Below are 115343 nucleotides of genomic sequence, written 5' to 3'. Positions count from 1 at the left end.
TCGTCCGTCGGCCCCTCGACGCCCATATTGTCGGAGGCATTGTCGCCATGACCATCGCGGTTGCCCTCGCCATTGGCCTCATTGTGTTTCTGGGTGTAGCTCACAACATCCGTGAGCGTGAACCCGTCATGGGCGGTGACAAAATTGACGGAGGTTGTGGCAGGCCGCCCGGAATGGTCAAATTGCAGGGCCGAGCCGGTGATGCGGTCGGCCAGCACCGCGACATGCCCCGCGTCGCCGCGCCAGAACCGCCGGATGCCGTCACGAAACTTGTCGTTCCACTCCAGAAACGGCGGCGGAAAACCCCCAACGCGGTAGCCACCGGGGCCAATATCCCAAGGTTCGGCAATCAGTTTGACACGGGTCAGCACGGGGTCCTGACGGATCGCATCGAAGAAAGACGCACCGCGATCAAAGCCCGTCGGCGTGCGGCCAAGCGTGGTGCAGAGATCAAAGCGGAAGCCGTCGACATGCATCTCCTCGACCCAATACCGCAAGCTGTCCAACACCATGCGCAGCACCATCGGGTGGTCGATGTTGAGCGTATTCCCGGTGCCGGTATCGTTGATGTAATAGCGCGGATTGTCACTGAGGCGGTAATAGCTTCGGTTATCAAGGCCCCGGAACGACACGGTAGGTCCCAACTCATTGCCCTCGCCGGTGTGGTTGTAGACCACATCCATGATCACCTCGATGCCCGCGGAATGCAGCCTTGCGACCATGTGTTGGAACTCGGCAATCTGGTCATGAGCGAGGTAACGCGGATCGGGCGCAAAAAAGCCGAGCGTTTGATAGCCCCAATAGTTCACCAGCCCCTTTTCGACCAGAAACCGGTCGTTGAGAAAGGCCTGCGCAGGCAAAAGCTCGATCGCCGTAACACCGAGTTTCACCAGATGCTCGAGAATGGCATCAGAGGCGAGGCCTAGGAATTTGCCCTTGTGTTGAACATCCGGGTGGAGCTGCGTGAGGCCTTTGACATGAGCCTCATAGATCACAGAGCGCGAAATGCGCGTACGTGGGGCCTTGTCCCGGCCCCATGCGAACAGCACATCTTCAACAACGCAGCGCGGCATGTAGCGCGCAGAGTCGCGTTTATCGAAAGACAGATCGGCCTCTTTGTCTCCAACCTTGTAGCCCATCACCGCGTCATGCCAGTCAAGATGTCGCGTCAGCCGTTTGGCGTAGGGATCAAGCAGAAGCTTGTTGTAGTTGAACCGGTGCCCCTCATAGGGCGCATAGGGCCCATCGGCGCGCAGCCCATACATCTGACCGGGCCGTAGACCCGGCACATAGCCGTGCCACACGTCGCCGTCGCGTTCCGGCAGATCTAGTCTGTGCGTCTCCGTCCGACCGTCCTGCGAAAACAGACAGACAGTGATGCGATGCGCATGTTCAGAAAACACTGCGAAATTGACGCCCTCGCCATCGAACGTCGCACCCAAAGGTGCGGCATGACCGCTGAGGATCGTCAAAGAACTCATGCGCGAGCGCCCTCGCTCTCTGGTTCGAGCATCTGTTTGAACAAGGCGGCATAGGCCTTGGCCGAGGTGTCCCAGCCGACGGGCTGCGCCATGGCGTTTTTCATCATCTGCGGCCAGACATCCGCGTCACGGTAGAGTTCGCAGAGCCTCACCAGCCCCATCGACAGCGCTTCTTTGGTCAGCGGATAGACTTGCAAACCGGTCGCTACGCCCGCAGAGAGTGCCGCCGGGTTGGCGTTGATCACCGTGTCGGCCAGACCGCCGGTGAGCGTCACCACCGGGATCGTGCCAAACCGCAGACCGTAAAGCTGGGTCAGCCCACAGGGCTCAAAGCGCGATGGCACGAGGATCGCGTCCCCGCCCTCAATGAGGCGCCGCGCGAAAGCTTCGTCATAGCCGATACGCACGGCCACACCCGGATATTTCAGCGCCGCATCGCGAAACGCCGCCTCGAAATGCGGCTCGCCCGAGCCCAAGAGCGCCAGTTGACCGCCCTGCTCCAACAGGCTCGGCAGCGCGTCAAGTAAGAGATCAAAGCCCTTTTGTCCGGTCAAACGCGAGATCACGACGCACAAAGGCCCGTCACTTTCAGGCAGATGCAACTCCTCGCGCAGTGCCGCCTTGTGCTTGTCCTTGCCCTTGGGCGTCTTGTAGGACGGCTTCCAAAGATCGAGATCGATGCCGTTGAGAATGCCGGAGAAATCGGCGCCGCGAGAGGCCAGAACCCCCTCCATGCCCAGACCGAAAGCCCCGTCCATCAGTTCGCGCGCATAGGTCGGCGAGACGGTTGTGACCTTGGTCGATGTCATGATCCCGGCCTTGAGCGTTGAGATCTGGCCCCAATATTCATAGCCGCTCTCGGTGAATCCCTGCTGCGGCAGACCCAGAGTGCCGATCATATCAGCGCCGAAACAGCCCTGAAACGCGACGTTATGGATGGTCATCAGCGTCTTGACCCGCTCCGCTGCGCCCAGCTCGCGCAGGTAGATCGGCGTCAGACCGGCCTGCCAGTCATGCATATGCACCGCCTGCGGGAACCAGTCTTCGATCCCATGCGCGGCGATCATCGCGGCTGCCAATGACAGCGCCGCAAAGCGTTGCGCATTGTCGCCCCAATCATGCCCGTCGGGGCCGATGTATAGCGAGCCGTCGCGATCAAAGAGATGCGGCGCGTCCAAGATGTAGAGTACCTGATCGCCAAGCGACCCGCGCCGAACGCGAGCGAAACCGCCGAAGAGGTCCCAGACCTCGAACACCGTCTCCGCCTCGGGTTGCGCCGCCAAGACCGCACGATAGCCCGGCAAAAGCGTGCGCATGTCGACGCCCAAAGGTGCCAAAGCGCCGGGCAAAGCGCCCGCGACGTCGGCCAAGCCGCCGGTTTTCACCAGCGGCACACATTCCGACGTCACAGAAAGAACGCGGATCATCGCCTCAGCTGCCATTACCCTCTGGCCCTCGCGTCGATCATCTCCTGAGTGATCAGGGTCACGCCACCGGGCGAAACGCGGAACCACTTGGCATCTACCTCCGGGTCCTCACCCACGACGAGGCCCTCTGGCACCTGCACACCTCGATCAACCACCACGTTTTTCAACCGGCAATGACGGGCAATATTGGCTTTGGGCAGCACAACGGCGCGTTCGAGAGAGGAATAGGAATTGGTCATCACATGGGTGAACAGAAGGCTCTCGCGGATTTCCGTCCCCGAAATAATGCAGCCGCCCGAGACCATGGAACTCACCGCAGAGCCCCTCCGGTCCGGTCGGTCGTGGATGAATTTTGCCGGTGGGGTCAGTTCCGAATAGGTCCAGATCGGCCAGTCGCGGTCCCACAGGTCCAGTTCCGGGGTGAAATCCGTCAGGTCGATATTGGCCTTCCAATAGGCGTCGATCGTGCCGACATCACGCCAATAGGCCGGCGCCTCCGCGTGACGCACGCAGCTGTCGGTAAAGCGATGCGCTTGCGCCTTGCCTTTCGACACCAGCTCCGGGATCAGATCGTTGCCAAAATCATGGCTCGAATGCGGGTCTTCCATATCGGCCAAAAGGCGTTCGCGCAGGAATTTCCAGTTGAAGACATAGATGCCCATTGAGGCGAGCGACTTGGTCTCATCTCCCGGAATAGAGGGCGGGTCAGAGGGCTTTTCCAAGAACGTGGTGATGCGGTCTTTCTCATCGACCCCCATGACACCAAAGGCCGAAGCCTCTTTGCGGTCCACGGTCAGACAGCCGACCGTGACATCGGCGCCAGTGTCCACATGCTGGCGGATCATGATTTCATAATCCATCTTGTAGATGTGGTCGCCCGCGAGGATCAGGATGTAATCCACGTCGTAACTGTCGATGATGTCGATGTTTTGCGCCACCGCATCCGCCGTGCCGCGATACCATGTGCTTTCCTCGTAGCGTTGCGAGGCTGGTAGGATGTCGAGAAATTCGTTGCGCTCGGCGCGGAAAAACGTCCAGCCGCGCTGGATGTGGCGAATGAGCGAATGCGCCTTGTATTGCGTGGCAATCGCCATCTTTCGGATGCCGGAGTTGAGCGCGTTGGAGAGGGCGAAGTCGATGATCCGGGTTTTACCGCCGAAATATACCGCCGGTTTCACCCGTGCGTTGGTCAGCTCCTTGAGCCGCGAGCCGCGTCCGCCCGCGAGCACGAAGGCGACGGTGCGACCAGAGAGCCTGTTGCGCGTATGTGGCATCTGTTTCTCCTCTCACGTGGCCCTCTCGGGTCACGTCCCTTCCTGAATGAAAATCAATGTCGACAGCGGCGGCACGCAAATTGTGGCCGCGGCAGGTTGCCCCTGCCAATCCTGATCGTCGAGACGGGTTGCGGTGATGCCGCCCATATTCCCACGACCGCCACCGCCATAAGTCTCTGAATCCGAGTTCACAGCCTCGCGCCAGCGCCCCTCTGTGGGGAAGCCGAGTTTGTAGGCCATCCGCTCAACCGGCGTGAAATTACAGACCACGACCACTTCCGGGTCGCCGGGTTTACCACGGCGGACCCAAGCATAGATCGAGGCTTCGGCATCGTTGGCCTCGATCCACTGGAACCCGTCGCCCTCGCAATCCTTGGCGTAAAGTGCGGGCGTGCCCTGATAAAGATGGTTCAGATCGCGCACGAGGTTTTGGACACCTCTGTGCATATGATAGCCGAGACAGCCCCATTCGATCTCACGCTCATGGTTCCACTCCTGCCATTGAGCGAATTCCTGCCCCATGAACAATAGCTTCTTGCCCGGATGCGCCCACATAAAGCCGTAGTAGGCGCGCAGGTTGGCGAATTTTTCCCACTCATCCCCCGGCATTTTCGAGAGCATGGATTTCTTGCCGTGCACCACTTCGTCGTGGCTGATCGGCAGGATGAAATTCTCGGAAAACGCGTAATGCAAGCCGAAGGTCATCTGATGGTGATGGTATTTGCGATGCACCGGTTCACGGGACATGTAGTCCAGCGTGTCGTTCATCCAGCCCATGTTCCACTTATAGCCAAAACCGAGCCCGCCTGTCTCCACCGGCGCCGAGACGCCCGCATAGGCCGTGCTTTCTTCAGCCACGGTCATGATCCCCGGCACTTCGCCATAGGTGAGCGTGTTCATGGTCTGAAGCATCGAGATGGCTTCAAAATTCTCTCGTCCGCCCTGCGCGTTCGGAATCCACTGGCCCTCTTGGCGCGAGTAATCGCGGTAGATCATCGAGGCGACCGCATCCACACGCAGCCCATCGATATGATATTCCTCGAACCAATAGAGCGCATTCGACGTCAGGAAATTCGCGACCTCGGTGCGGCCGTAATTGTAGATCAGCGTGTTCCAGTCCTGATGGAAGCCCTCGCGCGGATCGGCATGCTCATAAAGCGCGGTGCCATCAAACTGGCCCAAGCCATGACTGTCCGTCGGGAAATGCCCGGGCACCCAGTCGATCAGGATACCCAGCCCCGCCTCATGCGCCGCGTTCACAAGATCACGGAACTCATGCGGTGGACCGAAACGCACGGTCGGCGCGAAAAGGCCCACCGGCTGATAGCCCCATGAGCCATCAAAGGGATACTCCGAGATCGGCATCAGCTCGATATGGGTGAACCCCATCTCTTTCGCATAATCCACCAACTCGACCGCCGCCTCTTTGTAAGAGATCGGGCGCGCACCGTCGTCTTTGTGCTTCCAAGAACCAAGTTGAACTTCGTAGATCGAGATCGGCTTGTCGCGGGTCTGAACCGACTGGCGGGTCTCAAGCCATGCCTCATCGGACCAGCCATAACCCGAAATGTCGCGCACCACAGAAGCCGTCTCCGGCGGGTGCTGGCTGCCGAACCCCACGGGGTCGGCCTTAAGATGCACATCGCCATAGGCGCCGATCACCTCGTATTTGTAAGACGTGCCCTCGCCCACGCCGGGCATGAAAATTTCCCACACCCCCGTGGCCCCGCGCCGCCGCATGACGTGGCGGCGCCCGTCCCAGGCGTTGAAATCGCCGACAAGAGAGACACGGCGGGCATTGGGCGCCCAAACCGCGAAATGCGTGCCCTCTGTACCTTCATGTTCCATCACATGAGCACCAAGCGCTTTCCAGATGTGGTGATGCGTCCCCTCGCCCAAAAGGTATTCGTCGATCTCGCCCAAAACCGGACCAAAACGATAGGCATCCTCGACAGTCCAGACCACATCCTCGTGACGACCTTCGAGCGTGTAAGGCTTTGTTCCGGAAACCTTTCCATGGAACAGCCCCGCATAGCCCGTCACGGGCGCGAGCGGGTAACGCTTGCCGCCAGAAAGTGCCGTCATCTCTTCTGCGCCGGGATCAAAGGCGGTCACAAAACGCACGCGGCCTTTCTTATGCGGCCCCAAAATGGCGAAGGGATCGTCGAAACGTCCTTCGCAGATTTGGGACAAAATCTTCGCCTCTGCGACGTCGTGGTCTGGTGCCAGGGCCATGCGAAATTCCTTTGTTCATGGCAAGCTTAAAGGATTCTGACCCCCGCACAATCCTTTGATTTTACGCGAGAAGACTTTCAGCTCCCCAAATATCGCACATGTAGCCGCGAATTGTGCGATCAGAGGAGAACCAACCTGAGCGCGCCGTGTTCAGCGCCGCCATTTTGGCCCAAGCCTTGGGGTCCAGATAGGCCTTGTCCACCTCCCGTTGGGCGCGCCAATAGTCGGTGAAATCGGAGCAAACGAGAAAGTAATCCGACCAGGTCAGGTTGTCTGCGATATGCGTATAACGGCCCGGATCTTCGGGGCTGAAGGTGCCATCACGCAGCGCCTGTAGTGCGCGCCCCAGACGCGGGTCGGCATTGATCGCCTGTTGCGCATGGTCGTGGATCATCCGGCGCTGCATTACCTCTTCGGCAAGCATGCCAAACAAAAAGAAATTTTCCTTTCCGACGTGTTCGCGGATTTCCACGTTGGCGCCGTCGAGCGTGCCGATGGTGGGCGCGCCATTCAGCGCAAATTTCATATTGCCGGTGCCCGAGGCCTCCTTGCCCGCCGTCGAGATTTGCTCTGACAGATCGGCCGCCGGCACCAACCGTTCGGCAAGGGAGACATTGTAGTTCGGCAGGAACACGACCTGCAACACATCGCGCGTCGCAGCATCGGCGTTGACCAGTTTGGCGACGTCGTTGATCAGCCGGATGATGTCTTTCGCGAAATAATAGCCCTGCGCCGCCTTGCCCGCAAAAATCTTGACCCGCGGCGCCCAATCGGCGTTGGGGTTTTCCTTAATCTCCTGCCAATGGGCGATGGTCTCAAGGATATTGAGGTGCTGGCGTTTGTATTCGTGCATCCGCTTGATCTGGATGTCGAACATGGCGTCGGAGTTGAGTTTAAGCCCATGTGCCTCCGCCACATAATCGCAAAGCGCAGCCTTATTGGCGGCTTTCACCCCCATGAAACGGTCGAGCCAGCCCTGATCCTCGATGGAAGGTTCGAGTTTTTTCAGTAGCTCAAGGTCCGCGATCCACTCACTGCCGATGGTCTCGGTGATCAGCCCAGAAAGACCCGGGTTACAGGAATGCAGCCAGCGGCGCGGGGTCACACCGTTGGTCTGATTGACGATGCGCTCGGGGTGCAGCGCATTGAGCTCTTTGAACACGGTCTTTTTCATCAGATCGGAGTGAAGTGCTGAGACGCCGTTCACCTTGTTCGCCATGATAAAGGACAGCTCGCCCATCTTGACCTGACCATCCGAGCGCGACGACAGGGTGCGATGAGGATTGGCGCGGTAATGGGCGTCGTCGATGCGGTTGATGATGTCGATGTGACGCGGCAGAAGACGCCCGAACAGGCGTTCGTCCCAACGCTCCAAAGCCTCCGGGAGAAGCGTGTGGTTGGTGTAGTTGATACAACCGTGGACGATCTCAAGCGCGTCCTCAAAAGACAGGCCGCGTTCGTCATGCAGAATGCGCAACAGCTCAGGCCCGGCAATCGCCGGGTGCGTATCGTTGAGCTGGATCGCGATCTTTTTCGGCAGCAGTTTCAGATCGTTATGATGGCTGTCAAAGCGGCGCAGAATGTCGCGGATCGAGGCGGCGGAGAAGAAATACTCCTGTTTGAGGCGCAGTTCCTTGCCCGCTTCGTTGCTGTCTTCGGGGTAAAGCACGCGCGAAATGGTCCGCGCCAGCGCTTCGTGTTCGGAGGCGGCGGCAAAATCGCCGGAGTTGAACAGATCGAGGTCAAAGGGATCGACCGCGCGGCCCGACCAGAGCCTGAGCGTATTGGCCCAGCGCCCCTGCCAGCCGACGATGGGGGTGTCAAAGGCTTCGGCCTGAATCATCTCGGCGGGGCGCCAGATCGTCTTGCCGTTCTCATAGGCTACATCGCCACCGAACCCGATGTTGATGCGCACTTCCGGGCGCTCGAATTCCCACGGATGTGGTTCCTGCAACCAGGTCTCCGGGCTTTCGACCTGACGACCTTCGACAAAGCTCTGTTTGAACAGCCCGTTCTCGTAGCGGATGCCGTAGCCATAGGCCGGACAGCCCAGCGTCGAGAGGCTGTCGAGGAAACAGGCGGCAAGACGGCCCAAACCGCCGTTGCCCAGCGCCGCATCAGGTTCGTCGTCCAGAATGGTGCGCATGTCCATGCCGAAACTTTCAAGCGCCTCTTTTACTTCTTCGACCATTTCAAGGTTGAAAATGCCGTCTTCCAACAAGCGCCCGATCAGGAATTCCATCGAGAGGTAATAGACCCGCTTACCGTCTTGCTCATAGGTTTTGCGCGTCGAGGCCACCCAAGTGTCCACAATCCGGTCCCGGATCGCGTGGCTCAAAGCCATCCGCCAATCGAAGAACTGCGCATGCTCCGGGTCCTTGCCCATCGTGTAGGTGAGATGCTGAAGAAGAGCGTCGCGGAATTTCGGGGGCTGGACAGTTCGCGCCATGGATCACCTTATGACTACTGGAAAGAGAGGGGAGGAAACTCGTAAGACACTGTTTCCCCTACAGCTAAGACCCAAAGCCTATGCCATGGCAAGGCGTGCTCTCCGGATTTCTGGCGACGTGTCGACATTTGCATCCTAATCGAACATTTCGGGCCATATCCGCCGCCACATTCGCCCGTTCCCGCAGCAACAGCACGGCGAGCATGCCAAAACATTGCGCGGCATCGTCCCTCTGGGCCCCTTCCTAGGATCAGTTTGTGAATGTTTTATGCAGAGGATCTCGTTTTCGCCTCTCCGCGGCACCCAAAGGTGAGTACAGCACATGCTCTTGAACCCATCGCAATCGGTCGCTCATGATGGAACCAGCTTGCACCTTATGCCACGAGAAACGTTTCGCTTTTCATCGGAGTGATATAGAGAAAAATCAACTTAGGGTCGCATGGACCGCGCAAGAGCAGGAGAGCCCCATGAAAATCGAAGAGACAGGCTTGCAGGATGTGTTGCGTCTCATTCCGGCGCGGTTCGGGGATCATCGGGGTTTTTTCTCGGAAAGCTGGAACAAGGCGCGGCTTGAGGCCGAGGGTCTCACCCTACCCGAGTTCGTGCAGGACAATCATTCGCTCTCGCGCGAGGTCGGCACCGTGCGGGGCCTGCATTTCCAAAGCCCGCCGCATGCGCAGGGTAAACTTGTGCGCTGTGGCAGAGGCCGGATTTTTGACGTGGCGGTGGACGCCCGCAAAGGCTCTGAGACCTACGGCCAATGGTATGGCGAAGAGCTGACGTTTGAGAACGGGGTGCAGCTTTGGATTCCGGCCGGTTTCCTGCACGGTTTCATGACCTTGGAGCCTGACAGCGAGATCATCTACAAATGCACCGACCACTATGCGCCCGAGTGCGACGGCGCGGTGAAATGGGACAGCTGCGACATCGACTGGCCGCTGGACGGGATCACGCCGGTGATCTCGGAGAAAGACGAGAAAGCGCAAGAGTTCGCGGCCTTTGAGACGCCGTTTACGAAGGACAACACATGAAACTATTGGTGACGGGTGGCGCAGGGTTCATTGGCTCTGCGGTGGTACGATTGGCAATCTCACGCGGACATGACGTGATCAACGTCGATGCGTTGACCTATGCGGCCTGTCTCGACAATGTGGCCTCTGTCGCGGACAGCCCGCTTTACGCCTTTGAACAGGTCGATATTCGCGACCGTGCGGGTCTGGACCAGGTGTTCTCTCACCATAAACCCGATGCGGTGATGCACCTGGCCGCCGAAAGCCATGTCGACCGCTCCATCGATGGGCCGGGAGATTTCATCGAGACCAACATCACCGGCACCTTCAACATGCTGGAAGCGGCGCGCAAATATTGGATTGAGGCGGGCAAGCCGAAGGATTTCCGCTTTCACCACATCTCCACCGACGAGGTCTTTGGCTCTCTGCCCGCAGACAAATCCGTGCAATTCACCGAAGACACGCCCTATGACCCGCGCTCGCCCTATTCGGCCTCTAAAGCCAGCTCGGACCATCTGGTGCGCGCCTGGCATGAGACCTATGGCTTGCCTGTCGTGCTGACCAATTGCTCGAACAATTACGGCCCCTATCATTTCCCCGAGAAACTGATCCCGGTGATCATACTCAATGCTTTGGCCGGCAAGCCTCTACCGATCTATGGCGACGGGTCCAATATTCGCGACTGGCTTTATGTCGAGGATCACGCCGACGCGCTGTTGCTCGTGGTGGAAAAAGGCAAGATCGGACGCAGCTACAACATTGGCGGCGAGAATGAGCGGAGCAATCTGGAGCTGGTGCAGACGCTTTGCGCCATCCTCGATGAGACGCGCCCGAAGGACACCGGCTCCTACGCCGATCAGATCACTTTCGTGACGGATCGCCCGGGCCATGATGCGCGCTATGCGATCGATCCTACCCGCATCCGCGAGGAGTTGGGATGGCGCCCTTCCGTGACCGTCGAGCAGGGCTTGCGGCAGACGGTCGAGTGGTATCTCGGCAATGAAGACTGGTGGCGCGCCTTGCAGGACCGCCACGGCGTAGGTGAACGTCTGGGAGTAAAGGTATGATTGTTTTCGGAAAATCCGGGCAGGTGGCGACAGAGCTTGCGCGCCTGTTGCCAAATGCCACCTTCTTCGACCGCAACGAGGCCGATCTAAACGATACCGCTTCCTGTGTGCAAAAAATCAGGGATCTCAAACCCGATGCCGTGATCAATGCCGCGGCCTACACCGCCGTCGACAAGGCCGAAGAGGAAGAGGACCTCGCCCACCTGATCAACGCCGCCGCCCCCACCGCCATGGCCGAGGCCTGTGCCGAATTGGGCACTCCTTTCGTTCACATCTCGACGGATTACGTGTTCGACGGATCTGGCGAGACCGCCTTTGCGCCGGATCGCGCTACCGGGCCTTTGGGCGCCTATGGCCGCACCAAACTTGCAGGGGAAAACGGCGTGCGCGCGGCAGGCGGCGCATTCGCGATCCTGCGCACCTCTTGGGTGTTCTCGGCGCACGGCAATAATTTCGTCAAGACCATGCTGCGCCTCGCCGAGACCCGCGACACGCTGACGGTGGTCTCAGATCAGATCGGCGGCCCGACCTCTGCGCGCGCCATCGCACATGCCTGTGTCACCATCGCCGAACGATTAAAACGAGACGAGGGCATCGCTGGAACCTATCATTTCAGCGGCACCCCGGACGTGAGTTGGGCCGACTTCGCCCGCGAGATTTTCGCCCAAAGCGGCAAGCACGTCGTAGTGCAGGACATCCCAAGCGCAGACTATCCGACGCCCGCTGCACGCCCTGCCAACAGCCGCCTCGACTGCCGCACAACCGAGGCCATTTTCGGCATCCCACGTCCCGACTGGCGCGAAGAGCTTGGCCTCGTGCTGAGCGAGTTGGAGGTCCAAAAATGACGACACGCAAAGGTATAATCCTCGCCGGTGGCTCCGGCACGCGGCTTTATCCGCTGACCATGGCCGTCTCGAAACAGCTCATGCCGGTCTATGACAAACCGATGATCTACTACCCGCTCTCGGTCCTTATGCTCGCAGGCATTCGCGAGATCGCGGTGATCACCACACCTGAGGATCAGAGCCAGTTCAAACGCCTCTTGGGCGACGGCAGCCAATGGGGCCTGTCACTCACCTATATCCCTCAGCCCTCCCCCGACGGTCTGGCGCAAGCCTATCTTTTGGCCGAGGATTTTCTCGATGGTGCGCCGTCTGCAATGGTTCTGGGCGACAATATCTTTTTCGGTCATGGGCTGCCGGAAATGTTGGCCGCCGCCGATGTGCGTGACTCAGGCGGCACGGTCTTTGGCTATCACGTCGCCGATCCCGAACGCTATGGCGTGGTAAAATTCGACCGCGATGGCACGGTTGAGGAGATCATTGAGAAACCCGAGGTGCCACCGTCGAATTACGCCGTCACCGGGCTCTATTTCCTCGACGGCGATGCCCCGCGCCGAGCGCATGAGGTGAAACCCTCCGCCCGAGGCGAATTGGAAATCGTCACACTTTTGGAAAGCTATCTCAAGGACGGCACGCTGTCGGTCGAGCGCATGGGGCGTGGCTACGCTTGGCTCGACACCGGAACCCATGGATCGCTTCTTGACGCAGGGAATTTCGTGCGCACGCTCGCTCTGCGGCAAGGGATGCAATCGGGTTGCCCCGAGGAAATTGCCTACACCCAAGGCTGGATTGACGACGCGCAGATGGCCGAACATGCCGAGCGCTTTCAGAAAACCGCCTATGGCACATATCTTAAGACGCTGATGAGCCAGAAGCAGATCTGACCCCCGTTTAGTGTGCTGTCACACCTCCGGCAGTGGCGGGTTGGTTTGCTCCACCACCGCTTCCATCGCAACGAAGGTCGAGGTGGATTGCACATGCGGCAGGCTGGAAATCTTGCGGCCCATGACCTCGCGATAGGATTCCATCGAGCCGGTGCGCACCTTTAGAAGATAATCGAAATTGCCCGCGATCATGTGGCATTCGGCAATCTCCGGAACGTTTTTCACCGCCGCGTTGAATTTGCTGAGCGCCGCATCGCGGGTGTCATCCAATTTGACCTCGACAAAGGACACATGGCTCAGCCCCAGCCGCTGCGTCGACAGGATCGCGCGATAGCCGACGATGATCCCGGCCTGCTCCAGCGCCTTCACGCGCAGCGCCACCGGGTTCTTCGACAGACCAACCCTTTGGCTCAACTCGGTTAACGACATCCGGGCATCGGTTGCGAGACAGTCGAGAATCTTCCGATCGTAGCGATCCAACTCTTTTTCCATTGCACCACAAAATCCATGTTCTTTGGTCACTTTGTCATGCTAATGATGCGATATTGGGAAAAATAGCAAGTTAAAATCCTGTATATTGAGTGAAACGCACCCTCTCTTTATAGGATTACGCAGATGGGCCACCCGCTTTCTCTGACGGACTTGATGTCCTCTCTGTCCACCACCAAATTCGCGCCCGAAGCCGATGTGCTGGACGCTCTGATCCGTGAGGCCGCCCTGCCCGAGGCGCAGCGCGCCCAAATAACAGCCCGCGCCACCGAGCTTGTCCGCCGCATCCGCAAAGAATCCTCGCCCACGCTGATGGAACATTTCCTCGCCGAATACGGCCTCTCGACCCGCGAAGGCGTAGCGCTCATGTGTCTGGCCGAGGCGATGCTGCGCGTGCCGGACCGCGAGACCATTGACGATCTCATCGAGGACAAGGTGGCACCGTCCGATTGGGGAGAGCACCTCGGGCATTCGTCCTCTGCTATGGTCAACGCCTCAACTTGGGCGCTGATGCTGACGGGCCGTGTGCTCGATGACGAAAAGCCGGGCCAGAAATCAAGCGTGGCCGGGACACTCCGCGGCCTCGTCAAACGCATGGGGGAGCCGGTGATCCGCACCGCCGTCTCCCGCGCGATGAAGGAAATGGGTCAGCAATTCGTGCTGGGCCAGACCATCGACGCCGCCATGACCCGCGCCAAGGGGCAAGAGGCCAAAGGCTTCACCTACAGCTACGACATGCTAGGTGAAGCGGCGATGACCCAAGCGGACGCCGACGCCTATGCCAAGGCCTATTCCGACGCGATGACGGCGATTGCCAAGGGCTGCACCAAAGGCTCCGTCGCCGACAACCCGGGCATTTCCGTGAAGCTCTCCGCGCTGCACCCGCGCTATGACGTCGCGCAAGAGGCCCGCGTCATGGCCGAGCTTGTGCCTGTGCTGCGCGACCTCGCCCGTCAGGCCCGCGCCGCTGGCATGGGGTTCAACATCGACGCCGAGGAACAGGCGCGACTCACGCTGTCGCTCCGCGTCATCCGTGCCGTGCTGGAAGATGAGAACCTGGCCGGATGGGACGGCTTTGGCGTCGTCGTGCAAGCCTACGGCAAACGCGCAGGTCTTGCCCTCGACTGGCTCTATCAGACTGCAGAAGAGCTGGACCGCAAGCTCATGGTCCGCCTCGTCAAAGGTGCCTATTGGGACACAGAAATGAAACTCGCGCAGGTCGAGGGCCATCCCGGTTTCCCGCTTTTCACCACCAAGGACGCGACCGACGTCAGCTACATCGCCAACGCCAAGAAACTCTTGGGCTACAGCGACCGGATCTATCCGCAATTCGCCGGGCACAACGCGCATACGGTGGCCGCGATCCTCGAACTCGCCCGCGAAGCCGGAAACCCCGCATTTGAATTCCAACGTCTCCACGGCATGGGCGAGCGCCTGCATGACATCGTGCTGAAAGACGAAGGCACGCGGTGCCGCATCTATGCCCCCGTCGGCAAGCATCAGGACCTTTTGGCTTATCTCGTGCGGCGTCTGTTGGAGAATGGCGCGAACTCATCTTTTGTGAACCAGATCGTCGATGAAAGCGTGACGCCCGAGGAGATCGCCATCGACCCGTTCGTCTCCGTCCTCGACGCGCAGGCGCCTGCTGGCCTCGTGCAGCCCTCCGAGATTTTCGGCCGGCGTGAAAACTCCGAAGGTTTCGACCTCAAAGACGAGGACACGCTGGCCCGCATTGAGGCTGCGCGTGGGGCCGCCTTCGACTTGAACGCCGCGCCGATGATCGCGGGCGAAGCCACTGGCACGTCCACCCCGGTCGTTAACCCGGCCAACGGCGAGACCGTTGGCGAGGTTGTGCAGGCCGATGCAGAGACGGTGTCTCTCGCTTTGGACGCCGCAGCCCTTTGGGACGCCCCCGTGGCTGAGCGCGCCGCCGTGCTGCGCCGCGCCGCCGATCTGTATGAATCCAACTTTGGCAAAATCTTCGCCGTTCTCGCGCGCGAAGCCGGTAAGAACCTGCCCGATGCCGTGGGTGAGCTGCGCGAAGCGGTAGATTTCCTGCGCTACTATGCCGACGAGGCCGAGCGCCGCCCGAACTCTAAACCTCTCGGACGTGTCACCGCAATTTCCCCGTGGAACTTCCCGCTGGCGATCTTCACTGGGCAAATCTCCGCCGCGCTCGCCATGGGCAACGCGGTTCTGGCGAAACCGGCCGAGCAAACCCCGCTGATTGCCGCACTGGCCGTAGGTCTCTTGCATAAAGCGGGCGTGCCGGTGACGGCGCTGCAACTTCTGCCCGGCGATGGCCCGACCGTGGGCGCAGGACTCACCTCGGACGCGCGCATCGACGGCGTCGTCTTCACCGGCTCGACCGAGACGGCGCAAATCATTCGCCGCGCCATGGCCGCCAACCTAGCCCCTGGCGCGCCACTCATCGCGGAAACCGGCGGGCTTAACGCCATGATAGTCGACAGCACCGCCCTGCCCGAGCAAGCCGTGCGCGACATCGTGGCCTCTGCGTTTCAATCGGCGGGACAACGCTGTTCGGCGCTCAGATGCCTCTATGTGCAAGAGGACATTGCGCCCGCCCTCATAGAGATGATCAAAGGCGCGATGGACGAGCTGTCCGTTGGCAACCCTTGGCTGCTTTCGACCGATGTCGGCCCGGTCATCGACCGTGAGGCGCGCGATCAGATCACCGCCTATGTCGATGCTGCCGGCAACCGCGTATTGCACCGACTGAAGGCCCCTACCGAGGGCACCTTCGTCGCCCCGGCGCTCGTTCAGGTCGAAGGCATCGAGAGCCTCGAGCGCGAGGTCTTTGGCCCGGTGCTTCATATCGCGACTTATAAGGCGCGCGACTTGGGCAAGGTGATCGAGACGATCAACGCCACCGGCTATGGTCTGACCTTCGGGCTGCACACGCGGATCGATGATCGGGTGCAACAGGTCTGCGATGCGCTCAATGTCGGCAACCTCTACGTGAACCGGAACCAGATCGGCGCCATCGTCGGCTCGCAACCTTTCGGCGGCGAAGGGCTGTCGGGCACGGGGCCGAAGGCCGGTGGTCCGCTTTACCTCAACCGCTTCTGCGCCGCGCCTGCCGGGGCCTCCACTGAAACATGGGACAAAGCCACCGATGCTGCGGCCCTTCAGCGCGCCATCACCGCGACGCCGCTGTCCGATGAGCCTCTGTCCAAAGAGCAATTGCCGGGACCGACGGGCGAAGCCAACACGCTTTCGACCCATTCCCGCCCGCCGTTCCTCTGTCTGGGACCGGGGCGCACCACAGCAGAAGCGCAGGCCAAGGCGATCACCGATCTGGGCGGCCTCGCCGTCGTGGCCGAGGGCCTCGCCCCCTCTCACGCTCTCAAAACCATCGACGGCTTCGGCGGCGTAATCTGGTGGGGCGATGCGGACAAAGCCCGAGCCTACGGCCAAGCCCTGTCGCAGCGTCTGGGTGCGATCCTGCCGCTCGTGACGACGACACCGGATGCTGCTCATGTGCTGCATGAACGTCACCTCTGCGTCGACACAACGGCGGCGGGCGGCAACGCCGCGCTTTTGTCAGGCGAGGCGTGATCGCCGGACAACCTAAGTCCAAACAGGCCTGAAGATCTTGTTCCCCCTTGTGCAGCCGATCCGCTGCGCAAGGGGACTTTTTTCTGTTTACGCCATAGGACGGCTCAGATCCGCTCAATCCGCGCGGGCAAGCCGTGGCGCACCGCCGTGCCCGACACCGGATCGACCCAGACGCCAGCCTTTGCACGTGTCGGGTCCAACATGCCCAAATCGTTCAAAAGCACGCCTGCCGCCAGTCGCGGATCGCCCGGCATGGTCTCGCCGTCAATTGTGATGTCCTCAGCCCCAAAGCCCCGATGTCCAAAGCCATGTTCAATCGCCACCGTGTCGGGCGCGACGCCCGCCCGTACCACAGCGACACTTTCCAAGGTGCCGCCCGGCGTGGTGAGCCGGATCATGTCGCCGGTCTGAATACCATGCGCCGCCGCCAGATCGCGCCCGATGTTCACCGGATTTGACGCCACGATGCGCAGCAGGGATTTCGCGCCGACGGAATAGGAATTCTGCAGCGGAGATTTGAAGCTGATCACCTGAATGGGCCAGTCTTCGCGCGGGTAGTGATCGCTGACGTTTGAGCCGTCAGAGAACTCCGGCGCGCGCCAGGCGGGCGTGCCCGGAAGCCGTGTGCCGGTGGTGGCGCGGCGAAAACTGCCTAAGCCCTCATTCCAGACCAGCATCGGCGGGTTGAAGGCATAGGTCGCCTTATCGCCCTGATAGCTGCGGGTGATGTTCTCATAGCGCCCGCCCTTGGCGAAAATCGTCGCGGCCTTGCGCCATTCCTCGGGCTTCAGCGTGGCTTTCAGATCATCGGCGATGCGCGCGACGTTGGAGAGTTCGATGTCCTCGTCGGTGGCATCCGACACCGGCGCGCCAATCATCGCCACATTCACAGCCCCGCGCAGATACCAATCCTCGGCGCGGTTCAGCGGGTGCAGAGTGCCCTCTGCGTCGGGAATGGCATTGTCACCAAAGCCCGGCAGGCCCATGCGTTTCGCGACCGCAATGAGGAAGGTCTCCATCCCCACCCGCTCGCCTTCGGCATTGGGGTCCATCTTCGGCTCAATGACCGGCCAACGGGCACAGGTCGCCTTTGTCGCCACTCCGCCCCAGGGCTTGGTAAAGCCCCAGGTTTCATACATCACCGAATCCGGCACGATATAGTCGGAGATCGCGGTGCTCTCATTGATGAACGGGTCGATGGAGATGATCAGAGGGACCACGGCGGGGTCTTTCATCTCTTCGACCAGATGCGCCACGCCGGGGACGCCGTAAATCGGGTTGGTGTTGCGGAAAATGAGCGCTTCGGCCTTGTACGGATAGCCGGTGACGAGGGACGACATCCACTCGGTCGCAAGCCCCGGCGCGTTGGGATACCAGGGCGCGTCCGCCGGATAGGCGGCCCCTGCGGCTTTTTTCGCTTTGAATTCAGAGGTTTTCTCGTAAGGCACGTTGCGCCCGAAGGGCAGGCCCTTGGCCTTCACGGCGCCGGGGAAACTTGCGAGATCGTAAGCGGGGCCCTTGTTTTCGGGGAAACCGCCGCCCGCAATCATAGTCCCGCCTTTCCAGTTCAGATTGCCGATCAGCGTGTTGAGCATCATCAAAGCATAGGCGTTGTAGAACCCCGAGCCGTTCATCATGCCGCCATGGGAACTCACGGCGGCTTTGCGCCCGTGACTGGTGAATTCGCGGGCCAGATTGGTGAGTTTATCGACCGGAATGCCGCAGTCTTTGGAGTAGGATTCCATGTCCTGCGACATTGCCTCTTCGCGCAGCAGCGTCAGCGCGGTTTTCACCGCGACAGGCCCGTTTTGGGTCTCGGCCAGCCCCTCGTGGAACAGAGGGGCGGCCGAGGTGCCGGCAGGGACAGGGCCGGTAACTGGGCCGGTATCGGAAGAGATCATGAAGGGATCGGTCTCGGAATAGGCCTCGCCTTCGATCGCGAGCCCCATATCGGACCCGCGCAAGCAGTGGCCAAAGCGCGGATGATCGGCGTCCACAATCACAAGATGGGTGGCATTGGACCAGCTCATCTCACCCGCCGCCTCCGCCGCCGCTTTCGAAGGCTGCGCCAGATATTTGGCGTCATAACGGTCGTTTTCGAACATCCAGCGGATCATCGCCATGGCCATCGCGCCGTCCGTGCCGGGTTTGATCGCGAGCCAGCGCGCGCGCTCGCCCGAGGGGCCGTTTTGAGCGTTGTTGAGGATCGGATCGACCACGACATAGCTCAGATTGCCATCGGCACGGGCCTTGGCCACCAAAGTGCCGATGCGTTTGAACGGGTTTCCGGCATTGCCGGGTGCGGTGCCCGCAAAGATCACGAATTCGACGTTGGAGAAATCGGGTTTGGCGTGCGGCATGGCTTTGAAATCGCCGAACATCGCGCCCGACCCGGAGCGGTAGGCCCCGCCGCAATAGCTTCCGTGGCGGGTGAAATTGTTCGAGCCATAGCTCTGTTTCAGCCAGCGCAGCACGAAATTGTCCCGCCCGTCATCGACGCAATTCATCCAGACGAGGTGGTTGGCACGCGAGCCGAACTCGGGCGCGCCCTCCAAGGCAGGTGCCTCAAGATCGCGGATCTCGCGCAGACCGGCGACCCGGCCTTCACCAAAGAGATCGCCGCCTTCGGTGACCTCTTCGACCAGTTGCTCGAAGCTGATCGTCTGCCATTGCCCGGAGCCACGCGGCCCGACACGTTTCAAAGGTTTCAACACCCGGCGGGGATTGTCGACCTGTTCCAGTACCGCATTGCCGCGCCCGCAGGCCGTCGAGCGACGTGTCAGCCCCTGCCCCGGCCCGGCCTGCGCCATGGCGGCAAAGCTTTCGGCCACGGAGGACTCGTAGGGGATAAAGGGATCGGTGCTCATCGGCGAATAGGGATTGCCCGCGACGCGCAGCACTTTGTTTTTGGCCTTGTCGACCCGCACCCGCACGCCACACATGGTCGTGCAGCCGATGCACATGGTATAGCTCATCGCCTGATTGGGGTTGAGCGTCACATCGCCTGTTTCGGGATCGACGGAGAATTCCGGCGGGATCGAATTGCCCACGACATGTGCGTCGCGGGGCTTTTCGCCGGACCATTTGCCTCGGGCGAGTTTCTGGACGGTCTCGGCATAGCCTGCCCCGAATGTGCCAAGCGCACCTGCGGCTGCGACACCTTTGAGAATATTGCGACGGTTGGTCATGTCAGATCTCCTGAGGGCTGGCAGATTTACGGGGGGCTTGGTCGGATGTCCGCGCGGGCGGTGAGGCGTCCGCCCAGGGCAAGAAGGTGGTGTAGACAATCATCAGAAAGACCCAGAGGCCGAAGGTGCCGAGGACGCCCATGAGGCCTGCGACCCCTGTGGGCATGAGCGCGTCATAGAGGCCGGAGCCGACTTTCGGCACGGCTTGGCCGCCCATGAACACGGTCCAGCGGAACATCCACGCGGCGTGGATCGCAATCAGCCCGGTGATCAGCCCGGTGTTGCGTGGGAGCACGAGGGCCAAGACAAAGGGGATCGCCACGGAGGCTGCGCCCCAGAGCGCGATCTGTTGCCAAACCGGAAAACCCGCGACAGAGGCCAAAGCTTCGGAATGTACGGGCGAGACACCGGAGATCGCCACGGCGAACCATCCCATCCCGAGCGCGGCCACAAGCGCCAGCGCCAAGGCAAGACGGCGGTTGAGCGTGGCTTCCAAGGCGCTTTCACGGCAGAGCATCCGTTCGAGGATCAACATCACCCCTAGCGCGCCTACGCCACCTGTGGCGGCAAATTGCAGCGGCAGGAAGGGCGTATTCCAAAGCGGACGGGCACGCACGACCATCACTTCGGAGCCGGTGTAGACAAGGATGCCGAGGGCTGCGAGACCAGCCAGCATCCCGAGCGGACGGGCAAAACCATTCGACGCCCCGCCCAAGGAGAACAGCCGGAACAACCAGGCGAACCGCCAGTCGTCCTGCCCCATGCGGTGGAATTCGGGCCGGTGGATCGCCCAGGCGAACAGCAGCATCAGCGCCACGTAAGACGGCACGATCCACGCGCCCCAAGCCATCCATGAGCTTTTATGCGTGTAGACAAAGAACTCCCAGAAGCGGAAGGGCTGGTGCAAATCCGCCAAAAGCGCGATGGGCGCGGTGATGCCGGTGGTGACGGCGACCATGAGCGCCAGACGCGCGGTGCGCAGGTCGGTGGACTTGCCAAAGACAAAGGCCGGAAGCGCCATCAAAAGCGCCGTCACGGAGATGGCGATGAGAAAGAAATACTGCACCGCCCAGGGCTGCCATGCGGCGTCATGCACGGCGCCGACGAGTTCATGAACTTGGGTTTCCATCACAGGCCCTCCGTATGGGAAACGGTATCGGCCATTTCCGGATGATAGGCGGCTTCGCCCGCCACACGCCCGTCGAGCACGTCGTCCAGACCGATGTAATAGACGTTCGGATTGGTGTGCATCTCGGGGCGCAAAACCGAGACCTCATTGTCGCGCAGCATCTTCGAGACTTCGCTATTCGGGTCATTCAGATCGCCAAAGTTGCGCGCCCCGCCGACACAGGTTTCGACACAGGCGGGCAAAAGCCCCGCTTGCGTGCGGTGAAAACAAAAGGTGCATTTGTCCGCCACCTGCGTCTCGTGGTTGATGAACCGCGCGTCGTAGGGACAGGCCTGCACGCAGTAGGCGCAGCCAACGCATTTCGACGCGTCCACCAGAACCTCGCCGTTCTCGGCCTTGAACGTCGCCTCGACCGGACAGACCGGCAGGCAGGGCGGATCGTCGCAATGGTTGCAGAGCCGGGGGAGCATCACCATCGCGGGGTCTTGGCCATCCTTGACCAATTCATAGACCGAAACATGGGTGCGAAAGGCATCCTCGGGCACCGCGTTTTCCATGATGCAGGCGACGGTGCAGGCTTGGCAGCCGATGCACTTGCGCAGATCGACCACCATACCCCAATGCGGGACATCGTTGCCTTCGGCGCTGGCGGATTGGCCGGCGCCCGCGACAGAGGCCGCGGCACCGATGGTCACCTGTCCGATCGCTCCTAAAAACCCGCGACGTGTCGTGTCCATTTGGCTGATCCTTTCTCTTGGCTCAGCCAGACCCTACGTCCGGGGCAATTTGCGCGGTATCGGCGGAAACCCGTGGGGCTTAGGGGTTTTCCCCTAGGTTTCGCCCCATCCCGCCGCGACAAGCCGCCGCACCATGTCCGCCGTGCTCGTGGCGGCAAGTTTGCTCATGGCGTTATGGCGGTGGATTTCCACGGTTTTCGGGCTGATGCCCAGCTCCGCCGCGATCTGTTTGTTCTGAAGCCCCCGCACGACGGCGCGGGCCACTTCGGCCTCGCGTGCGGTCAGGCTGTCGATCTTGGTGGTGATCTCGGCGCGGTCTCCGGCCGCCTCTGCACGGGTTCGGCTCAGCTCAAGCGCCTCCTTGATGCGGTCGATCAGCGCCATACCCTGCACCGGCTTTTCAAAGAAATCCAAGGCCCCCGCCCGCATCGCCTTCACGGCCATCGGGACATCGCCGTGGCCGGTGATCATGATGACAGGCAAAGGGCAGTCGCGCTTTTGCAGCTCGTCCAACAGCTCAAGCCCCGACATCCCCGGCATCCGCACATCAGCGAGGATGCAGCCCACAGGACCCATAGCGGCAGCCGCATCAAGCGCATCGAGCAAGGCCAGTGCGGAGGCGTGGGTGACGATCTCAAGGCCCAGAGACCCCAAGAGAAACCCAAGCCCTTCGCGCACCGCGCGGTCGTCATCGACGATATGGATCAGGCCGGTTTCGCTCATGTCTCTTCCTCAATCGGCAACCAGATCAACACCTTAAGACCAGGGCCGTTTGCCGGCGCTTCGGCGCGCATCCAGCCGCCATGGGCCTCGACGATGGAGCGCGACAGCGCGAGCCCCAACCCGATCCCCTCAGGTTTCGTGGTATAAAAGGCCTCCGCGAAATGGTCCATTGCTTCGGGCGTCATCCCATGGCCGTGATCGCGGACCGAGAGGCACAAGCCCGCACCACGCGTCAGATCGTCATAGCGCGCGGCGCGAATGTCCAGGCTGCGGGCCTCCGGGTCGGTGTCGCCCATGGCGTCGATGGCGTTTTGCACGAGGTTCAACAGCACCTGTTGTAATTGCACCTGATCGGCCATGACCGTGGGCAGGGCAAACGCCACATGCACCCCGACGGTGACGCCCGCGCGATTGGCAGGGGCGGCATAGAGTGCTGCGCTTTCTTCGATCAGCGCCTGAATGTCAGTGGGCGCCATCTGGCTTTCGCGTTTGCGCACAAAGGCGCGGATACGTTTCACCACGGTGGCAGCGCGATCCGCCTGCCCCGCCATTTCCTGTGAGGCGGTCACCATATCCTCTTCGGAAAACCGCCCAGCCTCTATGCGCAGCAAGCAGCCCTGGGCATAGTTCGAGATCGCGCTCAGCGGCTGGTTCAGCTCATGCGCAATGGAGGAGGCCATTTCGCCCAGAATGGACAGGCGCGCCACATGTTCCAACTCGCGTCGATGTTGCCGGTCGGCGGCCTCGGCGCGTTGGCGGTCGATCATTTCCTGTTTGAGTTGGACATTCGCCGTGTCGAGCGCCCGGGTGCGGCGGCGCACCAGCGTTTCGATCCGCACTGAATAAAGCGCCCAGAACGCGAGCGCGGCGGCCAGCACGATCAGCCATTCGCGGTAGTCGGCGATGAAGTCGCGCAGGGATACAGGCCCCGTGCGCGCGTAGGGCCCGATCTGGAGCTTGCGCAGCAGGTCGTGCACCGGCTGATAGTCCAAAGGCACGGTCCATAGATTGCCCTCATTCATCTGCATCAGGGCGATGGCGACCGCTTTGGCCAGTTCGGGCGAGGTGTGCTCGGCCTTGGCGAAGGGCCAGCCGGGAAAGACCGCGCTGGAGGTGGCGCAGCCGGTGGCTTCGGTGGCCTCCTCGTTGAGGGCAAAGGGCTGGAGCGTAGCAAACCGTGCGGGGTTTTCGGCCTTGAGCTCTTCGAGCAGACAGGCGCGCAGCACCGCCGCCTCGGCGCGCCCGTCCAGCACCGCTTCGGCCACCTGTTGCATCGGATAGCCCGTGACCAAAAGCTCGACCTGCCCCGGAAGGCGGGCATCGACGTCCTGCATCAAGGCGCGGACCAGTTGAGAGCCGCCGAAAGCATCGGGCGAGACGACCGCAAGGCGTTGGCTCGCGAGCTGTGTCAGAGTGTCCACACCGCCGGTCGAGACCAGCGTCGAGGCCACCGGCCAATCGCCCTCTGCCGTGGCGATCCGGCTGATATGGTGGTCATATTCGAGCGTCGCGTAATGGCCTGGGTTCGTGATGACGAAATCCACCGCCTCCGCCGCTAGAGCTGCATCAAGGGCGGTGAGGTCCAGCGGTTCAAGTTGGAAGGCATGGTTCGGCAAAGCAGTGTTCAGCGCGCGTTCGGTCGCTTTCCAATGGTCCAGTGAGTGCTCGGCAGCGCGGTAGCTCAAGACGCCAATGCGCAGAGGCTCCTGCGCGAAAAGAGGCGAAGCCAGAGAGAGGCCGTACATTATGGCTACACTGCAAGCCCATAGAAATCTCATATGATTTTCGCGCCTCTCTCGCCCACATCGAACTCTGGCGGCTCTCCAAGTCGCAGCCAACACCATCCGAGCGCGCGGGTCCAGTCGGCGGGACGATATGTCGCCAAGTCAGCGGATGTGGCGGAATTTCAAAAAGCACATCCGGCCATGGGGGCGCCCCATGACCGGATGTTCTAAAGCTTAAATCAGTTCCGCCTCGGGCTGGTCAGCAGCCCGTTCGGGAGACAACAGATTTTGCCGTGCGGAACAGGATTTCCATGTCCAGCAAGAACGACATTTTTTTATGGTAACGCACGTCCAACTCGACGCGTTCTTTGTAAGACACGTCGTTGCGGCCGGAGACCTGCCATAGACCGGTCACACCGGGACGCAGCGCGGCGTAGATGGCAGCGTCTTTGCCATACATCACCAACTCGGGCTCGGTCACCGGGCGCGGTCCGATCAGGCTCATCTCGCCCTTGAGCACGTTCCAAAGCTGTGGCAGCTCATCGAGGCTTGATTTGCGCAGGAAGTCACCCAACGGCGTGACACGCGGGTCGTTGCGCAACTTGCGATCCTTTTCCCATTCGGCACGGGCCGCGGGATCGGATTTCAACAGCGCTTCGAGGCGCTCCTGGGCATCCGGCACCATGGTGCGGATCTTCCAGCATTTAAAAATTTTACCACCTTTGCCGACGCGAGCGTGACCGAAAAGGCCGGACCCGCCATCCCGGCAAACCATAACGCAAAGCACGAGCACAAGCGGCGCAATCATCGGCAGCAGCATCAAGGCCAGAAGGATGTCGAACACCCGTTTCATGGCCCCTGCATAGATGGGAACGACATTGTGGTAGTACTGGTTACGCGAAAGAGTGGTGGAATCCTGATGTTCCATCTGAGACATTTTAACAATCCACTTCATAAGCTCATAAGGGCACGCGCGCTCTCGCGCACAAATGCGTTATTTTTCAGGAAGGGCCCCCCCTTCACCGCAGTCTCGAAAACCTCATGGGGCTTCTTCGTGCTATCCGCGCTTCACGCGCCTGCCCGACGCAACATGCACCACTTTTATGACTTTGATGCTATGTTCTTTGGATTTGAACGCCTAGAAAACAATTTTCCCTTTGAATTGAACACCCCTCCAACTTCACCAAAATTTAACCTTTAATTAACAAGATATTAACAAGGCCCCACACCTTCGCACCCGCAGAAAAAACCTATGCCCGATCTGGAGCGATCGGCAAAAACTTGCAAAAAAGCACCTCTCCTGACAAAAAAATAGACCGTTTGTGAAAGCTCTACGGAAATCCACTCAACCTAGGGGTAAGTGAACCCTGACCTTTTCGCATCCCTTATCTGCACCGCAGCGAATCAAACCCACACAAACATTCGAGGGGACCGCCCTTACGTTGGGTCAAGAAGGGTGGATCGGCAGGAAATGCCTCACACGCTCCGGCGAAACCGGCGGGCTTTCGCCGTGCCACTCTCAAGAAAACCGGATTGGGAAACGCCTATGTTCGCAAAATAAAAAGACGAATGGCAAAAATCGGCACACAATACAACTTTATCGCGAATGACCTAGGCCTAGCCATGGAACTATGACATAAATGGCATTGTGAATGTTACCGAGTGCTATGGTTGATGTGTTACGCTAACATGAGCAACGTTTGAGGCAGTGTGAACCACCTGTATGTCAGTCAGGCCCCAGCCCGTCTGACGTGTCCCGAGTTTGAGTGCGGCAGCAAGGAACATTTCGTGAAGTCCAAAACGGCCAAAGTTGATTTTTCGACAGAAAAGACCGAACGCGCAGCTCCGAAGAAATTGCAGGGCGGCAAAACGACGACATCCGCCAAGGGCGCGGCCCTTTTGGCGCTGCCTTTCTCGCTGATCTTCACAGTGCTAATGTTCTTGTCTTTCGACATCTCGCTCATTTGGGCCGTGCCGATCTATGGCATGATCGGCGCGGTGTTGATTGTGCTCTTCCTGTTGGGCAGCCACCTCGCCAACCGCGACTGATCCGCGTTGCGCTCAATTCTTCCTCAGTCTCAAATCGAATAAGCTGTTTTTCCAGACGCCGTAAGAATGTCATGCTTCGCAGTCATATGGACTGTTGAGGCCATTTTTCATTGTTGGTCTCGTGCAAATATAGAACACTCTATAGGTGTCCCGCGCTCTCCGGCCCTCGAAGTCGCGCGGTGTTATGTGGAAGAGACGTCAAGTGAACGGTTCAGTGGAAACACCGGGGCTCAAGAGCTTCATCATCAGCGTTGGATCCCTGATCTCGGCGCGCAGCTTTGTCGCGATTTCACAAATTCTCGTCCTTCCCATCCTCGCACGTCAGTTGACCGTCGAGGATTTCGGCCTGATGGGCCTCGCCATGACGCTCGTGATCTTTGCCAATACGCTCAGCGATGGCGGCATGGGGCGTTCCCTGATCCGGCGCGAAGATGCCGATGAGGTGGAATGGTCTTCAGTTAACTGGCTGATGATTGGCGCCGGTGTGGCCTGTATGGTGTTGGTCGCCGGTCTCTCGCCCCTGGCGGCGCATTATTTCGACAGCGACCGTCTTGTGCCTTTGTTGCTTGTGATGTCGATCATCCCCCTGCTTTACGCGCTCACCGCCGCCCCCAATGCCGAGATTGAGCGGCGCGAAAATTACAGCGGCATCGCGAAGGTGCAGGTGATTGCCACCGTGGCGGGCATCGTCTTTGCGGTCGCGGGCGCCCTTGCTGGCATCGGGGTCTGGGCCTTGGTCGGACAACAGGTTCTGCTGGCCGCCGTGCGCATGATCGGGATTTTCATGCTCTCCCACTTCCGCCCGAGCTTTGCCTTCTCGACCCATGGGTTACGTCCGCATTTGATCTACGCGCGCGACACGCTGGCCTCCGCCTTTCTCACCGTTATCCGACAACAGCTGCCAGTGATGATGATCTCCCGCGTTTTGGGCCAGGTGCCTCTGGGCTATTTCGCCATGGCGCAGCGGTTCAACCGCCTGCCGCAATTCGGTCTCGCGGGGCCGATGTCCTCGGTCATCTATGTCCGGATGTCGAAGGCGCAAAAGTCGCCCGAAAAGCTGCGCGACATCTATTATGCCGGGATGCGGCTTTTGTCGGTCCTCTTGATCCCGTCAATGACCATGGTCGCGGTGGCGGGCCGTCCGGTGTTCTCCGTGCTCTTGTCGCCGGAATGGACGCCGGTGGCGATGCTCTTCGCACTCACCATCGGCGGGCTGGTCTTGGAGGCCATCGCAATCTTTTTCATGCAGGCTTTGTTTCGCGCCGTCTCGCGCACCGATCTTTTGCTGCGCACCTCCATCGAAGGCGTGATCCTGCGCATCGTCATGGTGCTCATCGCGCTGCAATACAGCCTCGAGGCGGTGGCCCTGAGCTTTACACTCTGGTCCCTCGTCATGGTGCCGCGCCACTGGCAGCTGGGCGCCCGTCTGGTGCCGATCACGTTCAAAGGCTGTCTGGCCCAACTTATCCCCTCAAGCCTCGTCGCCGCAGCCATCGCCGTGGCCTACCTCTGGATCGAATACCTCACCGACCTGCCGAACGTGGCGTATTTTTTGATCGCTGCAGCCTTCGGCGTGCTTGGCATCGCCCTGACCGCCGTGATCGACCGCCAGAAATCCAAATCCGCCCTCGCGGTCTTTCGCAACACCCCGCAAGTGCTGCCCCCCGTAACCCCCGCCGTTGGACCGTAAGCCCCTCGGCCATTTCAAGAGAGTGACGAGTAGATGACAAGCCCCCAGATGAAGCGACCGCCACAGCCTGATTTCATCATCGGGGGCGCGCCGAAATGCGGCACCACCTCTTTGCACTTCATCCTCGATCAACACCCGGAGATCGCCTTTCCCACGGATGAGGTGAACTATTTCGACGCCGACGACCCGTTCAACTGGCCCGACCTGTTTTTCGAACGCGGCGGGCGGCTCGATTACCGCGACCCCTCGCCCGACAACTCTGAGACGCGCGACTGGTACCGTGCGAAATATGAGGCTCTGGGCGATATGGCTCTCTTGGGAGAGGACAGCACGCGCTATCTGTTTTCACCAATGGTGGCGCATCGGGTGAAACAGCGCTTGCCCGACGCGAAGGTGATCTTCATGCTCCGCGATCCGATCAAACGGGCCTATTCCGAGTATTGGCACGCAATGAAGATGATGCGGGTCACCACGTCATTCGAGGGGGCTTTGACCGCCCTGCCCCAGATCGTGGCCGGATCAACCTATGCGCCGCATTTGCAGCAGTGGATCGACGTGTTGGGCCGCGACCGGGTGCATATCGTGCTTTTGGAGGACTTCAAAAACGACCGACAGGCGGTGATGGATGGCATCGCGCGGTTCATCGGCGTGGAGCCCTTTTCGCTTGAGGGCTACGAGTTGTGGTTCAACAAGACGAGCTACCCCGGCAAGCCGAAGCTCATGCAATGGGTCAACGCCTTGGTTGGGCGGCGCGTGTCGCGGTTGCGCTACATGGGGCACATGCGGCGTGACACGGGGCTGCGTGAGAAACTCGCCAACCGAGTGTATCAATTCTATTTCCACAAGGTGAATCCGCTTTTGCTCACAGCCGACCGCCCGCCCGAAATGAAACCCGAGACCGCGCGCTATCTGTCGCGCCTGCTCTCGGATCGCAATGCGGGCCTTGATGCACTTTTGGATCGGGATTTGTCTGAGGTCTGGTCGTCCTGGTCGCCCGCGACGACAACGGATGACAAAGACAACAGCATGGCCGCACAGTGAGGATCAGCCCGTGAGGGTCAGCCCAGCGTCTGGAACAGCTCCAGATAGCGCTTGGCACCCGCCGCCAATGACAGATTTTCACAGACATAATCGCGCGGCGCATAGCCCGCGTGATTTTCCCAAAACAGATCAAAGGCCTCGACCAGCTCCGGCTGTTTGAACCGTATCCCGCAACGTTCATCGAAATAGGGCACCGAAGAGACCTCGAGGCCCGGCGGCGCAATCGACAGATCGTGCGGGCCGACGAGATGCCCCTCATCCCAGGCGAAAATCGGCACGCCGGAACACATGGCCTCCTGATAGGCCAGCCCTTGGGTTTCATGTTCGCAGAGAAATGCCATCGAGCGCGCCCGCGCCAGCGCGCCACGGAACTGCCCCAGATGGTGAAACCCGTATCGTAGAATGTGATAGCTCAAGCCACGGGCTTCTAGATGCGCGATCAGAGGGTCCAAGAGATCGTCTTTTCGGTCATCGTAGTGCCAGCGGATCTTGTCGTAGATCAGAACGTCGATGTCTTTGTCTTGCCCCGACAGGTCGGGCCAGTTTTCGGTGTCGAGCCCGACGAACATCGGCTTGACCCGATTGCCAAGAACAGGCCGCCAGATTTGACAATACCATTCAGAGGGTTGGGTCACGATCTTGAGGTTGCAATTTTTGACCACACGGAGTGCATCGTCAGGGTCAGGCACTTCGCCGGGCCCGAACATCGCCGGATTTGGCAGGCGCACCTTGTCATAGACCGTGCGAAAGCCGGTCAGCCCCACGGGCATGGTCGGATTTGCGCGGGCATAGGAAAAGTCATTGAGCCTGATGGTGACACCGCTGGCCTCAAGGCTGCGCTTGAGGTTGAGAAAGGCGGTGTAGAACCCGGTGTAGGGTTGCAGGTTCTTGGCGCGGCGATAGGCCTGACGCAGCGTGCTTCGAATGTGCGAGCGGGTGCGGCCAAAGGGGGCGTCATTGGCCTGCGTCTCGTAGCCATCATAGAACAGGGCAATCGTTTTCGGGGTTTTGGGCGCTTTTCCGGGCGTGCTCATGCCTCATCCCCCCCATAATTGTGCGCTCTTGGCGGCACCAACGCGCCTCGCGCGACACCGGCATGGAACATGCCGCGCATCATCCAGAACCGATAGGTGCTTTCGCGATACATCGTCAGCCCGGCCCGCAGAGCGCAATAGGCACTCTTGAACCCGGACCGCAGCACAAGCCCCGCGCGCTCAGCCAATGGCGCGTTGCGCCCCGCAGATGTCACGCAATGGCCATAGGCCTGCCCTGTGCTGAACCGGCGCTTCATCACCCAGTCTTTCGACATGCGTTTCTCGGCGACGGGTTCGCGCACTTTCGCATCGAGTGTGATGTTCATATCCACGCCCTGACGATGCAGGCGGAAGAAGAAATCCGTGTCCTCGCCGCCGGTGCGCCCAAAGGCCTCGTCGAACCGTGCCTCGCGCACTCGGGCGTTGCGCAGATCCAAGAGCACGTTGCAACTATAGCCCGTTTCCACCACCCCGTCGCGGTCCAACGGAATGTTCGAGTGCACGTCGTTCTCGACCATCCATTCCGGCGTCTCCTCGGGGTAGATCGCGTAGGACGGGCCAAAAATCACACTGGCGCCTGAACGGCGCCAAGAGCGGATCATATTTTCCAACCAGCCGGGATCGGCGGTTTCGTCATCGTCGATGAAAATCAGCGCCTCGCCCTGGGCCGCCTCCAGACAGGCATTGCGGGCAATCGCGATGTTGCGCGCGGGCGCGTGGCGATAGCGGATGTTGAGACCTGTATCCTGCGCCGCGATTGCAATTTGGGGGCCCAACTTGGACACGTCATCATTGTCGGCGACGATCACTTCGATCGTGTAGCCATCGGGCACGATCTGACTGCCGATTGAGGCCAGGGTTTCGAACAGTTCCGGTCGCCGAAAAGTGCAGATGCCGATCGAGATCAGGCAACTGTCCGCCGCCAGGCTTCCGCGTGCATATTTGAAGGTCTCTTTATTCATCGCCCAAAACCCGCATTTCGTCGTGCCACTGGCGTGCCACAGGTTATTTCCGAAACGCTTATCCCCCTTGCCGAAAACACCACATATTTGCTGCGACCGGCTCGGCACGCCCAATCGCAACGCTCAAACACCATCCGACCCTGTATTGCAGTCGAACAAAGTCAGCCTAACAGGCTACAATCTCAAAGATACGACAGTTTTGGGCCTCCCCCTAACGGAGATCGAAACGGGGTCTCTGCGGAGCTCTTAAAGCACATAAATTGGGCGCAAATCCGCAAGGCGCGACCAATCCGCAACCAGCCAAACGTCGCGAAACGCAAAAATGCCATGCAAAACGACCACACATCTGTGTGGCAGAGGGAAATTCAGGCACTTATCCGGGGCCTGTCACGCCTCAAACAAGCATCTTATTCGGAAGGCACCGCCGACAGCGCAGGCGTCTTTGCACCATTGAGTCCGTGAATGGTCTCTGGCGTCTTCCCACCAGAAATCCGATCCAACAACTGCGCCACCGCGAGGCTGTCCGACAGGCGCATCAGCTGGCACTCTGCCTCGCCGCGACCGAGCATGCGGGAGAATTCGTCGATCTGAAATTGCAGGCCAGAACCCTCATAAACGGAGCCAATCTGCGCGCCTTCGAGACGCACCCGATCCAAAAAGAACCTGCGTAGCACGCGTCCGAAAGAAGATTGCTTTAGCTTATCCTTCAAACCGCGTTTGCGGGGCGGCGCGGGCTTTGGCGTGGCGTTCGCAGGCTGCACCTCACCAGCGGGCTGCGCGCTTTCCTTTACTTCCGGGAAATGCATCATCCGACCGCCCAGACCACACAAAAACGGCGCATCAAGGGTCAGACGTCCCTTGGTGCCGGTGATCTCGAGCCGATTGGGCAACTGCCCACTGTGCGAAGCCGAGAGTGTCACAAGACAAGAACCATCCACCCCACCACGCAGCACCGCCGACATATCGCGATCCGTGCCGCGCGCGGAATAGCGAACCTCAGAGGCGCTGTAGCTCAAATCGCCCAAGAAAAACTGAGCCAGAGAAATAGGATAGACCCCCAGATCGCGGACCACACCGCCGCCAAGAGACGGCTCGGCCACGCTTTTGTTGGGGCTATCATCGACCGGAAAACCAAGCGTGGCATTAAGGTGCAAAGGCTTGCCGATCTCGCCCGCGTCAAGACGCCGGCGCAGTTCGAGAACATTCGGGAGGGTGCGGGTCCAGACCGCCTCCATCACCGGCACACCTGCCTCTTTCGCGGCTTTGGCGATGGCGTCGACCTCATGTGCGTTCATCGCCAGCGGCTTTTCACAAAGCACCGGCTTGCCATGGGCAATCGCGGCCAAAGTGGCCTCGGCATGCAGAGCGGTGGGCAGAGCGATATAGACCGCATCAATCTCAGGCGAGGCCAACATCTCTTCATAGCCCTGAAAACAGAGACAATTTTCGGGGGCGACACCGGCAAAGTCCCTGAGCGCCTCGGCGCGATCAAGGGCACGAGAGGCGATACCTGCCAACCGGCTGTCGCTGCACAAGGCAATGTCCGTCACGAAACGCCGCGCGATCATGCCCGCGCCCACGATACCCCATCGAATTTCAGCGCTCACAACGCACAACCTCCATCACTTTCGCACCACCACATCTCTATTTAGGTATTCCGACCAAGTAATCTACTGGTGCGCAAGACAAATTGTTCGCCAAGACAGCTGATCAAATGAAATGAAACGCTGGGAGGCGCGTTGAAACAGGCCATGATCTCGGCGATGTCCTTGGCCTTGACCGCATCGATCAACCTTACCCAGCTATAGCGCTTCATGGTATCGATCCAGAGCGCCTGAAGCGGCTCTCGGGCCGGACCGGTCATCGCGTCGCGCAGAACCGCGATCCGATGCGCCAAAGCGCCCAGATCCTTGGCCCCATGCGAGCCACTCAAAGACTCCGGACGCACCACCGCAAAATAGCCGGCGGGTGGCACGATATGAAACTTGGCCCCGAGGGCAAGCGCTTCGGCATAGAGCGCGAAATCCTCGCCCAGCCGCATGTTCTCGTGATAGCGCAGACCATGCGCCTCAAGAAAATCACGCGCAATCAGAGGTTTAAGAAACCCCATTTCGCCGCGCGCGCCATTATAGGTCGTCATGTTGCCACGCACGAATTCCGCCAGATCAATCGCAAAACTATCCGAGCCAAGTTTAGGCAATTCCAGCAACCGCGTGCGCGGGCCATACTCATCACCCTCGATCACCTTGTAGAGATCGTCGGCCAGAATGGTGGCTTGCAAGGCGCGGGCCTTCTCCAAAAGACGCGCCAGACGCCCCGCTTCCATGAAATCGTCGCTGTCCAATACGGTGACATAAGTGCCCTGTGCCATCTCCAGCGCCATGTTACGCGCGCCCGACGGACCTTTGTTCACGCCAGTCGTCAGGGCAATCACATTGTCGTGCTCATCGGCTAATTTTCGTGCAGCGTCCAAAGTGTCGTCCGGCGAGGCATCATCAACGATGATCACCTCAACCACAACGCCGGGCTGGTCGAGGGCGGAGAGCACCGCGCGATCCAGTGTCGCGACACATTTATATGCGGCCACAATGACGGAGACGTCGATTTGTGTGGTCTCGGCCAAGGGTCAACCCTCCTCACGCCCCTCGGGGACCTGATCCACCGCCCACGTGGTCCACGGCCCGAAGTCCTGACATTGCAATCCGCCACGTCCCAAAGGCACGTAAGACATGCAGCCATATCGCGCTTCGACGTTTGTTTCAGGATCGACCTCACCGGCCCAAGGCTCCTGCAACTCTGCCACGGCCCAGATGTTGGCGAAAAGCTTGCCGCGGAAGACCGGCATCGCTGTCTCATCGGCGGCGGCGTAGAAAATCTCCTTGCCATCCGCGAACCAGCGCACCCCCTCGGGGCGCCATTCGAAGCGGTAGATATGCATCCCCTCGGAAGCGTCAAAGCCCAGCGGGATGTGTCGCCCGGGCATTTGTTTGCCGTCGACGAAGAGATTGGCATAGAGACCTGTCGTATCCTTGCCCAGAAATTCGATGTCGATCTCGTGATGCGGATCGCCGAAGGTCCCGCCCGTGTAGGTAAAGAAAGACGAGACCACCCCATCGGCTTTCGCGGGCTGCATCACCACCTCGTAATCGCCATAGCCATGCCCGCCGCCACGCTGAAGTTCCGCTCCCCAAAAGGCTTTCTCCTCGCCTTCGGGCGCGGGTGAGAGGCTCAGGACCACTTCCTTGGTCGCCGCGTCATAGGCGATACGGTCGCGGCGATAGCCCGTGACCATCGTTTCGCCACCGAAATCGAAATCCGACTGATAGAATCCCCCGAGGTCGGCCTCGGTCTCGAACAGCTGAAAGAATCCGTCGATCGGCGAGAGCGCTCCCTGCAATTCGGGCACCTCCTGCGCCGAAGCCCGTTGCGAGACCAGCGCGGAACTCACAAAAAGCGACATTATAAGGCAGGAGCGCAAGATTTTACGGTCAGAGTGAAAGTACAGATTGTCTGACATACGGGGGAACCCTAACAATGAACACACGAGTAAGAGGTTAACACAGCTGTACAGGCAGGGAAGCGTTCATGAACCTGCAGACCACAATTATGATCGCGGCATATAACGCAGCGCGTTTTTTGCCCAAGTCTATAGCATCGGCGCGCGCGCAGACCGGTTTGACGCCGGAAATCATTGTCGCCGATGACGCGTCCAAGGACGAAACCCCTCAAATCATGCGGGAATTCCCGGATGTTCGATATATCCAGATGTCGCAAAACGGCGGACCGTCTGTCGCGCGCAACGCCGCGATTGAGGCGGCTACAGGCGATTGGATCGCCGTTCTGGATGCCGATGACGACATGGTGCCGGGGCGTCTCTCGACCATGTTGGGACATGCCCTCGCGGCCGATGCGGATATTGTGTTGGGCAATTTCACCCGCGTCGACATCCATGGCGTGCCGGTGAATGGCGGGGTGTTTTTGCCGCCCTCCGAGATCGACCCGCTGCATCATCTGACGCTCGAAGATTACCTCGCCGGCAACCAAATGACGGCGGGCGAAAAATGTCTGGGTTATCTCAAACCTATCTTCCGACGCGAATATCTGATGGAGACGGGTCTGCGCTATGATCCGGCCCTGCGCAACAGCGAGGACTACCACATCATCGCCGCAGCGATTGCCGAGGGCGCAAAGGTGATCATCTCGCCCGAACCGGATTACCTTTATCAGCAGGCCGAAGGGTCTCTCTCCGCCACCGTGCCGCCGAAGTATATCGAGGCGCTCTTGGCGGCAGACGCGGAGTTTGCAGCCAAAGTTCTGGCGCCCGGTGCCGACACACGCACGGAGCGTCTGGCCCAGCTGATCGAGATTCGCCGTATCCATCTTGAAACGCTGATGGCGGCGGAGGTGGTGATGACACAGCTGAAAAACCGCAAGATCATGGCCGCCGGGAAACTCTGCGCATCAAACGCCAGAGCACGAAAACTGGTGATGACGAAACTCTCGGAAGCCGTCCGCAAACGGCTCCCGGGTGGGTGAGGGTTATTCCTGACGCAAGAGTGGCCTGATGCCCGCGCCCGGACCTTTTGGCTCTGCCAGGTCGCTCTCCGAGGTCACGACCTGTGTCTCGATCTGAGCCTCTGCCTGAACCGCTGCCTGCATCTCAGGCTTGATCGCTGGCGTTGCCCCGGACAGCACCTCCGGCAGATCATCGCCCTCAAGGACCACGCGCTCAACGCGAAGCACATCGCCGCGACCGATCCGCGTATCCGGCATCACCCGACGCTCTCCGGCAGCATCGCCGTTGCGGGTCAGGAAATAATAGGTCGCGACCTGATCCATCAACGTAGAGGATTCGCCCCCCGCCGCCTCGACAAGTGCGCCGTAGGTTTCCCGGCGCAGGCGCAACTCTTCGATCTCGCCCTGCAAGGACTGCAGCTCTCGGGCGGCCTCCACCTTGTCCCGCGAGCGCAGCGCCAGAATATCGCGTTCGGCTTCCTGATGGCGCTGGCGGGCGCGGAAAATCGCGGTTTCGATGTCGATCTGCTGGCTTTCCACATCAAAGAGCGATTCCTGCGCATCGCGGATTTGCACCGAGCGCGCCAGCCCGCTTTCCTTGAGGGACAGCATATTGTCGAGGTTCTCCTGCGCCATATCGATCTGTGTCGAAAGGCCTTCGAGCTTCTCCTCGAGATTGGCGATTTCAGTGTTCAACAGCTCTTTCAACCCCTCAAGGTTCTCGACCTCCAGTGCTTTCGCCTCGCGTCGCGCATTGAGTTGTTGTTGCTCGCCCTCGATCACCCGTTGAAGGGCGGCGGCGCCGTCGGGATGGGTGATATCTTCAGGCAAAACAATCGTCTCGGCATCGTCGCGCATGGCGCGGTAGCGAGCAGCGGAGACCTCTGCGCGCAGTATCTCGCGGCGCAGTTGCGAGAGGGTTCCGCTGTCGATCATCAGGCTGCGCACATTGCTGTCGAGCCCCCCCGCCAGACGCGGCGCACCACCGGCCATAGCGAAGGCCTGATAGACGGTGCGGTCAGGCCGGGCCTCGAATTCGCCGGGCCGCGCTACATCGCCCAAGACAAAAAACGGCGCATAGGCGGCAATGTTCAAGGTGACGACAGGCGGCTCAACCATCTGAGCGCGATTCTGCAAAATCTCCGCGATCTCATAGCTCAAATCCTCACGAGAGACGTTCACCGCCGGGATCGAGCCCACAAGCGGCAAGGTCAAAGTGCCCTCTGCCGACACCGTGTAAGTGCCCGAGACCGGTTCCCAAAAACGATATTCCAACTCCGCATCTTCCCAGATGACGATGCTGAGCGCGACCTCATCGCCGATGCCCAAGAATCCCTCCTGAGCCTCTCCAGGGGCCGAAACAGCCGCAAGCCCTGCAGGATTCGGATCGCCCTCGAAGGCCATGTCACCCGTCACGTCCTCCTGTGCCGCAGTCCAGACGCCCACCGACTGAGCCGAAAGCGGCTTTATTGCGGGCAAACACATCAAAAATGCACAGAAAATGCCCAACGGCACCGTTGGAGCAGCCCCCCTGTGCGTCTGACGATCTATCGATTGAGCAAGCAGATGCATCTTTGTCACCTTTTAAGCATAGTACCTAAAGCCAGACACCATCTGGCCATGTTGTACGGGGGAACACTGTTATGGTTGCGCAAATTACCGCGCTTGTACCAACTTTTAACCGCGGGGCCCTTCTCGCAGAGGCGATCGAGGCGATTTTGCTGCAAAAACGGGCAGTCTCGCAGATCATCGTCTGGGATGACGGCTCAACAGACAACACCTCCGACATCATTGCCCCCTTTCTGCGCACTGAAGGGGCGAAGATCGACTATCGGCGCGCAGAGAATGCCGGAAAGTCCGCCGCATTGAATCAGGCCATGGAACTGGCTCAGGGCGATTATATCTGGATTTGTGACGATGATGATATCGCACTGCCCGATGCAACGCAAAAACTGGCCTTTATTCTGGATGAAAAGCCCGAGGTGGGATTGGCCGCGGGCGCGCACAACCGGTTTTCCACCGCGCCCGAAACAGGCGAAAAAGAACTGAGCGACGCGGGGTATTGGCCGAACCTCACCTCAGGAAGCCCCTTGCGCCATGTGCTCGAAGATATTTTCTTTTTTCAGAACGCCACACTGGTGCGCCGCGCCTGTTACGACAAGGTCGGGCCGTTCTCCGTCGATCTGGCGCGTTCGATTGATTACGACATGACGGTGCGGCTGATGGCGCGCTATCCGGCGGAGGTGATCGAGGACACAGTGTTCTTGCAACGCAAACACGACGGCGAGCGCGGCCCCGCCTGGCAACGCCATGCGGCGAAATCCTCGGACGATGTCTGGCGCAACGCCGACAAGATCGTGTTCGAGCGCCTGCGCGACCGCATTCCGTTGTCGCTTTATGAGGCAATGTTCGACGGCGACTCCCCTGAACTTTGCGCCCGAGCGGCGCTGTTGCAGCGCGGCGCAGTTTTCGCCCGGCGGCGCGATTGGGACACTGCTCTCGAAGATTTCGAGGCGGCAATCCTGATCCGTCCCGAACTGGCCTTGAGCCCCGAAGAATGCCGGATCGCGATCCGGGCTGTGGCGGGCAAACATGGCGCGCAAGAGCTGTTCGAGACCACCACGCGCAAGCGCCTTCTCGATATCTCGAAACATGCGACCTCCGGAAAATCTCTGGTCCGCTCCCTCTCGCGCGGTGCGGTCTGGCGTCTGCGCGAGGCGCTTCAGCGCAAAAATCCCGCTGAGGTTCTGGCGATCTCTTCATTTCTGGCCGCGCAGCCCCCTTGGTCGATCCCGACCGCCACCGGGCGGACCTTGACCGAGCGCGATGCGCTGCCGCTGGAGGCCTATGCATGGTAAAGACCCCGCCCGAACGCGTTATCGTGCTGATCCCGACCCTGAACGAGGCCCAGCATATCGAAAGCGTGCTGACGCAGCTTTTGGCGCAGGACCAAGTGGCGCAACAGGCCCGCGTGATCGTGGCCGATGGCGGTTCGACCGATGGGACGCAGGGGATCGTCGAAGGCCTCGCCTCCCGATTTCCCAATGTCGAATTGCGGCACAACCCAAAACGCACGCAGGCCCATGCGATGAACATGCTCTTGGCGCCTGAGTTTGAGGCCTATGACATCGCGATCCGCTGCGACGCCCATGCCGCCTACCCGTCTGATTTCATCTCGCGCCTGAGCGCTGAATTGGACCGTCAGCCCGATATTGCCTCTATCGTCATCCCGATGGATGCGGTGGCGGAAGGCAATTGTTTCCGCCGCGGTCTGGCTTTTGTCGCGGACAGCAAATTGGGCGCGGGCGGCTCGCCTCATCGCGGCGGCGTCAAGTCGGGCTATGTCGATCACGGCCACCACGCCGCCTTTCGCCTCGACGCCTTTCGCGCGATGGAGGGCTATGACACCAGCTTCATCGCCAATGAGGACGCCGAATTTGATCGTCGGCTCACCGCATCCCGGCGCAAAATCTGGCTCGATGCCAGCATTCGCATCGGCTATTTCCCACGGGACAGCCTGCGCGGGCTATGGCGTCAATATTACAAATACGGTGTCGGGCGGGCGCGCAACTGTCTGAAACACGGCGACATTCCCGCGCCGCGCCAGATGATCCCGGTGGTTCATGTGCTCTTGCTGGTGCTGTCGCTTTTGATCCTGCCCTTTAGTCTTTTGGGTCTGATTTGGCCGGTTTTCTATGTGTTGCTCCTGAGCGGGGTCGCGATCTTGATGGCGAAAAAACACAAAGCGCTTTGCGGTCTTGTCGCGCTTCCCGCGCTGGCGGCGATGCATACGTCTTGGGGGATCGGCTTTTTGGTCGGCCTTGTTCAAGCACTTAAGGCGGGTCGCTGAGATGTCCGACGAGATCAAACATATCGCCTTTTTCGGCCATAACGCCAAGGATTCCGCAGTGCGCCGCCGTGCCATCGCGATGCAGCGCGCGGGCTTTGACGTCACCGGCTTCATGCCCCGACGCGGTGAGGCGACGCCCGTGCCCTTCGATTGGGTCGATCTCGGCGAGACTCATGACAATGACTATGTGCATAGGGTCAAATCCATCTTTACCGGCGCAAAGACCGCGCTCGCCCAGCGCGCCACCTTGGAGCGGGCGGATTTGTTCTACGCGCGCAATCTTGACATGTTGGCGACCGCGCTCAGGGTGCGCCGCTTGATGAAATCCTCCGTGCCGGTGGTCTACGAATGCCTTGATATTCACCACCGTCTGGCAGGCGATGCGATCTCCGCAAAAGCATTTCGGCAATTCGAGAAACGGCTGGTGGAGGCCAGCGATCTGATCGTCGTGTCCTCCCCGCGCTTCGAAGAGGAACATTTCCGGCGCTACTATCCGGGGCGGTATCACCACATGCTGATCGAGAACCGGCTGATCGAGGGCGACGCTTTCGGGCCCCGCCCCGAACATGCCCTGCCGCATATTCCCGGGCGGCTCAGAATTGGCTGGTTCGGCAATCTGCGCTGTCGGCGCTCACTGGAATTGCTCAAGGACCTCGCCCGGCATTTCCCGCACGCGGTCGAGATCGTGCTGCGCGGCTATCCGGCGCTGTCGGTCATTCCCGATCTTGAAGGCGAAATCAAAGACATCCCCAACATCACCTACCACGGCCGCTACAAGGCGCCCGAAGATCTGAACCAAATTTACGGCGAGGTCGATCTGGTCTGGGCCGGGGATTGGTATGAGGCAGGGTTCAATTCGCTGTGGCTTTTGCCCAACCGGGTCTATGAGGGCGGTTATTTCGGCGTGCCGGCCTTCGCCCCCGAGGGCACACAGACCGCCAAATGGTTACATGATCACGGCATCGGGTTGATCGTGGGCGATCCGGTGGAAAAGCATTTCATCCCGCTGGTCCAGCACCTGTTGAATGATCCCTCACCCATGCTGGAACTGCGCCGATCCTTGGCCGCCCTGCCCCGCGACACCTTCGTGGAACCGCCCGCCGTCATGCATGAGATGGCCCAGCGCGCGCTGGCCGCTCATCGTGGCACCCCTCACCCCGACGTTCAGGAGTTAACCCCCTAGGAGATGCAACCTATGGACAAGAAATGCGACCTCCCCCGCAACCTTCCACATGCCATCGTGATCGGCACCCCAAAATCCGGCACCACCACGCTCTGCGGTGCGTTGATGAGACACCCCGACATCTACATGTATCCCAAGAAGGAAACGCATTTCTTCAACGACCTCTTCACCAAGCGGGACATGGAGTGGTACAAAAGCCTCTTTGCCCCCGCGCCAGAAGGTGCGCTTTTGATGGAGGGCACGCCGGATTACGCGATGTCCCATTGCGTCGAGCGCACGGCGGAACGGATCGCCGACACTATCCCCGATGCCAAGCTCATCATGATGGTGCGCAACCCGATTGAGCGGATCGAAAGCCATTACGTCCAGATGCTGTCCAACGCCCGCGAGGTGGTTCCCATCGACGAGGCTTTGAACAAATGGCCGGAGATTGTCGGCACAAGCGATTACGGCGCCACAGTCGAAACCCTGCGCCAGCATTTCCCTGACGATCAGATTTTGGTGCTGTTTCTGGACGACTACAAGGCCGACAAAAATGCGGTCCACGCGCAGGTGCTAGAATTTCTGGATGTCGATGCCTCCGAGACGGCCTTGGCGGCGCTCTCGGAACAACAGGCCCTGCACAAACGTGAGAACCAAGGCATGGACGGCGCGCTTTTGGCGCGGCTCCGACAGTGGAAATATTACGACCGGCTGAACATGTTGATGCCCAAGGGCGTGATCGCCATGGGTAAGAAACTGCTGCGCAAGCCGCTCAAAGTGCCCTCTGAACTGCCGCCCAAAACGCGGGCGCGTTTGGAGGCGGATTTCGCGCCGAAATGGGCGGAATTTCAGAGCGAGTTCCGGTAGGCGTGCGCCAGTTCACAAGAGATCATGTCACACCGGCTCAATCGGGGCCGGTCGACTTTGCGGCACATAGGGGGTGCCGTAGATCTCCGGATATTGAATCGCCAGCGTCACCTCGGTGATATGCAACGAGAAGTCCGAACCAAGCCGCGCCGGGCGCCCCTCACGCACAGCCGCTGCCATATCCGCCACGCCGCGCACAAAATCCATCGGGTGACCGCCCTCGGCAAATTTTGTCTCTGGGTTCTTCGCAACCGCCAATTTGCGTTTGTTCCGCATGTGGAGGTATTTCTCCATCCCGCGCTGAATCTTATTTTGAGGCAAAGGATAGGCATCGACATTGGTGTGGAAATTCCAGACCTCATGGGCGCAAAGCTCACCCCCGTCGCAGAAAATCCGCAAGCGATGATCATGCGGCGCGATGATGGAATTGGTCAGACGCGCGGTCATGCCGCTTTCGAACCGCAGCAGAGCACAGGAGAAATCCGCCGTGGTGTAATTCTCGGGCGTGTCACCGCCCTTGTCCGGGATGCAAAGGCTCGCCATGCTGACAACCTCCGTCACCGGACCGAACATAGCCACCAGCCAGGTCAGCATATACCCCGCATGTTCCAGCGTGCAGCCGGTATAGAATTCATCTTTCGCGGGCCAAGGCGTACCCGAAGAACTGAGCCAGCCCGCATAACCCATCTTGTGGATCATCCCGTCGTCGATCTCGGCATAGACCAATCGCGGCGCGCCCAATTCACGCTCGCGCACTGCTTGCCAGAGCCGCTGCGCCGCAGGCCCCAAAACGGATGAAGGCGCGGACACGATCTGAAGTCCTTTTTCCTCGGCCAGCGCCACCAATTCGCGGGCCTGATCGATTTCCATCGCCAGAGGCTTTTCGGAATAGACATGTTTCCCAGCCTCCAGAATGCGCTTGTTTGTCGCGTAATGCGCATGTGGGTTGGTGAGGTTCACGATGATCTCGACCTGAGGATCGGCCAGCATCTCTTCGAAGCTGGCGTAGCGGTCAAGCTTGTAGAAATCGGCAAATTTCTCGACCCGTGCCGTGTCCTGATCCCAGATGCCATGCAACGTCAGGCTGTCTGTGTGATTGGCATAAGTCTGTTGATAGAAATCCGCGACATAGCCGCAGCCGAGAAAGGCGATGCCCGTCTTGGCCACCGCGGCTTTCGACACATCCGTAGCCGTCACGGCCCCGGAGACAGACTCCGACATATTGTCCATATTCATATTAATCCCCCCACTGACACTCGCTGTTGAGACACTCGCAAACATCCCGATGCCGGCCCACCCCGACCCATCGGCAAACGACAGGCCCAGCATGGCACACCAATCGTAACGATCTTGCGTCTGCCCCTGTCGTAAGAGAAAGCCTACGCAGGCTGGCCCAATCCGTCCAGTTTCACGCGCCCTCGCGCCCCTTAGTCGGGCCTGTTGGCGCAAGCACCTTTCTCCAAGCGATCTCTTTTTGACCACTTACTCAAAGAGCGCCCAAAATTGTCACAGGATCGCGGCTCTTACGCAGACGACTCAGGTTGGAACCCCGACGGCATTTCACGAGCGTTCACCTCGTTACCAATCCGTCGTACAGTCACGCTACCTGTGGTGTGGTAAATTGATGAGTATGTTGGCGGGGAAATGAACATGTCACGAAAGCGTATCTTGGCGCTGGCCTTGGTGGCCATCGTCTGTCTGGCCGGAATTTTCGGCGGCGGGATTTGGGCGGGCTACGCGCTCAACACGGAAATGCAGAACCGGTTCAGCTTTCCGGCGCAGATCCATTACAAGTTGAACGGGATGTATAATTCCTACTTCAACGCCGGCGCCGAGCCCGAACCCGAGCGTCTGGTCACCAACCGCGCCATCCTGACCCAAGAGACGATCTTCCTCCCCGCTTCAGCCAAGGATTTCGCGGGCGGTATCGGCACTATCGGAGAGGACACCGTTCTGGTCACCGACCGGCTGGGCAAGATGTATTCCGTCACCGACAATGTTGTCCAAGAGCTCGACGTCGCGCCGCCCGATGACAACCGAGACGCGCTTCAGTCTCAATTGGACGCGGGTGAATTGGGCCAGATCGAAATCAACTTCAACTGGATGCGCTTCAACGACATTTTCTACTATCCGCGCGCACAAGAGGGCGCGGGTTATCTCTTGCTGTCCTACACGGAATGGCTGCCGGAACAGAAGTGTTTCGGAAGCGCCATGGCGCGGCTTTCGGTTCAAGGGGACGATCCTTTGAACTGGAGTGCTGCGTCCGACGACTGGATCGTCATTGCCCGCACCGAGCCCTGCCTTGAACTGTTCACCACCGGCAAAGGCATGTTCGGCCTTGAGGCTGGCGGGCGCATGGACCGGATGCCCGACGGGCGCATCGCCTGGTCTTCGGGCGCCTACGAACGTGCCGACCGCTTTGCAGAACGCGATTTCTCCGATGCCATCGGCCTTTCGGATGACATGGATTACGGCAAGATGCTGTTGGTGAACATCGAGAGTGGCGAAAAGACCGCCATCGCCAAAGGCCTGCGCAACCCGCAAGGGGTCAGCGTCGATGGCGAGGGCCGCATTTGGGTCTCTGACCACGGCATGCAGGGCGGCGATGAGTTGAACCTCGTCTTCGACGGCGCGAATTTCGGCTTTCCGGCGGTGAGCTATGGCACGAAATACAATCGCAAACCGGCGGGCAACGGCGACCGCCACGCCAATCACGATGGCTACGACAAGCCGGTGATCGCCTTTGTCCCCTCGATTGCGCCCTCCTCCGCTCTGGCGGTTGAGAATTTCCACTATGCTTGGGACGGTGACGTGCTTGTCGGCGCATTGAGCGGCGCGGTGCATCGGGTGCATATCGAGGATGGCCGGGGCATCTATGTCGAGCCGATCGACGTCGAGATGCGCATCCGCGACATGGACGCGATCCACGGTGGCAAGACCATCGTGCTTTACACCGACGACCGCCGCCTGTCGTTCCTGACTGCCGACACCGGCCCCGATCCGATGGCGCGGTTTGACGAGCTGTTGACCAGCTATGCCGCGGACGCCGATGTGCTGGCTGCCGCGGATGGGACCATGGCGGCCTGTCTGCAATGCCATAGCCTGCTCGAAGGCGTCGACAATGGCGCGGGCCCGTCGCTTCACAACATCTGTAGCCGCGAGCCGGGCAGCAGCCCCTTCGAAGGCTATTCCGGCGCCTTGGACAAACTGGGCGGTGTGTGGACCGAACAAACCCTTCAGGCCTATATCTCCGATCCTTTCGGCATGTTGCCGGACACCAGCATGGGCTGGGAAGGCATCGAGAATGAGAATGTCTCTCTGGCGATTGCGAAGGCGTTGTGTGAGCTGTGAAGCCGCTAAGACCTTGATGCGTCAGATGCGTGAAAAGGCCTCCGCGAAGGATCGTGGTGGCCTTTTTTCTTGAGGCGACCAAGGTATTTTTGCCTTAGCGCCGATCAAAACGCGAGATGAAACCCAGCTTCAACTGCCCGTCGACACAGCTCGAATTTCGCCCTGCAACCAGAGCAGATAGCCCTTTATCGCGCCCTCATTGCGTTTGCAATACGACCACTTCAAATGCTTTTGCACCGAGATGAAGCCCGCCTGTTTCAGAATATCCAGATGCCTGCTGGCTGTGGGCTGAGCGACCGACAGGGCCTCAGCAATCAACGTCATGCAGACGCCGAACTCCACCGGATCGGCGGACCACTGATGACCGAAGTGCTCGCCCGGCTCCGCCAAGAGCTGAAGGATGCGCAGCCGCTGCTCACTGGCCACGGCTTTGATTTGTATTGATCTGTCCATGAGCTTTATCATATCGTTAATTAGCTAATTAACAATATGAGTCGCAAAGATGCTTGATCTGCCGAACATCACGATCATCGAGGGCAATGCGGTCCGTTGGGGGCGGATCGGGAACGGGCCACCACTCGTCGCAATCCACGGCACACCGTTTTCCTCGCAAGTCTGGCGCAGGATCGTGCCGGAATTCGCGGACCGCAGGACGGTCTATTATTTTGATCTGGTGGGCTACGGTCAGTCAGAGATGCGTGACGGCCAAGACGTGTCTCTGGCCGTGCAAAACAGGGTCCTCGCCGCTCTGTTTGAAGGGTGGGGTCTCGAACGCCCTGATGTTCTGGCCCATGATTTTGGCGGCGCCACGGCCCTGCGTGCGTGGTATCTCAACGGGCTTCGCTATGCCTCTTTGACGATTTTCGATGCGGTGGCTCTGGCGCCTTGGGGATCGCCCTTTGTGCAACATGTGCGCCAACACGAAGCCGCGTTTTCGGGCATGCCGGACTATATGCACCGAGCCTTACTTCGCGCCTATTTGCAGACGGCAGCGCATCGGCCTCTGTCCGAAGAGGCCTTTGACATCTACAGCGCCCCATGGCTTGGCCCCATCGGCCAAGCCGCATTCTATCGGCAGATCGCGCAGATGGATCAGAGATTCACCGATGAGGTCGAAACGCTATACGACCGCCTGGACTGTCCCGTCTCCGTTCTCTGGGGAAAGGAAGACGGGTGGATTCCCTATAAAAAAGGTGCAGCCCTTGCAGCCCTGATCTCGGATCATCCCGTCATCCCGATCCCGAACGCCGGGCATCTCGTGCAGGAAGATCGGCCCGAAGTGTTGGTCGCCGCGGTTCTCAAGACCATCGGGCCTCTCTGAGCCTCCACCTCACTCCGACGTCATGATCAACCCGAAGTTCTGCGCCTTGGCGGATTGCGCGATGGCCAGCGGTTCGCTCAGATCCGCCGCCGTCAGAGTGCCTGCGCGGACGACAAAGAGGTTGGCATCCACCGCATCCGTCGCCGTGTAGGCTTCGGTAAAGCTCGTGGCGGGCGGCGGGGCGATGATCACTGTGTCGGCCTCGGCCAGAAGGGCCTGCATCACCTCGTGATATTTTTCCGTGTCGAACACGACGGCGGGGTTGGCGCCGGTCATAGTTTCGGTCGGCATGAAGAAGGCCCCCACCCGCGGCATCCGGGTCAGCGCATCCTCGACATCGCCATTGCCGTAGAGCACATCGGCAAGGTTCGATTTCGGTTTGAGGTACTCGAGCTTCGACGACAGCTGCGCGCCGCGGATGTCGGCGTCGAGGAAGACGCAATTGCGGCCCTTGCGCGCCTGCGCCCAGGCCAGCATGACCACCGTGTGCAGCCGATCGATCCGGTCGGTGTCCGTGTTCACAAGAATCGTGCGCGCCGCGCCCCCTGCGCGCATATCGACGTTATTGGCCAGACGCATCGCCTGTTTCGCCAAATCGCTGTCGGGTTTGCTGTTCAGCTTGCTGCACAGATCATAGAGCAACAGATCGTCGCCGATGCCCCTCACCGTACCATAGACGCCAACGCCTGTGCCTTGGGCCAGCTGCTGTTCCGTGCCGAGTTTCTGCGGCAACATGTTGCGCACCAAAAGGTAAGCCACGCCCAGAAACACGCCGCCAATCGCCGCAAGGATCAGCGACAGTTTCCGGCGCGGATAGACCGGCGCGCTCGGCGGGTTGGCGTAGGAAATCACCTCTGCATCCGGGCTTTGAAGACTCTGCAATTCGCTCAGTTCTTTGAAGCGACCGAGGAATTGTTGATAGACCTGACGGTTCGCATCCGCCACGCGGCGCAGCTGGCTCAGTTGGATTTCTTCGCCCGACTGATTGAGCATCAACCGCGACAGTTCCGAAAGCGAATTGTCCATCGAGCCGACGACAACGGTCAGAACCTCGCGCTGGTTTTCCAGCCGGTCCAATTCGCGGCGCACCTCGGTTTCTATAGCATCTTCGAGCTGTTCAATGGTGCGGCGGATCGAGGCGACCTGCGCGGAATCCTCGCCAAACCGGCCGACCGCATTGGCTTCGCGCTGACGCAGGCTCGACATCTGGCTGCGATATTCCACCATCTCCTCAGAAGAGGACAAAAGCTGGGCGGCCAGCGGGCCGTCATTTTCCAGCATCTCGTTCATCTTGTCGCGCAGAGCATTGATCTGGGCCAGTTCCGCGCGCTGTTGCACGAGACGCGTGGTCAGTTCAGTCATCTGCTGATCGAGACGCGAGCGGTTGTCGGCATCGGCCTCCATCCGGGCGCGATAGTCAACCACAGCGCGCTCGGACTCTTCGAGTGTCACGGCCAGATCGTTCACCCGAACTTCCAGCCAATGGGTGAATTCCTGCGCCGCATCAAAGCGTTTGTCGGTCAGGAATTTCACATATTCGTCCATCAACGTGTTTGACAGAGCGGCGGCCAAATCGGGATCCTCGGATTCCGCGGTCACCTGCACCACATAGGATGTGCCCTGCTGGCGCACCGAGAAAGAGCGGCGCAGCTTGCCCACGATATCACGATATTCGCCCAATTGCGTGGCGCTCGCAGAGGCCGCAACTGCGATCTGGCTCTCGACCTCTTCGATCTCCGCGCCGCGATCCGCGTCGAAGTCCGGGACCAGAGATTTGAGCCAAGATTTAAGCCCGCCAATGAAAGATGGCCCCTCGTCCGGATTCAAGGCCGCAGGGTTGAATTCCGGCACGGTCTCGAGTTCAAGCCGCTCCGCCACACGGTGCAGCAAAACGTTGGAGCGTAGTACGGCCAATTCCCCCTCGATCACCGAGCTGGTGAGGTTCTGTTCCTCGACCAGATCAAAACTGTTCTGCGCGCTCAACCCCTGTTCGCCCAGAAGCATCTGTGAATAGGCCACATAGCGGGGCGTCGCATTCAACAGCAGAATGCCGGTCAGCACCACCGCCGTGCCCGCAAAAATCCCGATGGTCTTGCGACCGTCCTTGATCAAAGCAATCAGATCGCTCAGGCGCATTTTCGGCGCTGCGGTCTCTGGTGGAGAGGACAGGTGATCTTGTGGCCCAAAGTCGTTCTTCGACCGCGCAGGAACGCCGCTATACTGGTTCATACTCACACCCTTTCAAGCCCATCGCCATATTTCCGGCACAGCTGCCGGTCATGTCGCAATGTCACAGCCCCCTCCTCGGCCGGGAACGCGACATGCCCCTCCGGCCTCATTTTCAGCTTTCGCAACCGCTGTTGCGCAATCAAGGAATTTCCCGCGCGAACACTGACAATTCCTGTGACGCTCATTTTTTGAGCGGTCATTTCCATGCGCGCACCATACAAACCAGTATGTAACAGGGATTTGTTTACCATATCAAAACACTCGAAAAACACGCACGAACCTGATCAAGACGCACCATAGACCCGCTCCCGAACGCCGATCAGCGCCCCCATGTAGAGCACCATCGTCATCAGCGCGAAGGGCGTCATCAGCCCCGGCTCCGTCATGTTGCGGGCAAAAATCATCAGGGCGATGGCGACAAAAAACGCCTGCGGCATCTCGCATTTGCGGATCATCGCGGCAAAGACCTGCCAGATCGAAAAGAAAAAGGCCGTGATCGCGATCCCAAGCCCAATCAGACCTTGGTGTACGGCGGTCTGCAGATAGGCGTTGTGGAAGGTGAAGGAGGCGTTGAAATCCTTGTGGAAGTCGACAAAGATTTTACGCGACACATGGGTCCAGTCGCGCGGATTCCAGAACCCTCCGTGACCGACGCCCAAAAGCGGATGCTCCTTGATCTGCTCAAACGCATAGCCCCACAATACGGTGCGCCCGGTCAGCGTCGCGTCCTTGCCAAACTCTTCAAGAACAAGACCGATCACATCGATATTGGCGACCGAAAACACCAAAGAGGCCCCGATCAGCAAGAAACTGAGCCCCAAGGTCAGGATCACCAGGATCGAAGGATGCAAAAACCCCCGGCCTTCAAGGATTTTGGACAGAAGGATCACCAGCAACAGCGCGAAAGCCAAAAGCACGGCCGTGGCTGAGTTGGAAATGAACACCAGTGCCAGAGCACAGGCCGCCAGAATGCCAGCAGCAAGGCGAATGAGGCGGTGCTGGCCATAATCAAACGTCACACAAAGCGCCGCCGTCCAGAGGATCACCATGTTCAGCCCCATGGAGTTTTTCGAGGCAAACACCCCGCGCGAGGCTTTACCGCCTGTTGACGGCAGGACCAGTGAGGCGATGGCAAATATCCCCGCTGCAAAAACCAGTGAGACAAGCACATCACGGCGTTCAAGCCTGAGCGCCACGCAGTAACAGATCATCACGGTCAAAAATCCCTGCGCGGCGGATTTGATAATGGTGCTCGGGTTGACGCCCCAAAGCACCGACAGCGTGCACCAGATCGGAAACAGAAACAGGACCCAGGATTTCGCGACAATCGGAAAGAGCTCGTCGATGTCGCGCAGAAATGCATAGCCGAAATAGAGCGAAAGCGGATAGAGGATCAGCTCGTCCATCGGGAACTGTTTGAAGGTCACGACCAGCCAGAGTGTCAGCAAAAGGTGATCGCGCAGCTTGACGCTCATCCCGAACCAACCTTGATCGTAGCGCGCCCGCCCCTGACCTGCCCGCACAAGCGGACGGGGGGCGGTGGGATAGATTGTCCCCTCTGGCGTCATCATACAATCGTCACTCTTCTTACACGCGCCGCAAACGCGGGTCAGCCACCCGGTTACAAAAGCATGCTTCTATAACATTACATGCAGGTTTCCGGTCCGACCCAATCTTTTCTTGAGGCGTTTGTGCTCAAAAACGCGCCAAAGCGCCGTATTTTGCGCGCATCAAAGGGGCTGTTGCTCGGTTTTCCATCGCAACGCGAACGTTTTGGGCGCGATTGATCCGCTCGACGTCCTGGTGAGTCTCATGCTTTGAACACCTGCTTCTTGCCCGCACTTGACCGACGTGAGACACTGCGCCCATGGCACGCCCCTCCTCTGATCAGCTTCCCGTCCACCTCCTGACCGGCTTTCTCGGCGCAGGGAAAACCACGCTCTTGAACCGGATTTTGCAGGACCCGAGGTTTCAGGACAGCGCGCTGATCATCAATGAATTCGGCCTCGTGCCGATCGATCAGGATCTGATCGAACAGGATTTGGTAGGCGAAGGTTCCGAACGGGTGATGGTGACAACCTCGGGCTGTATCTGTTGCACGGCGGGCAGCGATTTGCGCTCTTCACTGGAACGGCTGTTGGTCGGGCGACAAAACGGTAGCCTGCCACCGTTTTCGCGCGTCATTGTCGAGACCACAGGGCTGGCCGATCCCGCGCCGATCCTCAACAGCCTGATCCCCGGCGGGCTACCCGCCATGGCTCTGCGCGACCACATGGTCGCCCGCATGTTTCGGCTGTCGTCGGTCACCACTGTGGTCGATGTCGCCGGGCTTGAGGCCGCACTTGCGCAGCATCCCGAAAGCCTGCGCCAGATCGCCTTTTCCGATCATCTGGTGCTGACCCATCTCGATGAGGTCGGACCAGAACAGGTGGCAAGAGTGACAGACCGGCTTCACGCCCTGAACGCCACTGCGCGGTTGCACCGGGCCGCGGATGCCGGGTTTGACCCCGGTGCGCTGTTAGCGGCCGGAAGCTATTCCGCCTTTGGCAAGGGCGAGGATGTCGCGAAATGGCTTGCCTCCGATCATGATCACGCTTGTGGGGCCTTTCACGATCTCAACCGGCACGGCGATGTCACGGCGCTGACCCTGACTGCAGAAGCGCCCCTGCCGGAAGCCGCGCTTCTGGCCTTTCTGGGAGCCCTGTGCCGCAAACCCGAAAACGGCCTCCTGCGGATCAAGGGCCTCGTGGCATTGAGCGACGATCCCAGCACACCGGCGCTGGTCCATGCCGTCGGTCACCGGCTTTATCCGCTACAGCGCCTCGATGCATGGCCCGGCGGTCAAGCCAGCACCCGGCTGGTGCTGATCGGGACACATCTCGACGCCCCCGCCCTTCAGGCGCAGTTTGAGCGGATCGGCACTGCAGGCCTTCCTCTCATGCCGTCCAGATGAATCTCGCTCATCATTATCTTAAGAATTATTCGCTACCGCTCATGTTCAACTGAGACTATATCGCCTCAACGCCCTGCGCCTTCGGTGTATATTGGCGAAACGCACACATCCAACGCACCCAGTCCCCGAGGAGCGCCATGATCAATTTCTCTCTCCCAGATGCCCCCTGCCTCGCCCCTCTGCGCAAACTTGCCGCAGAGCGGATCATCATTCTCGACGGCGCCATGGGCACGCAGGTGCAGACCTTTGGCCTCACAGAGGACGATTTTCAGGGCGACGGGTCCTATGATCTGAAATCCAATCACCCGCAGCAGGGCAACAACGATCTGTTGTCCCTGACCCAGCCGGGGGTGATCGAGGAAATCCATTACCGTTTCGCCAAAGCCGGCGCGGACATCATGGAGACCAACACGTTTTCCTCGACCACCATCGCACAGGCCGATTACGGCCTTGAGCATGCGGTCTATGACCTGAACGTCGCGGGTGCTCAGGTCGCACGCCGCGCCGCTGAGCGTGCCGAGGCCGAGGACGGGCGCAAACGCTATGTCGCGGGCGCCGTGGGGCCGACCAACCGCACGGCCTCGATCAGCCCCGATGTGAACGATCCGGGCTACCGCGCGGTGAGTTTCAACGACCTGCGCGTGGCTTACGGCGAACAGATCAAAGGCCTCATTGACGGCGGCTCTGACCTGATCCTGATCGAGACGATCTTTGACACGCTCAATGCAAAAGCCGCCATTTTCGCCAGTTTCGAGGCCTTCGCCGAGGCGGGCGTGCGCCTGCCGGTCATGATCTCCGGCACGATCACCGATGCTTCGGGCCGGACGCTGTCGGGTCAGACCCCCACTGCATTCTGGCATTCCGTGATGCATGCACGGCCCTTCTCCGTCGGCCTCAACTGCGCCTTGGGCGCGGCGGCCATGCGGCCCCACATCGCCGAGTTGGCCGGTGTCAGCAGCTCGCTGATTTGCGCCTATCCGAACGCGGGGCTTCCGAATGCCTTCGGCCAATATGACGAAACGCCCGAGCAAACCGCCGCACAGGTCGGCGAGTTTGCCCGCGAGGGGCTCGTCAATGTGGTCGGCGGCTGCTGTGGCACCACGCCCGAACACATCGCCGCCATCGCCGATGCCGTCGCCTCTTTTGCCCCTCGGGAGATTTCCGCATGAGCCATTACCTGCGTCTTTCCGGTCTCGAACCCTTTGTTTTGACACCCGATATTCCGTTTGTGAACGTCGGCGAGCGCACCAATGTGACGGGCTCTGCAAAGTTCAAAAAGCTGATCGTCAACCGCGATTTCGCCACCGCCCTCGATGTGGCCCGCGATCAGGTCGAGAACGGCGCCCAGATCATCGACATCAACATGGATGAGGGTCTGATCGATTCAAAACAGGCGATGATTGAGTTTCTGAACCTCATCGCCTCCGAGCCCGACATCGCCCGCGTGCCGATCATGATCGACAGTTCGAAATGGGAGGTCATCGAGGCCGGTCTGCAATGCGTTCAGGGCAAATCCGTCGTCAACTCGATCTCTCTGAAAGAGGGCGAAGAGTTGTTCCGCCATCACGCGGGGCTGTGTCTCGCCTATGGCGCGGCGGTCGTGGTCATGGCCTTTGACGAACAAGGTCAGGCGGACACCTTTGAGCGCAAGACCGAGATTTGCGCCCGCGCCTACCGTATTCTCGTGGACGAAATGGGTTTCCCGCCCGAGGACATCATTTTCGACCCGAACGTCTTTGCCGTCGCCACCGGGATCGAAGAGCATGACAATTACGGCGTCGATTTCATTGAAGCCACGCGTTGGATCCGGGAAAACCTGCCCTATTGTCACATCTCTGGCGGCGTTTCGAACCTGTCGTTCAGCTTCCGTGGCAACGAGCCGGTGCGCGAGGCGATGCATGCCGTCTTCCTCTATCACGCCATCAAGGCGGGAATGGACATGGGCATTGTCAACGCCGGTCAGCTGGCCGTTTACGACCAGATCGACCCGGAGCTGCGCGAGGCCTGCGAAGACGTGGTGCTAAACCGCACGCCGAAAGCCGGCGGCACGGCGACTGAGCGACTTCTGGACATCGCCGACCGCTTCCGCGGCGACAAGCGCGAAGAGAAAGTGCGCGATCTGGCCTGGCGCGACTGGCCCGTCGAGAAGCGTCTCGAACATGCGCTGGTCAACGGCATCACCGAATTCATCGAAGCGGACACCGAAGAGGCCCGTCAGGCCGCCGAACGCCCGCTCCATGTGATCGAAGGCCCGCTGATGGACGGCATGAACGTCGTCGGCGATCTCTTTGGCTCCGGCAAAATGTTCCTGCCGCAGGTGGTGAAATCCGCCCGCGTGATGAAACAGGCGGTCGCGGTGCTTCTGCCCTATATGGAAGAGGAAAAGCGCCTCACCGGTGGCGATGGCCGCCAGTCGGCGGGCAAGGTTTTGATGGCGACGGTCAAAGGCGATGTGCATGACATCGGCAAGAACATCGTGGGCGTCGTTCTGGCCTGCAACAACTATGAGATCGTCGATCTCGGCGTCATGGTCCCGCCGCAGAAAATCCTGCAAGTGGCGCGCGAAGAGAATGTCGATGTGATCGGCCTGTCGGGCCTCATCACGCCGAGCCTCGACGAGATGGTGCATCTGGCCGCCGAGATGGAGCGCGAGGATTTCCACATTCCTCTGCTGATCGGTGGCGCGACGACGTCGAAGGTCCACACAGCGGTGAAAATCGCCCCGCGTTACTCGGGTCCGGCGGTCTACGTGCTGGACGCCAGCCGCGCGGTGGGGGTCGTTGGCAACCTCTTGTCGGCTGCAAACAAATCCTCCTATGTCACGGATATTCGGGAAGAATATGCCAAGGTCGCCGAGCGCCACGAGCGCTCCGAACGCGAAAAACAGCGCGTGCCTCTGGCCACCGCCCGCGGCAATGCATTCTCCATCGACTGGAGCGACTATAAGGTTGAAGCGCCGAAATTCTTTGGCGCAAAGGTGATCGAGGATTGGGATCTCGCGGAGATTGCCGAGTACATCGACTGGACGCCATTCTTCCGCACCTGGGAATTGAAAGGCGTCTACCCAAAAATCCTCGACGATCCGAAACAGGGCGAAGCGGCGCGAGCGTTGTTCGCCGATGCGCAAGCCATGCTCAAACGGATCATCGAGGAAAAATGGTTCGGGCCGCGCGCCGTCGTGGGATTCTGGCCCGCCAATGCTACGGGCGACGACATCCGGCTCTACACCGGCGAGGACCGCAAGGAAGAGCTTGCCATGCTCCACACCCTGCGCCAGCAACATGCGAAGCGCGCGGGCAAACCGAATGTCGCGCTGTCGGACTTCGTGGCGCCCGAAGGGGGACCGGCGGATTATGTCGGCGGCTTTGTCGTCACGGCAGGCCCCGAAGAGGTGGAGATCGCCAACCGTTTCGACCGCGAGCACGACAACTATTCGTCGATCCTCGTCAAAGCGCTGGCGGACCGCTACGCCGAAGCCATGGCGGAGATGCTGCACGAACGTGTGCGGCGCAACTATTGGGGCTACGCGGCGGAAGAGACCTTCAGCCCCGAAGAGTTGATCGGCGAGCCGTATCGTGGGATCCGCCCGGCGCCGGGCTATCCTGCGCAGCCGGATCACACCGAAAAAGTCACGCTGTTCAACCTGTTGGACGCCGAAGCGGCCACGGGGGTCGAGCTGACCGAAAGCATGGCGATGTGGCCGGGGTCTTCGGTCTCGGGCCTCTATCTTGGCCATCCGGACTCCTATTATTTCGGCGTCGCCAAGGTGGAACGCGATCAGGTCGCGGATTACGCCGCCCGCAAAGGTATGGAGATCGAGGAGGCCGAACGCTGGCTTGCGCCGATCCTCAACTACACGCCTGCGGGCGTCACAACTCCGAAGGGTGAGGTCGCCTGAAAAGGCGGCCAATCACACTGAACGCGGATAAAGAACGGCCACCTCTGAGCTCTCCCCAAACGGCGTGAGCCAAGACGCATTCGCGCGGCATTTATCGCGCGCCCTTGGGCTCTGCGCCGCAAAGGCATAGCGCAGCGGCGGGCCCGGCGGCTCTCCCCCATCCGGAACCCAAACATGGTCACAGGCGTTACTCCCAGAACGAGGAGAACAGCATGACACACACCGCACGGGGGCGCAGCACAACGGATTGGGCCTTGATCATCTTGGCATTCATCGCCGTCGTGGCCGCGCTCGATTTGGCCCAAGCCCTGCTCGCACCTTTCGTGTTGGCCTTTGTCTGTGCGGTGGTGCTTTCGCCCCTGTCGAATTTCTGGAAACGCTTTGGCCTGCCGCCCGCGGTCGGGGCGCTTTTGAGCCTCGGCACGGTGCTCAGCCTTTTGGCCGCTCTGGTGTTCGTCGCGGAACCCGTTGTCGAACGCGCCTATGTGCAAATCCCTGAAATCAAATATGAGTTGCGTGAAGCCATCGGCCAGATGCGCGATATGTTTCGCGGCATCAGCGACGTGACAAAAGAGGTGCAGGATACGATTTCCCCTGACGGAAATGGCGATGAAGGCGACTCCGTCGATCTACCGTCTTTGGGAGACGCCCTTTTTGCAGCACCGTCGATGATCGCGCAGATCCTGCTTTTTGCAGGGGCGCTGTTCTTTATCCTCTTGTCGCGGGATGACGTCTATGAAGGTCTGACCAAGGTTCATCCCGACAGCCCATCGGGCGCTTGCCTGCGTGGCGCAGACGCCCGTGTGTCGCGTTATTTCCTGACCATTACCCTGATCAACACCTGCTTTGGCATCATCGTGGCCACGGCCCTCTGGGCGCTTGGCCTGCCCGGCCCGATGGTTTGGGGCTTGATCGCGGCTTTAATGAATTTCCTGCTCTACATCGGCCCGGCCATGGTCGCCGTGTCTTTGGTCGTGGCAGGCACCATCGCATTTGACGGCGCAATGTCTCTGGCGCCTGCGGCCACGTTCATTACGCTCAACATGATGGAGGGCCAATTCATCACCCCCACCCTCGTCGGGCGTCACATGCAGGTCAGCCCGCTTCTGGTCTTCCTGTCCTTGTGTTTCTGGCTCTGGCTTTGGGGACCTGTGGGCGGCTTTATAGCCATTCCGCTTTTGGTCTGGGGGCTCGCCGTTTTTGACGGTTGGGGCCCGGCCAAACAACGTCAGCCGGACCCTGTGAAGGCCTAAGGCGGGAAGCGAGGCGTCAGGCCTCGTCCACCTCGGCAAATCCGTCTTCCGATGCCTCATCAAAGGACGCAATCGGGAAATCCACCACGACGCTGTAGCGCCCCTCTTCGTCTTCGACCTTGAGCTGACCACCGAGTTGCTGCGCAAACGCTTGGATCAGACTGGTGCCAAGCCCCGTGCCGCTGACCTGTTCCGGCGGCAAAAGTGGCGTGCCTTTGCTGTTGGACACCGACAAGCGCGCGATCTCGGGCTCCAATCGCGTGAGGCTGACATCCACGCAGGGCAGCGCATCTGCGGGTCGGCCCACATATTTCAGGGCGTTGGTCGTGGCCTCTGTGGCCAGAAGCGACAGCGGCACGGCCTGATCCGGATAGAGTGTGATCGGCTCGTAGGTCTGGGTGTTCTCCAGTTTGACCTCGTTGCCAACCCCCGCATCGACCAGCTTGCCGACCGTGCTGCGCAACAATTGGTCGGCGCGCACCCGGCCCTCAGTGGTGGTCTCATAGAGACTTCGATGCACGGTGGCGATGCTCATGACACGGCCCTGCACCTCTTTGAGCGCGAACCGCGCTTCGGGCGTTTTCGCCTTACGCACCTTCATGTTCACGATGGATGCGATCAGTTGCAGGTTGTTTTTGACACGGTGGTGCACCTCTTTCAAAAGTACCGATTTGTCGTGGATCGTATCCTCAAGTTCCGCCTCGTCCCGGATCACGGTTTCCGCCAAATCGTGCCAGGCGCGTTCGATCTCGCGCAATTCTCGCGGCAGGCCGGGATCTTTGCGGCGTTCATCATGGCGCCGGGTGGCGGCAAATTTGCGCATATCGCGGCTGAGGCGGCGAATGTGTTTAATCGCCAGACGGTGGACCGCGAAATAGGCCACGCCGAGGCTGGTGAGCCACATCGCGATAGGGAAAATCATCGGCGTCGCGATCGCCAAGCCCGGCGCCACGGACAGGCGCTCTCGCGGCCAACTGCCGATCGCATAGACCTGATTGCGCAGGATCGGCACCACGGCAAAGACACGCGCTTCGCCATCGTTGGTCTCGCCGGTGAAAGAGCTGCGATATTGTCCGGTGAGATTGACCAGGGGTCGCCCATTCGGCAGGCGCGCATAGACATTTTCGAGCCCACCCGAGGCGCTCAAAACCTCACCTTCATTATTGAAGGTGATCAGTTCGACAGGTCGGTCGACCGGGGCGTTTTCAAGGTTGATGCGGGTGTCTTCGTGCGGCAGAGAGACACTGATATAGCCGTCGAACGCGCCGTCATCGAACACCGGCGCCGAGAGCACGATGACGCGTTGATCGCTGATCGGGGCATCCAGAATGAGATCACTCCGAAGCTCAGGTTTCTCCACCATATGTTTATAAAGACTGCGGTTTCTAAAATCGTATCCAGAGCGGTCCGAGCCACAGACCATAAACCCGTCCGCGCCGATGTAACCCGCAAAGGAGAAGGACGGATTGCTTGTAATGAAATCCGAAAACACCCGGTTGCAGGCGTCATAGTCGGACGCCACGAAGGGCATGACGGCGGCCAAGGCCTCGGTCGTGCCAAAGCCCGTGCGGATCAACGCCTCCTCCCCCGCCGCCGCCTGCGCGGTAAGCGCGAGCAGATTGCTCTGCGCGCGCTCATCCGCCGCTTTGGCGAATTGATGGGTCAAGGAAACAGCAATCAGACCGATGGGAAACAGCGCAATCGACAGAAGAGCCGCAATGCGCACGCCAAGCCCGTCCACGCGAGCACGCACAACGCGCCAGATCACGCAGCGTCCCCCCGTCCCGGCATATTGGTGCTCATCACCGCCAATGTCTGTTGATCGGTCAGCTCCAGAGGCTCCCCCTCTTCGAGGTTCATCAGCTCGCTCAGGGCCTGACGCGCGCGGTTCACACGGCTTTTGATCGTGCCCACTGCCACATCACAGGTCTCGGCGGCCTCCTCATAGGAGAACCCCATAGCGCCCACCAGCATCAGAGCCTCGCGTTGTTCGGCTTTGAGCTGAACAAAGGCTTCTTCAAAATCCGCCATGGCGAGGCGTCCGTCGTGATGCGGTTTCTCGGCCAAGGTCGCGGCAAAGGCGCCATCGGTGTCCTGCACCTCGCGTTTGCTTTTGCGGCGGTCGGAATAAAACGTGTTGCGGAGAATGGTGAACAACCAGGCCCGCATATTCGTGCCCACTTGGAAAGAAGAGAGGTTCTTCCACGCTTTGATCACCGCATCTTGCACCAGATCGTCGGCCTGCGACGGGTTGCGCGTCAGACTGAGGGCAAAGGCCCGCATCGCCGGCAAATGCGTCACGATCTCTTCGCGCGGATCGAGCGGCGGGGCGTCTTGCGCCAGACTTGCTTTATTGGTCATTGCGCGCATCCTGTTCTTTCAACTGCTCCAGCAGTTCCAGGAAGCGATCAGGCACCTCTTCGTCGAGGGTCTTCTGGTAAACTTTCTTCAAGTTCATCTCGATCTGCTCATCGAGATTATGTTTTGGTTTGTGTTGCGCCATTATCTTTCCCATCTCAGGCCCATCTGCGGGGGCTTACTGAAAAATTTATACCGTTTTCGGGAACCAAACGCATTCTGCCTGCGTTTGGTTCCGAGAATTCGATAAAAAAGGACGAAAATTTATGTCGACAGCTCCGACAGAGAAGAAACTGTCCCTCATTGTGGCCAGCCTTCTGCCTTATCTGCGTCGTTATGCGCGGGCGTTGACCGGGGATCAGCAGACCGGGGACAAATATGCGGCCACCACTCTTGAGGCTCTTTTGAGTGACCGCTCCGTCTTTGATGAGATCGAAAGCCCGAAAGTGGCTTTGTTCCATGCCTTCCACCTGATCTGGGCCAGCGCAGGCGCCCCCACGGGCGAGGATGAGACCGGGCTTGCCAAACGCGCTCAGGCGCATTTGCGTCGCCTGACACCGAACACCCGAGAGGCCTTGTTGCTGCACACCATCGAGGAATTCACTCTCGATGAGGTGGCCGAGATCATGGGCACGGATGTCGATGAGGTGGAGCACCTTTTGAACGTCGCCCAAAATGAAATGACCGAAAGCATCAATGGCCGCGTCATGGTGATCGAAGACGAAGCCATCATCGCGCTCGATCTTCAGGGCATCGTTGCCGACATGGGTCACCAGATTACAGGTGTGGCCAGCATCGCCAGCGAAGCGGTGAAGCTCGCGAAAGAGACCCAGCCGGATTTGATCCTGTCGGACATCCAACTGGCGGATGGCTCCTCCGGTATCGACGCGGTGAATGACATCCTGCGTGCCTCTGCCGATGTGCCGGTGATCTTTATCACCGCCTTCCCCGAGCGCCTTTTGACCGGCGACCGCCCTGAGCCTGCCTTTGTCATCACGAAGCCTTACAGCGAAGATCAGGTGCGCTCTGCCGTGTCGCAGGCGATGTTCTTTGCCAGCACGGAGACGCTTGTCTCCTAAACGAACCTATCCCGCATCGAAAACGCCCCGCCGATCTCTCGGCGGGGCGTTTTTGTTTCGATCTTCAAAAATGATACGTCTCGATCATCACATTAGCGCCCGATCATTCGTCACGCTCTGGTGCGGGTTTGGAGAGGTGCGCCGATGTTAAACCGGCGGTTTACCCCGAACGGCACGCGCGACCATCGCCAGCAAAAACAGGACGATGAAAATGAAGAACAGGATTTGTGCGATCCCGGCGGATGCGCTTGCGATACCACCGAAACCGAAAACCCCGGCGATAATCGCGACGATAAGAAAAGTAAGTGCCCAGCCTAGCATGGGAGCCTCCTTATTAGCGATTTCATACATGCGCTTGTCTAGCGCGGTCTGTGGAGATAACGGCCCGCCCCCTTCTCAGGTTCCCATGATTTTTTGGGAACTTTTGACGGTACGCAGGCGTTAAGTGAGCAACTGAAATACGAAAGGAGAAAGATCATGGCTCGTGCTCAAACCAATGGCGCCGTCAAAGAGACTTCTGCCGATCTGTCGGCTCAAATCGAAACGCTGAAAGCGGATGTGGCCGAATTGACCAACACGCTGGCCGACTACGGTCGTGCTCAGAAAGCTCAGCTTGGCGCCTCCGCCGAAGACAGCTTTGAAGCTGCCAAACAGAAAGGCATCGAGACCGCAGAACATGCTCGCAAACAAGCACGCGACGCCTATGCCGGTGCTGAGAAAACCGTGCGTGCAAACCCCGCCGCCTCCGTCGGCATCGCCGCAGGTGTGGGCTTTCTGGTCGGCCTTCTGGCCAGCCGCCGCTCGTAAGGGGCGCAGGTCTATGCTGACGGCATTGCAACATAATTTGGCTCGGGGCGCACGACGTGCGGCCTGGGTCTCTGCGGGCGGTATCCTGATGGCAGTGGGGATCGGGTTTCTGACCGTCGCGGCCTGGATTACGCTGAGCACGCTGCGCGATGCTCAATTTGCCGCGCTGGTGATTGGTTTGGTCTACGTGGGCGTTGGCCTCGTGATCGTCGCCTTGAACACTCGGGATTCTCACGCCAAAACTCTGGAAGAACAGCGCGCCCAAGAGGCCTACAGACGCGCCGCTTGCCCGCCCGAAGACGATCTCTTCGCCCGCATTGCCATCGCGTTCTCCGAAGGTCTTCAGGCCGGTAAAGCCTTGCGAAAGTAAGGCTTTACCCTCATCTCCTCAACCTGGACGCGAAGTTTCACAGCCGTTCGCGCAAGGCGTTCAAAACCGCCTGAAACGCCGGACGCGTCTGACGCCGGTTCGGGTAGTAGAGGTAGAAACTGTCCCAATAGGGGCAAAACTCTTCCAAAACCGATACCAGACGCCCGGCAGCAATGTCATCCTGCGCGATCTGTTCCGGCACGTAGCTGAGGCCAAATCCCGCCAGCGCCGCCTTGTAGCAATCATAGATATTGTTGAAAGCCACCTGCCCTTCGACGCGCACCCGAAAAGCGTGATCGCCCTCCTTGAACTCCCAGGCAAAGAATGTCCCAGAGGAGCGCAGTCGGAAATTCACACATCGAAAATCGGACAGCTCCCGCGGATGCGCGGGCGGCGGTGTCGTCGCGAACAGATCAGGTGTGCCGACCACGACATATCTCACCTCTGGGCTAATCCTCGCGGAAATCATGTCTTTCTCGAGATGTTCACCCCGCCGCACCCCGGCATCAAAACCCTCCGCCACAATGTCTGTCAGGCCGTTGTCGAGGGTGATTTCCAGCTGAATATCCGGGTTCGCCTTGAGAAACGGTGCCAGTTTCGGCCAGAGCACATGGCTAATCGCATATTCTGAGGCGACGATACCAACCCTTCCCGCCGGCGTGTCACGCAATGCGCTCAAGGCATCGACCTGCGCGTCGATTTCGTCGAAGGGATCGAGAATGCCCGCCAGCAAACGCTCCCCGGCTTCCGTCAACCCGACCGAGCGCGTGGTGCGAGTCAAAAGCCGTAGGCCCAGCCGTTCTTCAAGCTGGCGGATCGTATGGCTGAGCGCGGATTGCGACACGCCGATCCGCGCCGCCGCGCGTGTGAAACTGCGTTCCTGCGCCACAAGGATAAAGGCGCGCAGATCATTGGTGTTTTCCCCGCGCATATGGCGCCCAATTCATGAAAAATATTTCTTACTTCATTCAAAGTATGCCCTCTAATTCATAAACACTCCAGCGCTAAATCTGGGTTCAACCGTCGGAAAGCCACGCGCGCATCACTCCGGCGGGCTCATGTTCACCAAGGAGATCCCTCATGACCAAACAGTTTCTCTCGGCCGCCGCGCTCAGCGCACTGATCGCCGCCTCCGGCACGACAGCTGCCTTTGCCCAAGACAGCAATGCCGAAAACCTCGTCGGCGCATGGCGCATGGTATCGCTGGCCTTTGGCGAGCCGGGCGGTGAGCTGACCGAAGTGCCCTACTCCGGTCAGATCATCTTTACCGAGGCCGGCACCGTCTCGACCCAAGCCATGAATCCCGATGAAAGCGCGCCGGACAATGCCTATACGGTCAACGGCTATGAGGCCTTTTACGGCACCTATGACCTTGGCGAAGGCAATGACACCTTCACGATCAATGTCTCATCTTCGCTGATCCGCAGCATGATCGGCGGCGCTTTCGAGCGCAGCTTTGAGGCCACCGAAGACCAGCTTGTCCTGATGCCGACCAGCCCGGATGAGAACTGGCGCGTGGTCTACGAGCGCTACTGAACGACCTCTGGGGCGGCCAGACGGCCGCCTCTTTTCCATCGAGAAACAATCGCCCCATCCCACAGAACGTCACCGGCGCGTTGAACGGCATCTGCGAAGACGGAGACTCTGTGTCCCAAAAACAGCACTGGCGAGAATTTATCATTCAAAACAAGAAGTAGCCTTCCAAGGCGTCCCGAAATTCGCAACAAGGAACGCGCTTGAGAACCTCCGGTGCAACTGGCCTCACCGGTAAGATGTCGGCTTTCGGGATGATCCGAAGACGCGGTTTTGCGTCTTTCCGTCGCAAGCAACTGGCCCAATGTATGCGACGCGATCGAAGGATTGCGTCACCATTGGGGTATGTTGTTTGTTCTTCATGCCCCAGTTTTATGGGGTAAGAAAATGACCGCACGAAGTTTTCTAAAACACATTTCACGGGCGTTAATCGCGCTCTGTTTCGTCACAGCACTCAGCGAGCCAGCCAAGGCGCAGGCGACAGACACCACGCCGCCACGCATCCAGTCGATCACCCGCTATGATCCTTCGGACGAATATACCAACGACACGGAACTTACATGGGAGATCACCTTCACCGAAGACATCTCTGACATAAACCTTGCTGATTTTAACGTCTTCACCAGTCTTAGCGGTCTCGCTATTACATTCTATACTGCATCTCGCGTTTCACCCAACGCTTATCGGTATATGGTAAGGTTTAGTTATCCGGAGACCAACGGCACACGCAGTGTGTGGCTTGCTCCACGCAGCACTGCCACCATCACCGACACGGCGGGCAACGCCATGACCGATTTCACAGTGATTGGTGCCACTGAGCGCTACTACATTGATAATGTGGCCCCGACTCTGTCGATCACCTCTTCATCCTCTTTCCCGACCAACAATTCCGTGATCCCGCTCACCTTCACCTTTTCCGAAATCGTGACCGGTTTCGACGTGAGCGATTTGACCCTCAGCTCGGGCACCGGCTCTTTCTCGAACTTCAGCGGCAGCGGCGATACCTATACTGCCGATCTGACCCTCAGCTCGGCAGGTGCGTTTCAGGTCGCTGTCGCGGATGCCGCCGCCGTTGACCGCGCCAGTAATCCGGGCACAGGCGCAACACTTGATGGCACGCGGGATGTGACGGCGCCGAGCGCCGTGCTCTCCGCGATCCCCCCTGAGGTGAACGGCCCCTTCAATGTGACCGTCACCTTCGATGAGGACATTTCCGGAATTGCGTTTGCTGATCTCGTCGTAACGAATGGTCGCGTCTCTTACGGCACGCGCCTCTCCGACCGGGAATTCAGACTCACAATTATTCCCGATGCCGACGGCACAGTCACCGTGTCGGTCCCTGCAGGCGCAACCACGGATGCGGCGGGCAATGGCAACACTGCCTCCAACACGGTGAGCACCATGGCGGATGTGACCCGTCCCACAGTGACGCTCGATATGCCGAGCGGTCTGGTGAATGCGCCCTTCACGCTGACGATGACCTTCTCCGAGGAGGTGACGGGTGTGTCTTTGGGCAATATTGCGGTCAGCAATGGCACGGCCTCGAATTTGCAGCAAACCAGCGCAACCGTTTACACGGCGACCATCACGCCTGACACAGATGGCACCGTGACGGTCAATTTCCCCGAGAATGGCGTGACGGACACGGCAGGGCTTGGCAACGAGGCGGCGACGGCTGCGACCAACACCGCCGATCTGACCGACCCGGCACCGACATTGACGGCAACGCCGGATTTCCCGGGCACGCCCTACACGGTGACGATCTCGTTCAATGAGGATGTTACCGGTCTGGAGCTTAGCGACTTCTCAACCACGAATGTCGATCTCTCTTCCCTGTCCGGCAGCGGCGACAGCTACACGCTTCAGGCTACGGGGACGGATTTTGCGCAGTCGATTCAGCTGCGGGCAGGCACGGTGCTCGACGATGCCGGCAATGGCAACGTAGCTTCGAACATCATCTCTGTGGTGCCCGACGGCGTTGCGCCGAGCCTGACAATCTCGGGCGTTCCGGGAACGATCACACGCGGCGAGACCTTTGTCGCGACCTTTACCTTTACCGAGACGGTCACTGGTTTCGAGGCCTCCGATATTGCCCTCACCAACGCCACGATGGGCGCGCTCACAGGGAGCGGGTCGGTCTATTCGGCCACCATCACGCCGGACGATCGCGGCGATGTCACCGTCTCAGTCGCGGACGGCGCCGCGCGTGACATGACAGGCGAGCCCTCCGTGGCGGCCTCCGCCGTGGCGCAGCTCGACACATCGGCGGATCAAAGCGAAGCGATTGCAAATTTCTTGCAAGCGCGTGCGCGCAGCCTGATCCAGAACCAGCCGGACGTGTCCCGTTTCGTCACCGGGCAGAACGGGGGCAATGCCTCCGTCAGCGTCTCGCGCGGTGGCGGTGAGTTCGCGCTCAGTTCCCGCGGAAACGGTCCGTTGTGGATGGCGGTGTCCGGGTCCTGGTCGGACAGCGACACCGAGGAGATGAGCTATGGCCTCGCGTCTCTCGGCTACCACATGGAGCTGTCTTCGGGCACGATCATCGGCGCGATGGTGCAATATGACATGGCCGAACAAGAGGACACGCAAGGGACCAAGGTTGAAGGCACCGGCTGGCTCGTCGGCCCGTATTTTGCCTCGCAGATCGGCGATCATCCGTTTTTTGTCGATGGGCGGCTGTTGTTCGGCGAGACCGACAACGACATCACCCTGTCCTCCGGTCAAACCGGCAGCTTCACGGGCGACCGTATGCTGGCCTCATTGGGGGCGCAGGGGCGCGTCGAGATGGACAAGGGCTGGACCCTCATCCCCAACCTGACACTGAGCCACGTCAGCGACTCCCAGAACGCCTATGTGAGTGACGGCACGGCCATTCCGGAGCAAAAAGTGACCCTCACCGAGCTGGCCGCAGGCTTGGATTTCGAGGTGCCGATCCTTGTGCCCCAAGGTGATCTGATGCTCGATTTCGGGATTTCCGGGATCTACAGCCACACCAAGGGCAGCGGCGCCGCCAGCGCCTATATTTTGGAAGAGGAAGGGCATCGCGGCCGCGTGGACGTCGGCCTGAGCTACGACAAAGGAAACGGCCTGAGAACGTCCGGCGCGGCTTTTGTCGACGGTCTCGGCGGCGACACGGATGTGTCCAGCTACGGCCTGTCCTTCGAGGTCGCCTTTACGTTCTGATCGAAACCGTTTCGAAAGCAAAAAACAACGCCCGCTGACCTCTGGTTGGCGGGCGTTCTTGTGCGCGGTGCGAGATACTGCCCGCTCTGGCATGCATGAAATTTATACCATGCGCGAACCCGGATCTCTAAAAGTCGCAGGTCTGTCTCACATGTCGGCTTCTGACATAGGCTCACAAAGGGCTCATCGTCGAAAACTCGGCGCCCGTTCCCCAAAAAGAGGTAAATGTCCGCTCTGGAACGCAGGCTTCGCGTGACGTATCGCCCGATTGTTACAGCTCACCTGTTCATTGGCAAAACACCGAAGAGACCTTTTTGCCGGAACTTCCCTGAAACAGGGACAACCAATCAAATCAATAGGTAATGGCGGAGACTCAGACCGCCAAGTTCATTTCCGGCGCCTTCCATATCATTCTAAATATTCCTTTAATTTCTGGAAAATGATGCCTTTCATTGTGCGTAGCATTCCCTCACATTCCTACTTAATCCACACATTATTGGGGGATTAAGTGGGGGATTATATGCCTCACCAAAATATCAGGAGACCGGAGCGGGCCTTGTCTGCGCGTTTCGGATAAACTGACACCGAACCCGGAAAATACTTCGATGGCCAGGGGCTATTCCTGCGCGTGACCCAAAGCGGTTCAAAGCAGTGGGTGCAGCGCATTACCATTCGCGGGAAGCGGTGCGAGCTTGGGTTGGGGAGCCCTCCTGCGGTCACTCTAGCGACTGCGCGACGGGTGGCGCTCGAAAACCGCGGCAAGGCCATGCTCGGAGGAGATCCTCTTGCCGAAAAGCGTGAGGCGCGCGCAGGACTGACTTTCAGCGACGCGGTCGAGAAATACCTTGCCGGAAAACTGTCCGAATTTCGGAACGAAAAACATCGTAAGCAATGGCGTTCGACGCTCGACACCTATGCAGTGCCCGTTCTCGGGAGGAGAGATGTGTCCGACATCACTGTGCAGGATGTGCTGCGTGTCCTTGAACCCATTTGGAAAGAGAAGACGGAAACCGCAGCCCGTGTTCGAGGGCGGATAGAAAACGTCTTATCATGGGCGACAGTCGCCGGATACGGAAGCGGCGGCGATGGGAAAAGTGGAAGGAAAAAAATTAGGCGCGGAATAGCTCGTTTTTTGAGGCCCGCCTTAGTCGGAGGCGCGCGTTTAGTGGGCAAGCGGCGGATTTCCGAGTTTCGCTGTGGAGACGAGAACCCCGCAATTTTCAGAGCTTGCCATGGGACGAGGCGTTCTTTGGCGTCAACGACCTTTGTCATCGCAAAGCAGGCATCATGCAGCTCAATTGGATGAGCTTCCTTTCCATAGTGTGAAAATCAGTTAGAGCGCGTCATCACATAAATGTACCAAAGTCTGCTGATCGACCTAGAAAGCATCGCACCACAATTTGTATGCTGGCACTATTACAATCAATAATTGTGTCTTTAAGCTGCTCCGCCAGCTAAAAACTAAGTCAGAAGGCAGGGTGTTCCTCTATGAATAAGTCCACGCAAGAAATCGTTGAACATAGTGCAGACGGCCTTGCGAACACACGCAATACGTTGCCAATGGTCCTACTGCGCGCCCGCGAGGCGTTGATGGAACGCTTGCGGCCTGTGCTGCATGCACATGAGATCACCGAGCAACAATGGCGGGTCATTCGTATCTTGCGTGAAGAAGGCTGCACGGATGCCACCACCTTGGCAGAAATGGGCTGCATTCTGCCGCCCTCGTTGACCCGGATGCTAAAAAATTTGGAAAGCCGCAATCTCGTCATGATGGAAAAAGACGCAAGTGACGGTCGGCGACGCCTTGTGTCTTTGACGCCTGAGGGTTTTGATTTAATTGAAAAAATCAGCCCTCAGATCAATGTTATAAATCTGGAAATCGAAGAGATGCTCGGGCGCAGCATGATGACCGGTCTGCTCACGGATCTGAATGTACTTCTAAAGAAACTCGACTGACGTCGTAGCGGCCGACCGGGGCAAACCGGTCGGCCCTGTCGCCTCAACCCACCCAGCGGGTCAGACGCTGTTCAATCCGGCTGACGCTCTGATTGATGATGACGGCGATCACCATGATGAACACGGAGATGGCCCAGACAGAGGTAAAGTCGAACTGTTTGCCAAATTTGGCGGCCTGACCACCGATCCCGATGAGGGCGATGAACATCTCGCCGTTGACCATCCCTTTGACGGCACGACCGACGCCCATGCGGATCCCGGCAATGATCAGAGGGAAAGCATCCGGCATAACGATGCGCACCAGAGCGGTCCAGCGGCTGGCGCCATAAGAGGCGGCCATTTCCAACAGTGGGCGATCCACATGCCGGACGGCGGCGGCGGTGTTGATAATGATGATGAACATCGCATAGATCACCACCACGCTTACACGGGTCGCATCCGAAAGGCCGAAGATCGCAAAGAGGATCGGCGCAAAGATCAGGCCGGGTGTGAACAGAAAGCTGTTCACATAGATGTCCAGCGCGGCATTGACCCATGAGGACAGCCCCATCAGCGTGCCGATGATCAACCCAAAGACCAAGGCAATCGCAAAGCCCGTGACCAGAACGGTGAGGCTGGACAGGATATGCGGCGCAAGCGTGCCGTCGGTGAGCAAATCCCACAACCGGGCCACGACCTTTGAGAAGGGCGGCAGCCAAAGCTGATTGAGCAGCCGACCGGCGATTTCCCAGAACAGGGCGATCAAAGCGATGCCGCCCCAGTTCGACGAAAGCTCCCGCAGCCAACGCTCAATCGCTGTTGGCTCAGGTCCTGTGATCGGACGTTTTTGAACAGCGGAGGTCATGCGGCGCTCATCTCATGCATCTGGCGCAGACGGTTCCAGAGGTATTCTTTGAGCTCGATGAATTCCGGCATTCGCTCCACCTCTTCCGGGTTGCGCGGGCGTTCGAAATTGATGTCCAGCACCTCTTCGATGCGCCCCGGGCGGTTCGACATGAGCACGACGCGGTCGGCGAGCAGGATGGCCTCTTCCATGTCGTGCGTCACAAAGACGACGCTGCGCTGATCCTGTTGCCAGATGTTGAGCAGCTCTTCCTGCATATAGCGGCGGGTTTGCTGATCTAATGCACCGAAGGGTTCATCCATCAACATGATCGGCGTCGAAACCACCAAAGCGCGCGCCAAGCCAACACGTTGCTGCATACCGCCGGAAAGCTGTTTAGGATATTTGTCCTCAAAACCTCTCAAACCGACCAGAGCGATCGCCTCGCGGGCCTTTTCCATGCGCTCAGCCTTGCCGACGCCGCGCATTTCGAGACCGAAAGCGACATTCTGCAACACGCTGGCCCATGGCATCAGCGCAAAGTTCTGGAACACGATGGCGCAATCGAGGTTGGGACCGCGCACCTGTTTTCCGTTGACCAGAACGCTGCCGGAGGTTGGCGTCACAAGGCCGCCGATGGCCCGCATCAAAGTGGTTTTGCCGCAGCCGGACGGCCCCAGCAAAGTGACGAATTCATTCTTGCGGATTTCGAGATTCACGTCGGATAGGGCTAAAGTTCCCCCTGCGCCGCCGTATGCGTGGGACATGCCCTTAATATCAATGATCGAAGACATCTGATTATTTCCATCTAATAAGGTGGCGTTCGAACGCCTGCATCGCAATGGCCAGCAGCACGGCCTCCATCACGACGACGATTGTGGTTGCGTAGAGAAGATCGGCTTTGAAATCTCCACGATAATCCATGAGCTGTGCGCCGATGCCGACCGGAAGCATGATCAATTCAACGATCACCATGCCTGCAAATGCGCGCCCCAGACCGATGCGAAGTCCAGCAAACACCGCCGGGATCGCGCCCGGAATCAAGATACGAAACCAGACCTCGCGCTCGGATGCGCCAAAACTGCGCGCCATTTCCACCAGATGACGATCCACTTGGCGGGTGCCTGCGCGCACGTTGGTGGTGATGAAGACCCAAGAGAACAGGATGATGATGACAACTTTTGGTGTCATTCCCATCCCCAGTGCCACCAGAACCACCGGCACCAGAGGCGCGATCGGCAGGGCCAGCATCAAGGCCGTGATCGGGTTCAGCATACGGTCGGCCACCGTCCAACGCGCCATGGCAAGGCCAAGTGGCACGGAGACGGCGACGGAGATTCCGTATCCGATCAACATCGGAATGTTGCTGATCCAAAGCGCGGGCCAGACATCGCCTGTCACGAACATGGTTTCAAACAGCGCCTTTGCCGTTTCCGTGAAAGTCGGGATGAGGATCGAGTTTGCCGATGTCGCGCCCCACTCCCAGAGGCCGGCAAAGATTATGAAAGCCACAAGACGCGCCACCGAGGCCTGCCATGCAGACATTGGGCGACGCAGTTCGAGAACATGCCGCACTGAAGTGGCATGCCCCTTTTGTAAGACGTTGGCCGTCATAACTTATTCACCGCCACCGAAGGTGAAGTTGGCGACCTGATCCACACTCAGCGCGCCCTGTTCAATCCGGCCTGCATCCGTGTAGAACTGAAGTGTGGCTTCGATGCTCTCAGGCGACAGCGCTTCGGAGAGCGGGAACATCTTGGTCTCGGCGAAATGGCTGTAGACCGCTTCAACATCGGCCAGTTCCATCTCCGGGAGATAGTCCACGGCAAGGGAAGAATAGGCGATCGGATCCGCATAGATGTTCTGGAATTGGTTGCCCAGTTCGTCGAGGAAATCCTCGATCAACGCTCGCGAGCCTTCGATCTGACCTGCACTACCGACCACGGCGCCGGTGATCAGATCGCTTTGGCTCTCGACCAGCATGGTCAGAACCTTAGCCCGGTCGTCTTCGCCACGCGTGATCGCCATCCAGTCTTCGAGACGGACGAGCGTGCCGTCGATCTGACCGTTCAGAAGAGCGGCAACACGGTTGGCGGAACCCGACAAAACCATGTAATTCGGCTCAGCTTCTGGGCAAGTCTCCCGAAGCCAAGTCAGAAGGTGAGCGGTCGTCGTTGAACCGGTGCTGTGATAGGCGACGGTCTTGCCATCCAAATCAGCACAGCTCTCAACCTCGGGAGAGGCGATGATCAAGTAATCGTTTTGGTTATTCTTGGCGAGCATCTGAAGGTCGGCACCGGCCAAATCCGCCGCGAACAGTGTTGCCGGTCCCATGACGGCGATCTGCACCTGCCCGTTAAGCAGCGCTTGAGTCAGAATATCCGGAGAATCGAACTCGATGACCTCCGTGGACAAGCCTTGTTCCTGCAGACTTTCCAAAGCCAGAATCGCCGGAACGCCCGTTGGGCCAGCACCGCCGGCAAAGCCAAGGACCATATCCTGTGCCATTGCTGCAGGCGCCGCGAAAAGCGACAAGGCCAAGGGAATAGACAGACTCGTAGTGTGGTATTTCGTGCGCATACTTTCCTCCCAGATTTACTACGCGATTGGCGACACATGTGTCTGGATGCCCTCCAGCATCGAGACCTATGCTCCTCCCGCCAATACTTAACATGGTAAGCTTATGCTGATCGCGCTGTCAATCGAGACAGACAGAAATATCGAGAATTTAAAGTTTCCTGCGGCGTCAAAGCTTTAGACCGCACCCTGATTAAAGCGAGAGCCGGCTTGCTCATCTGAGGACGAGTCAGCGAGCACTTGAGCGCATCGGTGCTCCGGGCGGGCCAACCGGATATATCGAAGACTGAAGTGGTCCCATTAAATTGGACAGTGAGCTAAGGAGTATCCCGAACGTTTGAAAGGATACGAGAACGGCAAAGAAACGGTCTATGATCCAGCGCGATCATCCCAAGCTGATCATCAGCCGGCAATGTAAGTTAGGACAACTCAACCGCTCCGCGTTCTATTACGCGCCGGTCCGGGTCCGCTCAGACTTGCTGGCGGTTATGAAAGAGATCAACCGGGTGTTCACGACATACCCATTCTTCGGCAGCCGCCGGATCGCAGCCTTTCTGCGCCGTTAAGGCTTCTTATATCTTGTCGCGATCATGGACTGGCACAGCTGCAAGGTGCTGAGCTGGCGCCTGTCGAATACGATGCATGCTGACTTTTGCGTCGAGGCTCTGAGCAAAGCTATCGCCAAACATGGTCCGCCCGAGATCATGAACACGGATCAGGGCTCGCTATTTACTGGATCGGCATGGATTACCACCCTGACCGACGCCGATGTGCGTATCTCGATGGATGGGCGCGGTCGCTATCTCGACAACATCTTTATTGAGCGGCTTTGGCGCTCCTTGAAGCAGGAAGCCATCTATCTCGAAGAATTCACCGACGGTTTCCACGGCCAGCGTGCCAGCGTGCCGACACCTTCAAGTTCGAGCGCACGCTCCAGAGCCCCGGGAAAGGACGGCACGCTCTGAACGAAAATCCGCTCAGCCTTGCCGTTCTTACACTCGGCCCGAACGCGGACAAGCCCGCCTTGGGCTTCCAGCACCATCTCGGCCACGGGTTCCACCATCGGCACCAGCCCCACATCCAGCAGCACTGTCGACACGCAGATTGAATTGGAGGCGGACATGGGCAGGGTGTCCTCGGGCTCCATGATGATGAACACGGCCTGCGCCTAGAGATGTCTCGGCGGCACCAGAGGGTTCACATGGCGAAAGACGCCGCCCCGCGGTTCGTTCAGCACGAAGTGGCGCAGGGTCTGATCCTGAGCGATCTAGCGGCTTTGATCCCAGAAGGTTTCACCCGGAGGCGGCAGCACGCCACCGACGATGACATCCCCTACTTCGCCTTCGGCAGGAGCCGAAATCACAAGAATGGCTCTCAAAGACCGCATGTCAGAGATCCTTTACCAGTCGCAACGCGTCGTAGATCGCGGCATGGATGTTGCGGGCGCTGACCGCATCACCGATCCGGAACAACTGAAAGCTGCCGCCGGGATTACTGCGGATATTTTGCGCACGGCCTTCGATCAGGGCGTCGTGATCAACCTCACCGCGGTTGGAGGAACGGTCCTTAAGATCGAAATAGATATCGGCCAGTGGCATCGTGCCATAATTCACCACGATCTGATCAAAAGACTTCTCCGTCACGAGGCTGCTATAGTCGGTGCCGATCAGGGCTTTCAGTCGGTTGCCGTCCTTTTCCACGCCCTTGAGACGTCGCGTGACGGTGAAAGTCACATCCTTGTCCTGAAGCGTGCGCATATAGGGCACAAGGTTCATCGCCATGATGTCAGGCGCGAATGTGCGGTCCGGAGTCATGATCTCGACATGGGCGCCAGCCTTAGCTGCGATTTCGGCCGCCATCAGCGCGGGGTGATCGCCGCTTTCGTCGTAGATCAACACCTCTTTCGCCGGTTTCACATCCCCAGCGATCACATCCCAAGCGCTAACTACGTGCCCCGGCTCATCGCCCTCAAACAGCTCAATGTTTGGCATCCCTCCAGTCGCGACGATAACCACGTCGGGGTTCAGCGCCAGCACGTCCTCGGCCTCAGCCCAGGTGTTGAAGCGGAACTCCACGTCGCGGGCGGCGCATTGGGCCATGCGCCAGTCGATAATCGAAATCATCTCGCGCCTGCGGTCATTCAGGGCTGTCAGGCGGATTTGACCACCGGGATCGGGCTGGGCCTCGAAGACGGTAACGTGATGCCCCCGTTCGGCCGCCACGCGCGCGGCTTCGAGCCCGGCGGGGCCGGCCCCGACGATGACAACCTTTCGCCGATCCAAGGCGGGGGGTGTTACATGCGGCATGGTCAATTCGCGGCCAGTAGCGGCGTTGTGGATGCACAACGCTTCTCCGGCGGCATAGATCCTGTCCAAGCAATAGGTGGCGCCGACGCAGGGTCGGATATCGCCTTCCCGCCCCTCCATGATTTTCTTCACTACATGCGGATCGGCCATATGCGCACGGGTCATCCCGACCATGTCCAGAAGTCCGGCGCTCACGGCATGCCGGGCAGTGGCCACATCCGGAATCTTGGCGGCATGGAAAGTGGGCATCCCCGTTGCCGCCTTCACTGCGCCGGCAAAATCGAGGTGCGGGGCGTTCCTCATACCCTGCACTGGGATCATGTCGGTCATCGCGGGGTCCGTGTGGATGCGGCCCTTGACCACGTTAAGGAAGTCAACCATGCCAGAGGCTGCAAGGCGCTTCGAAATCTCGATGCCCTCTTCGGCAGTAATCCCGCCGGCTTCAATCTCATCGGCCGTATAGCGCACACCGACGATGAACTCATCGCCGACCCGTTGGCGAATACCCGTCAGCACGTCGTTCAAAAGCTGCATCCGCGTCTCAAGAGTCTGTCCGCCATAGGGACCGTCCAGATCATTCGACAAGGGCGACCAGAACTGATCCAGCAAGTGGCCGTAGACCTGCAATTCGATTCCGTCCATGCCGCCCTCTTTCATCCGCTCGGTCGCGTCGGCGAAGTCGCGGATGATCCGGGTGATGTCCCAATCCTCGGCCAGCTTTGGAAAGGCCTTGTGGGCCGGTTCACGGTGCTTTGAGGAGGAAACGGAAGGCAGCCAGTGCCCCTTGTTCCAGGTCGTGCGCCGACCAAGGTGCGTCAGCTGGATCATGACCGCGCAGCCGTGATCGTGGCACGCGTCGGTCAGGTTGCGGATGTGTGGCACCACATCATCGCGCCAGGCCAGGATGTTATTGAATACTGGCGGGCTGTCCTTCGACACCGCGGCCGATCCTGCCGTCATCGCCAGCGCAACGCCCGCCTTCGCCCGTTCCGCATGATAGGCGACATACCGTGCCTTGGGCATCCCATCCTCTGGATAAGCCGGTTCATGACTGGTGGTCATGATGCGATTTTTCAGCGTCAGGTGCTTCAGCTGAAAAGGCTGCAAGAGCGGGTCTTTTGACGGTTTGAACATAAGATGAGTCTCCGAGTGTTGCCGTAGGGAAATCCAAAATGTTCACTTATGTCAAGTATGGGTTCTTCTATGAACATTTTTCTTGCCGGATGCTTTGAGGGGCTCTATCAACGTGACATGACCACGAAAAAAATCCCTTCTATCAATACTGGGACCGACACCTCTGATAAGAGCACGGGCTGGCGCGGATCACGCGAGGTTTGGCTGGACGCTGCACGGCAGGTGTTGATCGAAAGCGGGGTAGACGCGGTTAAAATCCAGCCTTTGGCTGCGCGCCTAGCTATCTCCCGGACAAGTTTCTATTGGTTCTTCAAGGACCGGACCGCGCTGCTTGAGGCGCTATTGGATGATTGGGAAGCCCGAAACACCGGCGCTTTCATCACCGCCTGCTCTGCCTATGCTGAAACCATCGCAGAAGGTCTTCTGAACCTGATATCAGTTTATCATCACCGCAATAAATTCGACCCCGAGATGGATTTCGCAGTGCGCGCATGGGCTCAGGGCGTTCCGGAAGTGAAGGCGCGTCTACAGCGGGCTGACGTAGGGCGGCTGGACGCAATCCGCGGTCTATTCACGCGTTTTGGCTTTGATGCCGAAGAGGCCGACGTGCGGGCGAACACCGTCTATCTGACCCAAATCGGCTACATCGCGCTACAGGTGTCCGAGGACCAGGTAACGCGTGTGGGTCGCGTGCCCGCCTATGTGCAGACTTTCTGCGGAACGCCGCCTACCTCGCGGGAGATGGCACGTTTCAAGGCAGGGCTACCGACTGATGAAGAACGGGCCAGGAAGGACAAGCAATGACGCGTCACCGCAGCTACGACGATATGATCGATCACCAGATCTTGGGCTGATGCCGTCGAGGCGCTACGCCATGGTCATATGTTGCAACGTGCACAGATCGCTGGCATTTTTCTGGGTCCGGCGGACGGAACTTTGCTCAGTCTCGGGACCTATATCGACGGCTTGGCGTATGGCGTGAAATCCGGAACTGTCTTCGGCGAAAATCCGGACGCGGGCCTGCCGACGGCGCAGGGCGCGATGCTGATATTCGAGCCTCAGAATGGTCGGTTGGAGGCCATCCTCGACAGTCGGCTTATATGTATGTACCGTTAGTTGTGTTCGTCAATTTGGGCGGCAAACCGGACATTCGCTGCTCAGAGCGCAAACGACTGCATTGCGCAGAGCCAGCACACGGTTCGCGGCTCATGAGGGCGCAAAAATCGCCTAAGCGTCGGACAGAGTCGGTGTCTTGTCGAGCGAGAGGAACCGGACGCTCGGGCCCATGCGATAGTCAAAGGTGGAAGATACGGCTATTTGCCGCGTGTATGTTAGGCTCGGTTTCCCGGCCACGCCCTGAGCGCCGCCTGCCCCAGCAGGAAACGTCCTGATCTTCGTTCCGTTGCCCACCTATATCCGCGCTATGCCTGTGCGTGCATCTCATCTGGACAGGTGATCTGATACCCCAGTCTCAGCAAAGTTTGGGCGCGTCACGGCGCAGTGTGTCAGAGGGGCGTTCGCCAAACATGGCACGATAGGTCTGGGAGAACCTTCCCCAATGATAATAGCCGAACTCCATACTCACATCCGACACTTTTGTATCGCGCGGGTCTGACAAGCGGAGGCGACGATGCACTTCGCTCAGACGGCGACCTTTGAGCAAGTCGTCAAGCGTCATCCCCGTCCGTTCCAAACAGCAGGCGCGAAGGAGCATCCTGTCCCGGTCCAACAGTTTTGACAAATGGCTGACGCTGAGCTTTTCGAACGGAAGCGAGTCGCAAGCCGCCAGAATATCCGACATCAACCCGCGTGGGGATTTGCGCAGGCGGTGTCGCGTGGCGTCACGCGCCCATAGCGAAATGCGGTCGATCAAGAGATCCGGCGCCAGATCCAGAACGGGTTGTTGTGCGAGACCATGGCGCGCACTCTCGATCAGCGTCAACATCCAGTCCGCGATGCCATGGTTTGCCTGCGGAGGAATAGGGTTTGATCCTCGTGCGATCTCTTCCGACAGGGCGTATTCGGGCAGGGTGAGCATAATGTAATCCGCATGGCTGTCGGTAAAGATGTGATACTCTTCTTCTGCGACATGGATCATGCCGGTCCCCGCACCAATCGCATTGGCCTGTCCAGCCATGGAAAGCCGCCTTCCAAGCGAAAACCCGACGCAGATGGAGCCTTCGGGGACGCGATAGAAATTCTCCATCTTTTGGTTCACTGTCTCGCGGTAGAGCGAGATTTCATCCCATTCCAATGCCGCGATGTGCCCCTCGAATGCCCCTGGAGACAATTGCCGATAGAGCTGTTTCCAACCGTCGAGACCACGCTCTTGATCGACGAAGTTGTCATACTGCACCTCTTTCACGAGTGTCTTGGCCTTGAGGCATGTGTGCATAGTAAGCGTCCGATATTGAATGTTTTTCTTCCTTCAAGACGCATTTGAATGGGGCGCGTCAAGTTTGTCGGGCCCTAAAAGAGCGAGATTCACGTGCCGCATATTTTATGAGCGAAATAGCCGGAGCAAAGCGGATAGCGCGGACTGACCGCCAGCGCCTAAGCTGATCGCGAGACCATCACCAGGAGACAGATGATGAAATCTACAACCGCCGCTTTTGTGGCGCTTGCTGCGCTGACCGGACCGGCTTTCGCACAAGACGCTATTGAACCCGAAACCCTCACCGTCAAGGAAACGATCGACGAAGGCCCGAACCTGTTCGTGCTTTCTCAGGAGTGGAAAGGCCCGTCCTCGATCAACGTGTTGGGCGCCGAAGACTTTGCGATGAAGGGCAACATGGGCCCGGGCACCACCGCATAGATGGTGCTCTCTGCCGATGGCAAGACGATGTACACCACTTCGGTCTATTTCGAACGCTACACCTATGGCCCGATCACCAACGTCTTCCACACTTGGGACGTTGACACGCTCAAGATCAAAAGCGAATTCGAGTTCGGCGATAAAATGGCCCATGTGGAAAGCCAGCCGGCGCTGCTCGCGCTATCCTCTGATGAGGCCTATGCGCTTGCTCAGAACGCGACGCCGGCGACCTCCGTGTCGGTGATTGACATCGCCGCCGGAAGCGCCTTGGCCGAAATTCCAACGCCGGGCTGCTGGGGCATCTTTCCCTCGACCTCTGGCATGAAATTCACCACGATCTGTGGCGACGGCACCTTCCAGACCTATTCTTATGCCGCCGATGGCACCTTTGGCGATCCGGGCAAGTCGGAGAAGATCTTTGACGTCGATGACGACGCGCTCTTCACCAATGGCGTGCGCGTGGGCGACACCCTCGTTTACGTGTCCTATAACGGCAATCTCTATGTCGTTGATGACAGTGGTGAGGTGCCGGTCCTGTCCGAGACCATCGCCCTGACCGAAGGCGTTCTGGGCAAATGGGCGCCGTCCGGCTCTGAGTTGATCGCCTATAACGCGCCGACCAACACCGCTTTCGTGCTGATGCACTCCGGGTCCTATGACGGGTCGCACAAAAACGGGGCCGAGCAAATCTGGGCCGTGGATATGGACAGCAAAACCGTTGTCGGACGCGCCGCCGCGCATCACGAAAACGGGCTGATGGTGACCCAGACCGAAGAGCCGATGCTTTACGGCGCCAATGAGGAAGGCGAAGTCTATCTCTACTCCGTCGAGATGAGCGACGAGGTTTTCCTTGAGGTGGCCGAAGAGTTCAACATCGCCGGTTGGCCGACCGTCATGGAGCTGGATCGCTGATGGGAGACCTGTCGCACCTCACCTCTGCAACCCTGACGAGCTTTCTCGTGCTCGTCTTGGCGCGCGCGGCCTGGCACAAGTGGCAGGCCTATTATGAAACGGTGGGATTTGCGCAGGGCTATGGGCTTGTGCCGCGTCATATGGTGCCCTTGATCGTGCGCGGACTGATGGGGGCCGAGGCCCTCACCGTTCTCGCACTCCTGCTCCCCTTCACCCGCCCCTTCGGCGGGCTGATGGCAGCGGGTTTGTTCCTGGGCTACGGCGCTTTGATGGCGGCGGCTTTGCTTCGGGGGCAGACGGAGATCGACTGTGGCTGCGGTGGCACGCCGCAGATCGTCTCCGGCCTCACCCTCGGGCGCAATGCCGTTTTGACCGTCATGGCGTTGACCGTCGCGATGATCACCACCGGGCCGGTCGGTGCGATGGGGGCGATCATGGCGATCACCGCCGGGATCACACTTTTCGCCATCTACGGCGTGGCGGAAAAACTCGCCTCCCATCTCCCCCACATCCGGCAGGCCGGATGAGAGAGGACAGAACACTATGAATATACTTATCTTTTCCAACATCGCCCTGTGGGTTGTCGTGCTGGTGCAGATCGCGATCATCTTCGCGCTCGCCCGCCAGATCGGCATCCTGTTCGAACGGGTCTCTCCGGTCGGCGCGATGATTTCGGACAGTGGACCGGACATTGGCGAAACCGTGCCGCAGATGACCCTGCCCAATCTCAACGGGTCGGAATTTGCACTGGGCGGACCGGAAGGACGGGCGCAGCTTGTGTTCTTCCTCTCCACCACCTGTCCGATCTGCAAGGCGCTCTTGCCCGCGATCAAATCGATACGGGACGATGAACATGGCTGGCTCGATGTCGCGCTGGCCTCCGACGGGCGCGAAGCGGCGCATCGTCGGCTCATCGAGGCGGAGCATCTGCAAAGCTTCCCCTATGCGCTGTCCTCCGACCTCGGCATGACCTTCAAGGTCGCAAAACTGCCCTTTGCCGTGCTCATCGGGCCAGACGGCAAGGTGCGCGCCAAGGGGCTCGTAAACTCCCGTGAACAGCTCGAAAGCCTGTTCACCGCCTCCGAGACCGGCATCCCCTCTTACCAGGCTGCGGTCGCCCACCAGATGGGCGCCACTCAATTTTCCTCCGAAAGGATCTGATTATGACCAGACTGATCGACAAACTTCTCAAGACCCTCGACAAAAGCGTTGAAACCGGTGCCCGCACCGCCGCACGCAACCTTGGCCGCCGCAGCTTTATGGCAAAGGCCGGGGCTTCGGTTCTGGGCGCCGCCGTGGCAACCCCGATCCTGCCCTTCGACCGTCGTGCAAATGCCTCTGAGCTGCCGGAAGACGAATGCTCCTACTGGCGTCATTGTGCCCTCGATGGCAACCTTTGCTCCACTTCCGGCGGCTCTCTGACGCAATGTCCTCCGGGCTCGTCTGCCTCCTCCGTGTCTTGGGTCGGCACCTGTTCGAACCCCGATGACGGCAAGGACTACCTCGTCGCCTACAATGACTGTTGCGGCAAACCGTCGGTGGATTCTGCAACCTTCTGTTACACCTCCGAAGGCGAGCGTCCGGGCTATCGCATGGGGCTCTACAACGACATCAACTGGTGCATGGCGAACACTGATAAAGGCTACCACTGCACGGTTTCCGTAGTTGTGGGCCTGGCGGAGTAATCTGACGTGCGCCTTTTGATGACACTCACGGGGGCTGTGGCGATTGCCACGGCCCTCCTCGCCCTCCCGGTCTCCGCCGAGACGCCGGAGGAGTTGTTCGATATTCACTGCGCCGCCTGCCACAACACGGGCGGCATCGGCAATCCGGGCCTCGCCCCGCCGCTGAACCGCACTGCCTTTTGGCAGGCTCTGGGCGACACCGCGCCCGACTATCTCGCCGGTGTGATGGTGTCAGGGATGGCTGGCAAACTGGATGTGCAGGGCCAGATGTACATCGGCCTGATCATGCCGCCAGTGGCCAGCACCACTGACGAGGAACTGGTGGAGATTGGCACTTGGGTGCTTCAAACGCTCGGCGAGACCGATGGCGTCATGACGCAGGCCCTTCTCGATGCCACGCGAGAGGCGCGTCCCTCTCATGCCGATCTGCGGGCCATGCGCCCCGCTGTCGATTAAGCCCTTGGACGGAAAGGAATGAGCATGCCTCTTTTGAGATCTCTGAGCGTTTTGATCGCACTGCTGCCAGCCACGCTGGCGGCAGCCGATCAACCCACGCGTAGCCCGCACACAAACTACATCCTGCGCTGTGCGGGCTGTCACGGGTTTGAGGGCTTGGGCACGACAGAGGGGGACATCCCGGCCTTTCCGGACAGTGTCGGCTACATTGCGGGCACCGACTTGGGCCGCACCTATATGATGCATGTGCCCGGTGTGGTCGGATCGTCGCTCAATGATCGCGAGATCGCCGAAGTGATGAACTATGTGCTCGATGTCTGGGGCGAAACCGAGAGCGGCGCTCCGGCGGTCCCGTTCACCGAAGACGAAGTCACCCGCCGCCGCGCCGAGCCGGTGCCCGACGTGGTGGCCTACCGTCGCCTCGTGGTGGATGAACTCGCCGAAATGGGTGTGAAAGTCGCAGATTATCCATGGCCATAAGCTGCGTGACTGACCATCATGCAGCCTCCAGCGCGGGTAGGACATGGCTGCCCATCTCGTCGATCACCGATTGCGCGGCACGTTGCGAGGGTTTCAGGTTCAGCGCGATGTGACGCACGCCCAGATCGCGGTGGTGCAACAGCCGCTCAGTCAATGCCTTTCGACCGATCCGCACCACATTGTAGAACCGCTGGTAGGGCGCGTCCGGGTTCGGATCGAGATCGAAGAACGTCGAATAGCCATAGGCCGGGGGCGTCCCCTCTCCTGCCGCATCCCTGAGCGCGGTCAAAATGTCACGGATCGCAGTGTCGTCATCCACCGCCCAGATCCAGGCATCGACGTTTTTCGCCAGCCATTCGATCGGTTGACGGGATCGCCCCACGGCCATGATCGGCAGGCGGCCATGCACCGGCTTCGGATGCATATCGAGATTGCCGGAGAAGGTGCCGAAACGCAGCGTCTCCGCCTTGGGGAAACGGGTTTCCGACAGGGTGCGGATAACCTCCACCGCCTCGCGGTACCGTTCTCCCCTGTCCTCGAAATCGATGTTGAAGGCCGGATATTCCACCGGGCGATCACCGGTCGATAACCCGAGGATGAACCGCCCCTCGGTCAGCCGGTCCACGGACAAGGCCTGTTTCGCGACCGACACAGGCTCGCGCAGCGGCAAGACGATGCCGGTGGTGCCAATGGTGATCCGCTCGGTCACCGCAGCGAGGTAACCCGCGTAGACGAAAGGATCGAGCATCTGCGCGGCATCGCCGAAGTTCGGATCATAAAATGGCACATCACGGACCCAGATGCTGCCAAAGCCGGCGTCTTCGGCCTGTTTGGCAACCTGTTGATGATCCTTCAGCGTCGGAAACGGGCTTTCGGGATAGGCTTCCAGAGGGGTGATCAGGCCAACAGAAAGTCGACCCTCACAGAACACCCGCGAGAAGCTTTGGGGCAAAGCAGTTGTGTCCAGCATGAAATTAGTCTTCCTCTGCGCCGTCATGCGGCCAAAGCACATCAAGTTCTGACCGGGAGATGCGCCATTCTCCGTTCACGCGGACATAGTCGTCCACATAGCGACCGAGCAGCAGGAATGGATGCTGTGGACCGGGGCGATCCGTGACGAAGTCTAACAAATAGCAGCTTCCCGTCGCAGTATCCGGGCCGGTCAGGGTGATCTCATGGTTGGCGATGGCGTGGACAAAGGGGAAGTGCCCCGCCTTGCGGCTGTCGAACATCTGATAGGCGCCTCTGAGGCTCGTCTTGATCTCCTCCAGCCCCTTCATCGACCCGACGGTTACGACCACTTCGGCGTCATCGGTGAAGACCTCGCCCAAGCGGTCGGCTTCGTTGCCGTCCAAAAGGGCGCTGTAATGTTGGCGCAGGGTGCGGATGTCGTCACGATCGAGCATCGCGGTGATGCGGTCCTCGCGGGTGGTGTCCATCACGGACAGGGGGGTCATGTCATTCATTGGTTTCGTCTCTCTCTTGGTCCCATGTCGGGAAATCTGTGTAACCGGCGGCACCTGTGCCGCCGTAAAAGGCCGCGCGCGGGGCGGTGTTGATCGGCCCGCCATTCTGCATCCGCTCAACCAGATCGGGGTTGGCGATAAAGGGCTTGCCGAAAGCGATCAGGTCCAGCGCACCGTCTTTGAGCGCCTGTTCACCTGTGGCTTGCGTAAAGCCGCCCGCCGCGATCAGCGTGCCGGTGAAGGTCTTGCAGAACTGCGACGGAAAGCCTGTCGGCAGAGCATCGCCTCCGATGGTCAGTTGATCGCTGAGGTGGACATAGGCCGGTTGGCGATCTTCCAGCGCCTCGGCCACGGCGAGCCACGTCTCTGCCTCAGCCTCAAAGGCCGACATCCCGGACAATCTCCCGAACGGTGAAATGCGGACGCCAGTGCGGTCCATACCGATCTCGGCGGCCACGGCGTCGAGGGTCTCTAGCAGAAATCGCATCCGGTTCTTGATGCTGCCGCCGTAACGGTCCTCGCGCTGGTTGGAACCGGCATTCAGGAACTGTTCGAACAGGTAGCTGTTGGCGCCGTGAATTTCGACGCCGTCAAAGCCCGCGCGGATTGCGCGTTTGGCGGCGGCAACGAAATCGGCTGTGACACGCGCGACCTCGTCGGTCTCCAGCGCGCGGGGTGTGGAGGCGGGTTGCTGCCCCGGCGCGCCGTCTGGGCCGATGGCAAAGGATAACGCCCCTTCGCCACGCAGTGCACTGGCCGATACCGGCGCGGCCTCGTCCGGTTGCAGGGAAACATGCGACACGCGCCCCACGTGCCAAAGCTGCACAAAGATGCGCCCGCCACGATCATGCACCGCCTTGGTGACTTTGGCCCAACCGGCCTCTTGCTCATCCGTGTAGATGCCGGGGGTATAGAGATAGCCGTTGCCTTCTTGGCTGACGGGCGCGCCTTCGGTGATCAACAGCCCGGCACTGGCGCGTTGCGCATAATAGAGCGCTGTTTGCTCATCCGGCACGCCGGTCAGCGCGCGGGAGCGGGTCATCGGCGCCATCACGACGCGGTTCGGCAGGGTTAGCCCCGCGAGATCGTAAGGGGTAAAAAGTTGGGACATCTCAGGTCCTTTCCGTCAGGGAGGGGAAGCGTGGCAGCACATCGCGTTCGAGGTCGGCCAGCACATCGGTCATAGGGCGGGTGGTGAAGCGCGGGTTGAGCGCGATGTGGTTCACACCGGCGTCGCGGGCGCGCTCCATGAAATCAGCGAGCCCCTTGCTGCCGGTCATGAACCCGGCACGGACCCGTTCGAAGGGACGGTCCCGATCAGAGGACAGGTGCAGGAACCCCGCGATGCCATAGGGTTTGAACGCATCACCGCTGGCCGCGCGCCAATCGGCGACCGCCTGCGGCAAATCCGGCTCAGAGGGGCTTGGCACGATGAGACCTTCCATCTGGGCGCCGATCCAATCGACGCCCTGCCCGGCGCGGCCAATGGCGAGGGCTGGCGTCCGCCCCAGCGGCGGTTTCGGCAACACGTCGAACCCACCGGGAGAGGCGCCAAAACGCTCTGTCTCATAAGCAGGCGCAAGGGTTTCGGTGAACTGGCGGTACAGATCATAGGCCTCGCGGAACCGCTCTGCCCGGCTGTCAAAGTCGATGTCGAAGAGCGGGTATTCCTTTGGCCGGTCACCGGAGGACAGCCCGGCCAGCATCCGCCCGCCCGACAGCTGATCGAGGCTCGCGACCTGACGCGCCAGCAGGTTCGGGTCCCGAAACGGCAGGACGATCCCGGCGGTGCCAAGCGCGATCTTTCTGGTCACGCTGAGCAGCACGGCGATATAGGTCAAGGGCTCGAACACCTGCCCCGCATCGCCATATTGTGGGTCAAAGAAGGGAATGTCGCGCATCCAAAGTGCGGAAATCCCGATGTCTTCCGCATGGCGGGCGAGATCGAGATGCGCCGCCATTGTCGGAACGCCGACGGTCGGATAGGTCTCAAGCGGCATGATCAGGCCGAGCGTCATCTCACCCGGCGCAAACAAGCGCTGAAACCCGGCGTGGCGGGCCGTTGCGGTGGCTGTGTCTGCGGTGTGCAGGCTGTGGTGTGTCATCGGGCCTTCCTTTCAGACCCGCAATCTATTGATCTCTTCTCAAATGATAATATGCTTTTAATTTCATTCATTCCGTCCTGAGATTCCATAATGCGTGATGCTGACGATCCTTTTTCCGGGGTGCGCGAGTTTGTCGAAGCCGTGCGGACCGGCTCTTTTACCGCCGCAGGTCTCGTACTCGGCCTCACCGGATCGGCCGTGGGCAAAAGCGTCTCCCGACTGGAGGCGCGGCTCGGCACTCAACTGTTACACCGCACCACGAGACGACTGTCCCTGACCGCGGAGGGACAGCGCTATTTCGATGGCTGGGTGGCGATCCTATCCGATGTCGAGGGGCTCGAGAACTCGGTCACAGAGGGCAGCGGCAAAATCTCGGGGCGGCTGAACATCCACTTGCCTGCGGCCTTCGGACGGCGGCATGTGATGCCTGTCCTGATGCAACTGGCGCAGGCGCATCCCGCGCTCGACCTCGCGGTCAGCTTTACCGAGCGGCGGATCAACCTGATCGACGCAGGCGTGGACCTTGTGGTGCGGATCGGGGCGCTAAGCGATGACGCCGACCTCGTGGCGCGAAGACTGGGGCGGCAACGGCTGGTGATCTGTGCCAGTCCTGCCTACCTCGCCCGGCACGGAGCGCCGCAAACCGCCGCCGAACTGACGGAGCGGGATTGCATCATCGGCACCCGGCGCGAAGCCGTGCCCGTGTCATGGCTGCTGCGTCAGCCCGACGGCACATTGACCGCCCAGCTGATCCGGGCACGTCATGAATTCAGCGATGGTGACGCGATGCTGGAGGCAACGCTGGCAGGTGCAGGCCTGTCGCAACTTCCAACCTGGCTGGTCAGCAGCGCACTCAGCACCGGCGCTCTGGTTCCGGTGCTGGAAACATTTTCAGGGGCGGAAATGCCGATCCACGCCGTCTGGCCACGCTCGCGCTACCTCAAACCCGCTCAGCGAGCCCTGATTGATGCGTTGGTTGCAGATTCATCGCGCGCGGAGGCAGGGTATTGGTTGTAGTAATAATCACGCTCGTTGTACGCAGGCGAGATGGAAAGCCCGGGCTAGAGTGAGGCTTCGCCTCTTTCGGGTCGAAGGTAAGCTTTGGGGGCCGGGACTATTCACCTGCTGCGTATGGCGTGAATGGCCGATTAGGGTCGTTAGTTATGCTCGTCAAATTTGGCGGAAAGCGGGCTTTCGCCGCACTCCGAACGAACGGCTGAAATACGCAGGGAGCGGCCCGTCGAGCAATGGACCAGGGCGGCCGGTGAGCGTCGACAGCAGACGCAACATGTTTACGGTCTCCGCTTGTGTTCCCTAGTCCTTCCTGCCCATATTGGGCCTTAGTATCTCTGCGTCCGATCTCCCTGAACCAGTCATTCGACTAGGGTCAGGCTTTATAACTAATAGATGACGGTAGCCGAGAGTAAGACCTTTGGGCATCGGCCATAGCGGATCGCGACGCGCCTCCAGTCCTTAAGCCTTCCGAACATGATCTCGATCCGGTTGCTATGCTTGTAACGTCGCCTGTCGTATTTGACGGGCGTCTTCCGTTGTTTTCGGCCGGGGATGCAGGCGCGTATGCCCTTGTCTTGCAACGCCTCTCGGAACCAGTCAGCATCGTTGCCGCGATCACCGAGCAGCACGCTCGGGCGGGGCAGATTATCCACCATCATCAGGTCGAATCCGAAATAGTCCGACGTCTGTCCCAGCGTGATCTCTGTCCTTATGGGAAGCCCGTTTGCGTTGACGAGAAGGTAGATCTTGGTCGTAAAACCACCTCGAGAACGGCCGAATCTTGGTCGTGGAGTCCCCCTTTAGCGCCCGAGGCCTGATGGTGGGCGAGGATCACCGTGCTGTCGATCATCTTCAGGGCGCCTGGCACGGCCCCGCTTTGGTTCAGGGCATCCCCATGATGTCCTCCCAAAGCCCGGCTAACGTACGGCGCCGGAATTGCCGATAGACGCTCGACCATTTGCCAAACGCCCCGGGCAGATCGCGCCATGGAGCCCCGGTGCGTGCGATCCAGAATATGCCGTCAAGAACGACGCGGTGGTTGGTGCGATTGCGCCCGTTCGGGGCGCGAACGGCGAGGATGAAGCGCTCAAAGAACGCCCATTCCTCTTCCGCCATAAGGTCTCGCGCCGAACTGGCCTCCATCGCAGATGCCAGCTTGAAGCATGATGAGAATCCCTTTTGTCAACACGACCTAGCCCCTCCAGCTGAGCAGGCCAAGCAACGAAAACAAGCTTTCCTTGCAAGCGGTTCGCTAAAATTTCTTTGTGCTGGTTGATGGATAGACGGAACAGAGGGGGACTGATAGACGATGACGCGTAATGTGACTGCCGATTTTCAAGGAGCCATATATGCGGTGTTACCTCGTGACACACGAAGCGTCAGTTTCCTTCATTCGCCGGACGATCGATTTCCTGACCGGACAATTGTCTCGCCACCACGGAGCCGAAAATTGTCTCGCCATCACGGTGCCGAAATCCGTTGACGAGGCCGGCATCGAAGGGCCCGCTATCGTCTATATCATCGGAGAACGTCTGCCCCCGTTCACGCGGCGGCCCGATTGCTTTTACGTCTATCTGAATTTCTCGGTCGTGGCGATGATCGGCAATCCTCTGCGGATGTCGCGGGGCGGGGCGAAGATGATCCGCGAGAAGCGTTGGCTGTTGCGTCACAAGCTGGAGCAGGTCGATCTGATCCTCGATTATTATCCGGCACAGACCCGCGCGCTGCAAGGCAAGCTGAGCAAGCCCGTGCTGGGTTTCCTGCCCTGTTCCGAACGCGCCCGGGCCCCGGATCTCCCTCTGGCCGAGCGCGAATTCGATTTGTGTTTCGTGGGGGGGTCTCGCCGCGGCGCAAGAAGGTCCTGGATGCCGCGGCTGCGGCCGGGCTGAGCCTGAGCCCCTCGCGCGGGGCCGATCTTGAGGATCTGACCGCACGATCACGGTTGACGCTGAACGTGCATATGCAGGCCTCGAACCATCTGGAAATTCCGCGCATCGTCGGGTCGCTGTCCACTGCGACGCCGATCGTGACCGAACATAGCCACGGGCTGCGCGAGATCGTCGTTAGCGACAGCGTGTGCGAAGGCCGGGCCAAGGATCTGATTCCCATGGCGCAGCATCTTCTGGCCGATCCGCAGCGGCTGATCGCGCTGCAAAACAGCGCCCGGCAGGCGTTCGAGTGGTATTACCAAAACGCCTGCACCTTACTGCAAGACGCCTGCCACGAGATCAAACGCCGGGCGACAGATCTGCACGGCTAGGCGCGAAATGGGCGCGGGTTCACGCGACGAAGGGCGGAATACGGACGTTCGCTGCGAAAAGGACGAATGGCCGGTTCGGGCCAAAAAGCATCATTCCCCAAATGAACTAAGACGCCCTGTAAATGCCTGTGATCCAAGCCTGCAGCCAGATGAAGATGAAAATCTAGAAGGAACTAAGCCGAGACAAAGCTCCGCGATATCGCTCCATACGTGCTAAGTCGGCTTCTGTGGGGGCCGAAATACGCGACAAATCCATATTGTCCCGCACATCAGAGATTTTCACTTCGCGACCGATTGGGTTTGCGGCCGCACGCTCGATGAAGTCCGGATAGCTCTCGCCCTCACGTTTCGTCACGGCATCCAAAGCGTACAGGATTTCTTCACTTGCGCCTTCGTTATTCAACGCATCCGGCGTCCAGTCGGTGTCTTCGACCACATCGTGCAGAACGGCGACAATGCGTGCCACCTCGCTGTTGCACGCCAACATGACCCTGAGCGGGTGCAAGATGTAAGGCTGACCAGCCTTATCGATCTGTCCGCGGTGCGCAGACACCGCTATTTCAATGGCACGTTCGATATTCATGAACCACTCCTTTCGCGAACGCGAATGACCGTGCAAGCTCGCGCGGTGTCGAAATCTTCGATTTTACGGGAATTCAGCTTTTTGGCTGCGGTATCAGTTTAGCACTGGGAGAAGCGTCGGTCACACGGCTTATTGCCAGCTGCTTCCGTTACTGTCCGAGCAAAAATGGGGGTATTGTGGGGGATGGGAAAAGCCGACTTATCTTTTGTTGCTTTAGATCAAAACACTAAGACGATTTAATGGCGGAGGCTCAGGGATTCGAACCCTGGGGACGCTTTCACGCCCGTCGGTTTTCAAGACCGGTGCATTCAACCACTCTGCCAAGCCTCCTACGCCCCGAGCGGGTTCGGACAGGATTAGCGCCCTCCGTTTGATTCTAAAACCCATCTTTCGCATCCCCCCTCGTCCGCAGTCGTCTTTCGCCACGTGCCGTTTTCCGCCACCCACGCAATGCGGGGCTTTCCAGCTTGGGGACGACACGTTAGACTGTTGCCAAATCCGTTCAGGATGACATCGGCGGTTCAGATCAAGTGCGACGGATCTCCCTCAGTTTTGAACGCGATCACGAAAAAACGAGCAGACAAATAAACCTGAGCCGGGCAGAGAAAACGCATCGGCAAAATCAGGGATGAGATAGGGGCATACTCATGCGAATGACGGGTAAAGGGACGCGCGCTGCGCTCCTTCTGGGGGTCACAGTCGCGCTGACGGCGTGCGAGGACGGGACGTCCTTTTTCGACAAAATGAAAGCACCGACTGCGGGCGCCTCTGCGACCTCCACTTCCACAAAACTGGTGGAACGTGATGTCGAGGCGCCGGATGTGTTTCAGGTGACGGACAACGGCTTGTGGGACGGGCGGCCTTCTTTGGGCGGCGTCTGGGTCGCGCATTCCAAGGTGACCGATCCTGAGCGCGTCATCATCCGCAACGAGGCAAACGGCAAATTCGTCATCGGCGCGCTGTTCAAACGCGAAGCCACCTCGCCCGGTCCGGGCATTCAGGTGTCGTCGGATGCCGCCGAAGCGCTTGGCATGCTGGCAGGCTCGCCTGCGTCCTTGAACATCACGGCGCTGCGCCGCGAAGAGGTCGCGCAGGAGCCGGAAACCGTCGAAACCCTCGCAGAGACCGAGACCATCGCAGCCACTTCGCTCGACGATCCGATCGCAGACGCCGCGGCCACCCTCGATGCGCTCGACGCACCGTCGGCCACCGCGCCTGCGGCGAAACCGGCAGCGCCTGCAGCCGCACCAACACCTGCGGCCCCGAAACCCGCCGCCTCCGGCCTGTCCAAACCCTTCCTGCAGATTGGGATTTTCTCGGTCGAGGCCAATGCCAAACGCACGGTCGACATGCTCGGCTCACAAGGCATCGTCGCGACGACCAAACCCGGCAATTCGAACGGCAAAGACTTCTGGCGGGTCGTCGTTGGTCCCGCCACCACCGCGTCTGAGCGCGCAGCACTTCTCGAAAAAGTGAAAAAGGCGGGCTTCACGGACGCCTATGCCGTGACGCATTAAGAGATAAAGCCGGGCGGGCCGAACGGGCCTGCCCCAATTGAGACGACTCGCCCGAAAGGACGCCCCGCACCCATGTTGCGCCTCATCGCCAAAAGCCTCACAGCCGGTTTTCTGACCCTGACCCTCACCCTGCCCGCCTCTGCCTTTGAAACGCGCGCGCGGGCAGCTTGGGTCTATGACCTGACGACCGATACGGTCTTGATGAACAAGGACGCCCAGACACCTCTGCCGCCCGCGTCCATGTCAAAACTGATGACGCTCAACATGTTGTTCGAGGCGCTGCGCGATGGCCGCGTGACGCTGGACACGCGGTTCTCCGTCTCGACGCGGGCAAAAAACATGGGCGGCTCGACCATGTTTCTCAACGAGACAGACCGCCCGACCGTCGAAGAACTCATCCAAGGCATCATCGTCCTGTCCGGCAATGACGCCTGTGTCGTCGTCGCCGAAGGGCTGGCGGGCACAGAGGACAATTTCGCGCGCTTGATGAACGACCGCGCCCGCATTCTAGGATTGGAAAATTCGACCTTTGCCAATGCCTCTGGCTGGCCCAACCCGAACCAACGTATGTCGGTCGAGGATCTGGGCAAACTGGCAATCCGGTTCGTCACCGATTTCCCGGAATATTACGGCTATTTCGGCCAGCATGAATTCCCCTATGACAACCGTGCGCCGCAAAACCGGTTCAACCGCAACCCGCTTTTGAAACTCGGCATCGGCGCAGATGGTCTCAAAACCGGCCACACCGAAGAAGCGGGCTACGGTCTCGTCGGCTCCGCTACGCAGGGCACGCGTCGGGTGGTGTTTGTGCTCTCCGGCCTCGCGTCCGAGGCGGAGCGCGCGCAGGAAAGCGAACGCATCGTCAACTGGGCCTTCCGCCAGTTCGCGGAGAAATCCGTGGCCGAGAAAGGCCATGAATTTGCCCGTGCCGATGTCTGGATGGGCGATCAGACCGAGGTGGGGCTTGTCGCCGCCGATGACATCTCTGTCCTTCTGCCCGGCAGCCAGCTTGAAAAGCTTGCGGGCGAGGTGATCTACACCGGCCCCTTCGAGGCCCCGATCACCCAAGGCGACACTCTGGCCGAGCTGGTGATCCCGCGCGAAGACCTTCCCGAAGCCCGTATCCCGCTGGTCGCAGATCGCTCGATTGCGCGCGGCGGCTTGGCTCCGAGGTTGCGCACGGCCTTTATGGTGCTTAAGGACAAGTTGGAGGGACAAACGGGTCTGGCCGTGTCCGAATAACCAACTGCGAGAACACGGGAGCGCCATGTTCATCAGCTTCGAGGGCATCGACGGGTCCGGAAAATCGACACAGGCACGACTTCTGGCCGAGGGTCTTAAGGCTTTGGGTCATGAGGTCGTCCACACCCGAGAACCGGGCGGCTCGCCCGGCGCGGAAGAAATCCGCTCTCTCGTGCTCGAAGGCGACCCGGATCGTTGGTCGGCGGAAACCGAGATCTTGCTCTTCACTGCCGCCCGCCGCGACCATCTGGAAAAGACCATCCGCCCTGCTCTGGCCGCTGGCAAAGTCGTCATTTGTGACCGTTTTGCCGACAGCACGCGGGTGTTTCAGGGCGTCACGCGCGGTGATTTGCAGGACAAGGTGAACCGTCTCCACGATGAGATGATCGGCATTGAACCGGACCTGACGCTTTTGTTCGACATGGACCCGGCCATTGGTCTGGCCCGCGCAAAAGGGCGGCAAACCTCCGAGGAACGCTTCGAAGATTTCGGGCAGGATTTTCAGGAAAAATGCCGCACGGCCTTTCTTGATCTGGCGCGGGCGCATGACCGTTTCACCGTGATCGACGCCGGACGCGAGATCGAGATCGTGGCCAAAGAGGTGCTGATCCTCGTCTCGAAACGACTGTCCTCATGAGCAGTCTCGGCGAAATGGAGATGGCGCCAGAGGCAGATTGCGCGCCGGGTGCCCCGCATCCGCGACAAACCTCGACGCTGTTCGGTCAGTCTCATGCCGAGGAAAACTTTCTTGACGCCTTCAATTCGCACAGGATGCATCACGCTTGGCTGATCACCGGCCCGCGCGGGGTGGGAAAAGCCACGCTCGCCTGGCGCATCGCGCGGTTTTTGCTAGCGCAGCCGGTGGAGGACGAAGGCGGGTTGTTTGGCGACGCCCCGCCCCCGACGGACTCGCTGGAATTGGGCCATGAGCACCCGGTCTACCGCCGCTCCGCGCAATTGGCGGAACCCCGTCTCTGCCTCATTCGCCGCGAATGGGACGCCAAGAAATCCCGCCACGGCACGGTGATCACCGTCGAAGAGGTGCGCAAGCTCAACTCTTTCTTTCACATGTCTGCCGCCGACGGCGGGCGCCGCGTGGTCATTGTCGACAGCGCCGATGAGATGAACGTCTCCGCCGCCAACGCTTTGCTCAAAACCCTCGAAGAACCGCCGAAAGACGCTTTCCTTCTGCTGATCTCGCATCAGCCTTCGCGGCTTTTACCGACGATCCGAAGCCGGTGTCGCGAGTTGCGTCTCGGGCCGCTCCAACCAACCGATCTGGCCCAAGCCCTTGACGCGGCAGGCTTTGATGCCGCAGAGCAGTCAGACGCATTGGCGGAATTGTCCGCCGGCTCTGTGGGGGAGGCGTTGAGGTTGACGAATTTGGGCGGGCTGGATGTCTATCGCGATCTGGTGGAACTGTTCTCCACCCTGCCCCGACTGGACCGCGCGCGGGCTCTGAAACTGGCCGAGTGCTGCGTGGGGGCCGCCAACATCGACCGCTATGATTTGACGCTGGGTCTCATCGACCGCTTTTTGACGCGGCTCGCGCGCGCAGGCGCCGGGCGCCCGCCGATTGTCGAGGCCGCCCCCGGTGAGGCCGCGCTTTTGACCCGGCTCGCGCCCGACAGTTTTGCCGCCCGCGATTGGGCCGTGTTGCAGCAAGAGCTTTCTGCACGTGCACAACATGCACGGGCGGTGAACCTTGACCCTGCCGCTCTGATCCTTGATATGGTATTCAAGATCAACGACACGGCCAGCCGCATCGCGCGCTAATTGCAAGGCGATCTTGGGCGGGACCAGAGCAGAACAGAGCACCACCCAATGAGCCTTCCCCTCATCACAGACAGCCATTGCCACCTCGACTTCCCGGATTTTTCCGAGGAATTGCCGGAGGTTGTCGCCCGCGCCCAGGAGGCCGGGGTGCATCGCATGGTGACGATCTGCACCCGTCTGCGTCTGGTGGATCAGGTCAAGGCCATCTCCGAACGCTTCGACCCGGTGTTCTGGGCGGCGGGCACGCATCCGATGTCGGCGGCCGAGGAACCTTTGGCGACGGTGGATGAGTTGGTGGCTCTGGCCGAGCATCCGAAATTCGTCGGCATTGGCGAGACGGGCCTCGATTACCATTACACCGCAGAGAGCGCCGACATTCAGAAAGAGAGCCTGCGCATTCACATAGAGGCGGCGCGTGAGACGCAACTACCGCTCATCATCCATGCCCGCGACGCCGACGCCGACGCGATGGAGATTTTGGGCGAGGAGTATCGCAAAGGCGCCTATCCTTGCGTGCTCCATTGCTTCACCGCCTCGAAAGAGTTCGCGCTGGCGGCGATGGAGTGGGGCTTTTACATTTCGATGTCGGGCATCACGGCCTTCCCGCGCTCTGAGGAGCTGCGCGAGATTTTCCGCGCCGTGCCGCGTGATCGTATCCTCGTGGAAACCGACAGCCCCTATCTTGCGCCGCCGCCGCATCGCGGGCGCCGTAACGAACCGGCCTACACCGCAAAGACCGCCCAGCGCGCCGCCGAGACATTCGAGATGGACTATCCCGAGTTTGCGGCACTGACCGAGGCGAATTTCGAGCGTCTGTTCGCAAAGGCCAAACTATGAGCGTACGCTTCACCATATTGGGCTGCGGCTCATCGGGCGGCGTGCCGCGGATCGGCAACCATTGGGGCGCCTGCGATCCGGAAAACCCAAAGAACCGGCGGATGCGCTGTTCGGCGCTCATTGAGCGTGACGGCCCGGACGGGACGACGACTGTGCTGATCGACACCGGCCCGGACATGCGCCAGCAATTGCTGGACGCCGGTGTGGAACGGCTCGATGGCGTCGTGTTCACCCATGCCCATGCCGATCACATGCATGGCCTAGATGACCTGCGCCAGATTGTGTTCAACATGCGCGAACGCGTGAAAGTCTATGCCGACAGCGAAACGGAGAACGACCTGATCGCGCGGTTTGGCTATGCCTTCGTGCAGCCCGAGGGCTCGAACTACCCGCCCATTCTGGACCTCCATGCCATTCGCGGGCCGATCACGATTGATGGCCCCGGTGGGCCGGTGACGCTCACGCCATTGCCGGTCAACCATGGGCAGATTGAGGCGAAAGGTTTCCGCATTGGCGATCTGGCTTATATTCCCGATGTTTTGGCGATCCATGAGGAGACATGGGACGCGATGCAAGGGCTCGACACTTTCGTGATCGACGCGCTGCGCTACATGCCACATCCCTCTCACGCGCATCTGGATCTGGCGCTGGAGTGGATCGCGCGTGCCGCCCCCCGACAAGCCGTGCTGACCAATATGCACATCGACATCGATTACGCGACCGTGGATGAGGAGACCCCGGATCACGTCACACCCGCGCATGACGGGATGGTGATCGAGATCACAGGAGCGCTCTAACATGCAGGACCTAATCACCGTCATCCTTCCCGTCTTCTTGGTGATCGGATACGGCTATCTGGCGCGTCGTCAGGGCTGGGTCAGCGATGAGTTGATCGACAGCGTGATGAAATTTGCCCAGAATTTTGCCGTGCCGCTGTTGCTGTTCTCCGGCATTGCAAAAATGGATTTGGGCCAAAATTTCCACCCGCCGATCCTGATTTCATTCTACGCAGGCGCTTTATCGAGCGGGCTGTTCTGTTTTCTGGGCGCGCGCTACCTGTTCAAACGCGATTTGACGGATGCCGTGGCGATCGGGTTCATCGGGTTGTTTTCGAACTCGCTCCTCTTGGGCATTCCGATCACGGAACGCGCCTATGGCGAAGCGGCCTTGGCCGGCAATTTCGCGATCATATCGATCCATTCGCCGCTGCTCTATGGCATCGGCATAGCCGCGATGGAGATTGCGCGGACGCGGGGGCTTGGCCTGTCGGGCTTTGGCCTGATGCGGCAGATCGCGCGCTCAGTGCTTCGCAACCCTCTGATTCTGGGCATTGCGGCGGGTTGGACCGTCAATCTGGCGCAGATCCCCCTGCCTGCGCCGGTTTGGGATGCAGTCGGCCTCATGACCCGTGCGGCGATCCCGGCGGCGCTCTTTGGTCTGGGCGGCGTGCTTTTGCGCTATAAGCCAGAGGGCGATATGCGGATCATTCTTTGGGCTGTCACTGCCTCCTTGGTGCTGCACCCGATGATTGCCTACGGGCTTGGGCATTTCGTCTTTGACCTGCCGACCCCGTCCTTGCGCTCCGCCACGATCACGGCAGCCATGGCGCCGGGGATCAACGCCTATCTCTTTGCCAATATGTATGGTGTGGCGAAACGCGTGGCGGCGTCTTCGGTGTTGATCGGCACGGCGGGGTCGATCCTCACCATCTGGTGCTGGCTCGCGATCTTGCCATAAGCACCTAGCCACAAGAGAGACAAACGACGCGTTTCAGCCCCGCGAAGACAGGGCAAGGTGCTTTGCCCGTAGAGCCGCACAGCCGTATCAGGCGCGTGCATAATGCCGCCCTCCCCCAAAGCGACACATATACACGGCACGCACCACAAACCCGACCTGCGCCAGCGCCCGCCTCGATCACATCATCTCCTGCCCCTGTGGTCAGCTCGTCATCTTTGGTGCCGCTATCGAAATAGACACCCTGATCCTGATCGTAGTGCGAGGTGGCGATATCGGCATAGGCTGGCGCGGTGCCAGACCCCGCATTAACATTGTCGATTGCTGTGACCGTATAGGTAACCCCGGGCACGAGAGCCGGATCAAGCGCAATCGTATCGCCGGGACCGACATAGATTGAGCCTGTCGAGGTCGAGAAATCATAGACGTCATAGCCTTGAAGCGTGTTCGTCGGCATGGAAACAATCCCCAATATTTGCGGTCTCCCGCCCCCCCCTTTTTTGAGGCAAATTCGCGCTGATCTTCCCCTGATGCTCCCAAGCCCGCACGGGCCTTGATCACCGAACAGCACCGCTCAATTTGAGCCGCAGGTTGGTTCGGAGTGAGACAAAGGCTTTGAAAAAGACGCCAACCGGAAATTCTTTCAAAATATTGAAGTTGAATGATTTTTTGACTAGAATTTGCTTTAAATCTGCACTATCGCTCCGACCGCCACGGCGCCCTTGTCGCAGCACACCTGCAGCAAGAGCCTGGCATCGTTTCTCGAATAGAAACGATCTCAAACCGACCATGAAGGTTTCATAGGTTTGTCCCAGCCACGCCCAATTCGCGCCGCAAAGGCGCGACAGTGGGTGAGCCAAATTCGGTTGAACCAGGAACGACGTCCGGCCTTACAGAGCTGTTCTCTGCAAGGATCGGGCCAGCAATATTAAGACGAGTGAGCAGATGCCCGTTTACGATTTGGAAGTGTATAACTTTAACCCCACAGGCGTGTTCAGCACGACGGCAGGCGCAACCTTTATCTACACCGGCGGCGCGCCGACAGGGACCGCGACGGTCACCGACAGCAACACCATTCTGACCGACGACAGCGCAGGTGGCAGCTACACAGAAACCGCATCGGCAAATGTCACCATCGGCGGGAATACCTCGATTGGATCGGATGTCGATGCAGAACTGGTCTGGACGGTCACGGATCTGACCACAGGCGAAACCTTTCAGGTCATCCAGCTCGATGTCGAAAGCGGCAATGCGAGCGGGTATTACACCGTCTCTGAACAGCCGCTCATCGACGGACACGAATATCAGATCGTCAGCTACAACAGCAATCCCGGCTCGTCGAGCGGCACGGCGCCGAGCTTCAGCTATGCAGATTACGTTTCCTATCCCGATGGCATCGTCAGCGGGACGGATGGCGATGACACCATCGACACCAATTACACAGGCGATCCTCAGGGCGAAATGGTGGATGGCACCATCACCCATGAGAGCACACTGAGCTGGGACGATCTGGCGGCAGACAACACCTCGATCGAGGGCGGTATGTCGACGGTGATCAATGGCGTTCAGGTTGACATCGGCTACACGGAAACCAACACCAACAACACCGCGACAATCTCGAACGAGATCATCTACACCGAGAACGGTGATTTCTCTGACAACAGCTCGCTCCGCCTCTGGGGATCAGGCGCGACGGGTGACACCTCGTCGCTCACGCTCGACTTTTCGTCGACCCAAAACGATGTTCTGGGCGAGGTGGAGAATGTCACCTTCCGCATCTCTGATCTGGACGTCTATGCATTTGTCGACACCGTCACGATCACCTCAGTGGATGCCGAGGGCAACACCGTCACTCTGACCATCACGCCCGAGGGCGAGGTCAGCGTCTCCGGCAACACCGCAACGGGCACGGTGGACGCCAACTTCGTGAACCCTGACGATGCCTCTGGCGCCATCCTTGTGACCATTCCGGGCCCTGTTTCCAGCATCACCATCGACTACGGCAACAATGGCACGCAGCAACAGGCGATCCATATTTCCGACGTCAATTTCGATGTGATCCAGACCGAGTACGATGACACGATCGAATCTGGCGCAGGCGATGACACCATCGATGCAGGCCTCGGCGACGACGTGGTCTTTGGCGGCACCGGCAATGACGTCATCGACGGTGGCGTCGGCAACGATACGATGTATGGCGAGGAAGGCGACGACACCTTCATCGGGGGCGAAGGCGCCGACTTCATGGATGGCGGCTCAGGCCAAGACACCATCGACTATTCCGACAGCTCTGAAGGCGTCAATGTCGACCTCTCCACCGGTACATACTCAGGCGGCGATGCCGAGGGCGACAGTGGCTCGGGCATCGACGGGCTGATCGGCTCGGATTACGACGACACGTTCATCGGGTTTGACGGCGAGAGCACCGACGGTGCCAATGCCTATACCAACATCTTTCACGGCGGTGCGGGCAACGACTATCTCGATGGCGCGGGCGGCAACGACGAACTCTACGGCGATGACGGCAACGACGAAATTCATGGCGGCACCGGCGACGATTATATCGAAGGCGGCACCGGTGCGGACACCATCTTCGGCGGTGCCGGCAATGACACGATTTTCTACGGCTCAGGCAACGCCGAAACCGGCGAAGGCGATACGGTCTATGGCGGAGATGGCGATGACTTGATCGACGACGTTGACCTCGCCAACTCCAACGACTTTAACGACTATCTCGATGGCGGCGCGGGCAACGACACGATCTATGCGGGCGCGGGCGACGACACCATTCTTGGTGGCGATGGCAACGACGTGATTTACGGCGAAGATGGCGATGACACCATCTCCGGCGATGCAGGCGCCGATTTCATTGACGGAGGCGCCGGCAACGACACTATTTATGCAGGCGGCGGCGATACGATCATCGGCGGTGCGGGCAATGATACGATCATCATCGACCCCTCTTTGCTGGACGGCAATGCGATCACCATCATCGGGTCCGAAGATGCGGGCGATGGCGACACAGACGTGCTCGATCTCTCCGGTCTCGACAACGACTGGACCACAAACCCGATCATTTATGACGAAAACGACCCCGAGAGCGGCTCACTGACGCTGGCGGACGGCACAGTCATCACCTTTAGCAATATCGAAGTCGTCTACCCCGACACGGTCATCTGCTTCGGCAAAGGCACCCGGATCGCCACACCCTCAGGTGCGCGGGCCGTCGAAGATCTGAAACCGGGCGACTTGGTGCTGACCATGGACAACGGCGTGCAGCCGCTGCGCTGGGTCGGGGCGCGCGAAGTGCCGGCGGTGGGGCGCTTTGCCCCCATCGAGATCAAAGCGGGCGCGTTGAACAACGACCGCGATTTGATCGTCTCTCCTCAACACCGCATGCTTTTGAACACATGGCGGTCGCAGATGTTGTTCGACACCTCCGAAGTCTTCGCCGCCGCCAAACATCTGGTCAACGGCACGACGATCCGTGAGGCTCGCGGGGGAATGGTGACCTATTATCACCTGATGTTCGACCGCCACGAGGTGATCTTTGCCGAAGGCGCGCCGTCTGAAAGCTTCCACGTCTCTGATTTCTCTTTGACGGGCGTCGCAAATGGTGCGCGCGAGGAACTGTTCTCTCTCTTTCCCGAATTGCGCTCCATGCCGACGCATCATGGCGACACCGCCCGCAAATGCCTCAAGGCGCATGAAGTCGGGCTTTTGATCCCTAATTTGGCGGCCTAGAACGGCCTCCCGCCTCAGCCTTGAACATTTAAACGCCGCGGATCACCTCCGCGGCGTTTCTAGTTCCTGTCTCTCAATGCCCTGCCATATCTGTCTCCTACGTTACTCAAGGCGTCATGCATTGCGCGCACAGCCGGATTGCGCGTAGATAGTTTGCAATTCAAATCATTTTGAAGCACATGCAAATCATGACAGAAACAACGCCCTCCGCGCCACCCGCAGATCCCGCCAAAACCCTCTTCGGATTTCAATTCGTCACGCTCTCACGGCGCTGGCGCAAGGTGATCCATTCGGAACTGGCCAAGGTCGGGCTCACCGACGCCACATGGGCGCCCCTCGTGCATCTCGATGCGGGCGACGGGATCAGCCAGACAGAACTGGCGGATCAACTGGCGCTCGACACCTCAAGCCTTGTGCGCCTCTTGGACATTCTCGCAGAGCGCGGGTTCATCGAACGCCGGGTCGCGCCAACGGATCGCCGGGCACGTTTGATCTATCTGACGCCCGAGGGGCACGCAGAGGTTGCCCGGATCAAAACCCATCTGAACGCCGTCGAAGACACGCTTTTGGCGGAACTCAGCGAGACGGAGGTCGCCGCCCTGCTCCGCGCCATGGACATAATAAACATGTCGGTCGAGCGCGCCCTCACCCAGACTTTGAAAGCAGACACATGATGGCCCAATTCCTCTCCCGTCTCGCGGACCACGGTTTCGACATCACGCGCCTGCGCTTCGCCACCCGCACCGCCATCGCGGCCTGTATCGCCTTTGTGCTGGCTTGGCTGATTGGCTTGGAGCATCCGCAATGGTCCGCCATGACCGTCTGGGCCGCCTCACAGCCCACTCGTGGCCAGCTTTGGGAGAAAAGTCTGTTTCGGGGCTTGGGCTCCATCAGCGGCACCATCGTGGGCGTGCTCTTGGTCTTGTCCATGCAATTGCACCCATCGCTTTTGGTCATAGGGCTGGCGCTTTGGGTGGGGGCCTGTACCTACATCGGCAACCTTCAGCGCGGATTCGTCGCCTACGGCACAGTTTTGGCGGGCTACACCGCCGCCATGGTGTCGCTTTTGGATGCCGCCCATCCGGATCAGGTGCTCGGTCTCGGCGCCGACCGGCTGGCCACCGTAATGACGGGCATCGTTGTCGCGACCTTCATCGGCTCGCTGTTTGCACCCAAAGCCGCTACGGGCGAGCTGCGCCAGAAGGTCCGCGCACTGTTGACCGAGATGCTTGCAGAGTCTGCGAGCGCCACGCCGTCCCACGCGCGACGCCGCCAACTCTTGTCCGATCTGGCGTCCATCGAAGAGGGCTTGGACCCGCATGCCGCAGGCTCCATTCGCTCGCGCCAAAGCATCCGTGCCACGCGCACGCTGTTGATTGCCGCGACCCCGCTTTTGCTCTGGAAACATGGCGACAGCCAGCCCGCAGGCTTCCGCAGCCACCTGACCGCAGCCAGCGTCGCGCTCACCGACGAAGACATGTCCGAGACCCTTGCCGCGCTCAAGGCCTCCGCCGAGACCCCGGGCCTATCGCCACGTCTGCGCGAGACGCTCACCACCCTGAGCGCGGCGTTGGCCAATTGGCATGCCGATCCTCACGCACGACGCACGCTTCCGAACAACATCGCCAGTCCCGCCAAATTCGCCCCGCTCTCTGTCGTGTTGCACCGTGACTGGACCGGCGCGCGAGAGGCCGGGCTTCGGGCGCTCGGCGCTTTGCTGTTGTTCGGGGGACTTTGGCTGGTGACCGGCTGGTCGGTCGGGGCATTCATGCTTTTGGGACTGTCGGTGATGATCTCGCTGTTTTCGACCTTCGAGAACCCGGCGCAGATGATGAAATCCGTGTTTCGCGGCCAACTTGCGGGTGTCATCGGCGCCTTGATCCTGCGCTGGCTGGTTTGGCCCATGGCGGAGACGGAGACTCAGATGATCCTCTTCACCCTGCCCTTCATCTTGATCGGGCCGCTTTTTGTTGCCCACAACAAAACCGTTGCAATGAGTTTTGACTACAACATGGTGCTCATGTTGATGTCGCAGCCGCATTGGCCGCTAACCGGTACCTTCGAGACCTCCGTCGCCGCCGGTCTTGCCGTGATCGCCGCCCCCGTGGCCGCGATGGTGGCCTATCTGACAGTCTATCCGGCCAACCTGAAACGCCGCCTCGACACTCTGATGACCACGATGCTGCACGACCTGAGCGATCTGGCCGCTGATCCGAAAGCCCTGCAGGGGCGCAGCCATTGGCAGGCACGGCTCTATCACCGAACCCTGCGGCTGGTGCGCCTGTCCGAGCGTGCCGCTCGGGCGCAGACAGAGGCGCAGGATGCAGCTTTGGCACTGCTGAACCTGGGCCATGCGGCCATGTGGTGTCATCGCGAAGCGCAGGCGAACGCCGAAAGCAACAGAATGGCGGCGCATGAGATGGCCATCTCCGAATCCGATCGCCGCGCCGCCCGTGCCGCGCTCATGCGGTTGGCATACCTTCGCGAAGACCCGACCCGCGCACGCGCCACCCTTTTGCGGCTTCAGGCCCGCCACACCGGCCCGGAAGCTGCACTGTTGCGAGAAGCGGTGAGCGGGATCGATACGCTAACCCCCCTGCTCACCACTCTGGACTAAACTTAGGCATTCTCGGGCGCCGGGCCGACTTCGCGCGGCTTGCCCTCTGCGTCGACGGCCACCATGGTAAATCGCGCCTCGGTCACATGTTCGCGCTGCGCCGTATAGGCGCGGCGTGCCCAGACCTCGATCCGGATCACCATAGAGGTACGCCCGACATGATCGACAGCGGTGTAAACGCAGAGCGTATCGCCCACCTTCACCGGCTTCTTAAACACGATCTCATTGGCGGCGATGGTCACCGTCCGCCCATTGCAGCGTTCATTGGCGCGAATGGCGGCGGCAAGGTCCATCTGGCTCATCACCCATCCGCCAAAAATATCGCCTGCGGCATTGGTGTCGGCAGGCATCGCGAGCGTGCGCAGCGTCAGTTCCATGCCTTCGGGTGTATGTGCGTCTGACATTTCTTAAATTCCATTGTCTTGTGAGTTATGAATTTGAAATGACATGAGAAAGATCAAGCCTCAAGCCTTTGATCTTACACGCAAAGCCGCTTTGGCCTAGATGCATGACGGGAGCTAGGGGGCAAAAAAACGTAAACTCTCATCGTTTTCGTGCCGAAAACGACTGGCGTCCGCGAATGTCTGGGAATTTGTTCCAGCATCTTCCTTCGGAAGAGCTAATGGTGCGGTCGAGAAGACTCGAACTTCCACGGGAGTTACCCCACAGCGACCTCAACGCTGCGCGTCTACCAATTCCGCCACGACCGCACTGTCTAGGCTTGGTGAGGGGCTATGTAGCGAAGCGGTTCAGGGAAGGAAAGAGGAAAATTGCCCCTTAGACAGATTTTTTTACGAGAGGTTTGTTGGCACGGCAAAAGAGCCGCAAATATGAAAAGGCCGCCCCAAGGAGGACCCGAGGCGACCTTTGAATTTCGGAGAGCCACACCGTCAAATTATTCTGTCACGGCAAAGCTTGGAAGCGCGGTCGATGAGGTCGGCACCACGGGGGCCGGTTCCGAAATCACGGCACCGCTCAAAGACATGGACGCCTTACGCAAAAGACCCTGACGCTCCGGTTGACCGGGAGCGAAGACCGCAGGCATGCCGGCGTCAATCGCGGAGAGGCTATCGCCATACCAGGCCTGCGCCAGATCCGGACGACGGGTGACGCCCACGCCCTGGCTCAGGTGATGGCCCAAAAGCTCGCCGTAGGCGCGTTCGCCCAAAGCAACGAGCAACAGAGACGAGGCCAGCGCCACATCCATGTCATCCGTGCGGTATCCGACGGAGAGACAGATTTTCGCGGTCGAGGCCAGCTGCGCTGGCGACATGCCGGAGTTCAGCACGAAGGCCGAAGTGTCCGTCAAAACCTGATCACGTGGCTGGATCGACAGCGCGGCCACCTGCGACGACATGGTCGGCGCGAAGCCCTGACATTGCTGGGCGATTTGCTCGAGGGTAAAGCCCTGAACCTTGGAAATCATGTCCTCGCCTTTGCTGATCGCATAGGTCCGCGCGAGGCAGAACTGTTCGTTCAACGCCTGGTTCGGATCGGACATCGAGGCCTCGGTGACAAAACCGCCGTTGGTGTTAGTCATCAAAGAGACCTTGTTACAATGCGACGCCAAGGACACCGTCGCGCCGTTACCCATGAAGTTGGGCATGGCGCCCCCTTCCGGCTGTGCGGCGGCGAAGGCGGGCATAGAGCCCGAGGCGGCGGGTGCCGTCGGCGCGGGTGCGGCTGCGGCTATCGTGCCCTGACCTTGCGGCATCACCGGGTTCACGACCACGGTCGTGCCCGGCGCGGTCATCATCGGAGCGCCCGCCATGGTGGCGCCGCCAGAGGCCATCTCGGACCGGTATTGCTTCAAGAGACCCCGCGTGCCATCAGGGCTGGCCGCGACGAGCTGAGACGTCTGCATGCCACCGGCCTGCGCGCGGTTGTAGGACGAGATCAGCAGCTCTTGCTCGAAGGGCGTGAGCTGACCAGTCACCGGATAGCCGAGATAGGCCTGATAGGAGGACACCGCGTTGCGGGTCTTTTGCCCCAATTGGCCATCGACGGACCCGGCATTGAAACCGAAATAATTGAGTGAGGCCTGAATTTCCTTACCTTCCTGCGTGGAAGGCAGACGCGGGCGATAGGTGCGCGTCGCGGTGGTTTGCTTTTTCTGTTGCTGGCTGGCGGCACCTAAAAGGCCGCCGATCACGGCCCCTGCAATGAAGTCGCCGCCATCGGCCTGAACACGAGACGTGGTTCCGAGCACCAGGGCAGAGGCCAGGGCTGCGGAGATGAGATGTTTGAAACGCATGAGATCCCCCTCACTTTACACATATGTTCAAGGCTACCACCGGAACGTGATTTTCTGGGATTTTTCTGGCCAAATCCTAAAGAAACTCTCAACGGGGTATGGAAAACCCGACCTTTATTTCCAGAATGCAAAGCCCCTGCCCCTTTTCGCGGCGTCTCCCCCGCGTTAGATCAGAGCCAATGCAATGGACACAGGCAAGGACGGGCGAGATATGGTCGAGTGGCGAATCTCTGACGGGTTGACGGATTACGACATGGCCGTGGCCGAAATGGAGGCGCGAGCCGAGGCCATCGCCAAGGGCGAGGCAGACGAGTTGATCTGGCTTGTGGAGCATCCGCCGCTCTATACCGCAGGCACCTCCGCGCGGCGCGAGGACCTTGTCGATCCGGATCGCTTTCCGGTCTACGAGAGCAAGCGCGGCGGGCAGTATACCTACCACGGGCCGGGCCAACGTGTGGCCTATGCGATGCTCGACCTGAGCAAACGCGGGAAAGACGTGCGCAAATTCGTGCAGGATATGGAAGCCTGGGTGATCGCCGCGCTGCAAGAATTCAACATCAAGGGCGAGATTCGCGAAGGTCGTGTCGGCGTCTGGGTCGTACGAGACGACAAGCCGCTCACAGTTCTGGGTCAGAAACCCGAGGACAAAGTGGCCGCGATCGGGCTGCGCATTCGCAAGTGGGTGTCATTTCACGGGCTGTCGATCAACGTCGATCCGGATCTCTCGCATTTCGAAGGCATCGTCCCCTGCGGCATTCGCGAGCATGGGGTGACGTCTTTGGTCGATCTCGGCTTGCCGGTGACGATGGAAGACGTCGATATGGCGTTGAAACACACCTTTGGGACGGTGTTCGAAGAGTAACCGCTGCGGCCAAACGCCCCGATCAAGTCAAAACGCGGCCCAACACTTGAGTAAGATCAAAGTAGGAGACGCCCGGGCTGGTAACAACGGCCAAACTCAGTATTCTGGGTTCGGACACATGAATCGGGAGACACCGCCTTATGAACAAGTTTTTTGCCTTCACAGCCGCCGCCCTGATGGCAACCTCGACAGCTGCCTTTGCCGAAGGCGACGCTGCCGTGGGCGAGAAAGAATTCAACAAGTGTAAAGCCTGCCACATGGTGGTGGACGATGCGGGCGAAGCGATCGTGCGCGGCGGCAAGACCGGCCCGAACCTCTACGGCATCGTCGGCCGTCCGGTCGCCTCCGTCGAAGGCTTTAACTATGGTGACGGCATCATCGCCGTGGGTGAAACCGGCATGGTTTGGACCCCGGAGCTCTTGGTCGAATATGCGATGGACCCGACCGCGTTCATCGACACCCACGGCGGCTCCGGTCGTTCCAAGATGACCTTCAAGATCAAAGACGCGTCCAATATCGTGGCCTTTCTGGCCTCCGTCGCTCCGGCCCCGGAAATGTCCGAAGAGGCTGAAGAATCCCATGAGGAAATGGAAGAAGCAGAAGAAGCTGCTTCCGAATAATCAATTTCCGATAAGAGAGATCAAACGCCGCACCTCCGGGGGCGGCGTTTTTCATTTAGGCAATGCCGAAGCCCACTTACGCTATTTCCCACCCGAAATCCGGCAAACCGAGCCAAAACAAAAGTTTCAAGCCCCAAACGTGCATTTTTATTGCGACAAAATGCGCCAAATTATTGCTCTCGACTTCGTGAACCTCTAAGACAAATGGTAATTCCGCGATATGACTCCCGAAAAAGGGGGCGGCGGACAATCGCATAAGCTCTACGCATGACCACGCACTAGTCGGGAGGACCGCATGGCAGACGCAGCCGTTCACGGGCATGATCACGAGGACAACCGGGGGTTCTTTACCCGCTGGTTCCTGTCCACCAACCATAAAGACATCGGGATTTTGTATCTCTTCACGGCGGCCGTCGTGGGGTTCATCTCCGTCTGTTTCACCATCTACATGCGCCTCGAGCTCATGGAGCCCGGCGTTCAGTTCATGTGTCTCAACGAAGCCGGCGAATCCGCCGCACGCCTGATTTCGGGCTTTGGCGGCGAAAGCTGTGACCCGAACGGGCATCTTTGGAACGTGATGATCACCTATCACGGCGTCCTGATGATGTTCTTCGTGGTGATCCCAGCGCTCTTTGGCGGTTTCGGCAACTACTTCATGCCGCTTCAGATCGGCGCGCCGGATATGGCGTTCCCGCGCCTGAACAACCTGTCCTTCTGGCTCTATGTCTGTGGTGTGGCCCTTGGTGTGGCCTCGCTTTTGGCGCCGGGTGGCAACAACCAGGCTGGCTCCGGCGTGGGCTGGGTGCTCTACCCGCCGCTGTCGACCTCTGAGGGCGGCTACTCCATGGATCTGGCGATCTTCGCGGTGCACGTCTCGGGCGCCTCGTCGATCCTTGGCGCGATCAACATGATCACCACCATGCTCAACATGCGCGCACCGGGCATGACCATGTTCAAAGTGCCGCTGTTTGCTTGGTCTATCTTTGTCACCTCTTGGCTGATCCTTTTGTCCCTGCCGGTTCTGGCGGGCGCGATCACCATGCTGCTGACCGACCGTAACTTTGGCACCTCGTTCTTCCAGCCTGCTGGCGGCGGTGACCCGATCCTCTATCAACACATCCTGTGGTTCTTCGGTCACCCGGAAGTGTACATCGTGATCTTGCCGGGCTTTGGCCTTGTCTCGCATGTCATCGCCACCTTCTCGCGCAAGCCCGTGTTCGGCTATCTGCCGATGGTCTGGGCGCTGATCGCGATCGGGGTTCTGGGCTTTGTCGTCTGGGCACACCACATGTACACCGTGGGCCTGTCGCTGACGCAGCAGAGCTACTTCATGATGGCCACCATGGTCATCGCCGTGCCGACGGGTGTGAAAATCTTCTCTTGGATCGCCACCATGTGGGGCGGCTCCATCGAGTTCAAGACGCCGATGCTCTTCGCCTTCGGCTTCCTGATCCTCTTCACCATCGGTGGTGTGACCGGCATCGTGCTGTCTCAGGCGGGTGTGGACCGGGCCTATCACGACACCTACTACGTCGTCGCCCACTTCCACTACACCATGTCCATGGGTGCAGCCTTTACCATCTTTGCCGGGATTTACTTCTACATCGGCAAGATGTCAGGCCGTCAGTACCCGGAATGGGCGGGCAAGCTGCACTTCTGGATGTTCTTCATCGGTGTGAACCTGACCTTCTTCCCGCAGCACTTCCTGGGTCGTCAGGGCATGCCGCGTCGTTACATCGACTATCCGGAAGCCTTCGCGCTTTGGAACAAAGTCTCCTCTTACGGTGCACTTTTGTCCTTCGCCTCCTTCCTGCTGTTCATCGGCATCGTGTTCTACACGCTCTTCGCGGGCCGTCGCGTGACTGAGAACAACTACTGGAACGAATATGCCGACACGCTGGAGTGGACCCTGCCCTCCCCGCCGCCGGAGCACACGTTCGAGACGCTTCCGAAGCAGGAAGACTGGGACCACCAGCATTCGCACTAAGACCGTGCTGACCATGATCTTGAGAGGCCTCGCAGAACTGCGGGGCCTTTTTCATATCCCCAGCCTCTGTGTCCGACCGTTAACCGTTTAAGACATTAGGCACCCATTGCCCTCAACAGGTCACGGTTTTCGCCGAATTGACAGTTAGCTCTGACCCCAAGTGATCAGGAGCACTCGAATGTTGGCCTTTTTCTTCAAAGCACGTGACACCGGGGAGCGCCCGCCAGCGACTGAAGTGTCGGACCACTGGCACGTGCCGCAGTTTTCAAAAGTCTACGACCCGCGCGACCGCAAAACCCGTGTCGCGATGTTGATCACCTCACCGGAACCACTGTTTGATCTCGAGGCTCTCGACCTCAACACACAGATCAACGTGCTGGCCGCAGAGATCGACCGGATCGCCCATAGCAAATGGACCAACCAAGAAGCCGCCAGCGCCGCCGCGCTCTTTCCCGTACAGCCCTCAACGGGCTTCGTCGCTATTCTGGAACATGCCAGCAATGGCGCCTACGCCACTCAAGCGCAGCGGATCAAAGCCTATTACGCTTTCGACGGGAAACACATCGGCGCGAAGCAAACGCTGGGCAGGATCATGGACGGCGTCGACGCCGACATATGTCTGACACTCTAAGGCGCAAGTGCGGCGACCTGTGTCGAGGTCTCACCTCTTTCCCTGAAACAGGTGAGGCCCTAGACTGACGCAAACGCACGAACAATCTCAAATGCCTTATCGCTGGACGCCCGAACAGATCACGCCTCTACCCCGACCTCATCAGGACGGGGAGCCCTTGCTGCGCCTTGATCTCTGGCCGCATCGCTCGCTCAAGGGCAAAGGTTTTTCGGCGGCGATCTGGCTGATGTTTTGTGGCGGTTTGATCCCTTTGGTCCCCTTTATCGGCACCATCGCTTTTTGGGTGTTACTCATCTTTATGATGACGGCTCTGGCGGCTCTCTGGACCGCACTGCGACGCTCCGACCGGGACCGATTGCGCGAGGAGTTGCTGATCTGGCCTAACCGACTGGAGCTAACTCATTGGCCCGCGAAAGGGGCCGCGCTGACATGGCAGGCCAACCCCTATTGGCTGCGCCTGAATTTGCACCCCGAGGCGGGCAAGGTGGAACAGTATCTGACCCTGAAAGGCGGCGGTCCAGTGGAGACGCGGGAGGTGGAACTCGGCGCCTTCCTCAGCCCGGAAGAACGGCAAGCACTCTGCGTCGAGATACAAGGCGTTCTTAACGATTTGCGAAACGCCCGGAACATTTAAGCGACCAAACCATTGATTTCTTAACACGCGCATGGATGGCGGTTTGAATGGGGTCCGTCATGGCCGTCATCATGCTGAGCTTTATGCGTCACATGTATACCAACTCCGGGGTCAACATCGCGATCTATGCTGGATCTGTGGCCCTCTTTGCCGCCTCTCTGTTTGTCATCCGCGACCAGACCTTCGTCGAAGACGTTGCGTGGATGAAAGCGTCTATCGCCCTCTTCCCAAACATGAAAAAGGCCGCCCGAAAGCGGCCTTTTAGAAATTTCGTCTGCTTTGGCCTCAGCAGCCGAGCTGCGCCTTGACCATCGGGCCTGCAGCGCCAAAATCCATCTGGCCGGTATATTTGGCTTTCAAAGCCCCCATCACCTTGCCCATGTCGCGGATGCTGTCCGCACCGGTTTCGGCGATGGCGTCCTCAACAGCTTTGGTGACCTCGTCGGCATTGAGCTGACGCGGCAGGAACTCCTCGATGATCGAAATCTCGGCACGCTCTTTTTCCGCAAGCTCAAGACGCGCGCCCTCTTCAAAGGCTTTCGCGCTTTCCTGACGCTGTTTGACCATCTTGCCGAGAATGCCGAGCACGTCGTCATCAGAGACAACCACATCCTCGCCCTCGCCACGGGCCGCAATCTCGCGGTCCTTGATGGCGGCGTTGATCAGGCGCAACGTCGCCAAGCGTTCGCTGTCCTTTTCCTTCATCGCCGTTTTCAGTGCGGCATTCAGCCGGCTTCGCATATCCATATGGGCCTCATCCCCTATTGAAGTCGCAAGTGGCCAACATAGCGAAACAGTCGACCAAGCTCAAGCTCCCTTCATTCTTGGCGATATTCGCTATAAATGCTTGAAATCATTGCGCTCTATATTTCCTCGGAAAAACGCCCCCCGAGCGCTTGACGCTGCGCGCCCCTTTCCTTAGGTTCCGGCCAATTTTGCCCATATAGGAGAGTCGTGCCATGGCATCTGGTCTACAGTCCGGAAATCCAACCGCTTGTCTGGCTTTGGCCGATGGCACCGTCTTCTACGGGAAAGGTTTCGGTGCGACCGGAACCACCACCGCAGAGCTGTGTTTCAACACCGCCATGACCGGATATCAGGAGATCATGACCGATCCGTCCTACGCCGGACAAGTCGTCACTTTCACCTTCCCGCACATCGGCAACACCGGCGTCAACGCCGAGGATGACGAGACCAATGATCCGGTCGCAGCCGGCATGGTGGTCAAATGGGACCCGACCGACCCGTCGAACTGGCGCGCGCAGGAAGACCTCGGCCCCTGGCTCGAGAAACGCGGTCGCATCGGCATGGGGGGCATCGACACCCGCCGCCTGACCCGCGCGATCCGTCAGCAAGGCGCACCGCATGTCGCCATCGCCCACGACCCGGAAGGTAATTTCGACATTGAGGCACTGGTGAAACAGGCGCGCGAGTTCTCCGGCCTTGTGGGTCTGGACCTCGCCAAAGACGTCACCTGTGCGCAGAGCTATCAGTGGGACGAGATGCGTTGGGCTTGGCCGGATGGCTACCCGAAACGCGAGGGCAAAGGCTTTAAGGTTGTGGCCGTGGATTTTGGCGCGAAACGCAACATCCTGCGCTGTCTGGCGTCTGCCGGTTGTGACGTGACCGTGCTTCCGGCCACTGCTTCCGCCGAAGAGGTTCTGGCGCACAATCCCGACGGTGTGTTCCTGTCCAACGGCCCGGGCGACCCGGCCGCGACAGGCGAATATGCCGTCCCGATGATCAAGGGCGTGCTTGAGAAAGACCTGCCGGTTTTCGGCATTTGTCTCGGTCACCAGATGCTCGCTTTGGCGCTTGGCGCCAAGACCATCAAGATGAACCACGGCCACCACGGCGCCAACCACCCGGTGAAAGATCTCGACACCGGCAAGGTGGAAATCACCTCGATGAACCACGGATTTACCGTGGACGCGCAAAGCCTGCCTCAGGGCGTGAAAGAGACGCATATCTCGCTCTTTGACGGCTCCAACTGTGGCATTGCAGTCGAGGGCAAGCCGGTGTTCTCCGTGCAATACCACCCCGAAGCCTCCCCAGGCCCGATGGATAGCTACTACCTGTTCGAACGCTTTGCGGCGGCCATGGCGGAGCGCGAGACCGCCTGATCTGCACGGACAGACGTGCAAAAGGTTAACGAAAGGCGGGTTTGCCCCGCCTTTTTTCGTGTCCTGCACACTGCATTTGCCACTTTCACAGTCACGGTTAACGCAGTGTTAACCAAGCCCCCTTCAAGTTGCCGGAGAGCGATCGGGATGCGCCCGATCCGAAATGGACAGCGGGGGTCAGATGTCTTTTGACAGGCATCAACAGTTTCCGGCATTCAAAAGGCAGCGGGAAACCGCAGCCCCGTTTCTGTTGTCACCCGCAGAGCGCGTGTCCCCCGCCCCGTCTCTCATCCCACGCCACCGCAGCCGTAAACCCATCGGTCAAATCCTTGTCGACATGGGAGAGCTTGCCCCCGGCGATCTGGTCCGCGCTGCCGCCATGCGTCAACGCGAAGACGTGCGGATCGGCGATATTCTTTTGGCCCACGGCATGGTCAGCGAGCGCGCGCTTTACACCGCACTGGCCCGCCAGTTCCACGCAGAGATCGCCCACTTCGATCAAAGTCCGCCCGATGTGCGCCTCATCGATCGCATCGGCGCCGACGAATGCCTGCGGCGTGGAATTCTGCCCTGGCGACAGGCGGGTGGCACGGTTCTGATCGCCTCCTGTCGCCCTGAACAATTCGAGGAGTTGCGCCCGCGCCTGACCGTCATTTTCGGCCCGGTGCGCCTCGCCGTGACCTCGGAAACCGCGCTGCACGAAGCGCTGTTGAAATCACGTCAACGGCGTTTGGCGTCACAAGCCGAGACCCGCGTCGCGGCCCATGAGAGCTGCCGCGAGATGGACATTCGCAAGCTGACGCGGCTGATCTCGTCTTTGGCAATTGTGGGCCTGCTCATTGCGCTGATTTCGCCGCTGACGGCGGCGATCCTTTTGACCTCTTGGGCGGTGATCACACTGGTGATCTCCACCGCGCTCAAACTCGCCGCCGCCTTTGCTCAGGCGCGCAACTCAAAGACACGACAAAGCACATTCGCCAGCAAACGCATCAAATCCGCTCTGCCCATCGTGTCAATCATGGTGCCTCTTTTCAAGGAACGCGAAATCGCCACGCGGCTGATCAAACGTGTGTCACGGCTGAATTACCCGCGCGAGTTGTTGGACATCTGTCTCGTGGTCGAAGAAGATGACACAATCACGCAAGAGGCCATCGCAGGCACCGATCTGCCGCGCTGGATGCGGCAAATCATCGTGCCGCGTGGTGGAGTCAAAACCAAACCGCGCGCCTTGAATTTCGCGCTGGATTTCTGTCGCGGCTCGATTGTGGGCATTTATGACGCCGAAGACGCGCCCGAGCCCGAGCAGATCCACAAAGTCGCCGCGCATTTCGCGCAGGCCGACCCGCAAGTCGCCTGTGTGCAGGGCATTCTGGATTTCTACAATGCCCGCACCAACTGGCTATCGCGTTGTTTTACCGTCGAATATGCGACTTGGTTTAGGGTCATCCTTCCGGGTTATGAGAAAATGGGGCTGACGGTGCCTTTGGGCGGCACGACGCTATTTTTCCGTCGCGATGCCATTGAAGAGCTGGGCGGTTGGGACGCGCATAACGTGACCGAGGACGCCGATCTCGGCATCCGTCTGGCGCGTCATGGCTACCGCACCGAGTTGTTGCACACGGTGACAGAAGAAGAGGCCAACTGTCGTCTCTGGCCCTGGATCAAACAGCGGTCGCGCTGGCTCAAGGGCTACGCGATGACCTACGCGATGCACATGCAAAAGCCCGGCAAGCTCTGGCGCGATCTGGGGCCGTGGCGGTTCTTCGGGGTGCAGGCGCTGTTCCTCGGCGCCTTGTCGCAATTCGTGCTGGCGCCGTTTCTGTGGTCCTTCTGGATGTTCCCACTGGGCCTGCCGCATCCGATGCGCGGGGTGCTACCGCATGATCTCTTGGTGGTTCTCGGCGCGGTTTTCCTGTTCTCGGAAGTGATCACCATCGCCACCAGCATGGTCGCCACCTCAACCTCGAAACACAAATGGCTCTGGCTCTGGGTGCCAACGCTGCATTTCTATTACCCGCTCGCGACACTCGCGGCGCTCAAGGGGCTTTGGGAAGTCGTGTCGAAACCCTACTATTGGGACAAGACCGCGCATGGCATCGACGATCACGGCTTTCATGAAGATCAGATGGAGCCCCCTCTTGTGCTCACAGACCCGATTGCCCCTGAGACCATCGAGAACGCGCCTCTTTTGTTAAAAACACCTCTCACGCCTCCCACCAGCGCACAGAAAGTTCCTCCACGCGTCCTCTACCCGGCCCGCGACGAGGCTCCCACGTTTTTGCGCGAAGTGGCGGAAGCCCCGCGACACTTTGTTTTTGAGCAATTGCAACAACCCAACTGCGGTTCAGCCCCTATCCCCGTACGGCGACTAACCTTTGGACTGGACCTGTCGCGCGGCGCAGAGACGCCCACTCTACGCAGTGCCATTAAGGCCGCAGCCTTGGCGATTGACCCCGATCGCCTACGCCTGGCACCTCAACCGGAAAACCGATCGACACCGCAGCCAACTGCGGTCGTCGGAGTCTTGTCGACTTCGGCTCAGCCGCCCGCCGTCAACGCACCCGGTGCGCCGGAATGGGCCAATATCGCTGCCTTCGCGGATGCACCTGAATTCGTTCCGGGATACTCAGACAAGACAGGCATCACTTCCGCCCCCGACACCGCCCTAGCTTAGCGCACTTTCTCAGCGTCGATTTTCAGTCGGGTCACAAAGGCTTTCGAAATGTGATCGGAAAGCGCCTTATGCGCCGCCTCCCCATCGCGCGCCTCAATAGCGGAAACGATAAGGTCGTGCTCCTTGATCGCCTCCTCGCCACGGCCTTCTGCGGCCAAAGAGGTTGTCGCCAAAAGCGCCATGGAGCGATGCACGAGATCAAGCTGTTGCACGAGGTATTTGTTGTGCGACGCGAGGTGGATTTGTTTGTGAAAGCGGCGATTGGCGCGTGACATCGGCTCGGGCTGGCCGATGAGGGCCCGGTCTTCCTCGACCATATCGCGCAGCACACGGACCTCTTCTGCGGTGGCATGACGCGCAGCGAGACGCGCCGCCAGCCCCTCAAGCTCGGTGCGCACAACATAGAGATCGGCCATCTGATTGTGATCCAGAGAGGCCACAATCAACGACCGCCCGTCGCGGGTGAGCATGGATTGGGTCTCGAGCCGCTGCAACGCCTCTCGGATGGGCGTGCGGGACACGCCAAAGCGATCCGCCAGCTCGCTTTCGACCAGACGGTCGCCGGGGCGATAGACGCCGGTGTCGATGGCCTCAAGGATCAGCCCATAGGCATCTTTCTGGCTCGCGCGCGGGTCTTTCATCTCATATCTCTCTTTTTGCACATCCGGGCAGGCCCAAACCATAGCCATGCAGAGCGCCGACGATCAAGCGCTAACAGAGCAATCAATCTCAATCAGAAGTCTGCTTGCATGTGCCTCAGGCGGCTTTTAACACAGGGCGCATGGTAGCCGATCATTTCTCTCACGTGAAAACCTGGGTTTTCGACCTGGACAACACGCTTTACCCGCCTGAGTCCGCGCTGTTTTCCCAGATCGAGGTCAAGATGACCGACTGGGTAGCACGCGAGTTAAACGTCTCCAAAGAGGAGGCCAACCGCCTGCGCGGCGATTACTGGCGCGAGTTCGGCACCACGCTTTCGGGCATGATGGCGAAACACGGCACCGACCCGCTGCCCTATCTCACCTATGTGCATGACATCGACTTTTCAGGGCTGTCGCGTGATGCGGAATTGAAATCCGCGATCACAAACCTGCCCGGGCGCAAGATCGTCTACACAAACGGGTCTGCACCCTACGCCGAACGCGTGCTTGAAGCGCGCGGGCTGACCGGAATTTTCAACGCGGTCTATGGCATTGAACACGCTGAGTTTCATCCCAAACCGCGTGCAGAGGCCTTTGACACGGTGCTGGGCCTCGACGGTGTGACACCGACAGAGGCTGCAATGTTCGAGGACGATCCGCGCAATCTCGAAGTGCCCTTCAAGCTCGGGATGAAAACGGTCTATGTCGCGCCCTCGCCTCTCGATCCCCCTGCGCCCCACATTCATCACCACACCAGTGATCTGGCACGGTTCCTGCACGACCTCATGTGACCTGACCCCGTCGGATTTCCCCAAGCCGGATTGACCCAAATCAATCGCCTGCGTCAAAGCGTCGCCGTGACGTAGCGCATGCCGTCACATATCTCCGGTCGAAATCCGAAAGACTCACACCCTTACATCGCGGAGCACGCACATGACCGACGCAACTCTCGACATTACCCTGTCCCACGACGCCCATGACCACCATGAAGGTGGCGAGGCTACGCCGCGCGGTGTGGCTCTGTTTTTGCTGGTGGTTGTCGCGGTTCTGGCCGCTGTCATTTACGGCGCTTTCACGATCGGTCCCTGGGTTCTGGGCGTGACCGCCGTCGCGACCGTGCCGGTGATCTATC

Annotated in this window: 102 protein-coding genes, 2 tRNA genes and 4 pseudogenes (2 of these 108 cut by a window edge); 60 read left to right on the top strand and 48 right to left on the bottom strand. The window is 59.7% G+C overall.

Annotated elements, in window-relative coordinates:
• The 5 genes from glgX to J5Y17_RS04475 all read right to left on the bottom strand — a co-directional run.
• Nucleotides 1-1481, bottom strand: the 5' portion of a protein-coding gene (gene glgX, locus J5Y17_RS04495; RefSeq protein WP_219784001.1) for a glycogen debranching protein GlgX. It extends 610 nt beyond the left edge of the window; the window shows 1481 of its 2091 coding nt (coding positions 1-1481); the start codon lies at nt 1479-1481; the stop codon falls past the left edge of the window.
• Nucleotides 1478-2908: a glycogen synthase GlgA gene (gene glgA / locus J5Y17_RS04490; protein ID WP_219784097.1), complete on the bottom strand. Its 1431-nt coding sequence runs from the start codon at nt 2906-2908 to the stop codon at nt 1478-1480. The genes glgX and glgA overlap by 4 nt, the downstream gene beginning before the upstream one ends.
• Nucleotides 2909-2922: 14 nt before the next feature.
• Entirely contained in the window at nt 2923-4182 is a 1260-nt protein-coding gene (gene glgC / locus J5Y17_RS04485) for a glucose-1-phosphate adenylyltransferase (RefSeq protein ID WP_219784000.1), read from the bottom strand.
• A gap of 30 nt (nt 4183-4212) precedes the next feature.
• Nucleotides 4213-6417, bottom strand: coding sequence for a 1,4-alpha-glucan branching protein GlgB (gene glgB / locus J5Y17_RS04480; protein ID WP_219783999.1), 2205 nt, complete (start codon nt 6415-6417; stop codon nt 4213-4215).
• Nucleotides 6418-6478: 61 nt separating this feature from the next.
• Nucleotides 6479-8866: a glycogen/starch/alpha-glucan phosphorylase gene (locus J5Y17_RS04475; protein ID WP_219783998.1), complete on the bottom strand. Its 2388-nt coding sequence runs from the start codon at nt 8864-8866 to the stop codon at nt 6479-6481.
• A 467-nt stretch (nt 8867-9333) separates the two neighbouring features.
• Here J5Y17_RS04475 and rfbC point away from each other — a divergent pair, with 467 nt between their 5' ends.
• From rfbC to rfbA, 4 genes are read left to right on the top strand one after another with little or no spacing between them, the layout of a single operon-like run.
• Entirely contained in the window at nt 9334-9897 is a 564-nt protein-coding gene (rfbC, locus tag J5Y17_RS04470; protein ID WP_219783997.1) for a dTDP-4-dehydrorhamnose 3,5-epimerase, read from the top strand.
• Nucleotides 9894-10943: a dTDP-glucose 4,6-dehydratase gene (gene rfbB, locus J5Y17_RS04465; RefSeq protein WP_219783996.1), complete on the top strand. Its 1050-nt coding sequence runs from the start codon at nt 9894-9896 to the stop codon at nt 10941-10943. The genes rfbC and rfbB overlap by 4 nt, the downstream gene beginning before the upstream one ends.
• Nucleotides 10940-11788 (top strand): dTDP-4-dehydrorhamnose reductase, encoded by an 849-nt coding sequence (rfbD, locus tag J5Y17_RS04460; protein ID WP_219783995.1) that lies wholly within the window; start codon nt 10940-10942, stop codon nt 11786-11788. The genes rfbB and rfbD overlap by 4 nt, the downstream gene beginning before the upstream one ends.
• Nucleotides 11785-12669, top strand: coding sequence for a glucose-1-phosphate thymidylyltransferase RfbA (gene rfbA, locus J5Y17_RS04455; protein ID WP_219783994.1), 885 nt, complete (start codon nt 11785-11787; stop codon nt 12667-12669). The genes rfbD and rfbA overlap by 4 nt, the downstream gene beginning before the upstream one ends.
• Before the next feature lie 18 nt (nt 12670-12687).
• Here rfbA and J5Y17_RS04450 read toward each other — a convergent pair whose 3' ends face one another.
• Nucleotides 12688-13161 (bottom strand): Lrp/AsnC family transcriptional regulator, encoded by a 474-nt coding sequence (locus J5Y17_RS04450; RefSeq protein ID WP_219784096.1) that lies wholly within the window; start codon nt 13159-13161, stop codon nt 12688-12690.
• A gap of 123 nt (nt 13162-13284) precedes the next feature.
• Between J5Y17_RS04450 and putA the strand changes: the two genes are divergently transcribed.
• Nucleotides 13285-16737 (top strand): bifunctional proline dehydrogenase/L-glutamate gamma-semialdehyde dehydrogenase PutA, encoded by a 3453-nt coding sequence (putA, locus tag J5Y17_RS04445; RefSeq protein ID WP_219783993.1) that lies wholly within the window; start codon nt 13285-13287, stop codon nt 16735-16737.
• A 104-nt stretch (nt 16738-16841) separates the two neighbouring features.
• On the opposite strand, the gene J5Y17_RS04440 is transcribed toward putA, so the two are convergent.
• The 6 genes from J5Y17_RS04440 to J5Y17_RS04415 all read right to left on the bottom strand — a co-directional run bounded on the left by J5Y17_RS04440 (nt 16842) and on the right by J5Y17_RS04415 (nt 25175).
• On the bottom strand, nt 16842-19925 hold the full coding sequence (locus J5Y17_RS04440) for a molybdopterin dinucleotide binding domain-containing protein (RefSeq protein ID WP_219783992.1): 3084 nt from the start codon (nt 19923-19925) through the stop codon (nt 16842-16844).
• Between the two features lies 1 nt (nt 19926).
• The gene (nrfD, locus tag J5Y17_RS04435) at nt 19927-21054 is read right to left on the bottom strand and encodes an NrfD/PsrC family molybdoenzyme membrane anchor subunit (RefSeq protein ID WP_219783991.1); all 1128 of its coding nucleotides are present in this window, start codon (nt 21052-21054) and stop codon (nt 19927-19929) included.
• Nucleotides 21054-21791, bottom strand: coding sequence for a sulfate reduction electron transfer complex DsrMKJOP subunit DsrO (dsrO, locus tag J5Y17_RS04430; protein ID WP_219783990.1), 738 nt, complete (start codon nt 21789-21791; stop codon nt 21054-21056). The genes nrfD and dsrO overlap by 1 nt, the downstream gene beginning before the upstream one ends.
• A gap of 93 nt (nt 21792-21884) precedes the next feature.
• Nucleotides 21885-22514 (bottom strand): response regulator transcription factor, encoded by a 630-nt coding sequence (locus J5Y17_RS04425; protein WP_219783989.1) that lies wholly within the window; start codon nt 22512-22514, stop codon nt 21885-21887.
• The gene (locus J5Y17_RS04420) at nt 22511-24259 is read right to left on the bottom strand and encodes a PhnD/SsuA/transferrin family substrate-binding protein (RefSeq protein WP_219783988.1); all 1749 of its coding nucleotides are present in this window, start codon (nt 24257-24259) and stop codon (nt 22511-22513) included. Before J5Y17_RS04420 ends, J5Y17_RS04425 begins: the two co-directional genes overlap by 4 nt.
• 238 nt (nt 24260-24497) lie before the next feature.
• Nucleotides 24498-25175, bottom strand: coding sequence for a sugar transferase (locus J5Y17_RS04415; RefSeq protein ID WP_255571849.1), 678 nt, complete (start codon nt 25173-25175; stop codon nt 24498-24500).
• 851 nt (nt 25176-26026) lie between these two features.
• Here J5Y17_RS04415 and J5Y17_RS04410 point away from each other — a divergent pair.
• The 3 genes from J5Y17_RS04410 to J5Y17_RS04400 all read left to right on the top strand — a co-directional run bounded on the left by J5Y17_RS04410 (nt 26027) and on the right by J5Y17_RS04400 (nt 29018).
• A complete protein-coding gene (locus tag J5Y17_RS04410) occupies nt 26027-26287 on the top strand; it encodes a hypothetical protein (protein WP_219783987.1) in 261 nt (86 codons plus the stop codon).
• 202 nt (nt 26288-26489) lie between these two features.
• A complete protein-coding gene (locus J5Y17_RS04405) occupies nt 26490-27977 on the top strand; it encodes a lipopolysaccharide biosynthesis protein (protein ID WP_219783986.1) in 1488 nt (495 codons plus the stop codon).
• A 33-nt stretch (nt 27978-28010) separates the two neighbouring features.
• Entirely contained in the window at nt 28011-29018 is a 1008-nt protein-coding gene (locus J5Y17_RS04400; protein WP_219783985.1) for a sulfotransferase, read from the top strand.
• A gap of 17 nt (nt 29019-29035) precedes the next feature.
• On the opposite strand, the gene J5Y17_RS04395 is transcribed toward J5Y17_RS04400, so the two are convergent.
• The 5 genes from J5Y17_RS04395 to J5Y17_RS04375 all read right to left on the bottom strand — a co-directional run bounded on the left by J5Y17_RS04395 (nt 29036) and on the right by J5Y17_RS04375 (nt 34531).
• Nucleotides 29036-30052, bottom strand: coding sequence for a glycosyltransferase (locus J5Y17_RS04395; protein WP_219783984.1), 1017 nt, complete (start codon nt 30050-30052; stop codon nt 29036-29038).
• Nucleotides 30049-31014 (bottom strand): glycosyltransferase family 2 protein, encoded by a 966-nt coding sequence (locus J5Y17_RS04390; RefSeq protein ID WP_219783983.1) that lies wholly within the window; start codon nt 31012-31014, stop codon nt 30049-30051. The genes J5Y17_RS04395 and J5Y17_RS04390 overlap by 4 nt, the downstream gene beginning before the upstream one ends.
• Nucleotides 31015-31421: 407 nt before the next feature.
• Nucleotides 31422-32621 carry a Gfo/Idh/MocA family protein gene (locus J5Y17_RS04385; protein WP_219783982.1) on the bottom strand — a complete coding sequence of 400 codons (1200 nt, stop codon included), beginning with the start codon at nt 32619-32621 and terminating at the stop codon, nt 31422-31424.
• Between the two features lie 41 nt (nt 32622-32662).
• Nucleotides 32663-33637, bottom strand: a complete 975-nt coding sequence (locus J5Y17_RS04380; RefSeq protein WP_219783981.1) for a glycosyltransferase family 2 protein — start codon at nt 33635-33637, stop codon at nt 32663-32665.
• Nucleotides 33638-33640: 3 nt separating this feature from the next.
• Nucleotides 33641-34531 (bottom strand): family 16 glycosylhydrolase, encoded by an 891-nt coding sequence (locus J5Y17_RS04375; RefSeq protein ID WP_219783980.1) that lies wholly within the window; start codon nt 34529-34531, stop codon nt 33641-33643.
• 68 nt (nt 34532-34599) lie between these two features.
• Between J5Y17_RS04375 and J5Y17_RS04370 the strand changes: the two genes are divergently transcribed.
• Nucleotides 34600-35550: a glycosyltransferase family 2 protein gene (locus J5Y17_RS04370; RefSeq protein WP_219783979.1), complete on the top strand. Its 951-nt coding sequence runs from the start codon at nt 34600-34602 to the stop codon at nt 35548-35550.
• Nucleotides 35551-35553: 3 nt separating this feature from the next.
• Here J5Y17_RS04370 and J5Y17_RS04365 read toward each other — a convergent pair whose 3' ends face one another.
• On the bottom strand, nt 35554-36945 hold the full coding sequence (locus tag J5Y17_RS04365; RefSeq protein ID WP_219783978.1) for a polysaccharide biosynthesis/export family protein: 1392 nt from the start codon (nt 36943-36945) through the stop codon (nt 35554-35556).
• Nucleotides 36946-37172: 227 nt separating this feature from the next.
• On the opposite strand from J5Y17_RS04365, the gene J5Y17_RS04360 reads away from it, so the two are divergent.
• The 4 genes from J5Y17_RS04360 to J5Y17_RS04345 are packed head-to-tail and all read left to right on the top strand — an operon-like array spanning nt 37173 to nt 41411.
• Nucleotides 37173-38387 (top strand): glycosyltransferase family 2 protein, encoded by a 1215-nt coding sequence (locus J5Y17_RS04360; protein WP_219783977.1) that lies wholly within the window; start codon nt 37173-37175, stop codon nt 38385-38387.
• Nucleotides 38381-39379 (top strand): glycosyltransferase family 2 protein, encoded by a 999-nt coding sequence (locus tag J5Y17_RS04355; protein ID WP_219783976.1) that lies wholly within the window; start codon nt 38381-38383, stop codon nt 39377-39379. Before J5Y17_RS04360 ends, J5Y17_RS04355 begins: the two co-directional genes overlap by 7 nt.
• 1 nt (nt 39380) lies before the next feature.
• A complete protein-coding gene (locus tag J5Y17_RS04350; protein ID WP_219783975.1) occupies nt 39381-40562 on the top strand; it encodes a glycosyltransferase in 1182 nt (393 codons plus the stop codon).
• A 12-nt stretch (nt 40563-40574) separates the two neighbouring features.
• Nucleotides 40575-41411 (top strand): sulfotransferase, encoded by an 837-nt coding sequence (locus J5Y17_RS04345; protein ID WP_219783974.1) that lies wholly within the window; start codon nt 40575-40577, stop codon nt 41409-41411.
• Nucleotides 41412-41438: 27 nt separating this feature from the next.
• Here J5Y17_RS04345 and J5Y17_RS04340 read toward each other — a convergent pair whose 3' ends face one another.
• Nucleotides 41439-42647, bottom strand: coding sequence for a Gfo/Idh/MocA family protein (locus J5Y17_RS04340; RefSeq protein ID WP_219783973.1), 1209 nt, complete (start codon nt 42645-42647; stop codon nt 41439-41441).
• A gap of 414 nt (nt 42648-43061) precedes the next feature.
• Between J5Y17_RS04340 and J5Y17_RS04335 the strand changes: the two genes are divergently transcribed.
• Complete coding sequence (locus J5Y17_RS04335; RefSeq protein WP_219783972.1) at nt 43062-44762, top strand: PQQ-dependent sugar dehydrogenase; 1701 nt, start codon at nt 43062-43064, stop codon at nt 44760-44762.
• 129 nt (nt 44763-44891) lie between these two features.
• Here J5Y17_RS04335 and J5Y17_RS04330 read toward each other — a convergent pair whose 3' ends face one another.
• Entirely contained in the window at nt 44892-45215 is a 324-nt protein-coding gene (locus J5Y17_RS04330) for a helix-turn-helix transcriptional regulator (RefSeq protein ID WP_255571844.1), read from the bottom strand.
• Nucleotides 45216-45264: 49 nt separating this feature from the next.
• On the opposite strand from J5Y17_RS04330, the gene J5Y17_RS04325 reads away from it, so the two are divergent.
• Nucleotides 45265-46083, top strand: a complete 819-nt coding sequence (locus tag J5Y17_RS04325) for an alpha/beta fold hydrolase (RefSeq protein WP_219783970.1) — start codon at nt 45265-45267, stop codon at nt 46081-46083.
• A 9-nt stretch (nt 46084-46092) separates the two neighbouring features.
• Here J5Y17_RS04325 and J5Y17_RS04320 read toward each other — a convergent pair whose 3' ends face one another.
• From J5Y17_RS04320 to J5Y17_RS04310, 3 genes are all read right to left on the bottom strand, one after another.
• The gene (locus J5Y17_RS04320; protein WP_219783969.1) at nt 46093-48312 is read right to left on the bottom strand and encodes a GumC family protein; all 2220 of its coding nucleotides are present in this window, start codon (nt 48310-48312) and stop codon (nt 46093-46095) included.
• 2 nt (nt 48313-48314) lie between these two features.
• On the bottom strand, nt 48315-48518 hold the full coding sequence (locus J5Y17_RS04315) for a hypothetical protein (protein WP_219783968.1): 204 nt from the start codon (nt 48516-48518) through the stop codon (nt 48315-48317).
• 78 nt (nt 48519-48596) lie between these two features.
• Nucleotides 48597-49883 carry an O-antigen ligase gene (locus J5Y17_RS04310; RefSeq protein ID WP_219783967.1) on the bottom strand — a complete coding sequence of 429 codons (1287 nt, stop codon included), beginning with the start codon at nt 49881-49883 and terminating at the stop codon, nt 48597-48599.
• 296 nt (nt 49884-50179) lie between these two features.
• Here J5Y17_RS04310 and J5Y17_RS04305 point away from each other — a divergent pair, with 296 nt between their 5' ends.
• The 4 genes from J5Y17_RS04305 to J5Y17_RS04290 all read left to right on the top strand — a co-directional run bounded on the left by J5Y17_RS04305 (nt 50180) and on the right by J5Y17_RS04290 (nt 56416).
• Nucleotides 50180-51265: a GTP-binding protein gene (locus J5Y17_RS04305; protein WP_219783966.1), complete on the top strand. Its 1086-nt coding sequence runs from the start codon at nt 50180-50182 to the stop codon at nt 51263-51265.
• 137 nt (nt 51266-51402) lie between these two features.
• Nucleotides 51403-52434: a homocysteine S-methyltransferase family protein gene (locus tag J5Y17_RS04300; protein WP_219783965.1), complete on the top strand. Its 1032-nt coding sequence runs from the start codon at nt 51403-51405 to the stop codon at nt 52432-52434.
• The gene (metH, locus tag J5Y17_RS04295; protein WP_219783964.1) at nt 52431-55163 is read left to right on the top strand and encodes a methionine synthase; all 2733 of its coding nucleotides are present in this window, start codon (nt 52431-52433) and stop codon (nt 55161-55163) included. Before J5Y17_RS04300 ends, metH begins: the two co-directional genes overlap by 4 nt.
• A gap of 212 nt (nt 55164-55375) precedes the next feature.
• The gene (locus tag J5Y17_RS04290) at nt 55376-56416 is read left to right on the top strand and encodes an AI-2E family transporter (protein WP_219783963.1); all 1041 of its coding nucleotides are present in this window, start codon (nt 55376-55378) and stop codon (nt 56414-56416) included.
• Nucleotides 56417-56432: 16 nt separating this feature from the next.
• On the opposite strand, the gene J5Y17_RS19295 is transcribed toward J5Y17_RS04290, so the two are convergent.
• Genes J5Y17_RS19295 through J5Y17_RS04275 form a run of 3 tightly spaced genes read right to left on the bottom strand, consistent with a single transcriptional unit; the run spans nt 56433 to nt 58919 of the window.
• Nucleotides 56433-58184, bottom strand: a complete 1752-nt coding sequence (locus J5Y17_RS19295) for a histidine kinase dimerization/phosphoacceptor domain -containing protein (RefSeq protein WP_219783962.1) — start codon at nt 58182-58184, stop codon at nt 56433-56435.
• Entirely contained in the window at nt 58181-58777 is a 597-nt protein-coding gene (locus tag J5Y17_RS04280) for an RNA polymerase sigma factor (protein ID WP_219783961.1), read from the bottom strand. The genes J5Y17_RS19295 and J5Y17_RS04280 overlap by 4 nt, the downstream gene beginning before the upstream one ends.
• Nucleotides 58767-58919 carry a NepR family anti-sigma factor gene (locus J5Y17_RS04275; protein ID WP_219783960.1) on the bottom strand — a complete coding sequence of 51 codons (153 nt, stop codon included), beginning with the start codon at nt 58917-58919 and terminating at the stop codon, nt 58767-58769. Before J5Y17_RS04275 ends, J5Y17_RS04280 begins: the two co-directional genes overlap by 11 nt.
• 121 nt (nt 58920-59040) lie before the next feature.
• Between J5Y17_RS04275 and J5Y17_RS04270 the strand changes: the two genes are divergently transcribed.
• On the top strand, nt 59041-59853 hold the full coding sequence (locus J5Y17_RS04270; protein ID WP_219783959.1) for a response regulator: 813 nt from the start codon (nt 59041-59043) through the stop codon (nt 59851-59853).
• Nucleotides 59854-60000: 147 nt separating this feature from the next.
• On the opposite strand, the gene J5Y17_RS04265 is transcribed toward J5Y17_RS04270, so the two are convergent.
• Nucleotides 60001-60174 carry a DUF1328 domain-containing protein gene (locus J5Y17_RS04265; protein ID WP_219783958.1) on the bottom strand — a complete coding sequence of 58 codons (174 nt, stop codon included), beginning with the start codon at nt 60172-60174 and terminating at the stop codon, nt 60001-60003.
• Nucleotides 60175-60330: 156 nt separating this feature from the next.
• Here J5Y17_RS04265 and J5Y17_RS04260 point away from each other — a divergent pair, with 156 nt between their 5' ends.
• Together J5Y17_RS04260 and J5Y17_RS04255 are read left to right on the top strand one after the other, a co-directional pair.
• Complete coding sequence (locus J5Y17_RS04260) at nt 60331-60660, top strand: YqjD family protein (protein WP_219783957.1); 330 nt, start codon at nt 60331-60333, stop codon at nt 60658-60660.
• Between the two features lie 13 nt (nt 60661-60673).
• Nucleotides 60674-61030, top strand: coding sequence for a phage holin family protein (locus tag J5Y17_RS04255; protein WP_219783956.1), 357 nt, complete (start codon nt 60674-60676; stop codon nt 61028-61030).
• Nucleotides 61031-61067: 37 nt separating this feature from the next.
• Here the strand turns inward: J5Y17_RS04255 and J5Y17_RS04250 are convergent, their stop codons facing one another.
• A complete protein-coding gene (locus J5Y17_RS04250; RefSeq protein ID WP_219783955.1) occupies nt 61068-61961 on the bottom strand; it encodes a LysR family transcriptional regulator in 894 nt (297 codons plus the stop codon).
• A 149-nt stretch (nt 61962-62110) separates the two neighbouring features.
• Between J5Y17_RS04250 and J5Y17_RS04245 the strand changes: the two genes are divergently transcribed.
• The 4 genes and pseudogenes from J5Y17_RS04245 (at nt 62111) to hpaR (ending at nt 67702) form a co-directional block, all read left to right on the top strand.
• Nucleotides 62111-62566, top strand: coding sequence for a lipocalin-like domain-containing protein (locus tag J5Y17_RS04245; RefSeq protein ID WP_219783954.1), 456 nt, complete (start codon nt 62111-62113; stop codon nt 62564-62566).
• Nucleotides 62567-62950: 384 nt separating this feature from the next.
• Complete coding sequence (locus J5Y17_RS04240; RefSeq protein WP_219783953.1) at nt 62951-65746, top strand: Ig-like domain-containing protein; 2796 nt, start codon at nt 62951-62953, stop codon at nt 65744-65746.
• A 607-nt stretch (nt 65747-66353) separates the two neighbouring features.
• Nucleotides 66354-67052: pseudogene (locus tag J5Y17_RS04235) on the top strand (tyrosine-type recombinase/integrase); the annotation flags it as partial.
• 182 nt (nt 67053-67234) lie between these two features.
• Complete coding sequence (gene hpaR / locus J5Y17_RS04230) at nt 67235-67702, top strand: homoprotocatechuate degradation operon regulator HpaR (RefSeq protein ID WP_219783952.1); 468 nt, start codon at nt 67235-67237, stop codon at nt 67700-67702.
• A gap of 43 nt (nt 67703-67745) precedes the next feature.
• Here the strand turns inward: hpaR and J5Y17_RS04225 are convergent, their stop codons facing one another.
• The 4 genes from J5Y17_RS04225 to J5Y17_RS04210 form a co-directional block, all read right to left on the bottom strand.
• Nucleotides 67746-68546, bottom strand: coding sequence for an ABC transporter permease (locus tag J5Y17_RS04225; protein WP_219783951.1), 801 nt, complete (start codon nt 68544-68546; stop codon nt 67746-67748).
• Nucleotides 68543-69319, bottom strand: a complete 777-nt coding sequence (locus J5Y17_RS04220; protein WP_219783950.1) for an ABC transporter ATP-binding protein — start codon at nt 69317-69319, stop codon at nt 68543-68545. The genes J5Y17_RS04225 and J5Y17_RS04220 overlap by 4 nt, the downstream gene beginning before the upstream one ends.
• Before the next feature lie 4 nt (nt 69320-69323).
• Nucleotides 69324-70070, bottom strand: coding sequence for an ABC transporter permease (locus J5Y17_RS04215; RefSeq protein WP_219783949.1), 747 nt, complete (start codon nt 70068-70070; stop codon nt 69324-69326).
• A 72-nt stretch (nt 70071-70142) separates the two neighbouring features.
• Nucleotides 70143-71105 carry an ABC transporter substrate-binding protein gene (locus tag J5Y17_RS04210; RefSeq protein ID WP_219783948.1) on the bottom strand — a complete coding sequence of 321 codons (963 nt, stop codon included), beginning with the start codon at nt 71103-71105 and terminating at the stop codon, nt 70143-70145.
• A 368-nt stretch (nt 71106-71473) separates the two neighbouring features.
• Here J5Y17_RS04210 and J5Y17_RS04205 point away from each other — a divergent pair, with 368 nt between their 5' ends.
• Entirely contained in the window at nt 71474-71668 is a 195-nt protein-coding gene (locus J5Y17_RS04205) for a hypothetical protein (protein WP_219783947.1), read from the top strand.
• A pseudogene (locus J5Y17_RS04200) lies at nt 71669-71974 on the top strand (transposase); the annotation flags it as partial.
• Nucleotides 71975-72000: 26 nt separating this feature from the next.
• Here J5Y17_RS04200 and J5Y17_RS04195 read toward each other — a convergent pair.
• Both J5Y17_RS04195 and J5Y17_RS04190 read right to left on the bottom strand, forming a co-directional pair.
• A pseudogene (locus J5Y17_RS04195) lies at nt 72001-72489 on the bottom strand (proline racemase family protein); the annotation flags it as partial.
• 1 nt (nt 72490) lies between these two features.
• A complete protein-coding gene (locus J5Y17_RS04190; protein WP_219783945.1) occupies nt 72491-74542 on the bottom strand; it encodes an NADH:flavin oxidoreductase in 2052 nt (683 codons plus the stop codon).
• 69 nt (nt 74543-74611) lie between these two features.
• On the opposite strand from J5Y17_RS04190, the gene J5Y17_RS04185 reads away from it, so the two are divergent.
• Nucleotides 74612-75346 carry a TetR/AcrR family transcriptional regulator gene (locus J5Y17_RS04185; RefSeq protein ID WP_370628853.1) on the top strand — a complete coding sequence of 245 codons (735 nt, stop codon included), beginning with the start codon at nt 74612-74614 and terminating at the stop codon, nt 75344-75346.
• A 30-nt stretch (nt 75347-75376) separates the two neighbouring features.
• Entirely contained in the window at nt 75377-75658 is a 282-nt protein-coding gene (locus J5Y17_RS04180) for a hypothetical protein (RefSeq protein ID WP_370628860.1), read from the top strand.
• 355 nt (nt 75659-76013) lie between these two features.
• On the opposite strand, the gene J5Y17_RS04175 is transcribed toward J5Y17_RS04180, so the two are convergent.
• Nucleotides 76014-76937, bottom strand: a complete 924-nt coding sequence (locus tag J5Y17_RS04175; protein ID WP_219783943.1) for a helix-turn-helix domain-containing protein — start codon at nt 76935-76937, stop codon at nt 76014-76016.
• A 195-nt stretch (nt 76938-77132) separates the two neighbouring features.
• Between J5Y17_RS04175 and J5Y17_RS04170 the strand changes: the two genes are divergently transcribed.
• Genes J5Y17_RS04170 through J5Y17_RS04140 form a run of 7 tightly spaced genes read left to right on the top strand, consistent with a single transcriptional unit; the run spans nt 77133 to nt 80890 of the window.
• The gene (locus tag J5Y17_RS04170) at nt 77133-77357 is read left to right on the top strand and encodes a hypothetical protein (RefSeq protein WP_219783942.1); all 225 of its coding nucleotides are present in this window, start codon (nt 77133-77135) and stop codon (nt 77355-77357) included.
• Nucleotides 77358-78269, top strand: a complete 912-nt coding sequence (locus J5Y17_RS04165) for an amine dehydrogenase large subunit (protein ID WP_219783941.1) — start codon at nt 77358-77360, stop codon at nt 78267-78269.
• Nucleotides 78269-78796: a MauE/DoxX family redox-associated membrane protein gene (locus tag J5Y17_RS04160; protein ID WP_219783940.1), complete on the top strand. Its 528-nt coding sequence runs from the start codon at nt 78269-78271 to the stop codon at nt 78794-78796. Before J5Y17_RS04165 ends, J5Y17_RS04160 begins: the two co-directional genes overlap by 1 nt.
• A 16-nt stretch (nt 78797-78812) precedes the next feature.
• A complete protein-coding gene (locus tag J5Y17_RS04155; RefSeq protein ID WP_219783939.1) occupies nt 78813-79430 on the top strand; it encodes a redoxin family protein in 618 nt (205 codons plus the stop codon).
• A 2-nt stretch (nt 79431-79432) separates the two neighbouring features.
• Nucleotides 79433-79954: a methylamine dehydrogenase light chain gene (locus J5Y17_RS04150; protein ID WP_219783938.1), complete on the top strand. Its 522-nt coding sequence runs from the start codon at nt 79433-79435 to the stop codon at nt 79952-79954.
• A 6-nt stretch (nt 79955-79960) separates the two neighbouring features.
• Nucleotides 79961-80410, top strand: a complete 450-nt coding sequence (locus J5Y17_RS04145; RefSeq protein ID WP_219783937.1) for a cytochrome c — start codon at nt 79961-79963, stop codon at nt 80408-80410.
• Between the two features lie 24 nt (nt 80411-80434).
• Entirely contained in the window at nt 80435-80890 is a 456-nt protein-coding gene (locus J5Y17_RS04140; protein WP_219783936.1) for a cytochrome c, read from the top strand.
• Nucleotides 80891-80906: 16 nt separating this feature from the next.
• Here the strand turns inward: J5Y17_RS04140 and J5Y17_RS04135 are convergent, their stop codons facing one another.
• Genes J5Y17_RS04135 through J5Y17_RS04120 form a run of 4 tightly spaced genes read right to left on the bottom strand, consistent with a single transcriptional unit; the run spans nt 80907 to nt 84461 of the window.
• Complete coding sequence (locus tag J5Y17_RS04135) at nt 80907-81860, bottom strand: TIGR03571 family LLM class oxidoreductase (protein ID WP_219783935.1); 954 nt, start codon at nt 81858-81860, stop codon at nt 80907-80909.
• A 4-nt stretch (nt 81861-81864) separates the two neighbouring features.
• Nucleotides 81865-82356, bottom strand: coding sequence for a nuclear transport factor 2 family protein (locus tag J5Y17_RS04130; RefSeq protein WP_219783934.1), 492 nt, complete (start codon nt 82354-82356; stop codon nt 81865-81867).
• Nucleotides 82349-83467, bottom strand: a complete 1119-nt coding sequence (locus J5Y17_RS04125) for an alkene reductase (protein WP_219783933.1) — start codon at nt 83465-83467, stop codon at nt 82349-82351. The genes J5Y17_RS04130 and J5Y17_RS04125 overlap by 8 nt, the downstream gene beginning before the upstream one ends.
• 1 nt (nt 83468) lies before the next feature.
• The gene (locus J5Y17_RS04120) at nt 83469-84461 is read right to left on the bottom strand and encodes a TIGR03571 family LLM class oxidoreductase (RefSeq protein WP_219783932.1); all 993 of its coding nucleotides are present in this window, start codon (nt 84459-84461) and stop codon (nt 83469-83471) included.
• Nucleotides 84462-84551: 90 nt separating this feature from the next.
• Here J5Y17_RS04120 and J5Y17_RS04115 point away from each other — a divergent pair, with 90 nt between their 5' ends.
• Nucleotides 84552-85478, top strand: coding sequence for a LysR substrate-binding domain-containing protein (locus J5Y17_RS04115; protein ID WP_219783931.1), 927 nt, complete (start codon nt 84552-84554; stop codon nt 85476-85478).
• A gap of 383 nt (nt 85479-85861) precedes the next feature.
• Here the strand turns inward: J5Y17_RS04115 and J5Y17_RS19140 are convergent.
• Nucleotides 85862-86618: pseudogene (locus J5Y17_RS19140) on the bottom strand (IS5 family transposase).
• Between the two features lie 206 nt (nt 86619-86824).
• Here J5Y17_RS19140 and J5Y17_RS04100 point away from each other — a divergent pair.
• On the top strand, nt 86825-87364 hold the full coding sequence (locus tag J5Y17_RS04100; protein ID WP_219783929.1) for a hypothetical protein: 540 nt from the start codon (nt 86825-86827) through the stop codon (nt 87362-87364).
• A 53-nt stretch (nt 87365-87417) separates the two neighbouring features.
• Nucleotides 87418-87735, top strand: a complete 318-nt coding sequence (locus J5Y17_RS04095) for a hypothetical protein (RefSeq protein ID WP_219783928.1) — start codon at nt 87418-87420, stop codon at nt 87733-87735.
• A gap of 163 nt (nt 87736-87898) precedes the next feature.
• On the opposite strand, the gene J5Y17_RS04090 is transcribed toward J5Y17_RS04095, so the two are convergent.
• Nucleotides 87899-88318, bottom strand: coding sequence for a phosphohydrolase (locus J5Y17_RS04090; RefSeq protein ID WP_219783927.1), 420 nt, complete (start codon nt 88316-88318; stop codon nt 87899-87901).
• A gap of 240 nt (nt 88319-88558) precedes the next feature.
• Nucleotides 88559-88648, bottom strand: a tRNA-Ser gene (locus J5Y17_RS04085).
• 317 nt (nt 88649-88965) lie between these two features.
• On the opposite strand from J5Y17_RS04085, the gene J5Y17_RS04080 reads away from it, so the two are divergent.
• The 7 genes from J5Y17_RS04080 to J5Y17_RS04050 all read left to right on the top strand — a co-directional run bounded on the left by J5Y17_RS04080 (nt 88966) and on the right by J5Y17_RS04050 (nt 95427).
• Nucleotides 88966-89835, top strand: a complete 870-nt coding sequence (locus J5Y17_RS04080) for an SPOR domain-containing protein (protein WP_219783926.1) — start codon at nt 88966-88968, stop codon at nt 89833-89835.
• A 72-nt stretch (nt 89836-89907) separates the two neighbouring features.
• Nucleotides 89908-91077, top strand: coding sequence for a D-alanyl-D-alanine carboxypeptidase family protein (locus J5Y17_RS04075; protein ID WP_219783925.1), 1170 nt, complete (start codon nt 89908-89910; stop codon nt 91075-91077).
• A gap of 25 nt (nt 91078-91102) precedes the next feature.
• Nucleotides 91103-91714 carry a dTMP kinase gene (gene tmk / locus J5Y17_RS04070; protein ID WP_219783924.1) on the top strand — a complete coding sequence of 204 codons (612 nt, stop codon included), beginning with the start codon at nt 91103-91105 and terminating at the stop codon, nt 91712-91714.
• A complete protein-coding gene (locus tag J5Y17_RS04065) occupies nt 91711-92853 on the top strand; it encodes a DNA polymerase III subunit delta' (protein ID WP_219783923.1) in 1143 nt (380 codons plus the stop codon). The genes tmk and J5Y17_RS04065 overlap by 4 nt, the downstream gene beginning before the upstream one ends.
• A 48-nt stretch (nt 92854-92901) precedes the next feature.
• Nucleotides 92902-93690, top strand: a complete 789-nt coding sequence (locus tag J5Y17_RS04060; protein WP_219783922.1) for a TatD family hydrolase — start codon at nt 92902-92904, stop codon at nt 93688-93690.
• Nucleotides 93687-94487: an MBL fold metallo-hydrolase gene (locus J5Y17_RS04055; RefSeq protein WP_219783921.1), complete on the top strand. Its 801-nt coding sequence runs from the start codon at nt 93687-93689 to the stop codon at nt 94485-94487. The genes J5Y17_RS04060 and J5Y17_RS04055 overlap by 4 nt, the downstream gene beginning before the upstream one ends.
• Nucleotide 94488: 1 nt before the next feature.
• Nucleotides 94489-95427 carry an AEC family transporter gene (locus J5Y17_RS04050; protein WP_219783920.1) on the top strand — a complete coding sequence of 313 codons (939 nt, stop codon included), beginning with the start codon at nt 94489-94491 and terminating at the stop codon, nt 95425-95427.
• 4 nt (nt 95428-95431) lie between these two features.
• Here the strand turns inward: J5Y17_RS04050 and J5Y17_RS04045 are convergent, their stop codons facing one another.
• Nucleotides 95432-95881 carry a hypothetical protein gene (locus J5Y17_RS04045; protein ID WP_219783919.1) on the bottom strand — a complete coding sequence of 150 codons (450 nt, stop codon included), beginning with the start codon at nt 95879-95881 and terminating at the stop codon, nt 95432-95434.
• 488 nt (nt 95882-96369) lie between these two features.
• Between J5Y17_RS04045 and J5Y17_RS04040 the strand changes: the two genes are divergently transcribed.
• The 3 genes from J5Y17_RS04040 to J5Y17_RS04030 all read left to right on the top strand — a co-directional run bounded on the left by J5Y17_RS04040 (nt 96370) and on the right by J5Y17_RS04030 (nt 101785).
• The gene (locus J5Y17_RS04040; RefSeq protein ID WP_219783918.1) at nt 96370-99168 is read left to right on the top strand and encodes a Hint domain-containing protein; all 2799 of its coding nucleotides are present in this window, start codon (nt 96370-96372) and stop codon (nt 99166-99168) included.
• A gap of 188 nt (nt 99169-99356) precedes the next feature.
• On the top strand, nt 99357-99842 hold the full coding sequence (locus tag J5Y17_RS04035; RefSeq protein ID WP_219783917.1) for a MarR family winged helix-turn-helix transcriptional regulator: 486 nt from the start codon (nt 99357-99359) through the stop codon (nt 99840-99842).
• Complete coding sequence (locus J5Y17_RS04030; RefSeq protein ID WP_219783916.1) at nt 99842-101785, top strand: FUSC family protein; 1944 nt, start codon at nt 99842-99844, stop codon at nt 101783-101785. Before J5Y17_RS04035 ends, J5Y17_RS04030 begins: the two co-directional genes overlap by 1 nt.
• Before the next feature lie 2 nt (nt 101786-101787).
• Here J5Y17_RS04030 and J5Y17_RS04025 read toward each other — a convergent pair whose 3' ends face one another.
• The 3 genes from J5Y17_RS04025 to J5Y17_RS04015 form a co-directional block, all read right to left on the bottom strand.
• Nucleotides 101788-102189 carry an acyl-CoA thioesterase gene (locus J5Y17_RS04025; RefSeq protein WP_219783915.1) on the bottom strand — a complete coding sequence of 134 codons (402 nt, stop codon included), beginning with the start codon at nt 102187-102189 and terminating at the stop codon, nt 101788-101790.
• Nucleotides 102190-102408: 219 nt separating this feature from the next.
• Nucleotides 102409-102495 (bottom strand) — tRNA-Leu (locus tag J5Y17_RS04020).
• A 185-nt stretch (nt 102496-102680) separates the two neighbouring features.
• Nucleotides 102681-104039, bottom strand: coding sequence for a peptidoglycan-binding domain-containing protein (locus tag J5Y17_RS04015; RefSeq protein ID WP_219783914.1), 1359 nt, complete (start codon nt 104037-104039; stop codon nt 102681-102683).
• A 184-nt stretch (nt 104040-104223) separates the two neighbouring features.
• Between J5Y17_RS04015 and lipB the strand changes: the two genes are divergently transcribed.
• The 6 genes from lipB to J5Y17_RS03985 all read left to right on the top strand — a co-directional run bounded on the left by lipB (nt 104224) and on the right by J5Y17_RS03985 (nt 109081).
• Nucleotides 104224-104901 (top strand): lipoyl(octanoyl) transferase LipB, encoded by a 678-nt coding sequence (lipB, locus tag J5Y17_RS04010; protein ID WP_255571843.1) that lies wholly within the window; start codon nt 104224-104226, stop codon nt 104899-104901.
• A gap of 140 nt (nt 104902-105041) precedes the next feature.
• Entirely contained in the window at nt 105042-105521 is a 480-nt protein-coding gene (locus J5Y17_RS04005; RefSeq protein WP_219783912.1) for a cytochrome c family protein, read from the top strand.
• 295 nt (nt 105522-105816) lie between these two features.
• The gene (locus J5Y17_RS04000) at nt 105817-107508 is read left to right on the top strand and encodes a cytochrome c oxidase subunit 1 (RefSeq protein WP_219783911.1); all 1692 of its coding nucleotides are present in this window, start codon (nt 105817-105819) and stop codon (nt 107506-107508) included.
• A gap of 178 nt (nt 107509-107686) precedes the next feature.
• Nucleotides 107687-108139, top strand: coding sequence for a hypothetical protein (locus J5Y17_RS03995; protein ID WP_219783910.1), 453 nt, complete (start codon nt 107687-107689; stop codon nt 108137-108139).
• 91 nt (nt 108140-108230) lie between these two features.
• Nucleotides 108231-108773, top strand: a complete 543-nt coding sequence (locus tag J5Y17_RS03990; RefSeq protein WP_219783909.1) for a DUF2244 domain-containing protein — start codon at nt 108231-108233, stop codon at nt 108771-108773.
• A gap of 59 nt (nt 108774-108832) precedes the next feature.
• Nucleotides 108833-109081 carry a hypothetical protein gene (locus J5Y17_RS03985; RefSeq protein WP_219783908.1) on the top strand — a complete coding sequence of 83 codons (249 nt, stop codon included), beginning with the start codon at nt 108833-108835 and terminating at the stop codon, nt 109079-109081.
• Here the strand turns inward: J5Y17_RS03985 and J5Y17_RS03980 are convergent.
• Nucleotides 109059-109520, bottom strand: coding sequence for a GatB/YqeY domain-containing protein (locus J5Y17_RS03980; protein WP_219783907.1), 462 nt, complete (start codon nt 109518-109520; stop codon nt 109059-109061). The genes J5Y17_RS03985 and J5Y17_RS03980 overlap by 23 nt on opposite strands.
• Before the next feature lie 212 nt (nt 109521-109732).
• On the opposite strand from J5Y17_RS03980, the gene carA reads away from it, so the two are divergent.
• Together carA and J5Y17_RS03970 are read left to right on the top strand one after the other, a co-directional pair.
• Nucleotides 109733-110896 carry a glutamine-hydrolyzing carbamoyl-phosphate synthase small subunit gene (carA, locus tag J5Y17_RS03975; protein ID WP_219783906.1) on the top strand — a complete coding sequence of 388 codons (1164 nt, stop codon included), beginning with the start codon at nt 109733-109735 and terminating at the stop codon, nt 110894-110896.
• A gap of 268 nt (nt 110897-111164) precedes the next feature.
• Entirely contained in the window at nt 111165-113570 is a 2406-nt protein-coding gene (locus J5Y17_RS03970; RefSeq protein WP_370628851.1) for a glycosyltransferase family 2 protein, read from the top strand.
• Here J5Y17_RS03970 and J5Y17_RS03965 read toward each other — a convergent pair.
• The gene (locus J5Y17_RS03965) at nt 113567-114211 is read right to left on the bottom strand and encodes a GntR family transcriptional regulator (RefSeq protein WP_219783905.1); all 645 of its coding nucleotides are present in this window, start codon (nt 114209-114211) and stop codon (nt 113567-113569) included. The genes J5Y17_RS03970 and J5Y17_RS03965 overlap by 4 nt on opposite strands.
• A 140-nt stretch (nt 114212-114351) precedes the next feature.
• Here J5Y17_RS03965 and J5Y17_RS03960 point away from each other — a divergent pair, with 140 nt between their 5' ends.
• Together J5Y17_RS03960 and J5Y17_RS03955 are read left to right on the top strand one after the other, a co-directional pair.
• A complete protein-coding gene (locus J5Y17_RS03960) occupies nt 114352-115002 on the top strand; it encodes a pyrimidine 5'-nucleotidase (RefSeq protein ID WP_219783904.1) in 651 nt (216 codons plus the stop codon).
• 142 nt (nt 115003-115144) lie between these two features.
• Nucleotides 115145-115343 carry the 5' portion of a hypothetical protein gene (locus tag J5Y17_RS03955; protein WP_219783903.1) on the top strand. Its footprint extends 32 nt past the window's final position, so only the first 199 of its 231 coding nucleotides appear in the window; its start codon is at nt 115145-115147; its stop codon lies beyond the right edge, outside the window.

Origin of the sequence: Celeribacter sp. PS-C1, from assembly GCF_019429625.1 — a bacterium.
GTDB lineage: Bacteria > Pseudomonadota > Alphaproteobacteria > Rhodobacterales > Rhodobacteraceae > Celeribacter.
Note: the sequence above shows the minus strand (reverse complement) of the source record. Positions and strands in the feature narration are given on the sequence as shown.

Bases quoted from the DNA above. Each gene is read 5' to 3' on its own strand.
- glgA (WP_219784097.1), bottom strand. From the start codon at position 2,908: ATGATCCGCGTTCTTTCTGTGACGTCGGAATGTGTGCCGCTGGTGAAA.
- glgC (WP_219784000.1), bottom strand. From the start codon at position 4,182: ATGCCACATACGCGCAACAGGCTCTCTGGTCGCACCGTCGCCTTCGTG.
- glgB (WP_219783999.1), bottom strand. From the start codon at position 6,417: ATGGCCCTGGCACCAGACCACGACGTCGCAGAGGCGAAGATTTTGTCC.
- J5Y17_RS04475 (WP_219783998.1), bottom strand. From the start codon at position 8,866: ATGGCGCGAACTGTCCAGCCCCCGAAATTCCGCGACGCTCTTCTTCAG.
- rfbC (WP_219783997.1), top strand. From the start codon at position 9,334: ATGAAAATCGAAGAGACAGGCTTGCAGGATGTGTTGCGTCTCATTCCG.
- rfbB (WP_219783996.1), top strand. From the start codon at position 9,894: ATGAAACTATTGGTGACGGGTGGCGCAGGGTTCATTGGCTCTGCGGTG.
- rfbD (WP_219783995.1), top strand. From the start codon at position 10,940: ATGATTGTTTTCGGAAAATCCGGGCAGGTGGCGACAGAGCTTGCGCGC.
- rfbA (WP_219783994.1), top strand. From the start codon at position 11,785: ATGACGACACGCAAAGGTATAATCCTCGCCGGTGGCTCCGGCACGCGG.
- J5Y17_RS04450 (WP_219784096.1), bottom strand. From the start codon at position 13,161: ATGGAAAAAGAGTTGGATCGCTACGATCGGAAGATTCTCGACTGTCTC.
- putA (WP_219783993.1), top strand. From the start codon at position 13,285: ATGGGCCACCCGCTTTCTCTGACGGACTTGATGTCCTCTCTGTCCACC.
- J5Y17_RS04440 (WP_219783992.1), bottom strand. From the start codon at position 19,925: ATGACCAACCGTCGCAATATTCTCAAAGGTGTCGCAGCCGCAGGTGCG.
- nrfD (WP_219783991.1), bottom strand. From the start codon at position 21,054: ATGGAAACCCAAGTTCATGAACTCGTCGGCGCCGTGCATGACGCCGCA.
- dsrO (WP_219783990.1), bottom strand. From the start codon at position 21,791: ATGGACACGACACGTCGCGGGTTTTTAGGAGCGATCGGACAGGTGACC.
- J5Y17_RS04425 (WP_219783989.1), bottom strand. From the start codon at position 22,514: ATGAGCGAAACCGGCCTGATCCATATCGTCGATGACGACCGCGCGGTG.
- J5Y17_RS04420 (WP_219783988.1), bottom strand. From the start codon at position 24,259: ATGTACGGCCTCTCTCTGGCTTCGCCTCTTTTCGCGCAGGAGCCTCTG.
- J5Y17_RS04415 (WP_255571849.1), bottom strand. From the start codon at position 25,175: ATGTCTCAGATGGAACATCAGGATTCCACCACTCTTTCGCGTAACCAG.
- J5Y17_RS04400 (WP_219783985.1), top strand. From the start codon at position 28,011: ATGACAAGCCCCCAGATGAAGCGACCGCCACAGCCTGATTTCATCATC.
- J5Y17_RS04395 (WP_219783984.1), bottom strand. From the start codon at position 30,052: ATGAGCACGCCCGGAAAAGCGCCCAAAACCCCGAAAACGATTGCCCTG.
- J5Y17_RS04390 (WP_219783983.1), bottom strand. From the start codon at position 31,014: ATGAATAAAGAGACCTTCAAATATGCACGCGGAAGCCTGGCGGCGGAC.
- J5Y17_RS04375 (WP_219783980.1), bottom strand. From the start codon at position 34,531: ATGTCAGACAATCTGTACTTTCACTCTGACCGTAAAATCTTGCGCTCC.
- J5Y17_RS04370 (WP_219783979.1), top strand. From the start codon at position 34,600: ATGAACCTGCAGACCACAATTATGATCGCGGCATATAACGCAGCGCGT.
- J5Y17_RS04360 (WP_219783977.1), top strand. From the start codon at position 37,173: ATGGTTGCGCAAATTACCGCGCTTGTACCAACTTTTAACCGCGGGGCC.
- J5Y17_RS04355 (WP_219783976.1), top strand. From the start codon at position 38,381: ATGGTAAAGACCCCGCCCGAACGCGTTATCGTGCTGATCCCGACCCTG.
- J5Y17_RS04350 (WP_219783975.1), top strand. From the start codon at position 39,381: ATGTCCGACGAGATCAAACATATCGCCTTTTTCGGCCATAACGCCAAG.
- J5Y17_RS04345 (WP_219783974.1), top strand. From the start codon at position 40,575: ATGGACAAGAAATGCGACCTCCCCCGCAACCTTCCACATGCCATCGTG.
- J5Y17_RS04340 (WP_219783973.1), bottom strand. From the start codon at position 42,647: ATGAATATGGACAATATGTCGGAGTCTGTCTCCGGGGCCGTGACGGCT.
- J5Y17_RS04335 (WP_219783972.1), top strand. From the start codon at position 43,062: ATGTCACGAAAGCGTATCTTGGCGCTGGCCTTGGTGGCCATCGTCTGT.
- J5Y17_RS04330 (WP_255571844.1), bottom strand. From the start codon at position 45,215: ATGGACAGATCAATACAAATCAAAGCCGTGGCCAGTGAGCAGCGGCTG.
- J5Y17_RS04325 (WP_219783970.1), top strand. From the start codon at position 45,265: ATGCTTGATCTGCCGAACATCACGATCATCGAGGGCAATGCGGTCCGT.
- J5Y17_RS04320 (WP_219783969.1), bottom strand. From the start codon at position 48,312: ATGAACCAGTATAGCGGCGTTCCTGCGCGGTCGAAGAACGACTTTGGG.
- J5Y17_RS04315 (WP_219783968.1), bottom strand. From the start codon at position 48,518: ATGGAAATGACCGCTCAAAAAATGAGCGTCACAGGAATTGTCAGTGTT.
- J5Y17_RS04310 (WP_219783967.1), bottom strand. From the start codon at position 49,883: ATGATGACGCCAGAGGGGACAATCTATCCCACCGCCCCCCGTCCGCTT.
- J5Y17_RS04305 (WP_219783966.1), top strand. From the start codon at position 50,180: ATGGCACGCCCCTCCTCTGATCAGCTTCCCGTCCACCTCCTGACCGGC.
- J5Y17_RS04300 (WP_219783965.1), top strand. From the start codon at position 51,403: ATGATCAATTTCTCTCTCCCAGATGCCCCCTGCCTCGCCCCTCTGCGC.
- metH (WP_219783964.1), top strand. From the start codon at position 52,431: ATGAGCCATTACCTGCGTCTTTCCGGTCTCGAACCCTTTGTTTTGACA.
- J5Y17_RS04290 (WP_219783963.1), top strand. From the start codon at position 55,376: ATGACACACACCGCACGGGGGCGCAGCACAACGGATTGGGCCTTGATC.
- J5Y17_RS04280 (WP_219783961.1), bottom strand. From the start codon at position 58,777: ATGACCAATAAAGCAAGTCTGGCGCAAGACGCCCCGCCGCTCGATCCG.
- J5Y17_RS04275 (WP_219783960.1), bottom strand. From the start codon at position 58,919: ATGGCGCAACACAAACCAAAACATAATCTCGATGAGCAGATCGAGATG.
- J5Y17_RS04270 (WP_219783959.1), top strand. From the start codon at position 59,041: ATGTCGACAGCTCCGACAGAGAAGAAACTGTCCCTCATTGTGGCCAGC.
- J5Y17_RS04265 (WP_219783958.1), bottom strand. From the start codon at position 60,174: ATGCTAGGCTGGGCACTTACTTTTCTTATCGTCGCGATTATCGCCGGG.
- J5Y17_RS04260 (WP_219783957.1), top strand. From the start codon at position 60,331: ATGGCTCGTGCTCAAACCAATGGCGCCGTCAAAGAGACTTCTGCCGAT.
- J5Y17_RS04255 (WP_219783956.1), top strand. From the start codon at position 60,674: ATGCTGACGGCATTGCAACATAATTTGGCTCGGGGCGCACGACGTGCG.
- J5Y17_RS04250 (WP_219783955.1), bottom strand. From the start codon at position 61,961: ATGCGCGGGGAAAACACCAATGATCTGCGCGCCTTTATCCTTGTGGCG.
- J5Y17_RS04245 (WP_219783954.1), top strand. From the start codon at position 62,111: ATGACCAAACAGTTTCTCTCGGCCGCCGCGCTCAGCGCACTGATCGCC.
- J5Y17_RS04240 (WP_219783953.1), top strand. From the start codon at position 62,951: ATGACCGCACGAAGTTTTCTAAAACACATTTCACGGGCGTTAATCGCG.
- hpaR (WP_219783952.1), top strand. From the start codon at position 67,235: ATGAATAAGTCCACGCAAGAAATCGTTGAACATAGTGCAGACGGCCTT.
- J5Y17_RS04225 (WP_219783951.1), bottom strand. From the start codon at position 68,546: ATGACCTCCGCTGTTCAAAAACGTCCGATCACAGGACCTGAGCCAACA.
- J5Y17_RS04220 (WP_219783950.1), bottom strand. From the start codon at position 69,319: ATGTCTTCGATCATTGATATTAAGGGCATGTCCCACGCATACGGCGGC.
- J5Y17_RS04215 (WP_219783949.1), bottom strand. From the start codon at position 70,070: ATGTCTGCATGGCAGGCCTCGGTGGCGCGTCTTGTGGCTTTCATAATC.
- J5Y17_RS04210 (WP_219783948.1), bottom strand. From the start codon at position 71,105: ATGCGCACGAAATACCACACTACGAGTCTGTCTATTCCCTTGGCCTTG.
- J5Y17_RS04205 (WP_219783947.1), top strand. From the start codon at position 71,474: ATGATCCAGCGCGATCATCCCAAGCTGATCATCAGCCGGCAATGTAAG.
- J5Y17_RS04190 (WP_219783945.1), bottom strand. From the start codon at position 74,542: ATGTTCAAACCGTCAAAAGACCCGCTCTTGCAGCCTTTTCAGCTGAAG.
- J5Y17_RS04185 (WP_370628853.1), top strand. From the start codon at position 74,612: ATGAACATTTTTCTTGCCGGATGCTTTGAGGGGCTCTATCAACGTGAC.
- J5Y17_RS04175 (WP_219783943.1), bottom strand. From the start codon at position 76,937: ATGCACACATGCCTCAAGGCCAAGACACTCGTGAAAGAGGTGCAGTAT.
- J5Y17_RS04170 (WP_219783942.1), top strand. From the start codon at position 77,133: ATGAAATCTACAACCGCCGCTTTTGTGGCGCTTGCTGCGCTGACCGGA.
- J5Y17_RS04165 (WP_219783941.1), top strand. From the start codon at position 77,358: ATGGTGCTCTCTGCCGATGGCAAGACGATGTACACCACTTCGGTCTAT.
- J5Y17_RS04160 (WP_219783940.1), top strand. From the start codon at position 78,269: ATGGGAGACCTGTCGCACCTCACCTCTGCAACCCTGACGAGCTTTCTC.
- J5Y17_RS04155 (WP_219783939.1), top strand. From the start codon at position 78,813: ATGAATATACTTATCTTTTCCAACATCGCCCTGTGGGTTGTCGTGCTG.
- J5Y17_RS04150 (WP_219783938.1), top strand. From the start codon at position 79,433: ATGACCAGACTGATCGACAAACTTCTCAAGACCCTCGACAAAAGCGTT.
- J5Y17_RS04140 (WP_219783936.1), top strand. From the start codon at position 80,435: ATGCCTCTTTTGAGATCTCTGAGCGTTTTGATCGCACTGCTGCCAGCC.
- J5Y17_RS04135 (WP_219783935.1), bottom strand. From the start codon at position 81,860: ATGCTGGACACAACTGCTTTGCCCCAAAGCTTCTCGCGGGTGTTCTGT.
- J5Y17_RS04130 (WP_219783934.1), bottom strand. From the start codon at position 82,356: ATGAATGACATGACCCCCCTGTCCGTGATGGACACCACCCGCGAGGAC.
- J5Y17_RS04125 (WP_219783933.1), bottom strand. From the start codon at position 83,467: ATGTCCCAACTTTTTACCCCTTACGATCTCGCGGGGCTAACCCTGCCG.
- J5Y17_RS04120 (WP_219783932.1), bottom strand. From the start codon at position 84,461: ATGACACACCACAGCCTGCACACCGCAGACACAGCCACCGCAACGGCC.
- J5Y17_RS04115 (WP_219783931.1), top strand. From the start codon at position 84,552: ATGCGTGATGCTGACGATCCTTTTTCCGGGGTGCGCGAGTTTGTCGAA.
- J5Y17_RS04100 (WP_219783929.1), top strand. From the start codon at position 86,825: ATGCGGTGTTACCTCGTGACACACGAAGCGTCAGTTTCCTTCATTCGC.
- J5Y17_RS04090 (WP_219783927.1), bottom strand. From the start codon at position 88,318: ATGAATATCGAACGTGCCATTGAAATAGCGGTGTCTGCGCACCGCGGA.
- J5Y17_RS04080 (WP_219783926.1), top strand. From the start codon at position 88,966: ATGCGAATGACGGGTAAAGGGACGCGCGCTGCGCTCCTTCTGGGGGTC.
- J5Y17_RS04075 (WP_219783925.1), top strand. From the start codon at position 89,908: ATGTTGCGCCTCATCGCCAAAAGCCTCACAGCCGGTTTTCTGACCCTG.
- tmk (WP_219783924.1), top strand. From the start codon at position 91,103: ATGTTCATCAGCTTCGAGGGCATCGACGGGTCCGGAAAATCGACACAG.
- J5Y17_RS04065 (WP_219783923.1), top strand. From the start codon at position 91,711: ATGAGCAGTCTCGGCGAAATGGAGATGGCGCCAGAGGCAGATTGCGCG.
- J5Y17_RS04060 (WP_219783922.1), top strand. From the start codon at position 92,902: ATGAGCCTTCCCCTCATCACAGACAGCCATTGCCACCTCGACTTCCCG.
- J5Y17_RS04055 (WP_219783921.1), top strand. From the start codon at position 93,687: ATGAGCGTACGCTTCACCATATTGGGCTGCGGCTCATCGGGCGGCGTG.
- J5Y17_RS04050 (WP_219783920.1), top strand. From the start codon at position 94,489: ATGCAGGACCTAATCACCGTCATCCTTCCCGTCTTCTTGGTGATCGGA.
- J5Y17_RS04045 (WP_219783919.1), bottom strand. From the start codon at position 95,881: ATGCCGACGAACACGCTTCAAGGCTATGACGTCTATGATTTCTCGACC.
- J5Y17_RS04040 (WP_219783918.1), top strand. From the start codon at position 96,370: ATGCCCGTTTACGATTTGGAAGTGTATAACTTTAACCCCACAGGCGTG.
- J5Y17_RS04035 (WP_219783917.1), top strand. From the start codon at position 99,357: ATGACAGAAACAACGCCCTCCGCGCCACCCGCAGATCCCGCCAAAACC.
- J5Y17_RS04030 (WP_219783916.1), top strand. From the start codon at position 99,842: ATGGCCCAATTCCTCTCCCGTCTCGCGGACCACGGTTTCGACATCACG.
- J5Y17_RS04025 (WP_219783915.1), bottom strand. From the start codon at position 102,189: ATGTCAGACGCACATACACCCGAAGGCATGGAACTGACGCTGCGCACG.
- J5Y17_RS04015 (WP_219783914.1), bottom strand. From the start codon at position 104,039: ATGCGTTTCAAACATCTCATCTCCGCAGCCCTGGCCTCTGCCCTGGTG.
- lipB (WP_255571843.1), top strand. From the start codon at position 104,224: ATGGACACAGGCAAGGACGGGCGAGATATGGTCGAGTGGCGAATCTCT.
- J5Y17_RS04005 (WP_219783912.1), top strand. From the start codon at position 105,042: ATGAACAAGTTTTTTGCCTTCACAGCCGCCGCCCTGATGGCAACCTCG.
- J5Y17_RS04000 (WP_219783911.1), top strand. From the start codon at position 105,817: ATGGCAGACGCAGCCGTTCACGGGCATGATCACGAGGACAACCGGGGG.
- J5Y17_RS03995 (WP_219783910.1), top strand. From the start codon at position 107,687: ATGTTGGCCTTTTTCTTCAAAGCACGTGACACCGGGGAGCGCCCGCCA.
- J5Y17_RS03990 (WP_219783909.1), top strand. From the start codon at position 108,231: ATGCCTTATCGCTGGACGCCCGAACAGATCACGCCTCTACCCCGACCT.
- J5Y17_RS03985 (WP_219783908.1), top strand. From the start codon at position 108,833: ATGGCCGTCATCATGCTGAGCTTTATGCGTCACATGTATACCAACTCC.
- J5Y17_RS03980 (WP_219783907.1), bottom strand. From the start codon at position 109,520: ATGGATATGCGAAGCCGGCTGAATGCCGCACTGAAAACGGCGATGAAG.
- carA (WP_219783906.1), top strand. From the start codon at position 109,733: ATGGCATCTGGTCTACAGTCCGGAAATCCAACCGCTTGTCTGGCTTTG.
- J5Y17_RS03965 (WP_219783905.1), bottom strand. From the start codon at position 114,211: ATGAAAGACCCGCGCGCGAGCCAGAAAGATGCCTATGGGCTGATCCTT.
- J5Y17_RS03960 (WP_219783904.1), top strand. From the start codon at position 114,352: ATGGTAGCCGATCATTTCTCTCACGTGAAAACCTGGGTTTTCGACCTG.